Origin of the sequence: Rahnella sp. BIGb0603, assembly GCF_024808755.1 — a bacterium.
In the GTDB taxonomy this organism is placed as follows: domain Bacteria; phylum Pseudomonadota; class Gammaproteobacteria; order Enterobacterales; family Enterobacteriaceae; genus Rahnella; species Rahnella contaminans.
Genome location: NZ_JANUEX010000008.1, coordinates 115,343 through 230,685 on the forward strand (window position 1 = coordinate 115,343; position 115,343 = coordinate 230,685).

Consider the following 115,343-nt stretch of genomic DNA (forward strand, 5'->3'; position numbering starts at 1 on the left):
GACAGCATCACCCTGCGTTATCAGGGCGCGGCTGCGTCGTTTGAAAGCGCCACCGGCAATACGCTGTGGCTGATTCTGGCTGCACTGCTGACCATGTATGTGGTGCTGGGCATTCTGTACGAAAGCTTCATTCACCCAGTGACGATCCTGTCCACGCTGCCGTCGGCGGCCGTAGGCGCGTTGCTGTCGCTGATCTTCGCCGGAACGGAATTCAGCCTGATCGCCCTGATCGGGGTGATCCTGCTGATCGGGATCGTGAAAAAGAACGCCATTATGATGATCGACTTTGCGCTGGATGCGGAAAACAAGCAGGGACTCTCGCCGCGCGAAGCCATCCATCAGGCCTGTTTATTACGTTTTCGTCCGATCATGATGACGACTATGGCGGCATTGCTGGGGGCGCTGCCGCTGATGCTGGCGAGCGGATCCGGCGCCGAGCTGCGTCAGCCGCTGGGGCTGGTGATCGTCGGGGGGTTAATCTTCAGCCAGATCCTGACGCTGTTCTCCACGCCGGTGATCTACCTGATGTTTGACCGTTTATCTCACCGCCTTAACCCACGTCACCGGCGTGCAGCACAGCGGGCGGAATAACCGATGAACATCTCGCGTTTCTTCATTTTCCGCCCGGTCGCGACACTGCTGCTGACGCTGGCGATCCTCCTGCTCGGTTTGCTGGGGTATCGCCTGTTGCCGGTCGCGCCGCTGCCGCAGGTGGATTTCCCGACCATTCTGGTAAGCGCGAGCCTGCCGGGTGCCAGCCCTGAAACCATGGCGGCCACCGTCGCCACGCCGCTGGAAAGGGCGCTCGGGCAAATCGCCGGTGTGACGGAAATGACCTCGCGCAGCTCGCAAAGCTCCACCAGCGTCATTTTGCAGTTCGATTTAGACCGTGACATTAACGGTGCCGCCCGCGATGTGCAGGCGGCGATCAACGCCTCGCGATCGTTATTACCCAGCAGCATGCCGTCGCTGCCGACGTACCGCAAAGCCAACCCGTCGGATGCGCCCATCATCATGCTGGCGCTGACGTCGGCCACGCGCAGCAAGGGTGAGCTGTACGATATTGCCTCCAGCCAGCTGCAACAGAAAATCGCACAGGTCAACGGCGTCGGGCAGGTTTCTCTGGTCGGTTCCGCGCTGCCGGGCGTGCGTATTGATTTGCGCCCGGAGGCGGTGACGTCTTACGGCATTTCCCTCGACACCATCCGCACCGCGATTGCCAACAGCACCAGCAATTTGCCGAAAGGGTTACTACAAGGCGCGAATCAGTCGTGGATGATTGAAGGCAACGGCCAGCAAAGTACCGCCGCACAGTACAAAACGCTGATTATTACTTACATCAACGGTTCGGCAATCCGCCTCAGCGATATCGCCAATGTTTATGATTCCGTTGAAGATAAATATAACGTCGGCTATTACAACAGCACGCCGTCGGTAATGATTGGCGTGACGCGTCAGGCTGGCGCGAACATGCTGGAAACCATCGAAGCCATTAAAGCCGCGCTGCCGTTGATGAAAGAAAGCCTGCCGGGCGACGTTCAGCTCAATCTGGCGCTCGACCGCTCGCCGAACGTTTCCGCTTCCCTGCGCGACACTGAAATGACCCTGCTGGAAGCCACGCTGCTGGTCATTGCGGTCGTTTTCGTGTTCCTGCGCAACTGGAATGCGGTGCTGATCCCCGCGCTGGCGCTGCCGGTGTCATTAATCGGTACCTGCGCGGTGATGTATTTACTCGGTTATAGCCTTGATAACCTCTCGCTGATGGCGCTGATTATCTCTACCGGCTTTGTGGTCGATGACGCCATTGTCGTGCTGGAAAATATTACGCGGCACATAGAGGAAGGAATGGGGCCGGTGCGCGCGGCGCTGAAAGGCGCGCAGGAAGTCAGCTTTACCGTGCTCTCGATGACGCTTTCGCTGATCGCCGTTTTCATCCCGATCCTGCTGATGGGCAGTATTGTGGGGCGTCTGTTCCGCGAATTTGCGGTCACGCTCAGCGTTTCGCTGATAATCTCGATGCTGGTGTCGCTGAGCCTCACGCCCATGCTGTGCGCCCGTTTTCTGAAACGTAAACCGCCGGTGGAAAAACGACAGCCGCGCATTTACCGGATGATCGAGCGTGGCCTGAACCGGCTGCTGGCGGCGTATTCCGCCGCGCTCGGTTGGGTAATGCGCCATCAGCTCATCACGCTGGTCGGCCTGTTCCTCACCGTGATCCTCAATTTCTATCTCTATACCGTGGTGGAAAAAGGCTTCTTCCCGGATCAGGACACCGGCATGCTGATGGGTATGCTGCGTGCGGATCAGAACACGTCATTTCAGTCGATCCAGCCGCAGGTGCTGAAATACAGCAAGATCATTCAGGACGATCCTGCGGTAGAAGCCGTTATGAGTTCAGCGGGCAGCGGCGGGTTTGGTGCGCGTAACACCGCCACCTTCTTCGTGCGCCTGAAAGATTTTGACAAACGCACCGCGACCGCCAATCAGGTGGCTAACCGTCTGATGATGGCGACCGCCAAAGTGCCGGGCTCGCAGCTGTTCCTGATGGCCGCGCAGGATCTGCATATCGGCGGACGCAGCGCGAACGCGCAATATCAGTACAGTTTACAGGCTGACGATCTTTCTCTGCTGCGCGAATGGGCACCGAAAGTGCAGAAAGCGCTGGCGAAACTGCCACAGCTGACCGGCGTGGATTCGGACTCGCAGACCGGCGGGCAGGAAATCATGCTCAACATCGACCGCGATCGCGCCACGCGGCTCGGCGTGAACGTGAAAATGATCGACGCGCTGCTCAACAATTCCTTCAGTCAGCGGCAGATCGCCACCATCTACAAAACGCTGAACCAGTATCACGTCGTCATGAACCTGACGTCGGATTACACCAGCAACCCGGATGTGCTGCACCAGCTTTACGTGGTGACCGACGCGGGCGCGCAGGTGCCGTTATCCGCTTTTGCGACGTTCAGCGGGGCGAATTCGCCGCTGTCGGTTTCGCATCAGGGCCAGACGGCGACCACGACCATTGCCTTCAACCTGGCGGATGGTTATGCGCTGGAAGATGCGCAGGCCGCGCTGAAAACCGCCATGGCGCAGATTGGTTTGCCGGACACCATTCACGGGAGTTACGCCGGTACGGCGCAGGCATTCGAAGCGCTGACCAAAACCATGCCGTGGCTGATTCTGGCGGCGCTGGCGGCGGTGTATATCGTGCTAGGCGTGCTGTATGAAAGTTACATTCATCCGCTGACCATTCTTTCGACGCTGCCGTCGGCCGGTCTGGGCGCGTTGTTGCTGATGTTGCTGACCAATACTCAGCTGACGGTCATCGCACTGATCGGGATCCTGCTGCTGATCGGTATCGTGAAAAAGAATGCGATCATGATGATCGACTTCGCGCTGGATGCCGAACGACGGCTCGGATTGTCGCCGCAACAGGCGATCACCCAGGCCTGTCTGATGCGTTTTCGTCCGATCCTGATGACCACGCTGGCGGCCTTCTTCGGGGCGTTACCGCTGGCGCTGGGCAGCGGCGGTGACGCAGATCTGCGCAGTCCGCTGGGTCTGGCGATCGCCGGCGGGCTGGCGCTGAGCCAAATCCTTACCTTATTCACCACGCCGGTGGTTTACCTGTATATGGATCGCACCAGCCGCGCGACGCACCGTTTATGGCACCGTTTGCGCCCGCATGTGACACCGCCGGAGGTCAGCTCTAATGACTGATAAAACAATGAATTCTTACCCTGAAGCGAATCCGATGACTCTGCAAAAACCGCGTTCTCTAGTGTTCCGTCTTGTTCCGCTGGTGCTGGCACTTCTGGTCAGCGCCTGTACCGTCGGCCCGGATTACAAGCGGCCTGATGTCGCGATGCCAACGGCATTTAAAGAAGCCAAAGGCTGGACGGCGGCTATTCCGAAAGACAATCAGGCCAAAGGTGAATGGTGGTCGGTGTATCAGGATCCTGAACTGTCATCGCTGCTGACGCAGGTACAGATTTCCAACCAGAACGTCGCGCAGTACGCCGCGCAGTACCGCCAGGCACAGGCGCTGGTGACGCAGGCGCGTTCCGACTTATATCCTTCCGTGGATGCCACCGCCGGCAGCACGCGCAGCGGCACCTCATCGTCCGTTTCCAACAATCAAACGGCGCAGCTCAGCGCCAGCTGGGAACTGGATCTGTGGGGCAAACTGCGCCGCACGGCAGAAGAACAGGATGCCAGCGCGCAGGCCAGCAAGGCCGATCTGGCTGACGCGACGCTCAGTGCGCAGTCTGAACTGGCGCAGGATTATTTCCAGCTGCGCGTGATGGATCAGCAAATCGCGCTGTACAAACAAAGTATCGATGCGTATCAGCGCTACCTGACCGTGATACAGAACCAGTACGCGGGCGGCAATACCTCGCGCGCCACGCTGGCTCAGGCGCAGACGCAGCTTGAAAGTACCAAAGCTTCCGCACTCGACCTGCAATGGCAGCGCGCGCAGCTGGAACATGCGATTGCGGTGCTGATCGGCAAGCCACCGGCCCAGTTCAGCCTCGCCGCGCGTGACGTGAAACTGAACCTGCCTGCGATGCCGGACGCGATCCCCTCGCAGCTGTTGCAGCGACGTCCTGATATCGCCGCGGCTGAACGCACCATGGCGTCTTCCAATGCCGCCGTCGGTGTGGCAACTGCCGCGTATTATCCTGATTTGACTCTGAGCGCCAGCGGCGGATTCACCAGTTCGGCGTTACACAACCTGTTCTCACTGCCAAATCGTGTCTGGTCTTTAGGCCCGGAACTCAGCCAGACGGTGCTGGATTTCGGCGCCACCCGCGGCAAAGTGGCGCAAGCCGAAGCCGCGTATGACGCCGACGTAGCGAGCTATCGCCAGAGCGTGTTAACCGCGATGCAGGAGGTGGAAGATTATCTGGTCGAGCTGCACACGATCGACACCGAACTTGTTGCCCGCCAGAACGCCGCCGACTCCGCGAAAGAATCCGCGCGCGTCACCAACAACCAGTATCAGGCCGGGATGATCGACTATCTCGACGTTGCCACCACCGAAAACACCAGCCTGACCCAGCAGCAAAGCGTGTTGTCACTGCTCAGCACCCAGATGGTCACCAGCGTTAAGCTAATCGCCGCATTAGGCGGTGGCTGGAACGGGGATGTGGGTAAATAATAAAAACTCGGTCAACTCCCCCTTCCCAGGGGGAGTAGCTGTTTGAGCCCGTTTTACCTGCGGTGAAACAAACCCTTATTTCCCCGCTTTCCTCGCCTTCGCCACATCACCCGGCGTAACTTCTGCTGCCTGATTTCCCCAGCTGGCGCGCAGGGTATTGGTGAGATCGGCGGCCTGCTGATCGGTCAGCGTCCAGCCGTAGCCCGGCATGGTGTTGGACATATGCTCTGCCGTCACCGGCGTCCGGGCTCCGTAGAGGATCACGCGCAGTAATGTTTGCGGATCCTCTGAATTGACGGTCAGATTGCCCGCCAGTGCCGGAATGGCAAACGCTTTCCCGTCGCCTTGCACGCCGTGACAGGTCGAGCAGTAGCGCATAAACGTCTGCTGTCCGGCTTGTGTCGCGACGGCTTTTTTGGCCGGTGCCGGTTGCGGCTCAGCTTTCAGGCTGAGCAGATAAACCGCCATGCTGTTAAGATCGTCATCTGTCATAAACTGCGTGCTGTTGGTGATCACTTCCCCCATCGGGCCGCTGACCGCATCATGAGTATTGCGACCGGTTTTCAGCAGCGTCACCAGCTCCGGCTGACTCATTTTCAGGCCCCGCAGGGAGGGCGCAGACCAGCCATCGAGCTCGCCGCCGCTGAGAAACGCCCTGTCTTTTTCATCCACGGCTTTTTCCTGTTGTGCCCAGCCGCGCGGTGTATGACAGGCACCACAGTGCCCGGCGCCTTGGACCAGATAAGCGCCCCGGTTCCATTGTTCGCTTTTATCCGCCTGAGGCGTAAATTCGCCTTCTTCGAGGAAAACGCTGTTCCACGCGCGCAGCGGCCAGCGCATCGACATTGGCCAGCTGATGTCATTTTCACGGTTAGCCACGGGCTGTGGTTTCACCTCCTTCATCAGATAGTCATACAGCGCGCGCATGTCTTTCGCGCTCATTTTCACGTAAGAGGTGTAGGGCATCGCCGGATAGAGCGCATGACCGTCTCTGGCAATGCCTTTACGCATCGCCTTGTCGAACTCTTCAAAACTGTAGCTGCCAATACCGTGCTGAATGTCCGGCGTGATATTGGTGGAATAAATCTCACCGACCGGCGTGGCGAAACGCACGCCACCGGTCAGATCTTTACCCTGCGGCGACGTATGGCAGGCCGCGCAGTCAGCGGATTTAGCGACATATTCCCCTTCGGACATCGCCATCGAAGAACCCGCCGTGGCCATCAGCGTGGCAAAAATCATCAGCTTTTTCATGCGCTCACCTTCTTCATGGCCGTCAGTTCATTCACTGCCCGCCAGGCCTGATCCACTGCCGAGTTAGCGTACGGGCTCCAGTCGGAATCTGAATTGGCGATGGTGATACGTCCGACCGGTGTACGCGCCAGATGAATGGTTTTCTGCGATTGTTCTTCGTCGTCGAACATCCCGCTGAGGAAATAGGAATAGCCGTGCGACCAGCGGTTGACGGTGATCGCCATGATGTCGCGCTGATGGTCAAAACCGGCTTCACCGAACATGCCCTGAAGCTGATCGCGGATCATCTTTTCATGCACATCGAACGAGGTGCCAAGCAATAACGCGCGCCCCTTACGCGACTGTTCGCGCGGGCTGAGGCCGCTGCCCGGCAGTGTTGGCACGTAAACCATATGCAGGCCAATCGGCTGATTCGGATCACGCGGATGCTGATAGCCGCCCATATCCACCGGATAATCGAGCTTCACGCGACTGTAAGGCGCGGCGGGGGAATAAATCTCGTGGACGCCGAGTTTAATAAACGGCTGCCAGTTACGGATCACCACTTTTGAATAAATCAGGGGGGCTTTGACGTTTTCTTTCAGTGCGGCTTTCTGCGCTTCAGGAATTTCCGGCACCAGATACGGGATCATCATATTGTATCCGGCCATTACCGCCTGTCCGGCACGAACCCGATGCAGCGTGCTGCCGGTCATATAGGTGATTTCAACCGCCGGTTTACCTTCATGTTCCACGTTGGCGACATGCATCCCGGTGCTGTTCAGACGCAGGCGCACCGGCTGTCCGGCCTTATCAAGCTGGCTGTAATCGAATTTCGCCAGCACGATATCTTCCATCGTGTTACCCGGCGCCACGTCCGGGATCAGATGGCGAACCATCAGTCGTGCTAAACCAGCATTGCCGTCCGGGAAGTGGAAAATATACGGCTCGTCGAGATCGGCCAGCGATTCGGCATCCAGCGGCGGTAATCCCATGCCTTCCAGCCCCGGCAGGGCGCAGATACGCGCATCGCTGCACGAGGTGGCATCAATCCCGACCGCCTGAAAGTCATTGGTACGTTGCTGGAAATAGCGGATAGCGATTTCGCTCAGCCCGACTTTTTCGCGCAGGAACTGGGTATAACTGTGCCCGTCGACCCAGGCGGTTTTTTCTTCCTGACTCATGCCGTGCAGATAATCTTTCGATTCAGTGTGCAGGTCGATCAGCGCCTGACGGTCTGATTCCGGCAGCGGGAAATCGCTGATGAATGCAGTAATATCGCGGCCATTGAGGCGATCGGGTGGGATATCATCTGCGACCGCACGACCCGGATCGCCACTGACAATTTTATCGACGCCGAAGTTTTTACGGTCAAAGTAAACGCCACGACTCAGATGTAAATCCGGATAAAACGTCTGATCAAAGTCTTTCGCCATCTTCTCGATATCGACGTTCAGGGTTTTCAGCAGACCCATTGCCACCGGACTGAAATTGGTACGCGGCGACTGAAAAGACTCACTGCCGCCGTAGCCCAGCAGCATTTTATCTTCAACGTGGAATTCATTACGCTTGGCATGCCCGCCAAAATCATCATGGTTATCGAGCAGCAAAATACGCTGATCTTTACCGTGCTGTTCCTGCCAGAAACACGCCGCCGCAAGCCCGCTGATCCCGGCCCCGACCACCACCAGATCAAACTCATCCTCAACAGGCAAACCGGAAGACTCGACCTTTTTGCCTTCGCGCCCGAGGATATGCGCCGCTTCGTAAGAACCCTGATGATTACCACGCAACCCGGTGAGGGAAGGCGGGTAATACAACGACTGCGTGGCCGTTTGCGGCGAAGCCCGGAGTGCCTCAAACGGAGTCATACCGGCAGTGACCGTAATAGCCACACCGTTGAGAAAATCACGACGAGTGATGCCCATATTGTTTCCTTAAAATTACACCATCAACCCGCGCGGAAGCCGCACGGCAAAAGCTTTTCGCTCAAAAATTGTCTAAATATTTTAACAAATTTAACATAAAGAAACACTTAGCGAGCGTGACGGCAGGCGCAAATGAGGAAACAAGGGGAGTTCACCAGTAACAAATTTCTGAAAATTCCATTTTTAAAGGTTCTCGAATGGTTTGTGAAAACATACGGGCATAACGTATTGCCTCACTTTTTAAAAAGGAATTTATCAGAATGCCAATCCCGGCATATTTATGGCTTAAAGACGACGGTGACGACTCAAACGATCAGTTCTGGATAAAGTGTGGTATCGATTATGCAAAAAGAACGGGTTTTTAAAAAACGCCATGTTTTGGTGCCTGTACTTTTTGCGTTTATGTTAATCGCATGGGTCATTCACTTTCTCAAATTTCCAGTGGGGCAGGAGGTGTATAAGACGGTTAAAGTGAATAACCTGGTCACCTTATATATAACCCAGGCCAGCGCCGGAGCGATGACGTCATTTTCGTACCACTATTATTTGTACGATGCGACGAAAAGTGAGGATGATTTTATGGCTCACATTGATGACCAAAGGGCATTCATGATTACATCTGACAGCAAGGCTACGGTCACAGCCAGCAATGATCATCTATATCTTCGCGTTCGTGGCGATATATCCTCATTCGATAATGGAAGCTATAAAGTTATTGTGCATCTGGACGCTTCGCCTTATTAAAATAAAGACAGCGGGGCTTTTAAAAAAAGATTGGAATGAAGGCCGCAGCACTGGTGTGAGAAAAATATCATCACCGCATTTGCAGATACTCTCAGTACGGCTCCTCCCCCTGCGAAGGGGGAGGTTGGGTGGGGGGTATTAAAGACATCGCGGTGGTGGCATGTTCAATGATTCAAAACAGAAAGAATTACGCAAGGATCTGCGGGGAAATCTTACTTATCCAGAGTTTGTTTTATGGCAGGCGATCCGGTGTAAAGCGCTGGGTACTAAATTTCGCCGTCAGCATGGGATCGGGCGCTATATCGTCGATTTTTACGCCGGAGAGGTGAGGCTGGTGGTTGAGCTGGATGGTGAAAGTCATTTCAGTGAGAAAGGGATGGCAGCGGATAAAATCAGAACGGACTTTCTGTGTGATTCAGGAATGAAAGTTATCCGGTTTACGAATCTTCAGGTTATGCAGGAATTACCTGAAGTTCTTGAGCATTTGAGAAATGAAATTATGCGTCGAAAGACAATGTTAACCTTCTGATTTTATTTTTAATACCCCCTCCCAGCCTCCCCCTTCGCAGGGGGAGGAGTTAAAAGCCCAATCGGCTTCCTCTCCTGCGAAGGGCTGGGGTGGGGTATTAATAGTTGCTCGGTGAAAAAATTCCCACCAAAATAATTTTTATCAGTATTTAGCTCAGCTAACTCATCAATATTACATTTCATCTTATCTATCAATGAACTGAACAATATTCCTCCGGTTTTATCCCGTTTTGGGATAATTTTTCACCCGCTGACTGGCATCAGGCAGACATCATTGCGGCATTGCGTAAACGGGGCACGACATTGGCCGCGATATCGCGCAGCGTGGGATTGAGTTCATCCACGTTGTCGAATGCCCTGTCTCGATCATGGCCAAAAGGGGAGAAGATTCTGCGATGAGTATTTTTACGGGATGATGAGTCTACGGGTTTAAAAAAACGCCGGCTTCCGTCGGCGTTTGCAATTATTCAAAACCTACTCCTTCCATCCCCCGCCCAGCGCTTTATACAAACTGATGTCCTGATTCAGTTGGGCAAGTTGTGTGGTGATCAGCGTTTGCCGGGCTGAGTACAGCGAGCGTTGCGCGACCAGTACGCTCAGATAATTATCTATACCGCCTTTAAAGCGCATCTGCGAAAGATCGTAGTTGCGCTGGTTGGCGTCGGCGTCCTGCTGGCGCGCCAGAAGTTCGTCTTTATAAGTCGCCTGACCGGCTAAACCATCAGACACTTCTTTGAACGCCGTCTGAATCGCTTTTTCATAGTTGGCGATATCAATTTTTTTGGTGTCTTTCGCGATGTCGAGATTGGCCTGATTCACACCGCCGTCGAAGATTGGAATGTTGATCGAGGGCATAAATGACCACGCGCCGGTGCCTCCGTCGAACAGTTTACTCAGACTGCCGCTTTCAGAACCGGCGGTGCCGGTCAGTGTAATGCTCGGGAAGAACGCAGCACGCGCTGCGCCGATGTTGGCGTTGGCCGCTTTCAGCGTATGTTCCGCTGCAATAATATCGGGGCGTCGTGTCAGCAGATCAGACGGTAAGCCAGCCGGTGTCTGCGGGAATTTCCAGTCCTGTTGCAGGGTGGCGTCCGCCAGCAGACGCGGTGGAATGGTGGTGCCAACCAGCAGCGTCAGCGCGTTCACGTCTTGCCGTACCTGGCGCGTGTACTGCGCGATATCGGCCTGCGCCGCGCGTACCGTGGTTTCGGCCTGCACCAGATCCTGAGAGGTGCTGATGCCGGAGTCGTAACTGCGTTTGGTCAGCTCGTAGGATTTGTTCTGGCTGTTGGCGGTATTGATCGCCAGTTTCAGCAGGTCGTTATCCGCCGCCAGACTCAGGTAACCGGAAGCCACTTCAGACACCAGCGAGATTTGGGTTGCGCGCTGCGTCGCTTCGGTGGCGAGATAGGTTTCCAGCCCCTGATCACGCAGGCTGCGCACGCGGCCAAACAGGTCAACTTCATAAGACGTCACGCCCAGATTGGCGCTGTATTGCTGGTATGTTACCGGTCCGGTGCTTTGCGTCGAATACAATCCGCCCGGCAGATGCTGGTTGGTTTCACCGGCGCTGGCGTCGAGGGTCGGCAGCAGCGCGGCGCGGTCAATCTGGAAGGCAGCGCGGGCGGTATCGACGTTTAACGCCGCGACCCGAAGGTCGCGGTTATTCTTCAGGGACATACCAATCAGCTGGTTCATCGCCGGCTGACTGAAGAACGCTTTCCAGCCGATATCCTGTGCGGCACCGGTTTTGGCACCGTCCCAGTTGCTGGCGACCGGCAGCGCAGGGCGCTGATAATGCGGCTCCATCGTACAGCCCGCCAGCAGGGTGAGTGTAAACGCGCCGATAAGTGACAGCGCGAAATGCGATTTATTCATGGTGTGTTGCCTCAGACGCAGGAAGCGCCTTGTCTTGTTTTTTCGATTTGCGGGTGAACAGATTTACAATCGTCACGTAGAACATCGGGACGAAGAAAATTGCCAGGAAGGTCGCCGTAATCATCCCGCCAACCACGGCGGTACCGATGGAATGCTGGCTGCCTGCGCCCGCACCGCTGGAAATCGTCAGCGGGAATACACCCAGAATAAAGGCCATCGAGGTCATGATGATTGGCCGGATACGCAGTTTGGCCGCTTCAATCGCCGCTTCCGTAACCGACATGCCTTCGTTCTCATGCAGCTCTTTGGCGAACTCGACAATCAATATGGCGTTCTTTGCCGCCAGTCCGACGGTGGTTAACAGGCCGACCTGGAAGAAGACGTCGTTGGATAATCCGCGCAGCAATACCGCGCCGATGGTGCCTAAGATCCCAAGCGGAACCACCAGCATGACCGAGAACGGAATCGACCAGCTCTCGTAAAGTGCCGCCAGACACAGGAACACCACGATCATCGACAGGGTATAAAGTGCCGGAGTTTGTGAGCCGGAAAGCTTTTCTTCATAGCTCAGGCCGTGCCATGCCACTTTGTAACCCGGTGGCAATTTGGCCGCGATTTCCATTACCGCGTCGTTGGCGTCGCCCGAGCTGTAGCCCGGTGCCGGTGCGCCCATCAGTTCGACGGAGGACACGCCGTTAAAACGCTCGTAACGCGGTGAACCGTAAACCCATTTACCGCTGCCAAAGGCGCTCCACGGCACCATATCGCCGCTGGAATTTCGGAAATACCAGTTGTTTAAATCTTCCGGCGTGACACGCGAAGCCGCCTTGCCCTGGATGTAAACGCGCTTCACGCGGTTGTTGTACATGAACTGGTTCACGTACGCCGAACCCCAGGCCGCCGACAACGTATTGTTGATGTCGTCGAGGCTCAGACCCAACGCCTGTGCGCGTTCATCGTCAATTTCCAGCTGATATTGCGGCTCATCTTCCATGCCGTTAGGACGCACAGCGGTCAGGCGTTTGTCCTGTGACGCCAGTTGCAGGAACTGGTTACGTGCGGCCATCAGCGCGGCGTGACCCTTGCCGTTGGTGTCTTGCAGGAAGAAGTCGAAGCCGGTGGCGTTACCCAGTTCCATGACCGCAGGAGGAACGAAAGCAAACACGCGGGCGTCTTTGATGGTGGCGAAATGCGCCATTGCACGACCCGCCAGCGCCTGAACTTTCTGCGCCGCGTCCGGACGTTTCGCCCAGGTTTTCAGCTGCACAAAGGCGATACCGACGTTCTGCCCGCGACCAGCGAAGCTGAAGCCGTTGGCGGTGAACACCGACGACACAATCCCGCCTTCTTTATCCATCAGGTATTCACGGACGTTATCGAGCACTTCCTGCGTACGTTGTGATGAGGCGTTGGCCGGCAACGTGGCCTGAACCAGCATCACGCCCTGGTCTTCATCCGGCAGGAAAGTGGTGGGCACGCGGGTAAACATAAAGCCGGTGGCAATCACGATCAGCAGATAGATGCACATAAACAAACGGCGGCGTGAAATCACCGTGCCGACGGCGCGGGTGTAATGCATCGCGCCTTTGTCGAAATTACGGTTAAACCAGCCGGCGAAGCCTTTCTGCGATTTCTCCTCGTCGTTGTGTCTGATGATGGTGGCACACAGCGCCGGGGTGAAAATCAGTGCCATCAGAACCGAAAGCGCCATCGCGGAAACGATAGTGATGGAGAACTGACGGTAGATGATCCCGGTCGAGCCGCCGAAGAATGCCATCGGCACTAATACCGCCGACAGCACCAGTGCGATCCCGAACAGGGCGCCCTGAATCTGTTTCATCGACTTAATCGTGGCTTCTTTGGGCGATAACTTTTCTTCCGTCATCACACGTTCGACGTTTTCCACCACCACGATGGCATCATCCACCAGCAGGCCTATCGCCAGCACCATCCCGAACATGGTCAGGGTGTTAATGGAATACCCCGCGGCCGCCAGAATCCCGAAAGTCCCGAGCAGAACGACCGGCACCACCAGCGTGGTGACCAGCGTGGCGCGCAGGTTTTGCAGGAACAACAGCATGACGCAGAACACCAGCACGATGGCTTCGATAAGCGTTTTCACCACTTCTTCAATGGAAGCGCTGACCACCGGCGCAGTCTGATACGGGAACTCGACTTTCACGCCCGCAGGCAGGGACGATTCCAGCCCGGCGACGGTGGCTTTCACCGCTTTGTCGGTATCCAGCACGTTCGCGCCGCTCGCCAGACGCAGGGCGATAGCGGTAGAAGGACTGCCGTTAAAGGTAGATGAGATGGAGTAACTTTCCGGCCCCAGATCCACATTCCCGACATCACTCAGACGTACCTGCGAGCCGTCAGCGTTCACTTTCAGCAGCACGTTTTTGAACTGGTTAATGCTGTCGAAACGGGTTTTACCGATGATGGTGGCGCTGAGTTTGCTGTCTTTCACCGTCGGTAATCCGCCGAGAGAACCGGAAGACACCTGCACGTTTTGCGCTTCGATGGCGGCGCTGACATCACTGGGGATCAGCTGATATTTATAGAGTTTCGCCGGGTCTAACCAGATACGCATCGCATACTCTGAACCGAGCACCAGGAAGTCGCCGACGCCTTTGGTACGGACAATCGGGTCTTCAAGTTTGGTGACCAGCAGGTTACTCAGATCCGAGTTACTCATTTTGCCATCAGTTGAAATCAGGCTGACCAGCAGCATGAAGTTGGCCTGATATTTGGCAATACGGATCCCCTGATTGACCACTTCGGTCGGCAACTGCGATTCGGCCAGAGACACTTTGTTCTGCACCTGAACCTGCGCGATATCCGGGTTGGTCCCCTGATCGAAGGTGGCGATGATTGTGGCGCTGCCGTCGCTGTTACTTTGCGATTCGATGTAACGCAGGTTATCCAGCCCGTTAAGTTGCTGTTCGATAACCTGAACGACGGTGTTCTGCGCGGTTTCCGCCGAAGCACCCGGATAGGTGACGCTGACGGAAATCGCCGGAGGCGCGATATTCGGATACTGGTTGATCGGCAGTTTCATGATCGACAGCGCACCGGCGATCATGATGACGATGGCGACCACCCAGGCGAATATCGGGCGATTAATAAAGAAAGTAGACATTCAGCTCACCCGTTATTGCGCAGAAGGATCGGTCATCGCGAGATTAGCCTGTTCGGCAGGGGCGCTGGCTTTGCGCTCGGTGGCATTCACTTTGGCGCCAGGCCTGACGTTTTGTAATCCGTCGGTGATCACTTTATCGCCGTCATTCAGCCCCTGATTCACTAACCAGTTGCCGTTCATCATCTGACCGGTGGTGACGGAACGCTGTTCGACGGTGTTATCGGCTTTCACCACGTAGACGTACGGCGCGCCTTTCACGTCGTGCATGATGGCTTCCTGCGGTACCAGAATGCCTTTGTCATCAATGCCTTGTTGCAGCTCGGCGTGAACAAACATGCCTGGCAGTAATTCGTCGTGCGGATTCGGGAATGAGGCGCGCAGCGTCACGGAACCGGTGCTTTGCGAAACCGTCACTTCTGAGAATTCCAGCTTGCCCGGCAGCGCATATTTACTGCCATCTTCCAGCGTCAGCGTGGCCTGTGCGGCGTTTTCACCGGCCGACTGTAATTTGCCGGAAGCCAGCGCGCGACGCAGTTTGAGTAAATCCTGTGAGGATTCACTGACGTCCACGTAGATAGGATTCAGCTGGTCAATCGTGGTCAGATACGCCGTCTGGCCACTGGTCACCAGCGCCCCTTCGGTATACAGCGAGCGTCCGATGTGACCGGAAATCGGCGCGTACACTTTGGTGTATTGCAGATTCACGCGGGCGGTTTCGACATCGGCGGCGGCTTCGCGCTCGGCGGCTACGGCGTCGTCATACTGCTGACGGCTGACGGCCTGCGCTTCGACCAGCGGTTTGTAACGGCGCGCGGTGGCATCGGCGCTTTTCCATGTCGCCATCGCGCGGTCATAGGCCGCCTGATAAGTGGCGGGGTCAATCTGATAAAGCTGCTGACCAGCTTTGACTTCGCTGCCTTCCACAAACAGGCGTTTTTGGATTACGCCGCTGACCTGTGGACGAACTTCGGCGCTGCGCACCGCGGTTGTGCGGCCGGGCAGACGGGTAGTTAACGTGACGGGCTGGCTGTGCAGAGTGACGACATTGACCGCAGGCACTTGTGCCGCCGGAGAAGCAGAACCGGCGGAACCATCACATGCGGAAAGCAGTACAACCGTACTGACAGAAAGAAACTTCAGGCGCATAGAATTCACTCTTTTTGGGGAATTGAGAATAACCGTTCTCAACAAGTCCCCCACTATACGAGAGCGCCGTATTTCGCTGTGTAAGGATATTGTCATTACCCATGAGTCAATGTTTCGAATTATGAAGAAAATGTTGCTGTATAATCCATTGAAATTATAAGGTTTTAAACTTTTTGTGCAGTGGTAAAGGGCAGGAATATCATTACTTAGCAAACTAATTGATAGTTCTTAAGAATGATAAGCAGTTAAATATTCTGAAAGTGAATGAATTGTTGGTGATTGGGAAAGTGTGATTCAGATCAAACAAATTTATACATTTTAACCCACTGCTTACCAGAAAAGGCTGAAGGTTACGGGCGACAGCCGTTACCTTAAGACCCGAGAGCGAGCAGTTCTCACATTTGCTTGTTGCCAGCCGTACTGAACGACGGCCAGTTGCAACCCCCGTGCCCACAGTCCGATGTGGGCTTTTTTTTGTCTGAATATCTCGTCTTTTACCGCTTTCTCGCTGTGCTGCTTCACACTATCAAAAAAATCCATTCCCAAATGACTGGCCACAGTATCAATATTTCTGCCATTTCGACATGATAAGTATAACGTTATAGTAGAACGTTATACTTGAGTTAACGAACTAATTAATAGGGATATTTACTAATGAAGATGTTTTCAGGTTTTGTAAAATCGTTGTCGAAACTGTCCATGATAGGCAGGGCGCTTATGCTGCCCATTTCATTGCTTCCTGCGGCGGGACTTTTGCTGGCTTTTGGTGACCGCTTTCATTTACCTCTGATGATGAATGCGGGCGGTGTCATTTTTGACAATCTGCCACTGCTATTTGCGATTGGTTCCGCCGTCGGATTAGCCGCAGAATCAGGTATTGCTGCCTTATCGGCCGCTGTCTCTGTGTTAACCATCAACGTCACGATGGGGACGCTCCTGCATATCACGCCGGAAATGGCGGCTGCCGGGGGGAAATATGCGATGGTGCTTGGGATACCGACCCTGCAAATGGGGGTCTTCGGTGGACTGATTTCCGGCATTCTTGCGGCATGGTGTTACAACAAATTCAATACATTGCAATTGCCTGAATTCCTGGGTTTTTTCTCCGGAAAACGTTTTGTGGCTATCGCGACGGCATTTCTGTCTTTCTTGTTGGGGATGGGACTGCCCTGGGTCTGGTCATACATCCAGTCAGGGATTGACGGGCTTTCTGTAGTGGTCAATGGCGATAATCAGGTGTTATCGACCTTTATTTTCGGCACAGTCGAACGTGCACTTATCCCGTTGGGCCTGCATCACATTTGGTATCCTTCCTTCTGGTATTCATTTGGTGAATACACCACACAAACGGGGCAGGTCATTCACGGTGATCAGACAATTTGGTTCAAAATGCTGGAGGAAGGGGTTAAATCTTTTAGCAGCGATAGCTACCAGAATGCTGGCAAATTTATGCAGGGTGAGTTTCCGCTGATGTTGTTTGCATTGCCGGCGGCTTGTCTGGCGATGTATCACGAAGCCAATACAAAAAATAAGAAAATTGCTTTCGGTATTCTGTTTTCTGCTGCCCTGACGTGTTTCCTGACGGGGATCACCGAGCCTGTTGAATTTACTTTTATTTTTGTTGCGCCTGTGTTGTATGTCTTCAACGCATTGATGGCGGGTGTCTCTTATATGTGCATGTATCTGCTGCATGCGCATATTGCTAAATCCTTCTCCGCGGGCTTAATCGACTACATTTCTTTTGGCATTTTACCGTCTCTGAATGACTACCAGACCCACTTCCTCAGCGCCGTGTTCGTGGGGATCCCGATGGCGATCATTTACTATTTCACTTTTCGTTTTGTTATCCGACGTTTTGATATTAAAACACCGGGCCGTACAGAGGTGATGGTGAATTGTGATGACAAAACAGATACGGAAATTTCTCATGAAATTATAACGTTACTGGGCGGTCAGGAAAATATTCTGTCCATCAGTGCCTGCATAACACGCTTACGTCTGGAGATAGCAAAGAGTGAGTTAGTCAATAAAGATGGCCTGAATCAGGTCGGTGCCAGAGGCGTAGTCTTTGTCGGAGACAAAGGCATACAGGTGATTTTTGGTGCAAGGGCGCAATTTATTGCCCAGACAATGTCTGAAATCACGCTTAAGCCCTAGGATGAGACGGGCCACCTCTGCTGGCCCGGTTATTCCTTTCGATACGTCATGCCGGCAACCCCGTAACCCTGAAATACCTGGGCATTCTGTGAGACAATTGGACAATAACGTTCCGGATCCTCAGGGAGGCCGCATGCCATCGATTGAGAAGAACAAAAGCAGCAAGAGGCCTGATGAAAAAAGTAAACATTACTGATGTCGCGAAACGGGCGGGCGTCTCTGTTTCAACCGTTTCTCTGGTATTGCGCCAGAAAGGAAAAATTTCTGAAGCGACTATCGGGAAAATCCGTTCGGCTATCGACGAACTCGGTTATGTCCACAACGTAGCTGCAGCGAACCTGCGCTCGAATACTTCTAATCTTATCGGTCTGATTATCGATGATTTTAGCGATACGTTTTCTCTGAAGGTTATGGCCAGCATTGTGCGTAATCTTGAGCTTCAGGGGTATATGGTATTTCTGGGTCAGCCACAAAATGATGAATTAACGCTACGCCACTGCCTGAGATCCTTCCTACAGCAGGGTGTTGCCGGCGTTATTTATCTCACTTGTGATCATTTGTCGAAAAAGATCCCGGATCCGGTTATTGAAAGTCATTTACCCGTTGTGATTGTTTCAAAATCAGGTGTAGAAGGTGCTCAGGATAGTGTCGAATGCAATAATCGTGAAGCGGGGATCAATATTACCCGTTATCTTATTGAGCGTGGTCATCGTGGTATTGCTTATCTTGGCGGAAATAAACGCTGCCTGATCCGTGAAGAACGATTGCAGGGATATCGCTATTCATTAGCGCAATATGGTTTGCCGTTTCGCGAAGATTGGCTTCCCGAATGCGAAGAGAGTACTTTTGCCGCCTCCGCAGCCGTGGGCGACTTATTGAAAAAATACAATAATATTACTGCGATTTTATGCCATTCACCTTCTGCAATCATTGGATGTATAAACGGAGCGCATCGTATCGGGCGCACCATCGGGAAAGATATTTTTCTCTCGCAACAAATTTCGGTAGCAGGGTTTGAAGATATGATGCATATCAACCTGACTTCTCCTTCCCTTACGTATGTTTCATCTCCCGGCGAAGAAGCAGGATACGAAGCGGCATCGCTTATCATTAAAAAAATCAAAGAACCGGCCCAGGATTTTCAGAGAATTGTTATTTCCAGTCAGCTGGTTTTACGCGAATCGGCTTAAGCTGGAATATCTCAAAAAAATACCAGCTCATGGTGAGCTGGTATTCATTATTGACAGCATTGTAAATTATGCTAATACGCAATAATCTGCGGTGCAACTGGTGTCTTTGGTTATTGATTTATACTTTGCCTTATCCAGAGTATAAATAATAAAGTCATTATTTTTATTCAAGTCAGCCTCATAATCATCCGTGTACTGAGTGCGATAATGGGCATCGAAAATTTCATGCATATGGGTATTTTTATACTGGCCAGGCTGGCAGGGCATGCCCAGAGACGTCAGGCCATTACCGGTACGGGCATTGAGTTTGTCGAATTCAACGAAGCGTTGATCAGTATTATCTGAAGTGTAGGGTTCATCTTCAACAAATACAATTTGAGCTTTGGCATTATCACCCACCAGGAATGCCGCATGCAGCATAGCTTCGCGAACGTTGAAATGGTCTACGTGGCTTCCATTGGCGATTAAGCACAGGATGGTGGTATTTTCCTCCTGAAGCATCCACATATATTGCGTAATCAGACGATTATACATGTCGATTTCTTCAGGACGGAATGTAGAGAAATCTCCCCACGAACCCCCACCTGCGGTCATAGGGCCTGAATAGCCGCGAATTGGTGCATCCCACTCGCCGATGATCCCCTGTCGCCAGTTATAACTCCCCCCAAAGAGATCATTACAGCCCAGCGTATCTTCTTCGATGCGTGCCTGAGTGACGCGTTGAATTTGCTCCTCAGACAACAGGCCTTCCTGATAGTTTGCAAAGAAGTTTGTGCGACTGCAAGAGACAAAGACGCGCGTTACGGTTGTTAAAACCCCACGGGCGAGGGCTTCGATAACAAAGTTGCCGCAGCCCAAAATGGTATCGTCGTGATGAGGGACAACCATAATCAGGTTATCGCCAGCTTTCAGCGGGAATTCATCAGCAGTTACAGTTTTTACGGTGTTCATAGTTAGTCCTTTAATTTTATATTGACAACCATTTCAAAAATGGTTGGTTATTATTGTCCGTAATATAGGCAGTACTAAGGCGTATCAGTTCATGAGATATTTAATATCTTAGAATTAATAAGTTTTCGCCGTATAATGCTCATTACGAACGTTAGGTTGCAATTCCTCTTTGAGGGATTACATCACTTCATTATGGATAGTCTTTTCTTGATAGTTCAAAATGTGTGCCATCGTTTAAATCATCCCATTTACCTCCCCATTCAATTTCAATTGACAGTGTTTTTGATAATTCAAAAACTATGTTGGCTATCGCCTGATAATATTTGAACTCCCAGGATATTGCATTGTTTGGCAGAGCAAAGATATCAACGGCATGACCCGTAATATGCCGACTGTTATTGGTCAATGATCTTCCTTTCGCGACCAGCTCAAGTTGTCTCTTTTTATTTCTGAGGCCTTCAGAAATTCCAAAATCGACAGGGGATAATGCTAAGGCTTTTCTCATGATTATGCATAAATCAGGGTGTACACCTTTCAGATTATCTTCTGAGCTCTTACTGAATTTAAAATGTTCCATGTTAGCCTTCTGTTAACCTCCTCCAGTAATAATCCAAAGCGGCAACACCCATAGCACCAGATATACCGCATATTGCCAGAGTGGTATGAAATCCCGATCCCATACTTTCTGATAGGAGTCCGGCAACGACGCCTGTAAATGCAGATATAATAACCTGTGCGATTACCGCCACAAAACTCCGGCATATTTTCCCAGAACGTACATCTATAATGTATCTGACGACGCCACCCCAGGCAGCGAATATAAAAATGTATAGCCAGCTTACAATGTTATTATTGGATGGATCTCTCCACGGCAAGGTATGACTCCTTTTTATATCAGTTGATGGTGGTGGAAATATATTATTCGGTTTTGGTTAAATCAGTATTTATTTCGTTCTTAACAATGAGAGAAGAATAACTATTGCACCATAATGATTCGTGATCATTGTCACAATTTTCTACACCAATAGATTTTAACGATCGATTAACGCGTTACGGTAAGTTTTTTATTGTTGATGATTATTTAATTATTCATATCGATGATGTTTTTAAGTTATTTACTATTGGAAAGTAAATACTCTTAATCCCTTCGTTGATTTTCATTTGTTGGATATATTTATTTTTAAGGTTTCTACGTCATAAAGTTAATGATGATCTTTACTTATTCCACTATTTAAACCTGAAGGGGGCTTGTGGGCTGAATACCCTCCACTATGTTCATCTGCATCTTTTACCGCTGCACTCAAAGTCCTCTGAAGATCCCATTCCCACTCTTCTTTTACCGCGCAAAACTGTGATCTCTTTCATACTCCTGACTTCTATGTCTATACAACTATACATTCTGTGACTTAACTCAATTAACGGCTTATTTTTAGCCACCCAATTGAGGGATTTCAGATGATTAAACTTGGCAGCAAAATTCACGATCTGGGCAAAGCCCTGATGACGCCTATCTCGGTGATTGCCGCCGCCGGGATCTTCTTAGGGCTGGCGGCCGCGTTACAGAATCCGGCGGTGACCGGCGAAGCCTTTACCCAGATGAAAACTTTGCAGCTGGTGATCGGGTTTATCCGTCAGGTTTCCGGCGCATTGTTCGCCAATCTTCCGCTGTTTTTTGCCGTTGCTACCGCGATGGGTCTGGCCAATGCAGAAAAGGCCACGGCGGCCTTTTCCGCAGTGATCGGCTTTGTCGGGCTGCACGTCGGGGTGAATTACAGTTTGCTGGCGCAGGGGATTTCACCGGACACCATTACCGTTGCGAAGCTCACCGCAAAGGGCATGACCGAAAGTAACGCGATGATTTACGCTGCCGAATTCACCAACACGCTGGGGATTTTCACCTACAACATGAGCGTGCTGGGCGGTGTGCTGGTCGGGCTCATCACCATGTGGCTGCATAACCGGTTTTATACGATTGTGTTGCCGACGGCGATTGCCTTCTTCGGCGGGCGTCGTTTCGTGCCGATTATTACCATCCTCGTGCTGCCGGTTGTCGGCGTCATTATGTCGCTGATCTGGCCGACGATTGCGCTGGGTATTCAGTGGGTTGGCGAACTGATTGGCCGCACGGGAGAAATCGGGACGTTCATTTATGCAACGTCGGAACGTCTGCTGATCCCGACGGGGTTGCATCACATCATCAACGAAACCGTGCGTTTCACGCCGATTGGCGGGGTAACGACGGTGGATAATCAGAGCATTGTCGGTGCGCTGAATATCTTTAATGCCGCACTGGCGGATCCGGGGATGATCCCGGACGCCGTTACGCAGCAGGCGACACGGTTCCTGGCGCAGGGGAAAATTCCGGTCATGATGTTTGGCCTGCCGGCCGCTGCGCTGGCGATGTATCACTGCGCGCGCCCCGAACATAAAGGCCGTGTGAAAGCGCTGATGCTGGCGGGCGGACTGGCGTCATTTACCACCGGGATCACCGAGCCGCTCGAGTTCTGCTTTATCTTCGTCTCGCCGGTGCTGTATATCCTGCATGCGGTGCTGACCGGGCTTTCGTTCGTACTGATGCAGATGCTGCATGTGATGATCGGTAACGTGCAGGGCGGGGCGATCGACTTCCTGATCTTCGGCGTACTGGGCGGCAGCAAAACGCACTGGTGGTATCCGCTGATCCTCGGGATCATCTATGCACCGGTTTACTACTTCAGTTTCCGCTGGGTTATTTTACGCATGCAGGTGAAAACGCCGGGGCGTGAAGATGAAAATGATGCCGAAGAACGTGCAAAACCGGCGCAGGGAACCGGCGAGAAAACCAAAAATATTATTATCGGTCTGGGAGGCGAGGGAAATATTACCGCCGTCGACTGCTGCTTTACCCGTTTACGGGTTAAGGTCAAAGATATGGCTCAGGTGCAGGACGGCACGTTAATGAATACCGGTGCGGCAGGTGTGAAACGGATCACCGAAACGGATGTTCACGTTATTTATGGCCCGCAGGTTGAACAGGTGGCGAATCTGGTGAAGGCGGAGTTGTCAGGAATAGCCTGATGGCCGCTAGCTTTTAACTTTGGCATGGACGCTGAAGCTGTAATTTTTCTGGTTGTAGTAGACGTCGGAAACTTCAAACAGCGTGCCGTCGGTAAACGACACCACGGCGTGCGAATGCAGCACCGGCTGGTCGCGCGACAGATTCAGTGCCAGGCGGATTTCATTGGAAGGTAGTTCGGCGGAAATCAGTTTTGTGCTGCCCGCAGGCTGAAAACCTTTGGATCGCAGATAGGCGTATTTCGACGATGTCATCGCCGCGCGGCTGATATCCGGCAGGTTATCGGCGCGCATCCAGCATTGTTCATACACGAACGGCTCATCGCCCAGCAACCGCAGGCGGATCATAAAATAGACGTCCGTTCCCGCCGGGATATTCAGCTCGCGGGCGATTTCGTCGCTGGCGGGCGTCCGGCGAAATTCCAGTACCTGATTTTCGATGCGCTGATTATTTTCCTGCGCGACTTCGCTGGCGGTCAGATGGCGGTCGAGCGGCAGAATGATTTTTTCCTGCCTTGCGGGCCCGACGACAAACGTGCCGCGCCCGCGAAAACGGGCGACCTGACCCTGACGCACCAGATAATCCACCGCTTTGCGTGCGGTCATGCGGGATACGCCGTAGATTTCGCACAGCGCCGCTTCCGTCGGGATCGGGTCACCGGCTTTGATTTCGCCCGCGCTGATTTTCTCGGTAAGTTGCTGCTCGATTTGCAGGTAAAGCGGTATGAACGAGTTTTTATCTATTTTCATCAGACCTGAACCTCCGGATTTAAAGAAAGTCACTTAAGGATAATTGTATAGTCAGGTATACATTTGAACCAGACAGGCTGTTGATTTTCTGCGCGAAATGGGTTTCAGCACACAAAAAAGAAAGGTTGCTGACATCAGCAACCTTTCTGTATTTCGAAACCACAGGACGATGGTGTCAGATTTTATTCAGCCAAAATCGCCGAAGCGGTGAATCCGCACGGGCCGTTTTCCTGATTCTTGAACTGCCAGCAATGCTGATGATATTTCGCCACCGTGCTGCGGTGCGCGACGCTGATTACCGAGGTTTCCGGCAGTTCGCTCAGCAGCAGCGAATAAACCCGGTGTTCAGTTTCTTCATCCATTGCGCTGGTCGCTTCATCAAGGAACAGCGTATCAGGCTTGATCAGCAGGGCGCGCGCGAACGACAGACGCTGTTGCTCGCCCGGCGACAGGCGCTGGCTCCAGTTGGCGTAGTCATCCAGCACTTCAGTTTTCGCCAGATGCGGCAGACGGCATTGTTCCAGCACGCGCTGCAACTGCTCGTCGGTGTATTCGCGGTCAGTGTCCGGATAACTCAGCGCATCGCGCAACGTCCCGATCGGGATATAACTGCGCTGTGGCAGGAACAGATAGCGCTTACCTTCGGCCAGCGAAACATTGCCTGCGCCATAAGGCCAGATACCGGCAATCGCGCGCAGCAACGTGGATTTACCACAACCAGAAGGCCCCGCAACCAGCACGCGTTCGCCCGGTTTCATGGCCGCAGAAACGTTGCAGAACAGCGGGCTGCCGTCCGGCAGATTCAGCGTCAGGTTATCAAGTTTCAACGCATGTTCTGCGTTTTGGCTCACTTTAATGCCGCGCGGCTGAGCGTTCACCTGATCAATGGCGGCATTGAAACCGGCCAGACGGTTCACGGTGGCTTTCCAGCTTGCCAGATTATCAAACGCATTGATAAACCAGGATAACGCGTCCTGAACTTGCCCAAATGCCGAGGAAATTTGCATCAGCGCGCCCAGCTGGATTGCACCGGAGAAATAGCGCGGAGATGCCACCAGAATCGGGAATATATTGGCAAACTGCGCGTAGAAGTTGGTGGCAATGTTCAGGCGACGGGTGACGCGCATGATTGACCACCAGTTGGTTTTGATGGAATCAAATTTGCCGGTCAGCTGGTCGTGCTCATTTTTCTCGCCGTGATACAACGCAATCGCATCGCTGTTTTCACGGATACGGATCAGCCCGAAACGGAAGTTCGCCTCGAACCACTCCTGATTAAAACCTAAACGAACTAACGGTTTACCGACCGACCAGATGATGGCAGAACCGACGGCAGCGTAAAGGATTGCGAACCACACCATATAACCGGGGATCGTGAATTCATGGGAAGCAATCGCAAAAGACAGCGGCCCGCTGATAGACCATAAAATAAACACGAAGGAGAACAGCGTGACTACGCTCGACAACAGCCCGAGCACCAGAGAAAGCGTGCCGCTGGTCAGGGAATTCAGGTCATCGGAAATACGCTGATCGGGGTTATCGACCTGATGCTGATACTCCGTGTAATAATAGGCGTGATTGGTCAGCCACTTCTCCATATACTCTTCGGTCATCCAGCGCCGCCAGCTCATTTGCAGGCCCTGCGTCAGATAAACGCGATACACCGCAATGACGATAAACAGCAGCGCCAGCCAGGTAAATTTGAACAACTGGGCTTTGAAAACCGGATAGTTTCTGTTTTGCAGCGCGTCATAAAAAACGCGGTTCCATTCGTTAAATTGTACGCTGAGGTATACGCCGGCCAGCGAGAGGATGATAATCGTGGTTAACATGCCCCAGGCACGCCACTTTTCTTCTGAGCGCCAGTAAGGCTTAATTAGCTGCCAGACGGCGCCCCATTGCGCCGATTTCCCAGGTTTTTTAGTCATAATTGCCATTAGTCATCGATATGTTGTGAAACCAATCATCCCAGAATGAGTGCCTCAGCGCGATAGAGCAATGAGCCACTTGTAAGGATGTTTTTCCAGCACGAAGCTCTGTAGACCACAAAAGTAGAAGGATGTTTGATGAAAGTCGCAGTGAATTTACTGCTGGTGGCAGGATGTTTTGCCAGTGTTGAGGCATTTGCTCAGATTGATGAACCGGATATTGCGAATGATTGCGTAAAAGCGGGCATCTATGCGGCCGCCGGAAAAGTGGCGTATCAGCAAGGGGAATTCGCCAAGGCGCGGGAGATTTTCCGTAATCAGGTGGCCTGGAGTGAGTTTTGCCACAAACCTCAGGACCAGATTGCGACGGCTTACAACAACATCGCGCTGACCTATATAAAGCAGGGAGATTACCTGAAAGCCAAAGCCTGGCTGATGCTGGCGCCTTCGGACAAAAAATCGCAGTACAATCTGGGGCAGATTCAGCCAAAACTGGATGCCTTACCGCAACCGGAATCTCCGGCAGGCGTTTACTGGCAATATGCCGGTTTCGGCAGCTGGAATCTGGTGGAAGTCAAAGCGGAAGAAGCGCAGTTCAAAATCGATTTCACCGGCATGTACATGGGGCAAATGTCGTTGTATTACGGCCCGAATACCGGCGAATTTTCGGTTGTGACGGCCATTAAAGATCATCACGCGGTTTACCATGAAGCCGACGACGCCTCTGCGGGTGACGGTGAATGCAGCGTGGACATGAATTTCGATCCGCAGAACGTGAAACTGCATACCACCGGTGACTGCGGCTTCGGACACAACGTGCAGGCCGAAGGGCAATTTGTCAGAGTGACACCGTAGGTTGAATTATTGCTTTCAGTAATGCGGGTGCCCAATCTGGCACCCGATTTCACCCTTTTATTCCGCCGGATAAGGGCCAAAGCGGTTATCTTCAGGATCGCTTTTGAAGAACATCAGGATCAGGTTAAAAACGGGGCAGAGGATCCACCAGCCGCTGTAACCTGCATCATGATTACGGCGAACCATAACTGCCAGACCCGGTAACAACGCGAATAAAGAGTAAAGCGTCGATATAATCCAATCATCGCCAAATAACAGGGCAATCAAAGTTACGCCCATTGAGATAAGGCCATTAAAAAGGGTAAACCACCAGTACTCTCTTCTTCGCGCGCGGCCAGAAAATGTGGAGTAATTCTTAAGTGCCTTGATATACCAATTCATAATATTCCTTTATATAAATTGAGGTGGGTAATCCCAGAATGAATAGGATTTTCCCTGTACCTTTTGGGGAAGTGTAATGCCGTGCGGAGTCTAATACGGGGAAAGTGAGGCTTCAATTGCTGATTAATGTGTTGTTATTGTTTAATAAAGGATTTTTCGGCTTTTTAGGAAAGGCGAATGGCTAACACAATGATTAATAATAAAGAGAATGTTCTATACTTTCTGAAAATAAAAAACGGCGATAAATAATATCGCCGTCAGTTTTTATTCATTATTTAAAAAAGTGTATTCACTGCGGCCACTTCATTTCGCCTTTCAATACTTTTGCACTCAGCTGTAATGAAGAATCGTCTTTCAGCTGCGGATAATGTTTTTTCATCGCAGCGACCAGCGTGGCAGAATCTTTCGCTTTTGGTCGTTCTTTTTCCAGCGTCAGCAGATAGTTGCGGGTGAATTTCACTGCTTCCAGCGTTTGAGAAGCGCCTGGCAGGAAATGCCCCGGCACCACAACGGACGGTTTCAGCCCGGCGATTTCATCCAGCGCTTCGACCCACTGTTTGCGCGATGTCGTGGTTTGCGTATCGGCAGTCCAGACATGCATGTTGTCGCCATTCACCAGCACACCGCCGACGACGGCTTTCAGCGACGGGATCCACACGAAAGTACGTTCTGCATCCACGCCCTGAATTTCAAACTTGTGGCCTTCCAGTTCAAAAGATGTGCCTTTCAGCGGAGCCGGTACGACGACCGATTTCGGCGCGTTGTCTTTCAGTTGGGGGCCCCAGAAAGCGACTTTGCCGTCTTTGGTGGCATTGATCTGATCGACCGTTGCCTGTGTGGCGATAATTTTAGCCTCCGGGAATGCCGCGTGGATCACGTCCAGGCCAAAGTAAAAATCCGGATCCGACTGGCTGATGTACACGGTGGTCAGCTTTTTGCCGGTCGCTTTGATCATCTCCACCAGCTTCTGCGCGTCATTGCGCTGGAACTGTGCGTCGATCAGCACCGCGTCTTTTTCGCCGGTAATAATTTCAGAAGACACCGGAAATACGCTTTTTTCACCGGGGTTATAAACGTCCATTTTCAGCGCGGTGGCGGCATGAGCGGACAGGCTGCTGCCCAGCAGAGCAGCGATCAGGGGCAGGGGTTTCAGGCACAAGCGCATAGCATTTCCTCAGAGAGCAAAAATAATCACGTTCAGTAAGCATCTACTGTACGTTGCATAATCCGCGGGAAAAACCGGATAATGCGCAACTGTTTGTTGCATAAACCGGATGAATCATGGACAGAATTACCGCTGCACAAGTCTTTGTTGCCATCGTCGAACGCGGAAGCATGATCAATGCCGCCGAGTCGCTGAATATGTCACGGGCGATGGTGACGCGTTATCTGTCGGAGATGGAAAAGTGGTCGGGCGCGCGCCTGCTGCACCGCTCGACGCGAAAACTCAGCCTGACCGATGCGGGCGAAAACACGCTGGCGCGGTGCCGGAAAATGCTGTCGGTGGCGGCGGAAATGGCCAGCGTGGCGGATACCGGTGACGAAGCGCTGCGCGGTTTGCTGCGCCTGAGTTGTTCGCAATCTTTCGGGCAGGGCGCGGTGGTGATTGCGGTCAGCGAATTTCTGCGCCGACACCCGCAGGTGAGTATCGATCTGCAACTGGAAAGCCGGGCAATCAATCTGGTGGAAGACCGTATCGATCTGGCGCTGCGCATTACTAACGATCTGGATCCGAATCTGATTGCCCGTCCGCTGGCACTGTGTCCGTCGGTGGTGTGCGCATCTCCGGCTTATCTGGCCGCGCAGGGAACGCCATTGCATCCGCAGGATCTGAGCGTCCACAACTGCCTGACGTACACCTATTTTGGCAAAAGCCTGTGGCAGTTTGAGCATCAGGGCGAAAAAGTGACGGTGCCGGTGAGCGGTAACCTGAGCGCCAATGAATCGCTGGTATTGCTGACCGGCGCGGTGGAAGGCGCGGGGATCGTCATGCAGCCTTATTATTCGGCGGCGCCACTGATTGCCAGCGGGCAGCTGGTTTCCCTGCTGGAAGGCTGGCAGCCGCAGGAAATGGGGATTTACGCGATTTACGCGTCACGGCGGCAGATGCCTGCGGCGCTGCGTGCTTTGCTCGATTTCCTGGTGGAATGGTTCAAAGGGCATCCGCGCTGGCTGTCCCTGACGGATGAAAAACGCTGAGCCGCTGCGCAAGGCGCTTACTGGAATCGGTTCCTTTTCCGCTTTTATCGCATTTTATGCAATGTATTGTTATGTAAAGATTAATCCGGATATTGAACGTTTTGCAGGCAGTAAGGGCACAGACTGCGTCTGGTCAAAAGTGTGATCAACGTGGTATTTAAGCCAATCCGGTGGAATACCGGAGCCATTAAACATAACTAAAATATCCGGAGTTTTTATGCCTGTCGCACTCCTGGCACTGGCGCTAAGCGCATTTGCCATCGGTACCACCGAATTCGTCATCATGGGGCTGTTGCCCAATGTGGCGGGTGATCTGAATGTCAGCATTCCTTCCGCAGGCTGGTTAATCAGCGGCTATGCGCTGGGCGTGGCTATCGGCGCGCCAATTATGGCCGTGCTGACCGCCAAACTGCCGCGTAAGAAAACCCTGCTGCTGCTGATGAGCATCTTTATTATCGGCAACGTGATGTGCGCGTTGTCCTATAGCTATGGCTTCCTGATGCTGGCGCGCGTGATCACCGCACTGTGCCACGGCGCATTCTTCGGGATTGGCGCGGTCGTGGCGGCCAGTCTGGTGGCACCGAACCGCCGTGCTTCTGCGGTGGCGCTGATGTTTACCGGCCTGACGCTGGCGAACGTGCTGGGTGTTCCGCTGGGCACCGCGCTGGGGCAGGCTTTTGGCTGGCGTTCAACTTTCTGGGTCGTTTCTGTCATCGGTGTGGCGTCGCTGTTTGCGCTGTATAAAAAGCTGCCGGATAAGAAAGAAGAAGAACCGACTGATCTGCGTAAAGAAATCCGTGCGCTGGGCAGCCTGGGTTTGTGGCTGTCGCTGTCGATTACTATCTTCTTTTCTGCGGCGATGTTCGCACTGTTCACCTATATCGCGCCAATCCTGACCGAAATCACTGGCGTTTCTGAGCACGGCGTCAGCTGGACGCTGCTGCTGATTGGCCTCGGCCTGACCATCGGTAACGTGGTTGGCGGGCGTCTGGCGGACTGGCGTCTGGGCGTTTCCCTGACCATGACTTTCCTGCTGATCGCCGTGTTTTCCGTGCTGTTCAGCTTCACCAGCGTGCATCTGGTGGCCGCGGAAATTACGCTGTTTATCTGGGCGATGGTGAACTTCGCCGCCGTACCGGCCTTGCAGGTGAACGTGGTGACCTACGGTAAACACGCGCCCAATCTGGTGTCGACGCTCAATATTGCAGCCTTCAACGTCGGTAATGCGCTGGGTGCCTGGGTGGGCGGCGTGGTGATTGAACGCGGGCTTGGCCTGAGCGTTGTTCCGCTGGCGGCGGGCGGTTTGGGCGCAGCCGGCTTTGTGCTTTGCGTGATCACTTTCCGCCGTGCGGCGAAAAAGGCTGAGAAAGCCGTCGCGTAACCTGTAAGAAATGTGTTGAAAGGGCCACGCGGAATGATTTCTGCGTGGCCTTTTTTTGCTTTTTCTGAGGTGACGCGATCAGAAGCGGATTTCGCCGCCCGCGATATACGTCCGGCCGCGCGCTGTGTTAACCGACGTGCCCGGGTCATTCTGGCCGTACATAGAATTCAGTTTATTCAGGGCTTCTGAATAATCTTTATCCATCAGGTTCTGCACGGTGAATTTCAGCATCACATTACGGTTGATTTCGTAGGTGCTGTAGAGATCGACAATCGTCGGGATCTTCGGCATATCTTCGTTTTCCAGCGCGCCGGTTTTTTCGTTGAAGTTCTGATCCGGCGATGTGCGGCGGGTTTTCCCCGTGTATTTCACCAGCGAGCCTACGGTCAGGGATTCATCGAGGAAACGCACGCCGGTATCCACCGTGAAATACAGTTGCGGCAGCTCGTTAATATTGCCGACGCCAAAGGAACCGGTGGCGATCGACGTCGGCTGATTGGTGTGTTCCTTGCTGAACGAGAGTTTGGCGAAGGCGCGTCCGGCATCATATTCCGCTTCAATCTCGACGCCGTGCGTGCGCACCGGCGACAGGGAATTCACGTAGATATACATGTTGTCGGAATACTCATCGCTGGCATCTTCCCAGTCGTTTTGAATATTTTCGCCGATGCTGCATTTGCGGCCATTGCGGCACACCATAAAGGATTCGCTGTAGATGTAATTCTTGATTCTGCTGGTGTAATACAGGGCCTTCAGGCGGAAAGCATCCTCTTCAAACAACAGGTTACCGGCGGTGGAGTTGAAACCAATCTGGTAGGTTTCAGCCCGTTCGCCTTTCAGGAACGGGTTCATGGAGGCGCCGCCGGAGTTGGAGAAAAACACTTCCTGAACGTTCGGACCGCGCATGGATTTGCTGTAGCTGACGAACGGCTGGAACCACGGCCGGACTTCCGCTGACAACATGACCGACGGGTTAAATCCGTCTTCAGTTAAATGAATATCCTGTCCGCCCTGCGGGAAACAGGCGACGCGCGGATCGCACGCCGGTTTGTATCCGCTGAGATCGTAATAGCTATAATTCAGGTCAAAGTTGGCCTGCCAGATGCCTTTTTTCAGCTCCAGTCCGGTATACAGACTGTAAACATCCTGCTTGCCGGAAGGCTGGAAAGTGTTGTTCTCGATGGACTGTTCTGCCGCATCGGGGTTATCCGGATCCCAGGCGTTGCTGTTGATGTTTTTATCGTACTTATTTCGCATCAGCTTGCTGCCATAACTCCACGCCAAATCCACGTCAGCAAGCGTAAAGCGTGAGGTATTATTAATATCGAGAGCGTCGGACTGATTGCTGGCATCGGTATTATAAAAAGTATAAAGCGTGTCCTCGTTATACTTTTGATTCCCGCGGCTGGTGCTGAGCATCAGATTAAAATCCACCAGCTCAGAAAAGGGCGCGAAATGATATTTCACATAGAAGTCATCGCTGCGGATATCACGCTGGGTAAATTTATTCCCGTAATGCCGCCCGGATAATTCAATAGAGTTAAATTCATCCGGTTTAATATCCACTTTCACTAACTGGGATTTCGGATTCTGGCGGTAACTCTTTTCGTAGCCGAAATCGCTGCTGTTCTGACCGTCGCCATTTTTGAAATCAGCATCGATAGAACTGCCGCTGATGGCCGTCATAATGCCAAAACTGCCGGTGTCGGTGAAGGCGTCTGTTTTGCCCGCCACCGCCACCATACCGCTTTCGCCGATGCCGTTATTCCCGGCGGAAAAGCGGGTGCGGATCCCGAACGGATTGTCGGAAAAAATCACGTCATCCACGCCGATAGTGCGCAGGTTGGCGCTGCCCGCGAGGGCGTTAACCCCGGCTGAACCGGCGCTGGAGCCGCGCGAGACATCAATGCCGACCAGGAAATTCGGGTCGATCAGTGCGCCCGCCGCGCTGCTCGTCGAGCCGTGGGAAATCCCGCCCGGTACTGAGGAGCCGTAGAAGTTTTGGGTGACGCCGTCGATCATGGTGTTGACGCGGCCAAAGCCGGACATTCCGCGAATATTGATGTCTACCGTGCCCTGGCTCGGGTCAATTTGCGTGAAGGTGCCGGGTATGCCGCGCAACACGGAATCGGTCGATTGCAGGTTGGTGTTTTCGCCGCGCGAGCTGAACGCGCCGGGCTTTGCCATCGCTTCATGTTCACTGTTTACTTTTGCCGCGGAAACTTTCAGCGGGCTGAAGGCGACGGTTTCTTTATTGTTTTCTGAATCAGTGGTGTCAGCGATTGCCAGCGGTGCGGCCAGCGTTAAACCGGCACTCAATATGCCGGTGAAAAGTGTATTTTTCATATTCCCTCGAGGAGCGATATTTTCTAATCGTTATTGCTTTGCATTGCGTTCCATAAATTAAAAACGGAGACTGCGATTATTATTATTTTTGTCCATCTCAAGGATGAAACTGTATTCCTGCGCGGTATTTTTCAGGCGGTTCAGGCGGCCTGATTTCCCGCCATGCCCGGCGGCCATTTCGGTGGACAGTAAGATCAGGGAATTCCCCTGATTCATGGCGCGTAATCTGGCGACCCATTTCGCCGGTTCCCAGTAGGGCACTTGTGAGTCGTACAATCCGGCTGTCACAAACAGATTCGGATAAGCGACCGGTCGCACATTGTCGTAAGGGCTGTAGGATTTGATGGTCTGATAGGCGGCGTGCTGCGCCGGATTTCCCCACTCTTCGTACTCGCCTTCGGTGAGCGGTAACGTCGGGTCAGACATGGTGGTCAGCACATCGACGAAAGGCACCTGCGCCACGACCGCGTGAAACAGCGCCGGTGCCTGATTGATGACGGCACCCACCAGCAGACCGCCCGCGCTGCCGCCCTGAGCATATAAATGCCCCGGCTGGCCGAAACCTTTCTCTACCAGCGCCTGCGTGGCATCAATAAAGTCATTGAAGGTATTGGGTTTTTTGTCAATTTTCCCTTGCTGATACCACTGCTGGCCCAGCTCGCCGCCGCCGCGAACGTGGATCAGTGCGAACACAAAACCGCGATCCAGCAAGCTGACGCGGCTGGCGCTGAACGCCGGATCCATGCTCATGCCGTACGCGCCGTAGCCGTACGCCAGCAGCGGATTCCGGCCTTTCTTAAACAGCGATTTGCGGTACACCAGCGAAACCGGCACCTGCACGCCGTCGCGTGCGGTGATCATCAGCCGCTGACTGGCGTAATTCGCCGGATCAACGCCTTCGACCGGCTTTTGCTGCAACAGCGTGCGCGTACCGGTCGCCATGTCCCATTCATAAATCGTGGTTGGCGTGGTCATCGAGGAATAGCCGTAACGCAGCTTGTCGGTTTCCGGGCTGGGGTTGGAACCCAGCCACGCCATGTAACTTTCTTCATCGAACGGCACGGTTCGCGTTTTGTGGTCTTCCCGGCCTATCTGTTCGAGCTGCACACGTCCCTGACTGCGAATCTGCAATACCAGATGGCGGCGGAAGAGGGCGAAGTTTTCCAGATCACGGTTATCGTCTGGCGCGATCAGCGTTTGCCACTGACCTGTGATGCGAGCCGTCTGATACAGACCGAAATGCGGGCTGTGCAGGTTGGAGCGGATGAAGAACTGGCCGCGGTAATGATCCAGATAATATTCAACGCCCGCACGACGTGGCGTGAAGCGCTGCGGAACCGCCAGCGGACTGGCGGCCGGGATCAGATGAACTTCAGACGACGTACTGCCGCTGCTGAGAATAATCAGGAAATCACCGGACGCCGAACGGGAAAGGCCGAGGTAAAATCCGCCATCTTTCTCTTCGTAAACCAGCGCGTCCTGCGCCACCGGTGTGCCGATTTTGTGGCGATAAACCTGATACGGCATCAGCGTTTGCGGGTGATTACGGATGTAAAACAGGTAATTTCCGTCGGCAGACCACGCCATACTTCCCGAGGTATTGTGCAGTACGTCGTTTTGCCAGCGGCCGGTGGTGAGATTGCGCAGGCTGACGGCAAACTGGCGACGCCCCTGCGTATCTTCGGCAATGGCCATCTGCTGATTATCCTGACTGATTTCCAGCCCGCCAAACTGATAAAACTTTTTGCCCGCTGCACGCTGGCTGGCATCGGCCAGCGTCTGCCAGACGGTATTTCCGCCAACCGGCTGACGCAGATATTGTGCGTAATCCTGGCCCGGCAAATATCGCTGCTGATAGCGATAACCGCGTAATTCGTAGGGCACGGATTCGGTGTGTTCGCCCTGACGCAGACGCATTTCCTGATACAGCGTGTCAGTCAAATCTGACCAGCGCGACATGACCTGCGCGCTGAACTGGTTCTCCGCACGCAGATAATTCAGGACCTTAGGATCCTGCCGGGAATCGTCGCGCAGCCAGTAATAATTGTCCGTCCGGCGCTCCGTTGCACTGCTCAAAATATGCGGATGTTTTTCAGCGACCGGCGGCTGGAATTCAGCAGTTGCCGTCGCGCAGAAAAAGAGAGTCCCCGCCAGTAACAGCGTAATAAAACGTGAAAAAGTCATAGTGGCCCGATGATATTGAAAAAAATAAATCTTCCCTGAAAGACTCAGGAATAAAGGTATTAACCGTTTGGTTTTACGACTTCCGGCTGCCGCCGTCGCTGAGTGTGAATTCAAGCGGCATACTGACCGGCACTTGTCCGGCCTTCAGCATATCGCCCGGCGGTGGCGGCAACGGGCTGGCGCGTTGCAAAACAGCCAGCGCTTCGCGATCCATCGACATCGTGCCGGAAGATTTCAGCAGGCGGCTGCTGACAATTTCTCCCCGCGCATCCACGACAAACGCCACCTGTGCGACACCCGTCCGGTGGCGCGCAATCGCATCCTGCGGATATTTTTTCAGGCGATTGAGCTGCACCTTCACCCGGGTTTCCCATGTCACTTTCGCGCTGGCGGACTGCGTAGAATCGCTGTTCATCGGTGCGGCGATTTTGTCGGAAAGGCTTGCGGTTGCCGGTGGCGCGGCAGCACTGGCAGCGGAAGCGCGGGTTTGATCCTGCGAGCGCTCCTGCGTTTTCTGTACCGGTTTCGGGCGTTTTTGCTGTTCTTTCGGTTTCTTATGCTGCTGAACCAGTTTGATTTCCGCGCTTTCATTGACCGGCGGCGTAATGTTTTTTTGTTGCTGCTGCACGGCTTCCTGCTGGCTGGACGCAGCCGAATCCACCGCCTGCACAATGCCTACCGGCAGCGGTTTAGTCAGTTGGTTATTTTCGATATCAGCGGAAAACGTCAGCATGACGGCGGGAGGCGGCAGTTCGACAGGTGGCGGTACGGGCGCGGACCACAGGAAAAATGCGGCCAGCGCGACGTGAAGCGTCACTGATAAGAGAAAGCCGAGACTCCGGCGCTGAGGGCGGAAGACAAACGCCGCAGCAGCCGGAGAGCCGGAAGGAGAGTAAGTAGTCATTTAGTCCATTAAAATGATAATGAGATTCAATATTATTTGATAATAGTAATCATTTGTAATGGGTCTTAACAAGAAACTTTCGATTCCTCCACAATTTAATTTCAATAGTCACAATAAATCAGGGGTTATCAGGGCGCGGATTTCGCCGCCACGGCTGCCGTCGTCCAGACAAAATCGGCCTGTGATTGATCAATCACTATGCCTTTTTCGGCCAGTATCAGAACGGTGACAGACGCCTGAGGATCCAGATCCTGAATATGCACCGGCACGCCGATACTTTTTCCGGCGTGATAGCCCCCGGCAATCAGCAATGCGGGCGCAGGCGCGGCCAGCAGACGCTCAGCCATGCGGCGATCGCGTTGTTGCTGAATGGCGAGCATCGCATGTAACTGCTTTGCATCGATATTTTGCTGATGGGAAGTGCGGATGGTGTCGCTGATGGCATCACGAACCCGCGGATCCGCCGCGTGAACGCCTGCCGGGAAGACGGGTTTTTCGTAAAATGCCATGATTTCACTGCGATCCAGATTGGCGGAAAGCAGCGGATACGGCGCTTTCATCGCGGTCATCACCACATCGCCGTACATCGTCCAGTCCCAGCTTTTCTGCCAGTTAATCAGCTCTGCAACCCGGGCAGGCCGCGCTTGCGCGCCGGTTTGCAGCCAGGCTTTTACCTGATCGACTTTCGGCTGCTGATCCGGCGTCAGCATTTCCATCAGCACGCTGCCCTGCGGGCGGATCTCCGGCAGGCGCTGAACCAGCCAGTTTTCAATCTGATGATGCGCGGGGTTGTCATGTTTTTCGCCGACGATGACCCCTGGCGCGGCGGCAAGCTGGCGGAGCAGCTGATCCGGCGTCAGCGTTTTTCCGGTGCGTAAATCCTGAATCTGGCCTGAAGGCGCGGTGGCGGGAACGGCGGTATTGTGCGGTGCGGTCGAGCAGGCGGTCAGTGCAAGCGTGGCCAGAAGTAACAGCTTTTTCATTGGGATCCTCATTTTCCATAGCGGGACAGTGCCCGCATGTTATGGATAATGATTATCATTTACAAGATCAGCCGCCGACGACCACCTCGAGGCGTTCTGCGAACCGTTGTGCCTGCTGATGACAATGTTCGGTAAACGTCGTGACCAGCGCGGAAGCAGGGCGGTGCAGCGGTTTGATCAGGCTGACGGTAAACGGCACGGCGACGCTGAATTCGCGGATCACCACGCCGTGGTCGCGTTCGGCATAATCCAGCGCCGTCAACGGATTGACCACTGACACGCCCGCGCCTTCGCGCACCATGCTGCACACCGAGGCGGCGCTGTGTGTTTCCATCACCAGCCGCCGGGTAACCTGCTGCTCGGCGAACAGCGTATCCAGTAACTGCCGGTAGCTGTCGGTGGCCGACAAACTGATAAAGTTCAGGCCGCTGAAATCCTGCGGTGTCAGGCGCTTTTTCGCCGCCAGCGGATGACCTGCGGGCAGGACGCAAACTTCGTTGAGCGTCAGCAGCGTCTGGCGTTCAGTACCGGCGGGCGTCTGGGTGTTTTCCGTCAGACCCAGATCATGGCGCTGCGCCGACAGCCACTCTTCCAGCAGCGGCGATTCCTGCGGCACGATGTTAAAACTGACGTCAGGATACTTGTCGAGAAACGGCTTACAGACCGCCGGTAACAGCGACTGGCTGAAAACCGGCAGACAGGCAATAGACAGCTGCGCCTGCTCAAACTGGCGGATCCCTTCCGCTGCGCTGATGATCCGGTCCAGCCCGTAATACGATCTCTGCACTTCTTCAAACAGCCGCAAACCCTGCACCGTCGGGTATAAACGCCCGCGCAGGCGTTCGAACAACTGCAAATCCAGCAGCTTTTCACAGCGCGCCAGCTCGCGGCTGACCGTTGGCTGTGAAGTATTGAGCAGCGCGGCGGCTTCGGTCAGGTTGCCGGTGGTCATCACGGCATGAAAGATTTCGATGTGGCGCAAGGAGAGAGCGGGCATGAGTTTATCGCATTCCGGCAAGGCATTTATCCATATCATAAATGAATAGACTGGCCTGAAATAGATATTTTATCGCTGCTTCATCTGCCGTCATACTTAACGAAATATGACAGCCTTCATCTGACGGAAAATCTTATGCCCCGCGCCCTGAACGATACGTCCACTGCACTTAACGCCGCGAATTTGCTGGCGCTTGTGCAACAATTTGGTTGCCCGGTCTGGGCGTATGACGCTGAAATCATTAAGCAACGTATTGCACAGTTACGTGAATTTGATGTGATCCGCTTTGCGCAAAAAGCCTGTTCGAATATTCATATTCTTCGCCTGATGCGCGAGCAGGGCGTGAAGGTGGATTCGGTATCGCTGGGCGAAATAGAACGTGCGCTGGTGGCCGGTTTTATTCCGGGGCGTGAAAACAGTGAAATCGTGTTTACCGCCGATGTGCTGGATCAGCCGACGCTGGAACGTGTGACGGCGCTGGATATCCCGGTAAACGCCGGTTCCATTGATATGCTCAGTCAGATTGGTCAGCACAAAGCCGGGCATCCGGTGTGGCTGCGCGTGAATCCGGGATTCGGCCACGGTCACAGCCAGAAAACCAATACCGGCGGTGAGAACAGCAAACACGGGATCTGGCATGCCGATTTACCGCAGGCGCTGGCTGAAATTACCCGTTACGGCCTGAAACTGGTGGGCATTCATATGCACATTGGTTCCGGCGTGGATTACGGCCATCTTGAGCAGGTTTGTGATGCGATGGTTCGCCAGGTCATTGAAACCGGACAAGATATTGAAGCGATTTCAGCGGGCGGCGGATTGTCGATTCCTTATCATTTTGACGAAGAATCTATCGATACCGGCCACTATTTTGGTTTGTGGAACCGTGCGCGTGAGCAGATTGCGGCACACCTCGGACATGAAGTGAAACTGGAAATCGAACCGGGGCGTTTCCTGGTGGCGGAATCCGGCGTGCTTGTGGCGCAAATCCGTGCGGTGAAAAACATGGGCAGCCGCCATTTCGTGTTGTGCGACGCCGGGTTTAACGACCTGATGCGTCCGGCGATGTACGGCAGTTATCACCATATTTCGCTGTTACCGGCAGATGGCCGCGACCTCAGCGGTCAGGCGCTGACGGAATCCGTGATTGCCGGGCCTTTGTGTGAATCCGGTGACGTTTTTACCCAGCAGGCAGGCGGCGGCGTTGAAACCTTCCCGCTCCCATCGTTGCGGATTGGCGATTATCTGGTGTTCCACGATACCGGTGCCTATGGCGCATCGATGTCTTCTAACTACAACACCCGTCCGCTGCTGCCGGAAGTACTGTTCGAAAATGGCGTCCCGCGGCTGATTCGTCGCAGGCAGACGGTGGAAGAGTTAATCGCTTTAGAGCTGTAAGCTCTGCTCCTCCCCCTGCGAAGGGGGAGGAGCTGAACGAGTTCTCTGTACTTTTTCGCAGGGGAGTTTCGTGTTGAATTTACTGTTTTTCAAACATCTCTTTCCTCAGTAACACGATTTCTTCGGCCAGTTCGCGGCACAGCATGGCGGTCATCAGATGATCCTGCGAATGCACCATAATCAGATTTACCGGTATTTTTCCCACGCCTTCATCCAGCCCGATCAGCTGCGTCTGCACTTTGTGAGCGACGCGCGCCGCATCGTCTGAGGCTTTCAGCATGGCATCCGCCTGCTCCCATTCCTTTTTGCGGGCGTGCTGAATCGCCATCATCGCGTTAGAACGCGCTTCCCCGGCGTTGATCAATAACTCCATTACCGTTTGTTCCAGATCGAATTCCATCGACATCTCCAAAATTGGTATACCAGAAAGGGGTGAATTCATCATATTGGAATTCCAATATTCACATGTGAGAACGCTGTCACAGAAATTAATTCGTATTCCGCTATTTTTTGGCATGCCACATTAAGACAATAATGACCCAAAAGATGGACGGAATTTCTCTCAGAACCGGAATCTGACTTTATATTCGCACTCAACCTTTATCCTCTGATACGTCAAAAGGTCAATGCGAAACAAACACCTGTAAAGCAAAACACAATATTAAAAGAGGTGGTGTCATGTCACTGAAAGACCGTTTTATCGATTCTCTCGGGGGATTCGCGAATACTTTTAATAGCCTCAGATACATCATGGCTATTAAGGCTTCTTTTATCACGTTAATGCCGGTCATTATCGTGGGGGCATTCTCAGTTTTAATTTCAAATATGGTGATGGATCCGAAAAACGGATTAGCCCACTTTGAAATGTTCTCCTGGCTGGCGACGCTCAAACCGATTATGAGCAGTATTAACTATGCCACGCTGAGTTTCCTGACCATCGGCGCGGTATTTTTAATTGGTATTGAACTGGGCAAAATTAACGGTTCGCGTTCGTTATTTCCCGGCCTGCTGGCGGTGATTTGTTTTATTGCCGTCACGCCGACGACCGTCGATATGATGGTCAACGGCCAGATGCAGGAAGTGAAAGACGTGCTGGCGAAACAATTCTCCGACACCAAAAGCCTGTTCCTTGGCATGTTTATTGCCATTCTCTCGGTGGAAATATATTCCCACCTGGAAAAGGTTAACGGCCTGCGGATTAAAATGCCGGAAAGTGTGCCGCCGAACGTTTCCGCGTCGTTCTCCGCACTGATCCCCGCGATTATTACCGTGGTTATCGTCGCCACATTCGGCTTCGTTTTCCATCGCGTGACCGGCATGTATTTGTACGACGCGGTGTATCAGGTGATCCAGCGTCCTCTGGAATCGGTGATGCAAAGCCTGCCGGGCATTCTGCTGCTGATGTTTGTCGCGCAACTGTTCTGGGTCATTGGTATTCACGGCAATCAGATGATCAAACCCATCCGTGAGCCGCTGCTGCTGGGCGCGATCATGGTGAACATGACGGCGTTCGAGCAGGGACATGAAGTGCCGAACATCATCACCATGCCGTTCTGGGATGTGTACATGAGCATCGGCGGCTCCGGCTGCACTATCGGGCTTTTGCTGGCGGTCATGCTGGGAACGCGCCGCAAAGAAATGCGCGAAATCGCCAAATTATCCATGGGGCCGGGCTTCTTCAACATCAATGAACCGGTGATTTTTGGCATGCCGATCATGCTCAACCCGATTCTGGCGATCCCGTTCATCATCACGCCGCTCATCACCGGCACTATCGGGTATTTTGCGACCAGCCTGGGTTTTGCCGGACGTGCCGTGGTCATGGTGCCGTGGACCACGCCGCCGATCATCAACGCCTGGCTGTCTACCGCCGGTTCGATGGGCGCGGTGATTACCCAAATTGGCTGCATCGTGGTGGCTGTGCTGATTTATCTGCCGTTCGTCAAAGTGGCTTCGCGCCGTGCAGAACAGGCGCAGATTGACGCTATCGCGCAGCAGCAAAAACGCGCTGCAACGGCCTGAATCCGGGACAACGAGGAAAATTATGAGCAAAGTTTCAATCACCATTCCTGACGAGTTTATTCTCGGTGCGGCGGCTTCTGCGTGGCAAACCGAAGGCTGGAGTGGCAAAAAGGACGGGCAGGATTCGTATCTGGATCTCTGGTACAAAAACAACCGCCACGTCTGGCACAACGGCTACGGCCCGGCGAAAGCCACTGATTTCATTAACCGTTATAAAGAAGATGTGGCGCTGATGAAGGCCAGCGGGCTGACGCATTACCGCACCTCAGTTAACTGGTCGCGCTTTTTCACCGACTACGAACTGGGTACGGTTGATGAGGAATATGCGGCGTACATCGGCAATCTTCTGGATGAGATGAAGCGCAACGGCATTGAGCCGATGCTGTGCCTCGAACACTACGAATTACCGGCGTATCTGCTTGAAAAATATGACGGCTGGGGCTCGAAAAAAGTCGTTGAGCTTTTTGTCCTGTACGCGGATAAAGTGCTTGAGCGCTTCGCCGGGAAGGTCAGCCGCTGGTTCACTTTCAACGAGCCGGTAGTGGTGCAAACCCGCGTGTATCTGGACGCAATCCGCTGGCCTTTCGAGCAGAACACCGGTAAATGGATGCAGTGGAATCATCACAAAGTGCTGGCAACCGCCAAAGTCGTCGAGCTGTTTCACCGTAAAGGTTACGGTTCGCACGGCACGATGGGCGTGATTTTAAACCCGGAAGTGACGTACGCCCGTTCAGCGGCGGCGCACGATCAGAAGGCGGCGCATTTATACGATTTATTCTATAACCGCGTATTTTTAGACCCGATGATTAAAGGCGAATACCCGCAGGAATTGCTCGATTTGCTGCAAAAGCACCACGTGCAGTTTGATTATTCAGAGCAGGAACTGGCGGTTATCCGTAATAACACGGTGGACGAAGTGGGCATTAATCTGTATTACCCGCACCGTGTTAAAGCCCCGTCCCGTGAATGGAATAAAGAGACGCCATTCCATCCCGCGTTTTACTACGAACATTTTGAACTGCCGGGCCGCAGGATGAATAAATCCCGTGGCTGGGAAATTTACCCGAAAATTGTTTATGACTTTGCAATGCGCATTAAAACGGAATACGGAAATATTCCATGGTTTATTGCTGAGAACGGAATGGGCATTGAAAATGAAGGCCAGTTCCGTGATGCCAGCAGCGGAGAAATTCAGGACGATTATCGTATTGAATTTATTGCCGAACATCTTTACTGGACATTAAAGGCGCGGGAAGACGGTGCAAATTGTCAGGGATATATGCTCTGGGCTTTTACCGATAACGTCTCGCCGATGAATGCTTTTAAAAACCGTTACGGGCTGATCGAGATTGATCTTGATAACAACCGTGATCGCCGTCAGAAGAAATCATCTCACTGGTTTAAATCGCTGAGTGAAAGTGGTGTGTTGTCTTTAACACTGGACGATGAAGATAAATAACCCGAGGAAACATTATGAAACGACTCGTTTTAGCTTGTTCGGCAGGGATGTCCACTTCCCTTGTGGTCACCAAAATGGAAAAAGAAGCGGCAGCCCGCGGGCTGGAATTTAAGATTTACGCCATCCCGGAAAATAATCTGCGCGACGAACTTGAGGCCTACGGACGTGACATTCAGGTTGTGCTGTTAGGGCCGCAGGTGCGGTTCAAACTGGCGGAAAATAAAAAGCTGACGGATGAACACAACATTCCCATCGCCGTGATCGACATGGTGGCATACGGAACCCTGAACGGCGCCAAAGTGCTGGATCAGGCATTAAGTTTGATACACTGACCCTTCAGCGTAGGTCCATTGGCTCTGTCTTTGGAGCCAATTTGTCAGTCTTTGCATCAGGGTGAATGTGTGGATAAAGGTGTGGTTTCGCAGGACAGAAAGCAGTATCAGGAAATCGGGCACGACCTGCGCGAGCAAATCAAGCAGGGGCATTTCGCTGTGGGTTCCCGCCTGCCGCCTGAACGAAATATGGCTGAAACCTACGGCGTCAGCCGGACTATCGTGCGTGAAGCTCTGCTGATGCTGGAACTCGAAGGCACGGTGGATATCCGCCAGGGCTCCGGCGTTTACGTGATCCGCATTCCTTCGCAGGAAGAGGGCGAAGACGAACTGATGTATCAGGGGCAGATTGGCCCGTTTGAAATTTTACAGGCGCGGCAGTTGCTCGAAAGTAATATTGCCGCGTTTGCCGCCAAAATGGCGACCAAGGCGGATATCGAAAACCTGCGCCGCACGCTGGAGCAGGAACAAATCGCGATTGTTGCCAACGACGAAAGTGGTGATAACGACCGCCTTTTTCACCTGCTGATCGCCGGTGCAACGCAGAACCAGATGCTGCTCGATTCCGTCAAAAATATCTGGATGCATCGCGATTCCAGCCCGCTCTGGAAACAATTACACAGCCACATCGCCACGCGCGGTTACCGGCTGAAATGGCTGGCAGATCATCAGAATATTTTGGCCGCACTGCGCCGCCGCGACGTGATGGGTTCGTATCAGGCCATGTGGCAGCACATGGAAAATGTGAAGAACACGCTGATGGAACTTTCTGATGTTGATGCGCCTGAGTTCGACGGTTATCTGTTTGAATCTGTGCCGATTTTTCAGGGGAAACTGGTCTGAGTATGAAGATCATCAATCTCAGCGAACGCCCGGAATTTCAGGAAACCGTCACGGACTGGCTGTGGAAAGCGTTTGGCAGTGAAAACAGCCGGGCGTTTTTTGAAAGCGTGGTGCAAAGCAGCCTGCGCGGTGCGGATTTGCCACAAACCTTTATCGCGCTCGAGGGCGATACGCTGGCGGGAACGGTCGGGTTATGGCGCTGCGATTTAATCAGCCGTCAGGATCTCACACCTTGGCTGGCGGCGCTGTACGTTGATGAAGGTTACAGATCGCGCGGGTTAGGGCAGGAATTGCAGGCTTTCGTGCTGGAGCACAGCCGCCGCAGCGGCTTTTCCGAACTCTATCTCTACGCTGAATTTACCGGCTACTACGAACGTTTGGGCTGGAAATACATCGGCGATGCGCTGGATTACCCTGACAAACCTGTCCGCGTTTACCAGCAATTCCTTTAATTCCCCGGAGAACTCACCGAGTGACGGCGCACCAGCGTCGGGCTGAACATGTGAGTGGTTTCGGGCAGCGGCTGGCCGTTTGCCAGCGCTAACGCCAGCTGCGCAGCCTGATTCGCCATCGCGACAACCGGATAACGCACCGTGGTCAGACGCGGGCGCAGATACCGCGAAATCAGCACGTCATCAAACCCGATCAGAGAAATTTCCCCCGGCACATCAATGCTGTTATCGCTTAATACCGAAAGCGCACCGGCGGCCATCGGGTCGTTGTAGCAGGTCACGGCGGTAAAGCTTTTGCCTAATCCCAGTAAGTCCGCCATCGCTTTTTCGCCGCCGATTTCATCGGGTTCGGCGTAGGCAATCAGTTTGTCATCGACAGGAATATTGTGTTCGGTCAGCGCGTCAATGTAGCCCTGAAGACGGTCGCTGGCATCGGAAATGCCGTGGTTGGAACACAAAATGGCGATGCGCTGATGCCCTGCCTGAATCAGATGGCGGGTTGCCAGCCATGAACCGTAGCGGTCATCAAGCGCAATGCAGCGCTCCTCGAAACCGGGCAGCGTGCGGTTGATCAGCACCATGCCGGGAATTTGCTGCATCAGGCTGGTCAGTTCATCTTCAGGCAGCATTTTGGCGTGGACCACCAGCGCCGCACAGCGGTGACGGATCAGCTGTTCGATGGCCTGACGCTCTTTTTCCACGTTGTGATAACCGTTACCAATCAGCAGAAAATTGCCGGTCGCATATGCCACCTGTTCGACGGCTTTTACCATCGCGCCAAAAAAAGGATCGGACACGTCGGCCACAATCAGGCCCAGGGTTTCGGTAGCCTGTTGCGCCAGTGCGCGGGCGTTGGCATTCGGATGATATTGCAGATGCTGCATGGCGTTCTGAACGGCTTCCCGCGAGCTTTCACTGGCTTTCGGAGAATGATTTATCACGCGTGAAACGGTCGCAACCGATACGCCTGCCAGTTTTGCTACATCCTTAATCGTTGCCATAACACTTCCGCTATTCCGTGAGGGTAATCGTTTACACTGCCCAGTTTTGCGGAAAAGACCGGTGGCTGCAAGGATGTCGATCGCAACTTTTCGATGCAAGACGCATGTAACGGGAAAAGAATGCCGTCTTTAACGGAAATCGCAGCCTGAAAGGGCCGAAATGGGTTTGATTAAGATGATTTGTTCTTTGAACTGAGAACGGCGCGAATGTTATTTTTAATGCTATTCACCCGCGCTGAGAAAAAGAAAAAATGCCGATAAAACGTTACCCGCAACTGGCTCACTGGGGCGCGTATACCGCCGTGGTGGAAGATGGCCGCCTGATCCGCTGCGAGCCTTATTCCGCCGATGCTGACCCTTCGCCTTTACTCGATTCGATTGCGCCGCTGGTGTATTCGGAAAAACGCATCCGCAAACCGGCGGTGCGCCGTTCCTGGCTGCAAAAACGCGAAAACAGTGATCGCTCGCTGCGCGGGCGTGAAGATTTTGTCGAAGTGGACTGGGATCTGGCGCTGGATCTGGTCGCTGAAGAGAATAAACGCGTGCGCGACCGCTACGGCGCATCCGGGATTTTCAACGGTTCTTACGGCTGGTCTTCTGCGGGGCGTTTACACCATGCCCGTTCGCTGGTGCGCCGTTTTTATTTCACCGGCGGCGGCGGTGTGGATCAGCAGGGCAATTACAGCTGGGGCTCGGCGCAGTTTTTCCTGCCGTATGTGATTGGTACATTTACGCCACTGACCGGGCGCGTCACGTCGTGGCCGAGCGTGGTGGAGCATGCGGAAATCCTGCTTGCCTTCGGCGGTCTGGCGCTGAAAAACGCGCAAGTGGCGTCCGGCGGCGCGGTTGAACATACGCTGAAACCGGCGCTGGAACAGCTGGCAAAAAAAGGCACGCGGGTGATTAACATCAGCCCGATGCGCGATGACTGCCCGGCGTTTGTGAATGCCGAGTGGATCCCGATCCGCCCGAACACTGACGCAGCGCTGATGATGGCGATCGCGTATGAGATTCAGCGCAAGGATGCACAGGACGATGCGTTTCTGGCCAGCCACTGCGTGGGTTATCCGCAGCTCGCGGCGTACCTGCGCGGTGATACTGACGGCGTGGCGAAAACGCCGGAGTGGGCGAGCTACATTACCGGTATTCCGGCTGAACGTATTGCGCGGCTGGCCGACGATCTGATCGGCGTGCGCAGCTTTATTACCTGTTCTTATTCCGTGCAGCGCGCCCATCGCGGCGAACAGCCTTACTGGATGATGATCGCCATTTCCGCCATGCTCGGGCAGGTCGGTTTGCCGGGCGGCGGTTTCTCGTTTGGACACGGTTCGATGAACAGCGTCGGCAATCCGCGTTTTGACACGCCGGGCCCAGCCGTCAGCGCCGGGCCGAATCCTTCCGGTTTGTCGATTCCTGTTGCACGCATCAGCGACATGTTGCTCAATCCGGGGCAGCCGTACGAATTCCAGGGCGAGACGCTGAATTATCCGGATATTCATCTGGTTCACTGGGCCGGCGGCAATCCGTTCCATCACCATCAGCAGCTTAACCGCCTGGTCGAAGGCTGGCAGAAACCGGACACGGTGATCGTGCAGGATAACGTCTGGACACCGGCAGCGCAGATGGCCGACATCGTGCTGCCTGCGACCACCTCGCTTGAGCGTAATGATATCGGCGGTTCTTCGCGTGACCGTTTCGTGCTGGCGATGCATCAGGCCATCGCGCCACAGCATCAGGCGCGTAACGATTTTGATATTTTCGCCGATATCGCCGACCGTCTCGGTTACCGCGAACCGTTCACGCAGGGGCGCAACGAAGATCAGTGGCTGCGCCATATTTACCGTCAGTGCGGTGAAGCGCAGAAAGGCACCGGCGTTGAATGGCCGGACTTTGAAACGTTCTGGGAACGCGGTTTTGTTGAATTGCCGACGCCGGAGAAGGATTACATCTTCTTCGAAGAATTCCGCAAAAGCCCGCGCGCTAATCCGCTGGGCACGCACAGTGGAAAAATCGAGTTGTTCTCCGAAACCATCGCCGGATACGGTTACGAAGATTTCGCACCGCATCCGGAATGGCAGCCGCCGGTTGAGTGGCTGGGCGCAGAAACGGCCAAAGAGTGGCCGCTGCATCTGATTTCCATCCAGCCGAAAGACCGGTTGCATAGCCAGCTCGATCAGTCGCCGCTGGCGCAGTCGAACAAAACGGCCGGGAAAGAAACGCTGTTTATGCACCCTGAAGACGCGGCCAGCCGCCAGCTGAACGACGGCGACCGGGTGAAAGTGCATAACGCGCGCGGCAGCTGTCTGGCCGGGGTTTCGTTCAATGACGGCATTACGCGCGGCGTGGTGCTGATGTCCACCGGCGCCTGGTTTGATCCGGGCTTTGGCGGTAAATGGCAGGAAACCGAGCAGGCGGGAAATCCGAATGTGCTGACGCTGGATATCGGCACCTCGCGTCTGACGCAGGGGCCAAATGCAATGAGCTGCCTGGTCGAAGTAACGCAATCAGCATTAAATGATTAAAACCGGAGGCATTTTCACCACTCGTTACACTTTGCGGAATTATGTTTCGATTGCCTGCTGGCTGTGGTTCGTACAAACCAGCTAAATTGAACGTCCCAGAGGTATTGATTGGTGAATCATCAACGTGCTCTGCATGTTGATACCGATTAAATTTGCACCAACCTACGCGGATGCGTAGGTTTTTTTTTGTCTCAATTCTGCACGTCGTTAAGCAACCTCCGAAACTCTCTCCGACTGGCGTCTTTTACAACGGCTTATAGTATGCTGTTTCCCCAACCTTTTTCTTTCAAGATCAGGGATGACACATAAGGAGATGGCAAACATGTATAACTTTCTTTTCGCCGCGTTCAGGTGGCTGTTCCGCATAGCGTTCCGGGTGACGGTCACGCCGGCGAAATCCTCATTTGATTACCCGCGTTTATTGCTCACGCCCAACCATGTTTCTTTTATAGACGGCATGCTGCTGGTGCTTTTTCTGCCGGTCAAACCGGTGTTCGCGGTGTATTCCAACATTACTGATACCTGGTTTATGCGCTGGCTGAAGCCGTACGTGGACTTCATGCCGCTGGACCCGACCAAACCGATGGCGATTAAACACCTGATCCGCGAAGTGGAAAAAGGGCGTCCGGTGGTGGTTTTCCCGGAAGGGCGTATTACGGTCACCGGTTCATTAATGAAGATTTATGACGGCGCCGCTTTTGTCGCGGCGAAGTCACAGGCCACCGTGATCCCGATCCGCATTGACGGCGCAGAATTTACGCCGTTTGGTCGCCTGTTCGGCAGTTTCAAAATCCGCTGGTTCCCGAAAGTGACAATCAACGTTTTGCCGCCGGTGACGATCCCGATGCCGGAAGCCGCGCGTTCCCGCGACCGCCGCGTGCTGGCTGGTGAGCAATTGCATAAAGTGATGATGCAGGCGCGCATGGAAACCCGCGAGCCGGAAACGTTGTATCAGGCGTTTCTGTCGGCGCAAACCCGCTATGGCCGCCGCAAACCCTGCATCGCCGATGTTTCTTTCAAGGAAGATTCTTATCAGGGCCTGCTGAAAAAATCCCTCGGCGTCAGCCGTATCCTGCAACGTTTCACCCGCGAAGGGGAACACGTCGGGATGCTGCTGCCGAATGCCACGATCATGGCCGCAGCGCTGTTTGGCGCGTCGATGCGCAACCGTATTCCGGCGCTGCTCAACTACACCGCCGGTGCGAAAGGGCTGCAAAGCGCGATGAAAGCGGCGCAAATCAAAACGATCATTACGTCCCGCCAGTTCCTCGAAAAAGGCAAACTGACGCATCTGCCGGAGAATGTCCCGGAAGCTAACTGGGTTTATCTGGAAGATTTAAAAGATACCGTCACGTTGCAGGACAAACTGTGGATCCTGCTCCACCTGATTTTCCCGCGTCGCGCAATGTTGCCACAGCAACCTGACGATGCCGCGCTGGTGCTGTTTACCTCCGGCTCCGAAGGCAATCCGAAAGGCGTGGTGCATTCCCATGCGAGCCTGCTGGCGAACGTTGAGCAAATCCGCACCGTGGCGGATTTCACCCCCCGCGACCGTTTCATGTCCTCCCTGCCGCTGTTCCATGCGTTCGGGCTGACCGTCGGTCTGTTAACGCCGATCATGACTGGCGCGCGCGTGTTCCTGTATCCGAGCCCGCTGCATTACCGCATTGTGCCGGAGCTGGTCTACGATCAGAACTGCAACGTGTTGTTCGGTACGTCCACCTTCCTCGGCAACTACGCCCGATTTGCACATCCTTATGATTTTGCCCGCTTGCGCTATGTCGTTGCTGGCGCGGAAAAACTGGCGGAAAGCACCAAGGAAATCTGGCAGAACAAATTCGGTATCCGCATTCTCGAAGGCTATGGCGTGACCGAATGCGCGCCGGTGGTGGCAATTAACGTGCCGATGGCCGCGAAAGTGAATACCGTCGGTCAGATTTTGCCGGGAATGGAATCACGTCTGATTAAAGTGCCGGGTATTGAAGAAGGCGGACGCCTGCAACTGCGTGGCCCGAACATCATGAAAGGCTATCTGCGGGTTGAAAATCCGGGCGTACTGGAAGCGCCACAGGCCGAAAACGCCGACGGCGAAATGCAGGCTGGCTGGTATGACACGGGGGATATCGTCACGCTGGATGACAAAGGTTTCTGCGCCATTCGTGGCCGCGTGAAGCGTTTTGCCAAACTGGCCGGTGAAATGGTGTCGCTGGAAAGCGTCGAGCAACTTGCCATCAAAGCTTCACCGGATAAACAACATGCAGCGACGTCACGCAGTGATGCCAGCAAAGGCGAGGCCTTAGTGCTGTTTACCACCGACCCGGAATTACGCCGTGATGCCCTGAGTAAAGCCGCCCGCGAATTGGGGCTGCCGGAACTTGCCGTGCCGCGCGATATTCGCGTGGTTAAAGCCTTGCCGTTGCTGGGCAGCGGTAAACCTGATTTTGTCACCCTGCGCCAGATGGCAGAAAACCCGGAGAGTGAGGCATGAGCCAACCTTCTATGGCGGCAGCGCCGCTGATGTCGAAAAGCATGACGGCGGTGATCGTCGCGCAGTTTCTGTCTGCGTTTGGCGATAACGCGCTGTTGTTTGCCGCGCTGGCGCTGATCAAACAACAGCTGTATCCCGACTGGAGCCAGCCGGTTTTACAGATGGCGTTTGTGGCGACGTACATTATTCTCGCGCCGTTTGTCGGGCAGTTCGCGGACAGCTTCTCGAAAGGCCGCGTAATGATGGTTGCCAATCTGCTCAAACTCGGCGGGGCGGCGGTGATTTGCGCCGGACTGAACCCGTTCCTCGGCTATACGCTGGTGGGGATTGGGGCGGCGGCGTATTCACCGGCCAAATATGGCATCTTGGGTGAAATCGCCAGCGGCGAGCAGCTGGTGAAAGCCAACGGCATGATGGAAGCCTCGACCATTGCAGCGATCCTTCTCGGATCGGTGGCCGGTGGCGCGCTGGCTGACTGGAGCATTCTGGCTGCGCTCGGTATCTGCGTGCTGGCTTATGGCGCGGCGGTCGCGGCGAACTGGTTTATTCCCAAGCTGACACCGGCGCGTCCGGGGCAGTCGTGGAATCCGTCCAAAATGACGCGGACGTTTTTCTTCGCCTGCAAAACCTTGTGGCAGGACGGCGAAACCCGCTTTTCGCTGGTCGGTACCAGCCTCTTCTGGGGCGCGGGTGTGACGCTGCGTTTCCTGCTGGTGCTGTGGGTGCCGGTGGCGCTCGGCATTACCGATAACAAAACGCCGACGCTTCTGAATGCGATGGTCGCCATCGGTATTGTGTTTGGTGCCGGTGCGGCTGCGAAACTCATCCGCCTGGAAACAGTGAAACGCTGTCTGCCTGCGGGTGTCGCGATCGGGATTGCGGTCGTCGTATTCGCCCTGCAAACCAGCATGCTAAGTTCGTATATTGTGCTGGTGGTTGTCGGGATCCTCGGCGGTTTCTTCGTGGTTCCGCTGAACGCACTGTTACAGCATCGCGGTAAAATTTCCGTCGGCGCCGGTAATGCAATTGCAGTGCAGAACCTCGGTGAGAACACGGCGATGTTGCTGATGCTTGGCCTGTATTCGCTGGTGGTGATGGCGGGCGCGCCGGTCGTGGCGATTGGTATCGGCTTCGGCGTGGTGTTTGCGCTGGCGATTACCGGGCTGTGGATCTGGAAGAATATGCAGAAACGTCGTCTGGCGTGATGCTGTTTTTATAGCGATTTCGCAAAAACAAAAGGGCGCTGAGCGCCCTTTTTTAATGGCTGTGATATGGCGTTTGTTACGGCGCCGGAATGGTGAAGCGTTTGTGGATTTCTTCCAGCTCAACCAGAATTTCGCCATCAAGCGTCAGGTCCTGACTGTCGATGTTGATCTTCAGTTGTTTCAGCGTGGTCGCGCCCAGCAGCGTGCTGGCGACAAACGGTTGCTGGCGCACGAAGGCCAGAGCCATCTGCGAAGGATCCAGATTGTGTTTTTTCGCCAGCGCGACATATTCGGCAATCGCCGCTTCTGCCTGCGGTGAAGAGTAACGCGTGAAGCGGCTGAACAGCGTGTTACGCGCACCGGCCGGTTTCGCACCGTTCAGGTATTTGCCGCTCAGCGTACCGAACGCCAGGCTGGAATAGGCGAGCAATTCCACCCCTTCGTGCTGGCTGATTTCTGACAAACCGATTTCAAAGCTGCGGTTCAGCAGGCTGTACGGGTTTTGAATCGAAACAATACGCGGCAGGTCATGCTTTTCGGCAAGTTGCAGATAACGCATCACGCCCCACGGCGTTTCGTTAGAAACACCGATGTAGCGGATTTTACCGGCGCGCACCTGTTCATTCAGAGCTTCAAGCGTTTCCAGTAAAGTCACCGGAGACTGTTCTTCAGTGTACTGATAGCTCAGTTTGCCAAAGAAATTGGTCTGACGCTGCGGCCAGTGCAGCTGATATAAGTCCAGATAATCCGTATTCAGACGTTTCAGGCTGGCATCCAGCGCCGCGCGGATATTTTTGCGATCCAGCATCTGGCCCGGACGGATGGAATTGTCGTTACCGCGCGAAGGACCGGCGACTTTACTCGCCAGAATGATCTTCTCGCGGTTGCCGCGGGCTTTCAGCCAGCTGCCAATATAGCTTTCCGTCAGGCCCTGCGTTTCAGGACGCGGCGGAACGGGATACATTTCTGCGGTATCAATCAGGTTTATGCCCGCCGCAACGGCGTAATCCAGTTGCTGATGGGCGTCGGCTTCGCTGTTCTGTTCACCAAAAGTCATGGTGCCAAGTCCCAGTAAGCTCACTTCTAAAGAACTGTGGGGTATACGGTGATATTGCATTGCCGGTCTTCCTTTCTATCTGAGAATGTCAGCCTAACGAAAAAGCGCCTTTACTGACTATATACAAGGCAGGAACAAGGGGGAAGGGGGCAACTATCCTGCAATAACGCGGGTGGCACGTATGGCTACCCGCGTTATTGCATCAGGCAGGATGGAGTGGGGCGCGGTATTTAGCGTTTCATGACCTGGCTGACGTTATCGTTGTTGATCTGACGCTTATTGCCCTGTTCATCGGTGTAGCTGAGCAGACCGGTGGATTTATCCAGCTCGGGTTTGCCGTCGGTCAGGATCATATTGCCGTCTTTGGTGGAAATCACGTAGTCGCTGGCGCAGCCTGAGAGGCTAAAAACCAGAAGTGCAGCACCGGTCAGCATCAAAGTTTTCTTCATCATCATCGTTGTTATTCCTTTGGTTACGTCGAAGATTTTTCGTTATGGGAAATGATCTACAGTCTAGCGTAGCAAAAGGAATCCAACGTGGCAGAAAAGGTGTGTGAAATTTTATAAATTTCGGTATTCAAAGCAGAAAGTGGCGGGACAGCAGCGCGCCGGTGAAACGCTTCTTAAGATAAAAGCCGCGGGGAAGTGTCAGGATCGGCTGTCCGAACTCGCCGATAGCTTCTGTCAGCGCCTTGCTGTTCGCGGCTTTCGGGCGCAGTTGCAGATATTCTCCGTGACGGGCCGTTATGCTTTCGACTTTACCGAGCACGATTAAATCCATCAGCTCTTCCCAGTCCTGACGCAACTGCTCATCTTCTTCTTGCGACGGTTGCCACAGCAAAGGCGCACCTATATGCCGTTCTGCCAGCGGGATCTGACGTTCGCCTTCTACAGGGATCCACAGCACACGGGCCAGTTTGTGCCGCACATGACTGCTTTCCCACGTCACGCCGCTGTTTCCGGTTAACGGGGCGACGCACACGAAAGTGGTTTCCAGCGGTTTCCCCCTGGAATCGACCGGGATCGTTTTCAGCTCAATGCCAATGTCGGCAAAATCCTGCTCGGGTTTACTGCCCGCGATGGCACCGAGATACACTTCCAGCAACATGCCGACCCAGCCTTTTTCACGTTTCAGATTCGCCGGGATTGGCAAACCTGCGCGTGTGGCCAGTTCGCCTAATGTATGACCCGCAAGAGATTGCGCGCGTTGCAGCAGTGCGTTTTCGTCACGGGGCGGTTGTGTTGCAGGTAAAGGAATCGACATAAAAAACAATGCTCATTCAATAGATTAAATTTCGTACTGCTTTCATCCCGCACGGTGAATAAAAAGTTATACCTGCGCGGCGGAGGAATAATAGCATGATTTATCTTAGTTTTTTTTCCGCATTCCGGCGGATTTTGCAGGCTAAAGATTAGGTTGATCACCTGTTGAAGGCGACAATAAACAGGATCTTCCACCTAGTTATCCACAGATTTCTTGGATAACCTCAGGTTTATCCGATCACTGGTTCGATTTACAGGCTTGACGTATGGGGTTTCATCCAATTATTGCTCAGGTAACGTCAACTTTTAGTCGATCGCTGTGGATAAAAACGTCATTGGTCGATCTTTCGCCAGATCACTTTCCAATGTGATTTGGTTCTCGTTTTTGAACGTGGGATAACGTGTTTATTGGTTATCAATAGCATGTTTTTTAAGTGTTTTATGGGATTTCATTTTTCTGGGGCAAATAAGTTCAGGAGAGTTTTACCCCGCTTACTCTTAAGTTCTTCACATATCTATCCACAGAAAAAGTGAATAAAATCTCGGATGTTTTCCCAAATCTGTTTATAACTTTGGTTATAACTGTGAGTTATCCCATTTTTATTCATGCCGATCGGCGTTAACCAGTGGTTTACCGCCTGTTGGTAGTATGAAACAATCAGAACATCTATGATTTTAAGCTATTGAGGTAGTCCGGTGATCGATGATGATGGCTACCGCCCGAATGTTGGTATCGTAATCTGTGACAAGCAGGGTCAGGTGTTATGGGCCAGACGATACGGTCAGCACTCCTGGCAGTTTCCACAGGGGGGCATAAACCCCGGTGAAACCGCTGAGCAGGCCATGTACCGCGAGCTGTTTGAGGAAGTGGGGCTTGGCCGTAAAGATGTACGTATTCTGGCTTCGACCCGTAACTGGTTACGTTATAAATTGCCAAAACGTTTGGTGCGTTGGGACACAAAGCCGGTTTGTATCGGCCAAAAGCAAAAATGGTTCTTGCTGCAACTGATGTGCAACGATGCGGATATCAATATGCAGCGCAGCAGCACGCCTGAATTTGATGGCTGGCGTTGGGTAAGTTTCTGGTATCCGGTTCGTCAGGTCGTGTCATTCAAACGTGATGTCTACCGTCGTGTAATGAAGGAGTTTTCCACCACTATCATGCCGATGCAGGAAGTCTCTCTTCCAAAGACATCACCCGCTTATCGTCGTAAAAGAGGCTAAGTCACGAAGAAATGCTCACGCGTTTGCGAGAAATTGTTGAAAAGGTAGCAATGGCGTCCAGCCTGAATGATGCGCTGGACGTACTGGTCAACGAAACCTGCCTGGCGATGGACACTGAAGTGTGTTCCGTCTATCTCGCTGACAATGACCGCCGTTGTTACTATCTGATGGCGACGCGAGGTTTGAAAAAGCCTCGCGGGCGCACTATTACCCTGGCGTTTGATCAGGGCATCGTGGGTCTGGTCGGGCGTCTGGCTGAACCCATCAACCTTGCCGACGCGCAGAGCCACCCGAGTTTCAAATATATCCCTGCCGTCAAAGAAGATCTTTTCCGATCCTTCTTAGGCGTGCCGATCATTCACCGTCGTCAGCTGCTGGGCGTGCTGGTTATTCAGCAGCGCGAGCATCGCCAGTTTGATGAAAGTGAAGAGTCCTTTATGGTCACGCTGGCAACGCAGCTGGCGGCAATCCTTTCCCAGGCACAGCTTAATGTGCTTTACGGACGTTTCCGTCAGACCCGCGTGCGGGCACTGGCCGCATCGCCCGGTGTGGCGATTGGGATCGGCTGGCAGGACAGCTCGCAACCTTCGCTTGAGCATGTCTACATGGCGTCCACGCTGGACACCGTTCGTGAACGCGAGCGGCTGACCCGCGCACTGGAAGATGCCGGTGCAGAATTTCGCCGTTTCAGTAAACGCTTCACGGCCAGCGCGCAGAAAGAAAGCGCGGCGATTTTCGACCTCTATTCCCATTTACTCAATGATGCGCGCCTCAAGCGCGAGCTGTTTGCGCAGATTGATCAGGGCGCAGTGGCGGAATGGGCGGTCAAAAAGGTTGTTGAAGAATTTGCGGCTCAGTTTGCCAGCCTCCAGGATACCTATCTGCGTGAGCGCGGCAGCGATTTACGCGCACTCGGCCAGCGGCTGGTGTTTCATCTCGACGATACCATCCAGGGCAATACTCAGTGGCCGGAACGTTTCATTCTGGTCGCTGATGAACTGACCGCGACATTGCTGGCGGAAGTTCCGCAAGACCGGCTGGCGGGCGTCGTCGTCCGCGACGGTGCAGCGAATTCCCATGCCGCAATTTTAGTCCGTGCGATGGGCGTCCCGACCATTATGGGCGCGGATATTCAGCCCGCGCTGCTGAGCCAGCGTCAGCTGATTGTTGATGGTTACCGTGGCGAATTGCTGATTGACCCGGAAGCCGTTCTGGTGACGGAATACAAACGTCTCATCAGCGAAGAAATGGAGCTGAGCCAGAAAGCCGAAGATGATGTTGAGCAACCGGCTGCGCTGAAGAGCGGCGAGCGGGTACAGGTTATGCTCAACGCCGGGCTTAGCGCTGACCACGAAAAGTTGTTTGGCAGCCGCGTCGACGGTGTCGGGTTATACCGCACGGAAATTCCGTTCATGCTGCAAAGCGGCTTCCCTTCGGAAGAAGAACAGGTCGCGCAGTATCAGGGCATGCTGCAATTATTCCCGCAAAAGTCGGTGACGCTGCGCACGCTGGATATCGGCTCTGACAAACAGCTGCCGTATATGCCGATCAGCGAAGAAAACCCGTGTCTGGGCTGGCGTGGTATTCGTATCACGCTCGATCAGCCCGAGATTTTCCTGATTCAGGTTCGCGCCATGCTGCGCGCCAACGCGGCGACCGGCAATCTTGGCATTTTACTGCCGATGGTCACCAGCCTCGAGGAGATTGATGAAGCGCGACGCCTGATTGATCGTGCCGGACGTGAAGTGGAAGAACAGTTGGGTTATGAGCTGCCGCCGACGCGTCTGGGTGTCATGATTGAAGTGCCTTCGATGATCTTCATGCTCCCGGCTCTGGCCGGAAGAGTGGAGTTTATCTCCGTGGGCACCAACGATTTAACGCAATATCTGCTGGCCGTCGATCGTAACAATACCCGCGTCGCCGGGCTTTACGACAGCCTGCATCCGGCGATGTTGCGTGTGCTTAAGCAGATTGTCACCAGCGCAGAAGCCGCCGGGCTGGATGTCAGTTTGTGCGGTGAAATGGCCGGTGACCCGATGGGCGCGCTGTTGCTGACCGGCATGGGGTTCCGCAATCTCAGCATGAACGGCCGCAGCGTGGCGCGTATAAAATATCTGCTCCGCCGTATTGAATTACACGATGCCGAAGAGCTGGCCAGCCGCGTTTTACAGGCGCATTTCACCACGGATGTCCGCCATATGACGGCAGCATTTATGGAGCGACGCGGGCTGGGCGGCCTGATCCGCGGCGGCAAATAAACACCCTTCGCGGTACGCTGTACCGCGTGACTTCTGCTGTGGCCGCATTCCGGCGAACGATGAGATGATTTTTTACAGAACTTTTCCAGCGGCTTAGCCCCGGAAAACCTCCCGGCTATGCTACTATTCGCTCCCTGCTGGCCCTTAACCGGGCGATAATGATAAACAATTTGTGGTGATAGATGAGCAACAGCTATCTGGCGTTTCCCCAGTTTGACCCGGTGATTTTCTCCATCGGGCCGGTATCTCTTCACTGGTACGGACTGATGTATCTGGTCGGTTTTGTCTTCGCAATGTGGCTGGCTGTACGCCGTGCCAACAAGCCAGGCAGCGGCTGGAAAAAAGAAGAAGTAGAGAATTTACTCTATGCCGGTTTCCTCGGTGTCTTCCTCGGTGGCCGTATCGGTTATGTCTTCTTCTACAACCTGCCACTGTTCCTCGATAATCCTCTTTATCTCTTCAAAGTGTGGGACGGCGGTATGTCCTTCCACGGCGGCCTGATTGGTGTGATCGTCGTGATGTTGATTTTCGCACGCCGTACCAAGCGTAATTTCTTCCAGGTTTCCGATTTCATTGCTCCGCTGATCCCGTTTGGCCTGGGTGCAGGACGTCTGGGCAACTTCATTAACGGCGAGCTTTGGGGTCGTGTGACCACCGATGTGCCTTGGGCGATGTTGTTCCCCGGCTCACGTCAGGAAGATATCGCGATTGCCGCCGCTGACCCGAAATGGCAGCCGCTGCTGAACCAGTACGGTGTACTGCCGCGCCATCCTTCGCAGCTGTATGAACTGCTGCTGGAAGGCATCGTATTGTTCATCATTCTGAACGTCTTTATTCGCAAATCACGCCCGATGGGTGCGGTATCAGGCTTATTCCTGATTGGCTACGGCTTATTCCGCATCATCGTCGAACATTTCCGCCAGCCGGATGCGCAACTGGGCCTGTTCGATGGGATCATCAGTATGGGGCAGGTTCTGTCCATCCCGATGGTGGTCATTGGCCTGATTATGATGGTCTGGGCATATCGCCGTCCGCAGAAAAAATTGTCGTGAGGTAACATGAAACAGTATCTGGATTTAATGCAGAAAGTGCTCGATGAGGGCACCCCTAAAGCCGACCGTACCGGTACTGGCACGTTGTCGATTTTTGGTCATCAGATGCGTTTCAATCTGCAGGAAGGCTTTCCGCTGGTCACCACGAAAAAATGCCATCTGCGCTCCATCATTCATGAACTTCTGTGGTTCCTGAAAGGCGAAACCAATATCGCCTATCTGCGTGAAAACAACGTCAGCATCTGGGACGAGTGGGCAGATGAAAACGGCGACCTCGGCCCAGTGTACGGCAAACAGTGGCGTGCATGGGGTGCGGCTGATGGCACGCAAATTGACCAGTTGTCCAATGTGATTAAGCAACTGAAACAGGATCCTAATTCCCGCCGTATCATTGTTTCGGCCTGGAACGTGGGTGAGCTGGATCAGATGGCGCTGGCACCGTGCCACGCCTTCTTCCAGTTCTATGTGGCGGACGGAAAATTGTCCTGTCAGTTGTATCAGCGCTCATGCGATATCTTCCTCGGCCTGCCGTTCAATATCGCCAGCTATGCATTGCTGGTCCACATGATGGCGCAACAATGCGACCTCGCGGTGGGCGATTTTGTCTGGACCGGTGGTGATACTCACCTTTACAGCAACCACATGGAACAGACGCATTTGCAACTGAGCCGTGAGCCACGCGCGTTGCCTAAACTGATTATCAAGCGCAAACCAGCCTCCCTGTTTGATTACAACTTCGAAGATTTCGAGATTGAAGGGTACGATCCGCACCCGGCAATCAAAGCGCCCGTCGCTGTCTGATCCTTCGCTGTTTGCCGCCTGCCACTCTGGTCAGGCGGCCATTTCCGTTAACACCTTTCTCCCTGCTGCCGTACGTTTTACACCTTTTCCTGACAATTTCTGTTGTGATTTCTAATTTCATTTCATCCCTGCGAGGCATCGCACAACGATTTTGCTGCGTGCCCTTTATTGCACATATTGTTCCCGAGGCGTGCTGGAAAAATGCGTTTTGCCTGTAGCGGATAAAATTTAAATGCCTAACCTGACCCCATGAAAACAACGCAAAGGACGGGAGAACAGGGAATGTCGCTGATAGAAATGATGGTCGTGGTTGTCATCGTAGCGATGTGCGCGCTGTGGGGAATGCACAGCTGGCGCAGTTATCAGCAGGCGCTGAAGCTTGAGCAGCATGCTCAGCGGCTGCGCCTGTATCTTTATGGCGTTCAGACCGGTGCCAACAACTACAACCGTTCCGCGATACTGTGGGTGATGAGTGGAAAGGGCGGTTGCGTGGGAACCGGGCAGCGCGCGGCAGATTGCAAGGCGGCTGGTAGTAAGGTGTTTACGGTTGATGATCCTGAAATTGAATTGCTCGATTTTTCTGACAACGCGACCGGTTTTTACGGATTGCGAAATTCGGCCATGCCGGGACATCTCACACTGAAAAATGCGGCAGGCAGCCTGCGGATTGTCCTTTCTGCTCGGGGAAGATTGCGGATATGCAGTGAGAATCAGCCGTTACTTGGGATAGCGTCATGCCAGTAATCCCGCGCAATAACTTCGGGTTCACGCTGCCGGAAGTGATGATGGCGATGGGATTGGGAAGCATGCTGATGCTCAGTGCCGCGCAAATTTACCCGATGATGCGCCAGAGAAGCCAGAGCCTTGGCCGACATTATCAGCTGGATCAGCTTCTGCGTCAGACGGCATTTACGATGGAGAAAGATCTCCGACGGGCTGGTTTTTGTAATGGCATTTGTGAGGGAAAGCCCGTCATTATCGGCAATGCTGACGGAGAAGCGGCGGGCTCCTGCGTCATTGCCATTTACGACCTGAACCGCAACGGAAAATGGGAAAACCCCGGCACCGCTGAATCTGAATATTTTGGCTATCGCCTGCGTCAAGGAGGCATTGAAATCCAGCGCGGAGCCTCCGGCTGTAGCGGTTCCGGCTGGGAAAAATTACTCGATCCTGCCGAAGTCAGCGTGACAAGGTTTAACATCACAGAACAAACCAGTAGTTCTGGCGGCCATTTGTTTACTTTACAACTCGAGGCCCGGTGGAGCCGAAATCCTTTTATCCATCAGCAGGTCGGCGCGCTGGTTGCGGGGCATAACTTGTGAAGGCTGTTGTGAATTTTACCGGTGCGGAACGCCAGCGCGGCAGCGCCCTTATATTGAGCGTTATGGTGATGATGGGGCTGGGGCTTATTGCCCTTAACTCATTACAGCAGCAACTTTCGGCTGGCCTGGCGCTGACTTCCAGCCAGCACCGGTTCGTTATTGCCTGGGAAAATGCTTCAACGGTGCTGGCCTGGGGAGTTCAGCAAAGCTGGAAGGCTTCTACCGGTTCAGACTGGCAATGCCAGGATGTGGCAGCAGGTTTACTGATTTCAGGAAAAGGCCGGGTCTGTGTGCGCCCGTCACTGCGTCCGGATCTATTTCTGCTGCGCGGGGAAGGGCAAATGGCCGAAGGCGGTGAGCCTGTCATGCAATTTCAGCAAGCCAGTGGAAAAAACAAGGCTGACGGCACTCTGGTTTTTATCCCTCTGAAACAAGGCTGGCTGGATTTCTGCCCGGAAACTAATGAGCTGATTTGTAATGGTTAATGCATCCGGAAAAGAAGATATCTCACAGCAGGGTTTTAGCTTGCCGGAAGCATTGATAGCCGCACTGTTGCTGTCGGTGTCTGTTTTAGGGCTGCTGAATTATTACCAGTCACTGACCTATGGTTTTATGCGTCAGTGGCAGGTGCAACAGGCGTGGTCAGAGGCTCATTCGCAGCTGGAAGCTTATGCGGCAACCGGGCAGAGCCACGAAACTGTCATGGAAGGCTGGGAATATCAACTGTCGGGGATTTCTTTCGGGCAATCATGCCAGCGGGTCAATATTGTTATCCGGTCACCTGCAAAATATCAGGCAATTTTGCAGCGTCTGATCTGCAAATAGGATGGCTAAATGGCAGCAGAACGGGTTCAGAATAAGTCGGGAAAATACCCTCAAGCCGCTTGCAATGACGGGCTAACAGCTTAGAGTGGTTTAACAGGGTGATTTTCCCCTGGAGGAAACGTCCGGTTCGGGAACAAAATGTGACGGAGCTCCTGACTGCTCATCCCGGTTCGATTTTTTTGACAACTATCCTGCGTCTGCGGGGTCTGAACAGACCTGATAGCAGAAAACAGCAGGTTGAGATCCATCAGTTGTTGAACTGTTTATTTTTAGTGCCCGCGGGCATATTTACTCGATTGAGGGAGAGTGGCAATGTTGAAACAGGTTACCCGAATTTCCGGGTTACTGTTGTTATTGACCTTTTGGGCCCCTGGAGTCGCAAGCGCCGCCAACTGGCAGCCTTATGCACAAGCTATTAATAAAAGTCAGAACGACCCCCGTCTGTATCAGGCGATCAAGCTTGATAATGATATGACGGTATTGCTGGTTTCTGACCCTCAGGCGCCCAAGTCACTTGCTGCGCTGGCTATTCCCGTGGGTTCGCTGGAAGACCCTGATTCCCAGCTTGGCCTTGCCCATTACACCGAACACATGCTTCTGATGGGATCGAAAAAGTATCCTCAGCCTGAAAGCCTCTCCGAGTTCCTTAAAAAACATGGCGGCAGCCATAACGGCAGCACCGCTTCTTACCGTACGGCCTTTTATCTGGAAGTTGAAAATGATGCTTTGCCTGAAGCCGTGGATCGCCTTTCGGACGCCATCGGTGAGCCATTGCTGGACCCGGCTAACGGTGACCGTGAGCGTAATGCGGTAAATGCCGAACTGACCATGGCGCGTTCGCGTGACGGGATGCGTATGGCGCAGGTTCGGGCCGAAACGTTAAACCCTGAACACCCGGCGGCCCGTTATTCCGGTGGTAATCTCGATACGTTAAAAGATAAACCGGGCAGCAAACTTCACGATCAGCTCACCGCGTTCTATCACCGCTATTATTCTGCCAATCTGCTGGTAGGAGTTATCTACAGCAATAAACCGTTGCCGGAGCTGGCAGATTTGGCTGCCAATACTTTCGGAAAGATCACTAACCATCATGCCGTTGTGCCGCCGATTACCGTACCGACGGTGACGACAGAGCAAAAAGGTGAATTCATCCATTTTGTTCCCGCGCAGCCACGCAAAGAATTGCGTATTGAATTTGCCATCGACAATAACAGCGCAGATTTTCGCAGTAAAACAGATACCTATATCAGCTATCTGATTGGTAACCGCAGCCCGAATACGCTGTCAGACTGGTTGCAGAAACAAGGTTATGCAGACGGGATCAGCGCCGGAGCAGACCCGATTGTTAACCGGAATATGGGGGTATTTAATATCTCTGTTTCCCTGACGGATAAAGGTCTTGCCCGGCGCGACACAGTGATCGCCGCGATTTTCAGTTATCTTAACGAAATGCGGACACAGGGTATTAAGAAGTCTTATTTCGACGAAATTGCTCACGTCATGGCGCTTGATTTCCGGTATCCCGCGTTAACCCGAGATATGGATTATGTGGAGTGGCTGGTGGATACCATGCTCCGTGTTCCGGTTGAACATGTGCTCGATTCGCCGTATCTGACCGATCAGTACGATCCCAAAGCAATCGCATCACGTCTGGATGAAATGACGCCGCAAAATGCGCGCTACTGGATCATCAGCCCGAATGAGCCGCACAACAAAATGGCTTACTTTATGGAGGCACCTTACGAAGTCGATAAAGTGCCGCCGCAAACTTTTGAAAAATGGAAAACGCTGGCGCAGGGCATCACGTTGTCGCTGCCAGCGCTGAATCCCTATATTCCCGATTCTCTGGCGCTGGTGACGAAAGACTCGACGGCGGCCAAACCTGAGTTGCTGGTGGAAGATAAAGGGCTGCGTGTCTTCTATATGCCGAGCAGGTACTTCGCCGATGAACCGAAAGCCAATGTCACGGTGTCTTTCCGTAATGAAGAGGCACTGAGTTCGGCAAAAAATCAGGTGTTGTACGGCCTGACGGATTATCTGACCGGTGTCGCGTTTGATCAGCTGAGCTATCAGGCGTCCATCGGCGGCATTACGTTCGGGACGTCTCCGGATAATGGCCTGCAATTTACCGCCACCGGCTTTACTGAATGTCTGCCTGATTTGCTGGCGGCATTAGTGGATAACTATCCGAACTTTAAGCCGACGCAGGAACAGCTGGATCAGGCGAAATCCTGGTATCTGGAACGCCTATCTTCAGCCGATAAAGGCAAAGCTTTCGAACTGGCGTTACAGCCGATCCAACTGCTTTCCCGTGTGCCGTATACCGAACGCGCCGAGCGTGAAAAGTTAGTCGCGCAGATTACGCTTGATGACGTGAATAATTACCGTGAACAGCTGATTCACCACGCCGCCGTCGAAGTGATGGTGGTGGGGAATATGACCGCCGATCAGGTCAGGGCGATGTCACAGCAGATTATGCAAAAGCTGGGCGCGCACGGGAACGAATGGTGGCGCGGAAAGCAGGCTGAAGTGTCTGAGCCGATGAAAGCCAATATCCAGCGTACCGGCACCAGTACAGATTCTGCATTGGCGGCGGTGTATGTGCCACGCGGTTATGACGAAGTTCAGAGTATGGGCTACAGTGCGCTGCTGGGTCAGATTATTCAGCCGTGGTTCTACAGCCAGCTGCGTACGCAGGAACAGCTGGGATACGCGGTATTTGCCTTCCCGATCCCGGTGGGTAAACAATGGGGTATCGGCTTCCTGCTGCAAAGTAACAGCAAACAACCTGACTATCTCTATCAGCGCTATCTGGCATTTTATCCGCAGGCTGAAAAGCGTTTGCGGGAAATGAAAGATGATGAATTCCTGCAATATAAGCAGGGACTGGTGAATGAGATGCAGCAACGTCCGCAAACGCTGGATGAAGAAGCCGATCGTCTGGGCAATGACTTCAGCCGTGGAAATGCACAGTTTGATACCCGGGCTAATGTGATCCGTGTGATTGCCGGATTGACGCAGACTCAGCTGGCTGACTATTTCCATCAGGCTGTCGTTGCGCAAGATGGTCTGGCGATGCTGTCTCAGGTTTCCGGCAACGACAGTAAAACGCCGCAGTATGCTGCGCCGGAAGGCTTCAAAACCTGGCCGGATACGTCAACCTTGCAACAGGCTCTGAAATCGCAGACCAGCAAATAAAACTTCCAGACTTCAGTAAAAGCAAAAGGACGCGAAAGCGTCCTTTTTTATGCTCAGAATAATGGGTTCTGATTTTCAGAGATCTGAAATCAGGATCTTAGACCTGCGCTGGTAGTTGTACATTTCCTGTTTCTGAATCGGCAGGACGTCAACTTCCGCAGGTTTGAAACCACGCTCCTGGAACCAGTGAATACTGCGGGTCGTCAGAACAAATAACCGGTTCAGACCCATTTGCTTGGCCTGGCTGGCGACGCGTTGCAGTAGCATTTCACCGCGTGAAGAACTGCGGTAATCGGGATGAACCGCCACGCAGGCCATTTCGCCAATTCCTTCATCGTGGAACGGGTAAAGCGCGGCGCAGGCAATGGTCAGGTTATCGCGTTCGATAATGGTGAATTTATCAATTTCCATTTCGAGCTGCTCGCGTGAGCGGCGAACCAGAATGCCTTGTTGCTCAAGCGGGCGGATCAGCTCAAGAATACCTCCGATATCGTTAATGGTGGCGCGGCGAACCTGCTCGGCGCTTTCCATAACGATTTGCGTACCAATACCGTCACGTGAGAAGAGTTCCTGAACCAGCGCGCCGTCTTCCTGATAACTGATCAGGTGGCTGCGACGAACGCCGCTGCGGCAGGCTTTCACTGCCCCACGCAGGAACCTGACGGTGCCGGAAAGATAATCTCCACCCGATTCCATCAGGTCGATACGTTCCTGCGCTTCGTTAGGGAACAACTCAGAGATAATATTCCCTTCATCGTTGATGACGCCCTGAGAAGAACAGAAGCCGATCATTTTCTCGGCTTTCAGTTTGATTGCCAGCTGTGTCGCGACTTCTTCTGACGTCAGATTGAAGCTTTCGCCCGTGACGGAAACCGCTACCGGGCCAAGCAGCACAATCGCATTGCTGTCGAGCTGGCGGTGAATGGCTTCTTCATCGATACGGCGGATGCGGCCACTGTGGCAGTAATCGATACCGTCATCGACGCCCAGCGGCTGAGCAATGATAAAGTTCCCGCTGACCACGTTGATATGCGCGCCCTGCAGTGGCGTATTATTCAGACTCATGGAAAGCCGCGCGGTGATATCAAGCTGCAACAAACCCGCTGCCTGCTTCACCAGTTCGAGGGCCCGGGCGTCGGTCACGCGGATGTTTTTGTGATAAATCGGCTCGTAATTGTGCTCAGAAAGGTTCTCATCAATCTGCGGGCGTGCACCATAAACCACCACCAGACGAATGCCTAAACTGTGTAACAGCCCGATATCATTGACAATATTGCTAAAATTCTCATGTTCTATGGCTTCCCCACCGAGCATGACCACGAACGTTTTGCCACGGTGCGCATTAATATAGGGAACTGTGTGGCGAAATCCCTGAACCAGTTCTGTACTACGTTCCTTCACGGCAAAACCTCGTATGAATTTTTATTCGTAATTTTTGTATTTTTATTCTTTTGTCGGCGTGTAGCAAGTAAGAAATCGTTGTTTTTGTTTTAACACCCATTACAAACCTACAACAAATTGATTAATCGAATAAATGTTTAGGAATGACATGCAGGATACGATTCGTTAGAATCCATAAACTGAGTTTTTTATCAGCAATTTCTTACTTTTAGATACTTTTGAGACTGCATGACTGACGATAACCACAATCCCGGACGACGACGACTTCTTCAAACTGTAGCGGCTTCCTGGATGCTGAGTGTGAGCAAAGTGGGGTTCGCTGCCAGCTCACAGGTTATTGCAGTACGCATCTGGCCTTCTTCCACGTACACCCGCATTACGCTCGAATCCAGTACGCCACTAAAATATAAGCAATTTCTGCTGAGCGACCCGCCGCGTGTGGTCGTCGATATTGAAGGTGTTCACCTCAACAGCGTTCTGAAAGGGCTGGGAGAAAAGGTCCAGCAAAGTGACCCTTATATCCGCCAGGCGCGGGTGGGGCAGTTTGATACCAAAACGGTGCGCATGGTGCTTGAACTCAAGCGGGCCATCAATCCTCATGTGTTTACTCTCAGGCCGGTCGCCGAATTCCACAACCGTCTGGTCGTCGATTTGTATCCGGAAGACGGTGCCGTGAGTGCGGAAGATGATCCGCTGCTGGCATTACTGGAAGATTACAATCGCGGCGATGTGGCGAGAACGCTGCCGCCTGAAACGGCCAAAGACGGTCAGGCCGGCCGAAGCAGGCCGCTGGTCATTATGCTGGATCCGGGGCACGGTGGTGAAGATCCGGGTGCGATTGGTAAATACAAAACGCGTGAAAAGGATGTGGTTTTGCAAATCGCGCGCCGTCTGCAAAAACTGATTACGCGTGAACCTAATATGAAAGCGCATATGACCCGCAATGAAGATGTCTTTATTCCGCTGAAGGTCAGGGTGGCGAAAGCGCGAAAATTGCGGGCAGATCTGTTTATTTCTATTCATGCCGATGCGTTTACAAACCGCGCTGCAAAAGGCTCGTCCGTTTTTGCCTTATCGACCAAAGGCGCCACCAGTTCTGCTGCACGTTTTCTGGCGCAAACCCAGAATGAATCTGACCTGATTGGCGGCGTCAGCAAAAGCGGCGATCGTTATCTGGATCATACGATGTTCGATCTGGTTCAGACGGCAACCATCGGCGACAGCCTAAAATTTGGCAAAGAAGTGCTGACGCGCATGGGGAAGATTAATCATCTGCACAAAAACAAAGTCGATCAGGCCGGTTTTGCCGTGCTGAAAGCGCCGGACATACCGTCCATTCTGGTGGAGACGGCTTTCATCAGTAATATCAACGAAGAGAAAAAATTGAGGACTGCCCATTTTCAGCAGCAGGTCGCGGAATCGATTATGGCAGGAATTAAGGTTTGGTTTTCAGAAGGCGGGGCGGCAAGGGCGAAATAAGCAGGGGAATGGTGGAAAATATGAAGCCATTCCGGGCTGTACCCGAAATTTGGATACAAAAAAACACCCCTTAAGGTGCTGGTTGTTTGATGCAATTCATTGTTTAAGTAGTTGGTTGCGGGGGCCGGATTTGAACCGACGACCTTCGGGTTATGAGCCCGACGAGCTACCAGGCTGCTCCACCCCGCGTCCGTCACTACTTGGTACTGCTTTACATCATCACAGAATCCGAACTGAACATCATTGTACATCAGTTCCGAATTGGTTGCGGGGGCCGGATTTGAACCGACGACCTTCGGGTTATGAGCCCGACGAGCTACCAGGCTGCTCCACCCCGCGTCCGTGATACTGCTTTATTGCATCGAACAATTCAACTGAGCATTTCATACATCGAAATCGAATTGGTTGCGGGGGCCGGATTTGAACCGACGACCTTCGGGTTATGAGCCCGACGAGCTACCAGGCTGCTCCACCCCGCGTCCGATGGAGGCGAACTATACTCCCCATGAGATTTCGTGCAACCCTTTTTTGAATTTATTCAAATAAAGCACCAAGTTGCTGGGTTTTTGTTCACAAAATCGTCGTTTGGGGGGCAATTTGGCTCAGTACACTTTTTTATACTGTGGCAATTCCTTTCTGATATTCCGTTTGTTATCGTTTCGCCAGTCATTTCCCTGAAAGTAAGAGAGCGCGGCAACAATGAAAGGACGTTGGAGTAAGTATCTGCTGAGTGGTCTGTTGATTGCAGTGTTGGCGGGCTGTTCCTCGCGGCCGACTGATCGGGGCCAGCAGTATAAGGATGGCCGTCTGGACAACGCGCTGGAATACGTGAATGAGCCGAACGCCACAGGAAAACCGGTCAACGCGCTGGATTATTCAAATCAGGTTGCTGCTGTACAAATCGCGTCTTCCTCTTTATATGGGAGAAATAACACGACGTTTCAGGCCGTGGAGCAATGGCTGCGCTCCGGGGCTGACACCCGTAACCTGAGCCAGTACGGCCTCAGCGCCTATCAGATGGAAGGTGCCGATAACTTTGGTAACGTGCAGCTGACCGGCTATTACACGCCCGTTGTGCAGGCGCGCTATACCCGTCAGGGCGAATTCCAGTATCCGCTATACCGGATGCCGCCAAAACGCGGTCGCCTGCCGGATCGCGCCTCTATTTACTCCGGTGCGCTAAGTGACAATTACGTGGTCGCCTGGACCAATTCCCTGATGGATAACTTCATGATGGAAGTGCAGGGCAGCGGTTATGTGGATTACGGCGACGGGCGTCCTTATATGTTCTTTGGTTATGCGGGCAAAAATGGTCACGCCTACCGCAGCATCGGCAAGGTGCTCATCGACCGTGGCGAAGTGGCGCGCGAAAATATGTCGATGCAGGCCATTCGCCAGTGGGCTGATACTCACTCTGCGGCTGAAGTGCGTGAACTACTGGAACAAAACCCGTCATTTGTCTTCTTTAAACCTGAAGCTTTCGCGCCGGTTCGCGGTGCCAGCGGTGTTCCGCTGATTGCCAAAGCCTCGGTGGCTTCCGACCGCTCGCTTATTCCGGCAGGCACCACGCTGCTGGCAGAAGTGCCTGAACTGAATGATAAAGGTAAGTTTACCGGTAAATATCATATGCGTCTGATGGTTGCGCTGGACGTTGGTGGTGCGATTAAAGGACAACATTTCGATATGTATCAGGGGATTGGTACAGATGCCGGGCATGCGGCAGGATTTTATAATCACTACGGGCGCGTCTGGGTGTTAAAATCAGCGCAGAACGGCAAACCGCTGTTCACCGCTTATTCACAATCAAATTAAGTTTTCAGACGCACTGAGGTTTTTCGTTCATGACAGCAACATACTCCGACGCTTATCAGCAACGCTTTGGCGGTACTGCTCGCCTTTATGGTCAGCAGGCGCTGGAGCTTTTCTCGCAGGCGCACGTCTGTGTGATTGGTATTGGCGGTGTCGGTTCCTGGGCGGCGGAAGCGCTGGCGAGAACCGGCATTGGCGCTATCACGCTGATTGATATGGATGATGTGTGCGTCACGAATACCAACCGGCAGATTCATGCTTTACGGGAAAACGTCGGGCAGGCGAAGACTGAGATTATGGCGCAGCGTATTCTGGCGATTAATCCGGAGTGCAATGTGACCTGCATCGACGATTTCATTACACCCGATAATGTCGCTGAAATGCTCGACAGAGGTTTCAGCTACGTCATTGATGCTATCGACAGCGTGCGTCCGAAAGCGGCTTTGCTGGCGTACTGCCGCCGCTTTAAAATCCCAGTCGTCACAACGGGCGGTGCCGGTGGGCAGATTGATCCGACGCAAATCGCCGTCGTCGATCTGGCAAAAACCATTCAGGATCCGCTGGCGGCGAAACTGCGCGAACGCCTGAAAAATGATTTTAATGTCATGAAAAACAGCAAAGGGAAGCTGGGCATTGATTGTGTATTTTCGAGCGAGCCGCTGATGTACCCGCAGGCGGATGGATCGGTATGTACCTCACGCGCGACGGCGGAAGGGCCGAAACGTATGGATTGTGCTTCCGGATTTGGTGCGGCGACCATGGTTACCGCCACATTTGGTTTTGTCGCGGTTTCCCATGTCCTTAAAAAGATGATGGCGAAAGCTCAGCGTCAGGCTCAGGCGGCCTGACGGGCGAGAGCGGTTACGCCTTCTGCCAGCGCATTCAGCCCGCTGGAACGGCTGGTGCTCAGTTGTTCGCGCAAACCTAATACGTCAAACAGCGCCAGCGGATCCCGCTTCAGGATTTCCGCTGGCGTTTTGCCTTCGACGGCCGTCAGTAATACGGCCAGCAACCCTTTCACGATCCGTCCTTCGCTGTCGCCATAGAAATGCATTGTTCCGTTTTCTGCCTTTTCGGCACCCAGCCAGACGCGGTTTTCGCAGCCTGATAATTCATTTTCAGGTGTTTTGAGCGAAATATCGAGCGGCGGCAGGGATTTCGCGAGCAGGATTAACTGGCGGTAGCGATCTTCCCAATGACGGAATGAAGCAAATTTTTCCGTCAGGGATGTTTCAGTGATTTCATGCCCGAAAGGGTGTGGGGCTAACATGGCTTTCCTCGGTGTAAATTAATCTGCTAACAGCGTCAGGGCGTATTTTACCGCCGCGACCAGCCGCGACACGTCGTTTTCGTTATTATACGGTGCAAATGAGGCACGCAATGTTCCGCTGATGCCCATCGCCTCCATTAACGGCTGCGCGCAATGCTGTCCTGCGCGAAGTGCGATCCCCTGTTCGGCCAGCAGTGTCACCAGATCGCTGTGGTGCACACCGGCGATATCAAAAGATAAAATCGATGAGTTTTGCGAACGGAAACTACGGAAACCTGCAAGTTCCGCAAGCTGTTGCTCTGCGAGCGTCGTGAGGTGCTGTGCATAAATTTCGGCGGCTGGCATATCGACAGTTTCCAGCCATTTCAGCGCCGCTGACAGGCCGATAACGCCTGCAATATTCGGCGTGCCAGCTTCGAAACGATGCGGAACGGTCTGAGGCGTAAAACCGGTCATCGATGCCTGTGTCAGCATTTTTCCGCCACCTTGCCACGGCTGCATATTTTCCAGCAGCGCCGTTTTGCCATAGAGCACGCCAATGCCTGTCGGGCCGTAGAGTTTGTGGCCGGAGAAAGCATAGAAATCAATGTCCAGAGCCTGCATGTCAGCCGGACAATGCACTGCGCCCTGCGCACCATCAATAAAGACCGGCGTTCCGTTGGCATGGGCAAGTTCGACAGCGCGTGCCAGATCCGGCACCCCTCCGGTGACATTCGACATCTGCCCCAATGCCAGCAGGCGGCTTTTGGAATTCAGAATGGTCGGAAGAGCGGAGATATCCGGCAAACCCTGCTCATCAACAGGCAGCGTGACGACGCGCGCCTGGCATTGTTGCGCCACAATCAGCCACGGGATCAGGTTTGCATGATGCTCCGCCTGGCTGACAATAATCTCATCGCCCGGCAGTAATTGCGGGCGCAGCCAGCCTTGCGAAACCAGATTGACGGACTCCGTCGTGCCGCGCGTCCAGATAATATCTTCTGAGCGGGGCGCATTAATCCACTGTGCAACCCGTGTTCTGGCCTGCTCATATTCTTCTGTCAGCATTTGCGCTGCGCGGTGCTGGCTGCGGTGAACCGTCGCGCCTTCCTGAGTATAAAAATTCAGGGTTGCGTCAATTACCGCCTGAGGCCGGAGCGCCGTCGCAGCGCTGTCGAGATAGCATTGCCCTTGTGACAGCGCGGGAAATTGTTGACGAAAATCAGCAGGTTTAAAGTCTTTCATACGAAATCAGATCCTTCGGCCTGAATGAAAAAGTACAGATTTATCTGTTACACAAGCCACTTATTCATTTTAGGAATGGTTACCTGGAAATTTATCAGAGGTTTGTTATGCTGAATTACGATGACTAGAAGCATTAGCCTGGGGTTTTCCCAGGATTTTAAAGCATTTTAATCTGCAAGGAGTCTATGATGAAGAAGATCGCCGCCGTAATTTCAGCCGCACTGCTGACAACAACACTTGCCGCCTGTTCAAGCAATTATGTGATGCACACCAACGATGGCCGGACCATTGTTGCTGAAGGCAAACCAAGCACCGACAGTGATACCGGTATGATCAGTTATACCGATGCGTATGGCAACAAGCAGCAGATCAATAAATCTGAAGTTAAAGAAATGGCAGAAGGGAACTGATCCCTCCGGTGAGAACCTGACGGGCACTCACTCAGATGCTTTATGGCAAAACCGGCCCCTCTTGCGACGTGGCCGGTTTTGTCACATTATGCGCAGCACAAAACGTGTCCTGCGGTGAAATTTGGGCAAAAAAAAGCACCGCAAATTGCGGTGCTGAAAAATCACTTTGGACAGACAGGGTAATGTACAGGAAGTGAAAAGTTTGTAGCATTCAAGCTACGTGTCCGGATTGCCAGACAATTGCAAACACAACATCACAACCACAAGCCAAAAGTATTTCAGCATCCTCATACCAATCTACTTTTCGTTCCGGCTCAGGAAGTGGCGCCACTATAGGTTTTTGCCTGTACATCCTCAACGGACAAATTATAATGTCTCGGATTAAAAAAACTAATATCAAAACCCACGGACAGGCGCTCCGCTTACCGGCGAATAAGAAGTATCCATTCTATGTCAAAACGTTTACCGCCTCTTAATTCTCTGCGGGTGTTTGATGCCGCAGCGCGCCACCTTAGTTTTACTAAGGCGGCTGAGGAATTGTTCGTCACGCAGGCTGCCGTTAGCCACCAGATTAAGTCACTTGAGGACTTTTTAGGGCTAAAACTGTTTCGCCGGCGCAACCGGTCATTGTTACTGACCGAAGAAGGGCAGAGTTATTATCTGGATATCAAAGAAATATTCTCGGCTCTGAATGAGGCCACACGCAAACTTCAGGCGCGCAGCGCGAAAGGCGCGCTGACCGTCAGTTTACCGCCAAGCTTTGCGATTCAATGGCTGGTGCCGAGATTGTCTGGCTTTAACTCAGCTTATCCGGGCATTGATGTGCGTATCCAGGCTGTGGACCGCGAAGAGGACAAATTATCCGATGACGTGGACGTGGCGATTTTCCACGGGCGCGGCAACTGGCCGGGTCTGCGGGCAGAACGTTTATATGCCGAATATTTACTCCCGGTTTGTTCTCCGTCTTTGCTGATGAGCGATAATCCGCTGAAAGAACCGGCAGATTTGAGTCATCACACGTTATTGCACGATGCCTCGCGCCGTGACTGGCTGGCCTACACCAAACAGCTGGGATTGCAGCAGGTAAATGTTCAGCAGGGGCCAATTTTCAGCCACAGTGCGATGGTCGTTCAGGCGGCGGTTCACGGGCAGGGAATTGCGCTGGTGAATAATGTGATGGCGCAGACGGAAATTGAGGCCGGACGTCTCGTGTGTCCGTTCAGTGAAGTTTTAATCAGTAAAAATGCTTTTTATCTGGTTTGTCATGACAGTCAGGCAGAACTGGGTAAAATAGCCGCCTTTCGTCAGTGGATCCTCGCCCGCGCTGCCAGCGAGCAGGAAAAACTGCGTTTTCGTTTCGATCAGGCGTGATGCCTGAGTCTGGGGAAGGTTTTCCTGAACAGGCTGACAAAGCTGATAATTCGCGGCTTTATCAGCAAACAACGATAACAGGTAACGCATAATGACCAGTCGTTCAATGTTGATCTTTGCCGCGATCAGCGGTTTTGTTTATGTCGCTTTTGGCGCATTCGGCGCACACGTCCTGAGCCAGTCGCTCGGCGAGGCGGAAATGGCATGGATCCATACCGGCTTAACGTATCAAAGTATTCACACGCTGGCGGTGATGATTTTAGGTGTTGCGATGCAGCGCCAGCGTAATGTGTGGTTCTACTGGAGCAGCGCCTTTTTAGCGCTGGGAACCGTTTTATTCAGCGGCAGCCTTTATTGCCTGGCGCTGTCTCATCTCCGGTTATTCGTTTTTGTAACTCCGATTGGCGGTACCTTATTTCTGGTCGGTTGGATTTTGTTGTTGATCGGCGCACTGCGCCTGAAGAAAAAGGCCGAACGCCATGAATAAAGTTGCTCTCTACTGCCGTCAGGGTTTTGAAAAAGAATGCGCAGCAGAAATTACCGACAAAGCCGCGAAGATGGAAATCTTCGGTTTTGCCCGCGTAAAAGAAAACAGCGGTTATGTACTGTTTGAATGTTATCAGCCGGATGACGCTGACCGTATTGCAAAAAATCTGCCTTTCCGCGAGCTGATTTTTGCCCGTCAGCTGATTGTCGTTGGCGAACTCCTGAAAGATTTACCGCCGGAGGATCGCGTTTCGCCGATCGTCGGTATGGTGCAGAACGTCATTACCAACGGTGGCGAACTGCGCGTTGAAGTGCCTGACACCAACGAAAGCAAAGAGCTGACCAAGTTCTGCCGTAAGCTGACTGTTCCGCTGCGTTCTGCGATGCGCGAGTGCCGCGTGTTGGGTAAGAAAGAAAATGCCCTGCGCCCGGTCGTTCACGTGTTCTTTATCGCGCCAGGTTGCTGCTATGTAGGCTATTCCTACAGCAATAACAATTCCCCGTTCTACATGGGTATTCCGCGCCTGAAGTTCCCGTCCGAAGCGCCGAGCCGTTCAACGCTGAAACTGGAAGAAGCGTTTCACGTGTTTATTCCGGCCGACGAGTGGGATGAGCGTCTGGCGAGCGGGATGTATGCGGTCGATCTGGGCGCGTGCCCGGGCGGCTGGACGTATCAGCTGACCCAGCGCAGCATGATGGTGACGGCGATTGATAACGGCCCTATGGCACCGAGCCTGATGGAAACCGGTCAGGTCATCCACTTACGTGAAGATGGTTTCCGCTACAAATCCACCAGTACCAAAAACTACTGGCTGGTTTGCGATATGGTAGAAAAACCGGCGAAAGTAGCCGCGCTGATGTGCGACTGGCTGGTGAACGGCTGGTGTCGCGAGGCGATTTTCAACCTGAAGTTGCCGATGAAGAAGCGTTATGAGGAAGTGTCTAACATTCTTGAACGCATTGATGAGCGCCTGAAGGAAAACGGCGTGAACGCGGAGATCTTTGCCAAGCAGCTTTATCATGACCGCGAAGAAGTGACCGTGCACATCCGCCGTTTCTGGTCGGCAATTGGTGGGCGTCGCGACGAGCGGGACCGCTGATACTTTCGATCATTCAGTCTGTTAATGAGGCGCTTCTCTTCGGAGAGCGCCTTTTTTAATGCAAAATTCAGGGTAAGCGCAGTTGCTGTAAATTGCCATCCAGCGCGATATCGGTTTGCAGCGTGGAAACCCGTTTACAGGCATAAGCCAGCTCGCGGTGTTCTTCCAGCTTTTTGCGCCATTTCTCCGGAACACCTTCCAGACTTTGGTAAAGCTCGTCCAGCGAACCGGTCTGCGTCAGCAATGTCACCGCTGTTTTCGGCCCAATTCCCGGCACACCCGGAATTTTACTGCTGCTGATCCCCGCCAGCCCCCAGTAATCGGTAAGCTGCTGCGGTAAAACGCCAAAGGTTTCGCGCACGAAAGGCATGTCCAGCCAGCGTTTCTGGAAGTAATCGCGGATTTGTACGTTCGGCGCCAGCAACTGGCAGTAACCTTTGTCCGTTGACACAATCGTGACCTGATGCCCGCCGGAAGAGACTTTTGCCGCCAGTGTGGCCGCCAGATCGTCCGCCTCATTTCCGGCGGAATGCCAGCAGGTGATGCCCATCGCGGTAAAACCCGCTTTCAGTTCCGGCATCTCCGCAAACAGGTTGTCCGGCATCGGGGAACGTCCGGCTTTGTAATCCGGCAGACACTGATGACGCCAGCTGTCGGCGCGATCGTCTTCATCGAAAACCGCAACGGCATGCGTCGCCTGTGTGTGCTGAACGAGTTGTCTGGCGGCATTTTGGCAGGTGAGAAGACAAGGAGAACCCTGGACCGCGTGAATGCGGCGGATCAGGTTGAGGGCATCAATAATCAGCAGGTGTATTGCCATAAGCAGGTCATCAAAATCCATAAAATCAGAGCGACTTACGTCGCTCCGGGAACTGTTTCAGAAATGCAGCCTGAATGGTGTCAGGCGCAAATTTCATAACAGGGAATGTACGCGCTGCCCGGCAATTTCATGCGGTGCTGTGCGACAAAGCCCTGCAACAGACTGTCCATTTTTTTCATCAATGCCGGGTCGCCATGCAGCTTGAAACGCCCGTGCTTTTCGATAGCGTGAATACCGAATTCTTTCACGTTGCCGGCCACAATCCCGGAGAAGGCGCGACGCAGTGCGGCGGCCAGTTCCTGTGGTGGCTGGTTCGGATACAGATTCAGGTTCGCCATGTTTTCGTGATTTGGCTCAAACGGATGTTGCAGGTCCGGCGCAATACGAATTGACCAGTTGAAGCTATAAGCATCCCCACTGTTTCGGCGGTTTTCTTTCACCAGCGGCATGGCGCGTTTCATCTGACGCGCGACTTCGGTCGGATCGTCAACGATGATGGTGTAGAACTTAGCGGCTTCTTCGCCCAGCGTGTCTTTGATAAAGGCATCCAGAACGAGGAAGTAATCCGCGCTTTCTTTTGGCCCGGTCAGGATCAGTGGCAGAACCTGATCGCTGTTTTCCGGATCCATCAAAATACCCAGCAGATACAACAGTTCTTCCGCCGTGCCTACGCCGCCCGGGAAGATAATGATCCCGTGAGCGATACGCACGAAAGCTTCCAGCCGTTTTTCGATATCCGGCATAATGATCAGTTCATTGACCAGCGGATTCGGTGGCTCAGCCGCGATGATAGAAGGCTCGGTCATCCCGATAAAACGACCGGCTTTATAACGCTGCTGCGCGTGGCCGACGGCCGCACCTTTCATCGGTGCTTCCATCGCACCCGGACCACAGCCGGTACAAATGTTCAGTTCACGCAAGCCCAGCTGGCTGCCGACGTTGCGGGCATACTGGTATTCGTTTTCATTAATTGAATGACCGCCCCAGCACACCACCATGTTCGGATCTTCATCCAGATGGAGCGCGCGGGCGTTGCGTAAAATAGAGAACACCATATTGGTGAGATGGGCTGAATTCCCGCTGTTGAAATTCTCAAAGCGCGAATTGCTGGAAATCTGGGCATTCACGAACAGGATGTCGCGCAGGACGGCGAACAGGTTAGCCTGCAATGAACGGATTATCCGGCCATCGACGAAGGCATCTTCCGGTGGATTCACCAGTTCAAGTTTCACGCCGCGCTCTCTGCGCAGCACGTTGATATCAAAACTTTCGAAACGTTCGAGGAGTTCTTTACTGCTGTCAGTCTGACTGCCGCTGTTGAGAACGGCCAGTGAACAGTTGCGGAAAAGACGGTATAAGTCGCTGCTCGCGGTTCGCTTGAGCATGTCGACTTCCAACTGCGACAACAAATCCATTGAGCCCAACGGGCTGATATGTGTAATCAAAGTTGCTCCTTGACACCAAATGGTGCTGTGAATGTTTCTGCTGAGTCCCGCTACGCATGATTTTTCGGATCACGTTTTTTGCGTCGCATCGCGGAAGACAAACAAAAACACTAGCCTGATAGCAAAGAGAACGCCGGATACGCTGTCCCCGGAATCTCTCTCTGAATTAACAGTAACCTTGTCATCAGGCTTTTACCAATGCTGACAGAGCGTTAGCTCAGTTCTTGAGCAATGCCCCGCATTATTGTCTGACAAGCCTCGCCGTTGCAGGTTCAAACGGGAAGTTAGATCTCCACGGATTGATATCCAGACCGCCGCGTCGGGTATAGCGGGCGTAGACGGCCAGCTTTTCTGGCTGACAAAAACGCAGGATGTCATTAAAGATGCGTTCGACGCATTGTTCATGGAATTCATTGTGATGGCGGAATGAAACCAGGTAGCGCAGCAGCGCTTCGCGATCAATTTTCGGGCCGCGATACTGGATTTGCACGGAGCCCCAGTCTGGCTGATGGGTGATCAGGCAGTTAGATTTCAGCAGGTGGCTGACCAGCGATTCTTCGACAATTTCTTCACCGGCGGATTCAGCAAGGTAGTCCGTGCTGAATTCATAGCTGTCGATTTCAATGTCCTGGTCGTCAATGCAGATACCTGCAAAGTGTCCGACCGGCGAGCCTTCGATGTCGGACAAACGGCTGACGGTGACGGTGACGTCGCCCTGAGCACAGGCGCCTAAATCCCGCGTTAAAGTTTCCTGTACCGCCTGCCAGTCCGGGAACACGGTCTGGTTGAAGCTGTTGAGGTAGAGCTTAAAGCTTTTGGACTCGATCAGATTCTGGCTGTCGGCTTTCAGGCTGATTTCACCGACGGCCACCTGTGGCAACCCTTTGGCGTTGAGCCACGACAGTTCGTACAGCGTCCAGATATCCGCGCCCTGGAACGGCAGGTTGTCAGGGAACAGGCCCAGCGGTTCGCGGTTCATGCTGCGTGGAACCGCCTGTAATAAAGAAGCGTCGTAGTGATCGACGTAAGCCGTGCTTTTGCCCAGCGTCAGTTGCGCCAGTGCGGGGTTATCCTGATAAGAGGACATGCTGTCACCTTGCTTAGAGATAGGTACAATAGGGAATAGCCACCAGTTTAACCCAGCCTTACCGGAAGATGAGAGAATTATGGAGTCTGAAGTATCTGTAGCATTGCGTGAATTTACTCAGCGTTATGTCGATGTCTGGCAGCAGGAGACAGGTATGCCGCCGTCCAGCGAAGCGCTGTTCGGCGTCGATTCCCCTTGTGTGGTGAAAACCGATGATGACGTTGTTTACTGGCTGACTCAGGTTTTCAGCCCGGCGGCCACGCTGGAAAATGTGGAACGTGCGATGGAATTGCAGTTGCGACCGGAAGCACACGCGTTTTACACCACGCAGTTCGCTGGTGATATGACGGCCAGCTGGCAGGGTAATGCGATGACCCTGCTTCAGGTCTGGAGCCCTGAAGATTTTACCCGTTTGCAGGAGAATCTGATTGGCCATCTGGTGACACAAAAACGCCTGAAACTGACGCCGACGGTTTTTCTGGCCACCACGGATTCCGAGCTGGATATGGTTTCTTTGTGCAATGTGACCGGAAATGTTGTTCTGGAACAGTTCGGCAGCAAAAAAAGAACGATACTCTCGCCTTCGCTGCCAGAATTCCTTACAATGCTGACCGCTGTTTACCCCGCCTGATGTTGTTCTGAACCCCCCATTCCCGCAGAGCTCAAATGGCTCACAAGCGTGTGAGAGATCTCTCACAAAGACTGTAAGAGATCTCGCTAATTTGACTTAATTACTCTCCCTCTTTATTTAATAAACTCTTTTATTTCAAATGGATAATGTTTTCTCCACCTGTAAGACGGCTCGCATTCCCTGGTTTTGGCTTACACACTGTCTTGCTCCCAAGGTCGAAATCGACGATTCTAGTCGTGCACCAAGGAAGCATGAAACAGAACATCAGGATGATGGCTGATTCATAAAGCAGGGGACGGCTCAGGAAGAGTCAGGACGGCATCGGATTATGCCAGGATGTTTCAGGACGAAACCAGGGACACCTCCAGGACGGAGAAGAGAGCTCACAAAGGAAGCTGAGCGGGTCACAGATGACCAAGGGATTATAGTCAGGATGACTTAGGATAGCCCGTCAGGATGAAAGTAGGACGATGCGAAGGACAGCCGGTTAGGATAACCGCAGGAAAAGTTTTCAAGGATTGAGCAGGGAGCACTAATGTAGCTGGATTGCTATAAAACGAACCGGGGGCACTGTGAAAACAGTGCCCCCAACTTTTTGTTTTTCGGCTACAAATTCACGCGCTTTAAACCCACGCGTTATAAGACGCTCCTGATTGAACAGGAGCATCTGTTCTTGTCAGCCAATCGCACCCAGCACGTCATCCTGCCCTTGCTTTTTAGGCAGCAGGAAAAGCGTGGCGAAAATATCCAGCAGGTAAATGGCGGCCAACAGGCTAATGGCGGCGGTAAAGGAAACCTGCGAAACCAGCAGGCCGATCACCAGCGGGCCAAAACCGCCCACACCGCGCCCCAGATTGAACAGCAAATTCTGTGCCGTCGCCCTGACGCGTACCGGATACAAATCAGAAATCAGTCCGCCGTAGCCGCCAATCATCCCGTTCACGAACATGCCCATCACCGCGCCGGCAAACAGCATCAGCGTCGGGTCAGAAAGCTGCGCGTAACACACTACCATGATGACCGCGCCAATCTGATAAATCAGGAAGATTTTCCAGCGCGGGAAACGGTCCGACAATACGCCGAACAGCCAGATCCCAAACGTCATCCCCACCACCGTTACCGCAGTCCATAAACCGGATTTTGTCAGGGAGAAACCGAAGTTTTTCGACAGATAGCTGGGCATCCAGATCATCAGCCCGTAATAGCCAAAATTCTGCACGGAGCAGAGGATCAGAATGCCGAGGCTGGCTTTGGTGGTGGCTTTGTCACGAAACAATAATCTGATGCGGCTCAGCAGCGACCCCTTGTTATCAGTGGCCGTGTTTTTGACGAAGGCTTCTGGTTCGCCCATTGTGCGGCGGATCAGGAAAGAAGCCAGCGCCGGTAGCAGGCCTACAAGGAACATCCCGCGCCAGCCGATAATGCCGAGCAACATCGGTGTCAGGAAGGCGGCAAGTAACACGCCCAACTGCCAGCCCATCCCGACATACGCCGATGCGCGGTTACGTTTTTCAACCGGCCACGCCTCGGCAATTAACGCCATACCAATACCAAATTCGCCGCCCAGGCCCACGCCTGCCAGAGTGCGGTAAATGAGTAAATCCCAGTAACCTTGTGCAAAAGCGCACAGGCCGGTGAAGACGGAGAACATCAGAATGGTAAACGTCAGAACGCGGATTCGGCCAAAGCGGTCACTTATCGGGCCGAAAATGACGCCGCCGAGAACGGCACCAATCAGCGTCCAGGTGACCAGCGAGCCACTTTGTGATGATGTTAACCCGAATTCACTGGCGATGGCGGGCAGCATGAAACCAAGGATCAATAAATCGAAGCCGTCCATGGCGTAACCCGTGACGGAAGCCAGCATGGCTTTGGCTGGCGTAGCGTGTGTTTTTTGCGGATGTTGTGAGGACATGTTGACACATCTGTGAAGAAAAAAGTGGCGGTAGTTTGCCCGTATCGGGCTTTTACCGCCACCATGAAAAACTTATAGATTGATTGATAATTTGGATACGATGCAGAAGGTTGGGGCATCCGGCCTTCAATGTTATGCTTTGCGCCCCCGGCAGAAGCTGCCCGGGCCATGAACGAAGAGAGTAACCATGAATACAGAAAAACAGGTTCGCGAGATTTTAGAAGATATCGAACAGGCGATGCGCAACGATAAGCTATGGCATGCCACGCCGCCGGAACCAGAAGCTTTTGAAAGCAAAGAGCCATTTTCGGTGGATACCATGTCCGCCGATCAGTGGTTGCAATGGGTTTTGATCCCACGCATGTACGCGTTGCTGGCCGCTGAAGCCCCGCTGCCTACCCGTTTTGCCATCACCCCCTATTTTGAAGAAGCGATGCCTGAAGCAGCTCTGTTGCTGAACCAGCTGCAACGCCTCGACGACTTGCTCAATATAGAAGACTAACATGCTGGAAATTTTGTATCAGGACGAACATCTGGTCGCAGTGAATAAACCTGCGGGTATGCTGGTTCATCGCAGTTGGCTGGACCGACATGAAACAGTGTTTGTGATGCAAACATTACGCGATCAGATTGGTCAGCATGTTTTTACCGTTCATCGTCTGGATAAGCCGACGTCGGGCGTTTTGCTGCTGGCGCTGTCGAGCGATGTGGCGCGGCTATTGTCTCAGCAGTTTGAAAATCAGCAGATGAGCAAGGTGTACCACGCCGTGGTTCGCGGCTATGTCACTGAAGACGGAACGCTTGATTACGCGCTGACAGAAGAACTGGATAAAATTGCCGATAAATTTACGAATCCGGATAAAGCGCCTCAACCCGCAGTGACCCATTACCGTTCGCTCGCGCAGGTAGAAATGCCGGTCGCCGTCGGGCGTTACAATACAGCCCGATACAGTCTGGTGGAACTCATGCCGGAAACCGGTCGCAAGCATCAGCTTCGCCGTCATATGTCGCATTTACGTCATCCGATCATCGGCGACAGCGCACACGGCGATTTAAAGCAGAATCGCGGTATGACCGAGCATTTCGGCTGTTCCGGTTTGATGCTCCATGCCAGCCATATGCAGTTGCCACATCCGGTGACGGGTGAGTTGCTCAGCTTGCAGGCTCGCTGGGATCATCGCTGGCAAAATGTCGTGAAGCAGTTCGGCTGGCAGGGAAAAGTCCCCGGGCTTGAAAGGGTTGAGTTTGACCCCGCTTACGGTCAGGATAGTGCACAAATTTAAGACGTTAAGATCATACAGGAGTGAAGCTCATGGCTGAAGTCGGAATTTTTGTCGGGACGGTTTACGGCAATGCGTTACTGGTAGCGGAAGAAGCGGAAACCGTGCTCAAAAGCCAGGGGCATGACGTCAAACTGTTTGAAGAAGGCACACTGGAAGCCTGGCAGTATTACCGCCATCATTTTGTGCTGGTGGTGACGTCGACGACCGGTCAGGGCGATTTGCCCGACAGCATCGCGCCGCTTTATGCCGCGATTCGAGATACCGTCGGTTATCAGCCAGAGCTTCGTTATGGCATGATTGCGCTGGGCGACAGCAGCTACGATCATTTCTGTGGCGGCGGTCATAAGCTGGATGATTTATTGCAAGAGCAGGGCGCTTCCCGGATTGGCGAAATGCTGGAAGTTGACGCGATGGAAACGGCTGAGCCGGAAACCGTGGCAATTCCGTGGGCCGAAAAATGGGGCCAGCTGCTGAAATAAGTTATTGCTGAAAATAAGTCAGTCAGGCGCAGCGCAAGGTAATAAAAAAGGTCAGGTTTAAAACCTGACCTTTTTGCTTTATGGCGGTTCGGATTGTGATTAATCAGCGGCCGTTAGTTAGTTTTTCCAGATCGGATTCAATCTCAGAAATTTTATTTGCCACAACGGATTCAAGGTGACGAAGGTCATCAAGAATTTTACGTTTCAGATCCACTTCGACCTGATCGCGCTGACAGATTTGATCCAGCTCATCAATGACATAACGCAGATTCGGGCTGATTTCATGAATTTCTTTATATCCCTGACCCGCATTATCGGCCACGATCGTTTTGCGCTGACGTGGGTATTTGAATTTCACGCTTTTAGCAAAAAATTCGCCTTTGTCTCTGCGGAAATAGATCTTCAGAATATCGTTATTGGCCTCCTGACGCAGGCTGTAACGATCAATATCGTCGGGATTATTAATGCCCAGGCTTTTCAGATTGTCATACATAGCGCCACCTTCGTTTAGGAGAATATCTGTTGATCATAATGAACCAAACAGCGGTCCGAATCGTTGACTGATGACACAATTCGCCATCTGCAAGATAAAAAAATAGCGGGTAATCTTTTTGAATTACCCGCTATTTAATTTTACTCGATGGTGCGCAGTAACTCATTCAGGCCTGTTTTGCCCAGAGTTTTCGCATCCACTTTCTTCACGATAACGGCGCAGTACAGGCTGTATTTACCGTCTTTAGAAGGCAGGTTGCCGGAAACCACGACGGAACCTGCAGGTACGCGGCCGTAGAATACTTCGCCGGTTTCACGGTCGTAAATTTTGGTGCTCTGGCCGATGTAAACGCCCATGGAAATCACAGAGCCTTCTTCAACAATCACGCCTTCAACGATTTCTGAACGCGCGCCGATGAAGCAGTTGTCTTCGATGATGGTCGGGTTAGCCTGAAGTGGCTCCAGAACGCCACCGATGCCAACGCCGCCGGACAGGTGAACGTTTTTGCCGATCTGCGCGCAAGAACCGACAGTCGCCCAGGTATCAACCATGGTGCCTTCATCAACGTATGCGCCGATGTTGACGTAAGAAGGCATCAGTACCGTGTTACGGGCGATGAACGCGCCTTTACGGACTGCCGCCGGTGGCACTACGCGGAAACCTTCACGCTGGAAACGGGCTTCGTCGTAGTCTGCGAATTTCATCGGGACTTTGTCGAAGTAACGGCTTTCGCCACCTTCCATAACCTGGTTGTCGTTGATTCTGAAGGACAGCAGCACCGCTTTCTTCAGCCACTGATGCGTTACCCATTCGCCATCAATCTTCTCGGCAACGCGCAATTCGCCGCTGTCGATTTTGTTGATGACCTGGTTCACGGCGTCGCGCGTTACGCTGTCAACGTTTGCCGGGGTGATGTCCGCACGGCGTTCGAAGGCTTGTTCAATAACGGTTTGTAGTTGCTGCATCCTGTTCTCTTTCCTGAATTGGTTTTAAAAGATAATGGTACTTGTATCACATTTTATCGCCCGGGTTGAGTGCCTCGGTTAATCGGCGTGTGATTTCCTTGCGAGTTTGTTTATCCAGCGCGCGGCGCTCGCCATTGGCCAGAATAAATAAGTCTTCTACGCGCTCGCCGATGGTCGAAATCCTTGCGCCATGTAACGAAAGCCCCAGATCCGAGAAGACTTCGCCGACGCGTGCCAGCAGACCCGGCTGATCGAGCGCGACCAGTTCCATATACGTCCTGCGGTCGGTATGTGTCGGCAGGAAGCTGACTTCGGTCTGCACGCTGAAATGGCGCAGTTTCGGTGACGGGCGTCGCGCACGCGGCGGCTGATAAGCCTGCGTCATCGATTGTTCCAGCGCATAACGGATGGCTTCGTGCCGGTCCTGCGCCAGCGGGCTGCCGTCCGGTTCCAGCACGATAAAGGTGTCCATCGCCATGCCGTCGCGGTTAGTGAAAATCTGGGCGTCGTGGATGCTCAGGTTACGTCTGTCCAGCTCACCGGCTACCGTGGCGAACAGATACGGGCGGTCAGCGCTCCAGATGAATATCTCTGTGCCGCCACGCGTGGCCTGACGGCTGACTAACACCAGAGGTTTGGAAGAGTCATGCTCAAGCAAATGTCTGGCGTGCCACGCGAGCTGATTCGGTGAATGGCGAAGGAAGTAATCGGCGCGGCAGCGGCTCCAGATACGGTGCAGCGCTTCCTCATCGATATTATCCATACGCAGCAACGCCAGCGCCTGTAAGCGGTGATGACGCACGCGCTCGCGCAGATCCGGTGTATTTTGCATGCCGCGGCGCAGCTGTTTTTCGGTGGCGAAATACAGCTCGCGTATCAGGCTCTGTTTCCAGCTGTTCCACAGCGTTTCGTTGGTCGCGCAGATATCGGCAACCGTCAGGCTGACCAGATAACGCAGACGCACCTCGCTCTGCATCTCGGCGGCGAATTGCTGGATTTCGTTAGGATCCTGAATATCGCGGCGCTGCGCGGTGACTGACATCAGCAGATGGCAGCGCACCAGCCACGAGACGAGTTGTGTTTCGCGCGAGTTCAGGCCGTGAAGTTCGGCAAACTCCAGCACGTCCTGCGCGCCGAGAATGGAATGGTCGCCGCCGCGCCCTTTGGCGATATCGTGGAAGAGGGCAGCGATCAGCAGCAATTCAGGCTGCGGCAGGCGCGGATACAATTCCACGCACAACGGATGTTTTGGCCGCGTTTCTTCATGGGCGAAGCTTTCTAATTTTTGCAGAACGCGAATGGTGTGTTCATCAACTGTATAGGCGTGGAAAAGGTCAAACTGCATCTGCCCGACGATTTGCCCCCACTGCGGCATATAAGCCCAGAGAACGCTGTGGCGATGCATTGGCACCAGCGCTCGCGAGACGGCGCCGGGGTGGCGCAGAATCGACATAAAGGTTTCACGCGCCTGCGGGATCATGCACAACGGTTCTTTCAGATGACGGCGTGCATGGCGTAGCAAACGTACCGTGGTGGAGTAAATGCCTTTGATTTCTCGATGGCGAACCATCAACTGAAACATGCTGATGATGGTTTCCGGGCGGTGCTCAAACAGTGATTCATCACGCAGATCGATGAGGTCACCGCGCAGCTGGAAATTCTCATCCAGCGGACGGGGTTTTTCATTCGGCCCGATGGCCAGAATCGCCTCATCAAACAGCTGCAATAACATCTGATTCAGTTCGCCAACCCGGCGGGTCATGCGGTAGAAATCTTTCATCATGCGTTCGACGGGCTGGTTGCCTTCGCCCTGATATTGTAACAGTTGCGCCACGCTTTGCTGTCTGTCGAAGAGCAGGCGGTTATCATAACGTGGCAGCACCAGATGCAGCGCAAAACGAATGCGCCACAGGAAGCTCTGGCATTCAAGTAGTTCGTTGCGCTCGGCTTTTGTCAGGAAGCCAAACGCGACCATTTCATCGAGCGATGTGGCCCCGAAGTGGCGGCGGGCGACCCACAATATGGTGTGGATATCACGCAGGCCGCCGGGGCTGCTTTTGATGTCGGGTTCCAGGCCGTAGCTGGTGCCGTGATAGCGCTGGTGACGCTCTTTTTGCTCGGTAATTTTGGCACGGAAGAAATTTGGCGAAGGCCAGAAACCGTCACTGAAAATGTGTTTTTGCATGTTGAGGAACAAGGCGACATCGCCGCAAATCAGGCGGGATTCGATCAGATTGGTCGCGACCGTTAAATCGGCCAGCCCTTCCAGCAGACATTCCTCCAGCGTACGCACGCTGTGACCGACTTCCAGCTTCAGATCCCACAACAGGGTAATCAGCTCGCCAATGCGCTGCGCCTGCTCATCGTTGAGGCGCTTCTGGCTGAGTACCAGCACGTCGATATCAGACAGCGGATGCAATTCGCCGCGGCCGTAACCACCGACGGCCACCATTGCGGTTTCCGGGATATTGTCAAAGCCGTAAAACGTCCACAGGCGTTGCAGCAACTGGTCAATATAATGCGTGCGTGCATCGACCAGTTCTTCGGCGCGCTGTCCCGCATTGAAAGCTTCTGCCAGCCAGACCTGAAACTGTTCCATGTGTTGCTTGAGGCTCTGACGGTTTAAGTCGTCATCCGGGTAGGCGGAAGGGGAAACAGGCTGTGGCGGGAAAGCGCGGGTGAGTTCCTGCGTCGTTTGCGGCAGCAGGCTCTTTTCAGCAGAGAAATTTTCAATCATAGATGCGCAGCCTATTCCTACACGTTAAGGATAAAAAAACCGGCTTTCGCCGGTTTGATTGACAGATTTAACCCCTCTGCGCCGAGCGGGGAACTGTTAGTCGTGCGTCAGGATAGCCGGGATGGTGTCATCCTTACGCAGCGTCATAATTTCACAACCGTTATCTGTCACCACAATAGTATGCTCGTACTGAGCCGACAAGCTGCGATCTTTAGTTTTTACTGTCCAGCCGTCTTTCATGGTGCGGATACGGTAATCACCGGCATTGACCATCGGTTCAACGGTGAAAGCCATACCGGCCTGTAACACAACGCCACCGTCATCCGCATCGTAATGCAGAACCTGAGGTTCTTCGTGGAAACCTTCGCCGATGCCGTGACCGCAATATTCGCGCACCACGGAGAATTTCTCCGCTTCCACGAATTTTTGGATCTCTTTACCCAGCGTGCGCAGGCGGATGCCCGGCTTGATCATGCGCAGAGCAATGTACAGGCTTTCCTGCGTGATACGGCAAAGACGTTCGCCAAGAATGGTCGGTTTGCCTGCGATGAACATCTTAGAGGTATCGCCGTGGAAACCGTCTTTAATCACAGTAACGTCGATATTGACGATGTCGCCATCTTTAAGGATTTTGTCTTCGCTCGGGATACCGTGGCAGACCACTTCGTTGATAGAGATGCACACCGATTTCGGGAAGCCGTGGTAATCCAGGCAGGCAGAAATGGCGTGCTGTTTGTTGACGATGTGATCGGAACAAATTCGGTCGAGCTCGCCGGTGCTGACGCCCGGTTTAACGTAAGGCTCAATGATTTCCAGCACTTCCGCAGCCAGACGGCCAGCGACGCGCATTTTTTCGATATCTTCCGGGGTTTTGATTGAAATTGCCATGAGTAATCCTGCAGGTTCTGTACATCGGGTGTGCTTTATTTCTGCACCGATGTCGTCAATAATTAGCTGTGGCTTATGGTATCAGCCCTGATATTACCTGCCAAACTATCATTTTCCGGGAAGTCATCCGGTGAACAAAAGTTGCTGCCGGGTCGTTATTTATGGTATAAAGCGCGCCGGCAATCCGCTCTGAGTCTTAACGACGCTGAGGGATTAAAGCCAAAATCACTCATTGTGTACTTATTAACGTAAGTAATAACACACACGTATCGACACATTCGCCGGGGTGCTCTGGGAATTCGTTCTGCAGGGTCGGTGTTATGGGATACGTGGAGGCATAACCCCAACTACTTAATAGAGGTTTTATCATGGCAACTGTTTCCATGCGCGACATGCTCCAGGCTGGTGTTCACTTCGGTCACCAAACCCGTTACTGGAACCCGAAAATGAAGCCATTCATCTTCGGCGCACGTAACAAGGTTCACATCATCAACCTGGAAAAAACTGTTCCAATGTTCAACGAAGCTCTGGCTGAGTTGCAGAAGATTTCTGCCCGTAAAGGCAAAATCCTGTTCGTTGGTACTAAACGCGCAGCAAGCGAAGCGGTAAAAGAAGCTGCACACAACTGCGACCAGTTCTTCGTGAACCATCGCTGGTTGGGCGGCATGCTGACTAACTGGAAAACTGTTCGTCAGTCCATCAAACGTTTGAAAGATCTGGAAGTTCAGTCTCAGGACGGTACTTTCGAGAAGCTGACCAAGAAAGAGGCGCTGATGCGTACTCGCGAATTGGCTAAGCTGGAAAACAGCCTGGGTGGTATCAAGGATATGGGTGGTCTTCCTGATGCTCTGTTCGTTGTCGACGCTGATCACGAACACATTGCAATCAAAGAAGCTAACAACCTGGGTATCCCGGTATTCTCCATTGTTGATACCAACTCCGATCCGGATGGCGTTGACTTTGTTATCCCAGGTAACGATGACGCAATCCGTGCAGTAAATCTGTACCTGAGCGCTGTTGCTGCTACTGTCCGTGAAGGCCGTTCGCAAGATCTGGCTGTTCAGGCAGAAGAAAGCTTCGTAGAAGCTGAATAATAAGGCAAGCTCAGCAGAGCCCTTATTAACCAGGTATTGAAATATGTTGGTTAGGGGGCCTTTATTGGCCCCCTTTGCTTATCTTAAATGCGAGAAATATCTCACCGCAAAAAGCCTTTTTGCACTGAGATAATCGAGGAAAATACAATGGCTGATATTACCGCTGCCCTGGTAAAAGAACTGCGCGAACGTACTGGCGCTGGCATGATGGATTGTAAGAAAGCTCTGGTTGAAGCTAACGGCGACATCGAGCTGGCAATTGAAAATATGCGTAAATCTGGCGCGATCAAAGCGGCGAAAAAAGCAGGCAACGTAGCTGCTGACGGCGTGATCAAAACCAAAATCGAAGGCAACTACGGTGTGATTCTGGAAGTTAACTGCCAGACTGACTTCGTTGCTAAAGATGGTGGTTTCCAGGCTTTCGCTGACAAAGTATTGGACGCTGCGGTTGCAGGCAAAATCACCGACGTTGAAGTGCTGAAAGCACAATTCGAAGAAGAGCGTGTTGCTCTGGTCGCAAAAATCGGTGAAAACATCAACATTCGTCGCGTTTCTTCCCTGGAAGGCGAAGTGTTGGGTAGCTACCTGCACGGCGCACGTATCGGTGTTCTGATCGCAGCTAAAGGCGCTGACGAAGATCTGGTTAAACAAATCGCTATGCACGTTGCTGCAAGCAAGCCTGAATTTGTTAAACCAGAAGACGTGTCTGCTGAAGTTGTTGAAAAAGAGTACCAGGTACAGCTGGACATCGCTATGCAGTCTGGCAAGCCTAAAGAAATCGCAGAGAAAATGGTTGAAGGCCGCATGAAGAAATTCACCGGCGAAGTTTCTCTGACTGGTCAGCCTTTCGTAATCGACCCAAGCAAAACTGTGGGCCAGGTTCTGAAAGAGCACAACGCTGACGTTGTTAACTTCATCCGCTTCGAAGTGGGCGAAGGTATCGTGAAAGTTGAGACTGACTTTGCTGCTGAAGTTGCAGCGATGACTAAACAGTCTTAATCAGTATCTGATACACCTAAAATGGAACCGCTGCGAAAGGGCGGTTCCGTTTTATCCAGCCCCAAATTCCCATTACATTGTGCGTGTGGCCATTCAGACAGCGCTATGATGTAAAGACCGACTATCCATTAAGACACATTGCTTCTAGGACAGACACCATGGCTACCAATGCGAAACCCGTTTATCAGCGTATCCTGCTCAAACTCAGTGGCGAAGCCCTGCAGGGCAGTGAAGGTTTTGGTATCGACGCGAGTGTATTAGATCGTATGGCTCAGGAAGTGAAAGAGCTGGTCGAACTCGGCATTCAGGTAGGCGTTGTGATCGGCGGCGGTAACTTGTTCCGCGGTGCGGGTCTGGCGCAGGCTGGCATGAATCGTGTTGTAGGCGACCATATGGGTATGCTGGCGACTGTCATGAATGGTCTGGCGATGCGTGACGCGTTACACCGTGCTTATGTTAACGCACGTTTGATGTCCGCAATCCCTTTGAACGGTGTTTGTGATAATTACAGCTGGGCTGAAGCGATCAGCCTGTTGCGTCATAACCGCGTGGTGATTTTCTCCGCCGGTACCGGCAATCCTTTCTTTACCACCGACTCAGCAGCGTGCCTGCGTGGTATCGAAATCGAAGCCGATGTGGTATTAAAAGCCACCAAAGTCGACGGTGTTTATTCCGCCGACCCGGTGAAAAATCCGGAAGCGACATTGTACGAAAAATTGACCTATCAGGAAGTGCTGGAACAGGAATTGAAAGTGATGGATCTGGCGGCGTTTACACTGGCCCGCGATCACAATCTGCCAATTCGTGTTTTCAACATGAACAAACCGGGCGCACTGCGCCGAGTGGTGATGGGTGAAAATGAAGGGACGCTGATTTCTAACGCGGAGTGATCCTTCACAATTGAACATACCGTTCAGCCAGCCTGTGCTGGCATAAGTATTCACGGACTATACTGATGTTATGGTCTGCCAGGTAACCAGCTTTCAAGGGTTCACAACGTGATTAACGAAATCAAAAAAGACGCTGAAATCCGTATGGATAAATGCGTTGAAGCATTCAAAACGCATATCAGCAAAATCCGTACCGGTCGTGCTTCTCCAGGCATCCTGGATGGCATCATGGTCGATTACTATGGTTCATCTACACCACTGCGCCAGCTGGCTCAGGTAACGGTTGAAGATTCCCGTACTTTGGCTATTTCCGTATTCGACCGCTCTATCAGCGCGGCTGTGGAAAAAGCGATCATGACATCTGATTTGGGTCTGAACCCATCTTCTGCGGGAGCGACCATCCGCGTTCCATTGCCAGCACTGACAGAAGAGCGTCGTAAAGACCTGATCAAAGTTGTTCGTGGCGAAGCAGAGCAGGGCCGTGTTTCTGTGCGTAACGTCCGCCGCGACGCTAACGACAAAACCAAAGCACTGCTGAAAGATAAAGAAATCAGCGAAGATGAAGATCGCCGTTCTCAGGACGATATTCAGAAACTGACTGACATTTTCATCAAGAAAATCGACGTTGCGTTAGCTGAAAAAGAAACTGAGCTGATGGATTTCTAATCCGGCTATGTCTCTCACAAAGCGCCGCAATTGCGGCGCTTTGTTTTTAAGTGGCCTCCAATTCTTTTATCTGTCTGCACAATCTCATGGACAAGCCCGATAAGAGGTTTCAGACTGTGCACTTTCCGAATTTACGAGCGTTATCCCGGGCATTTTCATGAAACAAATGACTATTCTTGGTTCGACAGGATCTGTCGGCACCAGCACGCTTTCCGTTGTCCGGTCTAACCCTGACGCGTTCTCTGTTAAGGCTCTGGTTGCGGGCCGCAATGTCGACGTTATGGCCCAGCAATGTCTGGAGTTTCGTCCGGCCTATGCGTCGATGGCGGATGAGTCTTCTGCGCGCAAATTGCGGGCAATCTTGTCGGAACAGGGAATCAACACTGAAGTCCTGTCTGGCCCGGATGCGGCAATCGAACTGGCGGCGCTGGATGATGTCGATCAGGTGATGTCTGCCATTGTCGGCGCTGCGGGGCTGTTACCGACGTTGTCTGCCGTTCGTGCGGGCAAACAAGTTCTTCTGGCAAATAAAGAATCCCTGGTGACCTGCGGCCGCATTTTCATGGATGCCGTGCGTCAGAGTCAGTCTCAGCTTTTGCCTATCGACAGCGAACACAATGCGATTTTCCAGAGTTTGCCTGAATCCGTTCAGAGACAACTGGGCTATGCTTCACTCGAGGAACACGGGATTTCGCGCATTGTGCTGACCGGTTCCGGCGGACCATTCCGCGAATTACCTTTAGATCAATTCAGCCGCGTGACACCGGAACAGGCATGCGCTCATCCGAACTGGTCAATGGGACGCAAGATTTCTGTCGACTCTGCCACGATGATGAACAAAGGGCTGGAGTATATTGAAGCGCGCTGGCTGTTTAATGCGTCAGCCGCCGAAATGGAAGTAATTATCCATCCGCAGTCGGTTATCCATTCTATGGTTCGCTACCGTGACGGCAGCGTACTGGCTCAGCTGGGCTCACCGGATATGCGAACGCCCATTGCGCATGCCATGGCGTATCCCCGCCGTGTGGCGACTGACGTTGAAGCACTGGATTTTTGTAAGATGGGCGCACTGACGTTTAGCGATCCGGATTACGCGCGTTATCCTTGCCTTCAGCTTGCTATCGAAGCCAGCAATACCGGGCAGGCGGCCACTACCACGCTGAATGCAGCAAATGAAATTTCAGTGGCGGCTTTCCTGAATGGCGAGATTCGTTTTACTGACATTGCTTCACTGAATCGTCAGGTTATGGAGCAGTTAGTGAGCGCCGAACCGACGTCTGTTGAGGAAGTGTTGGAGATTGACGCTCGCGCACGTGCATCGGCAAAGGATAAACTTCCTCAGTTTGCGCGATAAGACCGGTTTAGTGCTTATGCAGCAGTTTGTTAGCGCCACATTGAAATGGTATAGTCTGCGCCACACTGACAGTAGATTTGGCTTTTCTGAGCCTGAATGTTAAAGGTGAATCGGTGATCTGTCAGTGTAAGCCGTGCCTGTAAGGGAGACACGGCTTTTTTGCGCGTGTTGCCGCACCCTCGGTAAAAGGTGCAGCGTCAGCTAAACGTTGTAGCGTGAGCCATATCAGGCTTATGTCAGCTGGAAAGCCGTTGTGTTCTGATAAAAGGAAATGAGTACGCGTTATGTCCCTCGAAAATCAACAGATGTCTGATATGTGTTGCTCTCAACCTCGCCATGTTGCCATTATCATGGACGGCAACGGACGCTGGGCAAAACGTCAGGGTAAAATGAGGGTATTCGGTCATAAAGCGGGAGTGAAGTCAGTGCGTAAAGCGGTAAGCTTTGCTGCCAGTCATCACCTTGATGCGCTCACGCTTTATGCCTTTAGCAGTGAAAACTGGAATCGTCCGGCTCAGGAAGTTTCCGCCTTGATGGAGCTGTTCGTTCGTGCGTTAGACAGCGAAGTTAAAAGCCTGCATAAACACAATGTCAGGTTGCGGATCATTGGCGATGTCAGTCGTTTTAGTGCTCGTCTGCAGGAACGCATTCGTCGTTCAGAAACACTTACTCAAAATAACGACGGTCTGACCCTGAACATCGCTGCAAATTACGGTGGCCGGTGGGATATTATTCAGGGCGTGAAGACGCTGGCCGGGCAGGTTGAAGCCGGTACATTGCGGGCAGAGCAGATTACAGAAGAATTGCTGAATTCAGCGGTCTGTATGAGCGAACTGGCACCCGTCGATTTGGTGATCAGAACCGGTGGGGAACATCGGATCAGTAACTTTTTGCTGTGGCAGATTGCCTATGCGGAGCTCTACTTTACCGATGTCCTCTGGCCTGATTTTGATGAAAACACCTTTGAAGGTGCGTTGACCGCGTTTGCACAGCGAGAGCGCCGCTTCGGGGGGACTACACCTATCGGCGCCGATGCGTCCTAGGGAGAACATTTGCTGAAGTATCGCATTATCACAGCTTTGATTTTAATACCGATAGTTATTGCAGCACTCTTTTTGCTGCCGCCGGTGGGTTTCGCCATTGTCACCTTAGTGGTGTGCATGCTGGCCGCGTGGGAGTGGGGTCAGCTCGCCGGGCTTGCAACCCGTAGTCAGCGTATCTGGCTGGCGATACTGTGTGGTTTTCTGTTAGCCGCCATGATGTTGAGCATTCCGGCTTATCATCAGAGTGTTTACTTACCACAGGTTAGCGGCTCGCTGTGGGCAGCGCTGGCGTGGTGGTGTCTGGCGTTAGTTCTGGTTGTTGCGTATCCGGCTTCCGCTGCATTCTGGCGTCATTCGCGCGTGTTGCGTGTGCTGTTTGGCGTACTGACGATTGTGCCGTTCTTCTGGGGCATGGTTGCGTTGCGTCAGTACGGTTATGCTGAGAATCCTCACACAGGCGCGTGGTGGCTGTTATATGTCATGCTGCTGGTCTGGGGTGCTGATTCCGGTGCTTACCTGTTTGGTAAGTTGTTCGGTAAGCATAAACTGGCACCAAAAGTTTCTCCGGGGAAAACCTGGGAAGGGTTTATCGGTGGGCTGGTGACATCTGCCCTGATAGCCTGGTTGTTTGGCCGGTATGCACCTTTGAGCGTGCAGCCAGCAACGTTATTGATTTGTTCTGTGGTTGCTGCGCTGGCTTCTGTGCTGGGCGACCTGACGGAAAGTATGTTCAAGCGTGAAGCCGGAATCAAAGACAGTGGTCATATGATCCCGGGTCATGGCGGAATATTGGATCGCATTGACAGCCTGACTGCTGCGGTTCCTGTATTCGCCTGTCTGATGCTGTTAGTGTATTAACCGTCGCAGACGGTGAAGTTTTCTAAGGAATAGTTGGACATATGATGAACATACTCTGGAGCCTGGCCGCCTTTATCGTTGCATTGGGGGTGCTTATCACCGTGCACGAGTTCGGCCATTTCTGGGTTGCTCGTCGTTGTGGTGTGCGTGTTGAACGCTTCTCTGTTGGTTTCGGTCGTGCATTGTGGCGTCGCACCGATCGCCAAGGAACGGAGTATGTGCTGGCCATTATTCCTCTCGGGGGCTACGTCAAAATGCTCGACGAACGCGTCGAGGCTGTAGCCCCTGAATTTCGTCATCAATCCTTTAATAACAAAAAAATCTGGCAGCGTGCTGCTATCATCAGCGCCGGGCCAATTGCCAATTTTATCTTTGCTGTTTTTGCATACTGGCTGATCTTCGTGATTGGTGTGCCGACCGTGCGTCCGGTTGTTGCAAATGTCACTGCAAATTCAATCGCTGCGCAATCCAATATTTCTCCGGGAATGGAACTAAAGTCTGTTGCCGGTATCGAAACGCCTGATTGGGATTCAGTTCGTATGGCGTTGATTGGCGAGATTGGTGATGATCAAACGACAGTGGGAGTTGCGCCTTTTGGCTCCAATAATGTTGTTGAGAAAACACTGAATTTACGTCAGTGGCAGTTTGATCCTGAAAAGCAGGATCCGGTGGTCTCTCTGGGTATGATTCCACGAGGTCCGCAGATAGAATCTGTCTTGCAGGAAGTGCAGCCAGATTCAGCCGCGCAAAAGGCGGGTTTGCAAGCCGGAGACAGGATCGTTAAAGTCGATGGTCAGATTCTGGAAAGTTGGCAGTCGTTTGTCATTCAGGTGCGTGACAATCCGGGCAAGCCAATCAGTCTGGAAGTTGAGCGGGGTGGTTCTCCCGTCGCTTTAACACTGACGCCGGATACGAAGTCTGCAGGTAAAGGCAAAATACAGGGTTTTGCTGGTGTGGTCCCGAAAGTGGTGCCGCTGCCTGATGAATACAAAACAATCCGTCAGTATGGTCCGTTTGTGGCGTTTTATGAGGCCGGGGATAAAACCTGGCAACTGATGAAACTCACCGTGAGCATGCTGGGTAAGTTAATTACCGGGGATGTGAAGCTGAACAATCTGAGTGGCCCAATCTCCATCGCACAGGGCGCAGGAATGTCAGCGGAGTATGGTTTGGTGTCTTACCTCACGTTTTTGGCACTCATCAGTGTCAATCTGGGGATCATCAACCTCTTCCCGTTACCGGTATTAGATGGTGGCCACCTGCTGTTTCTTGCAATAGAAAAGCTCAAAGGTGGGCCAGTTTCCGAGCGAGTTCAGGACTTCAGTTACCGCATTGGTTCAGTTTTGCTGGTGTTGTTGATGGGGCTTGCACTTTTCAATGATTTCTCCCGTCTTTAAGACCGGAGATTAGGTTAGGAAGAACGCATAACAACGATGGCGATCAAAAAGTTGCTCATAGCGTCGCTGCTGTTTGGCAGCGCCACCGTATACGGTGCAGACGGTTTCGTAGTGAAAGATATTCATTTCGAAGGCCTGCAGCGAGTTGCCGTCGGTGCGGCGTTACTCAATATGCCGGTTCGTGTCGGTGATACCGTTACTGACGATGACATCAGTAATACCATTCGCGCATTGTTTGCCACTGGCAACTTTGAGGACGTTCGTGTCCTTCGCGATGGTGATTCTCTGATTGTCCAGGTCAAGGAACGTCCAACGATTGCCAGCATCACTTTCTCCGGTAATAAATCGGTGAAAGATGACATGCTGAAACAAAACCTGGAAGCCTCTGGCGTCCGCGTTGGCGAAGCGCTTGACCGTACAACCATCGGCAGTATTGAAAAAGGCCTGGAAGATTTCTATTACAGCGTCGGTAAATACAGTGCGTCGGTAAAAGCGGTTGTGACCCCTTTACCGCGTAATCGTGTTGACCTGAAACTGGTGTTTACCGAAGGTGTTTCTGCCAAAATTCAGCAGATCAACATCGTGGGTAACCATGCCTTCTCGACTGATGAACTGATTTCCCGCTTCCAGTTGCGCGATGAAGTGCCTTGGTGGAACGTGGTCGGTGACCGTAAATACCAGAAACAAAAGCTGGCGGGTGACCTTGAAACCCTGCGCAGTTTCTATCTGGATCGCGGTTATGCCCGTTTCAACATTGATTCGACTCAGGTCAGCCTGACGCCGGACAAAAAAGGCATCTACATCACGCTGAACATCACAGAAGGTGAGCAGTACAAACTTTCTGGCGTTGAAGTTACCGGCAGCATGGCGGGTCACTCAGCTGAAGTTCAGAGCCTGACTAAAATTGATAAAGGCGAGCTGTACAACGGCGCTAAAGTCACCAAGATGGAAAACGACATCAAGCAGATGTTGGGCCGTTATGGCTATGCCTATCCGCGTGTGACTACTCAGCCTGAAATTAACGATGCAGACAAGACAGTAAAACTGCATATCAACGTAGATGCGGGTAACCGTTTCTATGTGCGTCATATCCGTTTCGAAGGCAATGACACCAGTAAAGACAGCGTTCTGCGCCGTGAAATGCGTCAGATGGAAGGTGCCTGGTTAGGTAATGATCTGGTCGATAAAGGTAAAGAGCGTCTGAACCGTCTGGGTTACTTCGAAACTGTTGATGTGGATACACAACGCGTTCCGGGTTCACCGGACCAGGTTGATGTGGTCTACAAAGTGAAAGAACGTAACACCGGTAGTTTCAACTTTGGTGTCGGTTACGGTACTGAAAGTGGTGTCAGCTTCCAGGTTGGTGTCCAGCAGGACAACTGGCTGGGTACGGGTAACTCCGTAGGCATCAGCGGTACGAAAAATGATTACCAGACGTACGCAGAATTCACGATCACAGATCCGTACTTCACCGTTGACGGTGTGAGTCTGGGCGGTCGTATTTTCTATAACGACTTTAAAGCGGATAATGCGGACCTGTCTGACTATACCAACAGAAGTTACGGTATTGGCGGCAACCTTGGTTTCCCTGTCAATGAGAACAACTCATTGCGTCTGGGGCTGGATTACGTACACAACGATCTGTCCAATATGGAACCCCAGATCGCGATGTTCCGTTATCTGAACTCTGTGGGCCTGAAACCTGCGGTAACGACCAGCGATAACTCAGATGCTGATTTCAGTGCTGATGACTTCTTCGTGAATCTGGGCTGGGGTTATAACAACCTTGACCGTGGTTACTTCCCGACGTCAGGGACCAAAGCCAGCCTGAACGGTAAAGTGACCGTGCCGGGTTCAGATAACGAATATTATAAAATCACTTTCGATTCAACCAGCTATATGCCGCTGAATCAGGATCGTGATTGGGTACTGATGGGGCGTGCGCGCGCAGGTTATGCGGATGGTCTGGGCGGCAAAGAAGTGCCGTTCTATGACAACTTCTATGCCGGCGGTTCAAGCAGTGTTCGTGGTTTCCAGTCGAACACCATCGGTCCGAAAGCAGCTTATTACAAATGTACTACGGCTAATACCTCGTACAGCACCTGCCCGATTGATAATTCGAGCGATGCAGTGGGCGGTAACGCAATGGCCATCCTGAGTGCGGAACTTATTGTTCCAACTCCGTTTGTTAGCGAGAAATACGCTAACTCATTGCGTACGTCTCTGTTCGTGGATAGCGGTACAGTCTGGGATACAGGTTGGGAAAACACGCCGCAAACTATTGCAGCGGGTGTGCCTGATTACAGTAAGCCTGGCAACATTCGTGTGTCTTCTGGTCTGGCGTTGCAGTGGCAGTCTCCTTTGGGGCCGCTGGTGTTCTCTTACGCACAGCCAGTTAAGAAATACGAAGGCGACAAAGCGGAACAGTTCCAGTTTAACATTGGTAAAACCTGGTAACGTTTTGTCTGCAAAGCGTTTATTCAGCAGAATCGCAATGGCCTGATGCTGGATTTGATACACGGGTTTCGGCCCGTGTATTGTTTTAATGTCGGGTGTTTTGTGTAATTTACTGTGCCATCTGGCACAAACGGGTGATGGAAGGAGTTTATAGTGAAAAAGTGGTTATATGCCGCAGGCCTCGGTTTAGTTATGGCTTCTTCAGCTAGCGTTCAGGCTGCTGACAAAATTGCTATCGTTAACGTCGCTAGCATTTTCCAACAGATGCCAGCTCGCGAAGCTGTGGCTAAACAACTGGAAAACGAGTTCAAAAGTCGTGCAACTGATTTGCAATCTCAGGAACGTGATCTGCAAACCAAAATGCAACGTCTGCAACGTGATGGCTCGACCATGAAAGCCAGCGATCGTTCTAAACTCGAAAAAGACGTTATGGCTCAGCGCGAAGCTTTCTCAGCTAAAGCGCAGCAGTTCGAACAAGATAACCGTCGTCGCCAGGGCGAAGAACGTAACAAAATCCTGAGCCGTATTCAGGACGCTGTGAAATCTGTTGCCAGCAAAGAAGGTTATGATGTTGTTATTGATGCAAACGCTATTGCATACGCAAGCAATGACAAAGATATTACTGCTGATGTGCTGAAACAGGTTAAATAAACATGTCTTCAATTCGACTGGCTGATCTCGCACAGCAGTTGGATGCACAATTGCACGGTGATGGCGAAATTGCCATCACCGGCGTTGCTTCAATGCATTCCGCACACTCTGAGCAAATCACGTTTTTATCAAACAGCCGCTACCGTGAACAGTTGGCCTCCTGTCATGCAGGTGCCGTAGTGTTGACGGAAGCGGATCTGCCATTTTGCCCTACAGCGGCATTAGTGGTTAAAAACCCTTACCTGACGTACGCGCGTATGGCGCAGTTGCTGGATACTACGCCAGCACCGGCACAGGATATTGCTGCGAGCGCGGTGATATCAGACAGTGCTTCATTGGGTAAGAATGTCTCGGTTGGCGCAAATGCAGTCATCGAATCGGGCGTTGTGCTGGGTGACAATGTTGTCATCGGCGCAGGCTGCTTTATCGGTAAAGAGGCAAAAATAGGCGCGGGTACACGTTTGTGGGCCAACGTTTCTATTTATCACCGCGTAGAAATTGGTGAGTTGTGCCTGATTCAGTCAGGTACGGTGATCGGTGCTGACGGTTTTGGTTATGCCAACGACCGCGGCAACTGGATCAAAATTCCTCAGCTGGGCACCGTCATCATTGGCGACCGCGTAGAAATTGGTGCGTGCACCACGATTGACCGCGGCGCGCTGGATGACACCATTATCAGCAACGGCGTTATCATTGATAACCAATGCCAGATTGCACACAACGTCGTGATTGGAGACAATACGGCGGTGGCTGGCGGTGTTATTATGGCCGGTAGTCTGAAAATTGGACGCTACTGCCAAATCGGTGGAGCCAGTGTTATCAACGGTCACATGGAGATTTGTGACCAGGCTGTCGTAACAGGAATGGGAATGGTGATGCGACCAATCACTGAACCTGGGGTATACTCCTCCGGTATTCCGTTACAACCGAATAAAGTTTGGCGTAAGACGGCTGCGTTGGTAATGAATATTGATGAGATGAATAAGCGCTTGAAAGCTGTCGAGCGTAAAATCGAAAAAGATTAATTACCATTTACGGTGACGCTTTGTGTTCCCTTTGTTGAGTGAACCTGCGACATACGTTCCTATTTGCGGCCTGCCTGATGACCTTTTTTTGGGGTCTGGCAGGCCGTGTTATTGATGCCATCAGTTTTTTATAGACAGGAAGAGTATTTTGACTACTGACACTCATACTCTGCGTATTGAAGAGATACTGGATTTATTGCCACACCGTTACCCGTTTTTACTGGTTGATCGCGTGCTGGATTTTGAGAAAGGCAAATTTTTGCGCGCTGTGAAAAACGTTTCTTTTAACGAACCGTTCTTCCAGGGCCATTTCCCGGGCAAACCTATCTTCCCAGGCGTATTGATTCTGGAAGCGATGGCTCAGGCCACCGGTATTCTGGCATTTAAAAGCGTGGGTAAACTGGAGCCAGGCGAACTGTATTACTTCGCAGCAATCGATGATGCACGCTTTAAACGTCCGGTCCTTCCGGGTGACCAGATGGTTCTGGAAGTTGAATTCATTAAAGAGCGTCGTGGTGTTGCTCGTTTTAAAGGTGTCGCAAAAGTAGATGGTGAGATTGCTTGCGAGGCATCAATGATGTGCGCCCGTCGCCGGGAGTCTTAATACATGATTGACAAAACCGCCTTTATTCATCCAAGCGCTATTGTTGAAGAAGGTGCCGTTATCGGTGCCGGAGTGCATATCGGTCCTTTCTGCTACGTGGGTTCCCAGGTAGAAATCGGAGAAGGTACTGAGCTTAAATCACACGTAGTTCTTAATGGCGTGACCAAAATTGGTCGCGATAACCGCATTTTCCAGTTCGTCTCCATTGGTGAAATTAACCAGGATCTGAAATATGCCGGTGAACCAACACGCGTTGAGGTCGGCGATCGCAACAATATTCGTGAGAGCGTTACCATTCACCGTGGTACCGTTCAGGGCGGTGGTCTGACAAAAGTGGGTAGCGATAACCTGTTGATGGTTAACGCACATATCGCCCACGATTGTGTCATTGGAAATCGCTGTATTCTGGCGAACAACGCGACACTTGGCGGCCACGTTGAAGTTGATGATTTTGCGATCATCGGCGGCATGACCGCAGTGCATCAGTTCTGCATCATCGGCGCGCATGTGATGGTAGGTGGCTGTTCTGGCGTTGCCCAGGATGTCCCTCCGTTCGTCATTGCGCAGGGTAACCATGCGACACCTTTCGGTATCAATATCGAAGGTCTTAAGCGCCGTGGTTTTGAGAAAGCAGATCTGCACGCAATCCGTAATGCCTACAAGTTACTGTACCGCAGCGGTAAAACGCTGGAAGAAGCACAACCGGAAATCGCTGCAATCGCCGCTGAATTCCCGAAAGCTAAACCTTTCAGTGATTTCTTTAGCCGCTCTACCCGCGGCATTATTCGCTGATCTGCGCTACGGAAAACAATGCAAAAGCCTGTTCTGACAATTGGCCTGGTGGCCGGTGAAACGTCCGGTGACATTCTTGGCGCCGGGCTGATCCGAGCCCTGAAAAAACATCATCCTGATGCCCGTTTTGTAGGTGTTGCAGGTCCGCTGATGCAGGCGGAAGGATGTGAAGCCTGGTACGAAATGGAAGAGCTGGCTGTGATGGGCGTGGTGGAAGTTTTAGAACGGCTGCCACGCCTGTTGAAAATCCGCAAAGACCTCACCCGACGTTTCAGCGAACTTCAGCCAGATGTTTTCGTGGGCATTGATGCTCCCGACTTCAATATCACACTGGAAGGCCGCCTGAAACAGCGCGGCATCCGTACCATCCATTATGTCAGCCCGTCAGTGTGGGCCTGGCGACAAAAGCGTGTATTCAAAATTGGCAAGGCGACAGATTTAGTTCTTGCATTCCTGCCTTTCGAAAAAGCGTTTTACGACAAATTTAACGTTCCCTGCCGCTTCATCGGTCATACGATGGCGGATGCCATGCCTTTGCATCCGGACAAGCAGGCGGCTCGTGCATCGCTTGGGATCCCTGAGGACGTCCATTGCCTGGCATTATTGCCGGGAAGCCGCCATGCCGAAGTCGAAATGCTCAGCGCGGATTTCTTGAAGACAGCGTTACAGCTGCGACAGACTTATCCTGATTTGCACATCGTGGTGCCGCTGGTTAACGCCAGGCGTCGCGAGCAATTCGAGCGTATCAAGGCTGAGATTGCGCCTGACCTGCCTGCGCATTTGCTCGATGGCAAAGGGCGTGAAGCGATGATTGCGAGCGATGCTGCACTTCTTGCGTCTGGCACCGCTGCGCTCGAGTGTATGCTGGCGAAATGCCCGATGGTCGTGGGTTATCGCATGAAGCCTTTTACGTTCTGGCTGGCGGAGCGTCTGGTGAAAACCCCTTATGTATCCCTGCCAAACTTGCTGGCAAGACGGGAAATTGTCACCGAATTGCTGCAAACCGAATGCGTACCGGAAAAGCTTTCTGCCGCACTTCTGCCGTTACTGGCGGGTGATGAAAAAAGCGAGGAATTGCGTAAAATTTTCCTGGAATTGCATGAAAGCATTCGCCGTGATGCTGATGAGCAGGCCGCTCAGGCCGTAATGGAGCTGGCAAACCGATGAGTGAATTATTTGTTTATCCGCAGGCCGTGTGTATTGCCGGTGTGGATGAAGTTGGCCGCGGTCCGCTGGTCGGCGCAGTGGTGACGGCTGCGGTGATCCTCGATCCTGCCAACCCGATTATGGGGCTGGCGGATTCAAAGAAGCTCACCGAAAAACGTCGCGAAGCGTTATACATTGAAATCAAAGAAAAGGCGCTGGCCTGGAGTCTCGGGCGAGCAGAGCCGCATGAAATTGATGAACTGAACATCCTGCATGCCACGATGCTTGCCATGCAAAGAGCCGTTGCCGGCCTGGCACTGACGCCGGATATGGTGCTGATTGATGGCAACCGTTGCCCGAAACTGCCAATGGCTTCGCAGGCCGTGGTGAAAGGTGACAGTAAAGTCGCTGAAATCAGCGCGGCATCCATTCTTGCCAAAGTGACCCGCGATCGCGAAATGGTTGAACTGGATTTGCAGTTCCCTGAATATGGTTTTGCGAAACACAAAGGCTATCCGACGCCGGTGCATCTTGAAAGTCTCGCCCGGCTTGGTGCGACAGCACATCACCGCCGCAGTTTTGCGCCGGTAAAACGCGCACTCGGACTGGCCTAGCGCGTCACTTTGTTTCTGCCCCTGACTTTTATTTATAAATTAGCGGGCACATAAACTCTTAATTCACATATTTCTGGACTCTGGATATGGCCGAACCTCGTTTTATTCATCTGCGCGTACATAGCGACTATTCCATGGTGGATGGCCTCGCGAAAGTGGGTCCGCTGGTGAAATGCGCAGCGTCACTCGGCATGCCTGCTCTGGCTATCACCGATTTCACCAACCTGTGCGGGCTGGTGAAATTTTACGGTGCGGCGCACGGCGCAGGCGTTAAGCCGATTATCGGCGCAGACCTGAATGTTCAAAGTGAAATCCTCGGCGATGAACTTGCGCAGCTGACCGTACTGGCAATGAACAATCAGGGTTATCAGAACCTGACACTGCTCATTTCCCGTGCTTATCAGCGCGGCTATGGCGCGGCGGGCCCGATTGTTGACCGCGAGTGGCTGGCTGAGCTGAATGAAGGGCTGATCCTGCTTTCTGGCGCGAAAATGGGCGATGTTGGCAAGTTCATGATCCGCGGAAATGGCCCGCAGGTTGAGCAATGCCTGGAGTTCTATCAGCAATATTTCCCCGATCGTTATTATCTCGAACTGATCCGCACCGGTCGCGCAGAGGAAGAAAACTATCTGCATGCCGCCGTGGCGCTGGCGACGGAGCGCGGTTTGCCCGTTGTGGCCACCAACGACGTGCGTTTCATGGTTCCTACGGACTTTGATGCCCATGAAATCCGCGTAGCAATCCACGATGGCTTTACGCTTGATGACCCGAAACGCCCGCGCAATTACACTTCGCAGCAATACATGCGCAGTGAAGACGAAATGTGCGAGCTGTTTGAAGATATTCCCGAAGCGTTGCAAAACAGTGTTGAAATCGCCAAACGCTGCAACGTAACAATCCGTCTGGGCGAATACTTCCTGCCGCAATTTCCGACCGGCGATATGACCACGGAAGATTTCCTGGTCGAAAAATCGAAAATCGGGCTGGAAGAACGTCTCGAGTTTTTATTCCCGGATCCTGAAGTCCGCGCGCAACGTCGGCCTGAATATGACGAACGTCTGGATATCGAACTTAAAGTTATCAACCAGATGGGCTTCCCGGGCTACTTCCTGATCGTTATGGAGTTCATCCAGTGGTCGAAAGATAACAGCGTGCCGGTCGGGCCGGGACGTGGTTCCGGTGCAGGTTCACTGGTGGCCTATGCGCTGAAAATCACGGATCTGGATCCCCTTGAATTCGATCTTCTGTTCGAACGTTTCCTTAACCCTGAACGTGTTTCCATGCCCGACTTTGACGTCGATTTCTGCATGGAAAAACGCGACAGGGTTATCGATCACGTCGCGGAAATGTACGGTCGTGAAGCCGTTTCGCAGATTATTACTTTCGGTACGATGGCGGCGAAAGCGGTTATCCGTGACGTTGGCCGCGTGCTGGGTCATCCCTATGGTTTCGTCGATCGCATTTCGAAATTAGTTCCGCCGGATCCGGGTATGACGCTGGAAAAAGCGTTTGCTGCTGAACCTCAGTTGCCTGAGATTTATGAGGCGGATGAAGAAGTTAAGTCGCTTATTGACATGGCGCGTCAGCTGGAAGGCGTTACACGAAATGCCGGTAAGCACGCAGGTGGTGTGGTTATCGCGCCGACGAAAATTACCGACTTTGCGCCGCTCTATTGCGACGCCGAAGGTAATCATCCGGTTACACAGTTCGATAAAAACGACGTGGAATATGCCGGGCTGGTGAAGTTCGACTTCCTGGGCCTGCGTACGCTGACGATCATCGACTGGGCGCTGGAAATGATCAACGCGCGCCGCGCAAAAGCGGGTGAAGCACCGCTGGATATCGCTGCGATCCCGCTTGATGACAAGAAAAGTTTCGACATGCTGCAACGCTCGGAAACCACTGCGGTTTTCCAGCTTGAATCCCGTGGCATGAAAGATTTGATCAAACGCCTCAAACCCGACAGCTTCGAAGATATGATCGCACTGGTGGCGCTGTTCCGCCCAGGGCCGTTACAGTCGGGGATGGTAGATAACTTCATCGACCGTAAACACGGTCGTGAAGAGATTTCTTACCCCGATATCCAGTGGCAGCATGAGTCCCTGAAACCGGTACTGGAGCCGACCTACGGCATCATTTTGTACCAGGAACAGGTTATGCAGATTGCGCAGGTTCTGGCGGGTTATTCGCTGGGCGGCGCAGACATGTTACGTCGCGCAATGGGTAAGAAAAACCCGGTCGAAATGGCAAAACAGCGCGGCGGCTTCGAAGATGGCGCTAAATCACGCGGCGTTGACGGCGAACTGGCGATTAAAATCTTTGACCTGGTAGAGAAATTTGCCGGTTACGGCTTTAACAAATCTCACTCAGCCGCCTACGCTTTGGTGTCGTACCAGACGTTATGGCTGAAAGCGCACTATCCGGCCGAATTCATGGCGGCGGTAATGACCGCTGATATGGATAACACCGAGAAAGTTGTCGGGCTGGTGGATGAATGCTGGCGTATGGGCCTGAAAATTCTGCCGCCGGACATCAACAGCGGTCTGTATCACTTCCACGTTAACGACGAAGGTGAGATCGTTTACGGTATCGGCGCGATAAAAGGCGTGGGTGAAGGCCCGATTGAAGCGATTATTGAAGCGCGTAATGAAGGCGGCTATTTCAAAGAGTTGTTTGATTTGTGCGCGCGGGCCGACGTCAAAAAGCTGAACAAACGCATTCTTGAAAAACTGATTATGTCCGGCGCTTTTGACCGGCTTGGGCCGCATCGAGCCGCTCTGATGAGTTCTCTCAGTGACGCGCTGAAAGCGGCAGATCAGCACGCGAAAGCGGAGGCCATTGGTCAGGTAGACATGTTTGGTGTTCTGGCCGAAGCGCCTGAACAGGTTGAAAAATCTTACTCAAACGTGATGCCGTGGCCGGAACAAACGGTGCTCGATGGCGAACGGGAAACGCTCGGCTTGTATCTGACCGGGCATCCGATCACGCAGTATCTGAAAGAAATCGAACGTTATGGCGGCGGACAGCGTTTGAAAGATATGCACCCGACGGATCGGGGTAAAATGACCGTCGCAGTGGGGCTGGTTCTCGCTGCACGCGTTATGGTCACCAAACGCGGTAACCGCATTGGGATCTGTACGCTTGACGATCGTTCCGGTCGTCTCGAAGTGATGTTGTTCACCGAAGCGTTGGAAAAATTCCAGCATTTATTGGAAAAAGACCGTATCCTTATCGCCACAGGACAGGTCAGCTTTGATGACTTCAGTGGCGGGCTTAAAATGATGGCCCGCGATGTAATGGACATCAGTGAAGCACGGGAAAAATATGCTCGCGGTCTTGCTATCTCGCTGACTGACAGGCAAATTGATGACCAGCTTTTGAACCGTCTCCGCCAATCGTTGGAACCTCACCGATCGGGGACGATACCAGTGCATCTGTATTACCAACGAGAAAATGCAAGAGCCCGGCTGCGATTCGGGGCGTCATGGCGTGTTACGCCAACGGACAAACTGTTGCTGGATTTGCGAGGCCTGGTCGGTAGTGAGCAGGTGGAACTGGAATTTGACTAAAATAGGAATGCTATGAGTCTGAATTTTCTTGATTTTGAACAGCCGATTGCGGAACTGGAAGCGAAAATTGACTCGCTGACTGCAGTCAGCCGTCAAGACGAAAAATTAGATATTAATCTGGACGAAGAAGTTGCACGCTTGCGCGAGAAAAGCGTTGAACTGACCCGTAAGATTTTCTCTGATCTGGGCGCCTGGCAGATTGCCCAACTGGCGCGCCATCCTCGTCGCCCTTATACCCTGGATTACATCAAACATATCTTCACCGATTTTGATGAACTGGCGGGTGACCGTGCATTCGCGGACGATAAAGCTATCGTTGGCGGTATTGCTCGTCTGGGTGAACGTGCTGTGATGATCATTGGTCATCAGAAAGGCCGTGAAACCAAAGAGAAAATTCGTCGTAACTTCGGTATGCCTGCACCTGAAGGGTATCGCAAAGCGTTACGCCTGATGGAAATGGCCGAACGTTTCAAACTGCCAATCATCACCTTCATCGACACCCCGGGTGCATACCCTGGTGTGGGTGCGGAAGAACGTGGCCAGTCTGAAGCGATCGCCCGCAACCTGCGCGAAATGTCGCGTCTGAACGTCCCGGTTATCTGCACCGTTATTGGTGAAGGGGGTTCCGGTGGTGCTCTGGCAATCGGCGTGGGTGACAAAGTTAACATGCTGCAATACAGCACCTACTCGGTCATTTCACCGGAAGGCTGTGCGTCTATCTTGTGGAAGAGCGCAGATAAAGCGCCTCTGGCTGCGGAAGCAATGGGTATTATTGCTCCGCGCTTGAAAGAGCTGAAACTGATCGACTCCGTGATCCCGGAACCTCTGGGTGGCGCGCATCGTAACGTTGAGGCAATGGCCGCTTCTCTGCGTGCACAACTGGAAGCTGACCTGAGCGATCTGGATGTTCTGAGCACTGAAGAACTGCGCAACCGTCGTTATCAGCGTCTGATGACTTACGGTTACTGCTGATATCAGCAATGTATTGCGAAAGGCTATGCTCCGGCATAGCCTTTTTTATTGACCGTTTTTCCTTCTCAGATTTTCCTGCATTCTTAAATTCCCTCTTTTTGGTCGAAACCCGGTGGTAAAGGGTACACAGCGTCCGTTAACCGTGTTTCTATAAATACCTGAGAGATATACAACAGAAGGATTTGTCAGATGAATATTATCGCTATCATGCGCCCGGAAGGGGCCTACTATAAAGATGAGCCAATCCGTGAACTGGATAGCGCGCTGACGCTTCTTGGATTCCAGATTATTTATCCACGCGATCGTGCTGACTTACTGAAACTCATCGAAAATAATGCCCGTATCTGCGGGGCGATTTTCGACTGGGACCAGCACAGTGAAGAGCTGTGTACGGAAATCAATGAACTGAATGAATACCTGCCGCTTTACGCGTTCATCAATACGCACTCCACGCTGGACGTTGATGTCAATGAGATGCGTATGGTCTTGTATTTCTTCGAGTATGCTCTGGCTGCTGCCGATGATATTGCCAAGCGTATTCGCCAGTACACCGATGAATATATCGACACCATCACACCGCCGCTGACCAAAGCGTTATTTACCTATGTGGAAGAAGGGAAATATACCTTCTGTACGCCCGGACATATGGCCGGTACGGCCTTTCTGAAAAGCCCGGTCGGAACGCTTTTTTATGACTTCTTCGGGGCTAAGACCCTGAAAGCGGATGTGTCGATTTCGGTAACGGAACTCGGTTCCCTGCTCGACCATACCGGCCCGCATTTAGAGGCGGAGGAATACATCGCGCGAACGTTTGGGGCGGAGCAAAGTTATATCGTTACCAATGGCACATCCACGGCAAACAAAATTGTCGGGATGTACGCCGCGCCTGCGGGCAGCACCGTGCTGATTGACCGAAACTGCCACAAATCTCTGGCGCATCTGATGATGATGACCAACATCGTGCCGGTGTATTTGCGTCCGAACCGCAATGCCTACGGTATTCTGGGCGGGATCCCGCAACGGGAATTCACACGTGAAAGCATTGAAGAGAAGATCGCGCAGACCGAAAATGCCACCTGGCCCGTGCATGCGGTGATCACCAATTCCACCTACGACGGGCTGCTTTACAACACGGATTACATCAAAAATACGCTGGATGTACCGTCGATTCACTTTGATTCCGCGTGGGTGCCGTACACCAATTTCCATCCGATTTATGATGGCAAAAGTGGAATGAGTGGCGAGCGGGTTCCCGGCAAAGTGATTTATGAAACGCAGTCGACGCATAAATTGCTGGCGGCTTTCTCACAGGCTTCCATGATTCACATTAAAGGCGACTATAACGAAAGCACCTTTAATGAAGCCTACATGATGCACACCACCACATCGCCGAACTACGGCATTGTGGCGTCGGCAGAAACTGCGGCGGCTATGTTGCGCGGAAACCCCGGACGGCGGCTCATCAACCGTTCTGTGGAACGTGCGCTGCATTTCCGTAATGAGATACAACGGCTGCGTGAGGAAACTGACGGCTGGTTCTTCGATATCTGGCAACCTGAGCATATTGATGAAGCAGAGTGCTGGCCGCTGAATCCGGATCAAAACTGGCATGGTTTTGCTGATGCCGATACCAATCATATGTATCTGGATCCGATCAAAGTGACGATCCTGACGCCCGGCATGAATGAAATGGGCAAACTCGAAGAAGAGGGGATCCCGGCGGCACTGGTGGCGAAATTCCTTGATGAGCGCGGCGTGGTAGTGGAAAAAACGGGTCCGTACAATCTGCTTTTCCTGTTCAGCATTGGTATTGATAAAACCAAATCCATGAGCCTGATGCGCGGGCTGACGGACTTCAAACGCAGCTATGATCTTAATCTTCGGGTCAAAAATATGCTTCCGGACCTTTATGCAGAAGATCCGGATTTCTACCGTAATATGCGCATTCAGGATCTGGCTCAGGGGATCCACAAACTGATTGTCCGCCATGATCTTCCACGTCTGATGATCGAGGCTTTTGATGTGTTGCCGGAAATGAAAATGACGCCATATGAAATGTTCCAGCATCAGGTGCGCGGGCATATCGATGAGTGCGACATTGACGAACTGATTGGCAAAGTCTCTGCCAATATGATTCTGCCGTATCCACCGGGCGTACCCGTGGTGATGCCCGGTGAAATGATTACGCAAGAGAGCCGGGCCGTTCTCGATTTTCTGATCATGCTGTGTTCTATCGGTGAGCGTTATCCGGGATTTGAAACGGATATTCATGGAACCCGTCTCACAGAAGACGGGCGCTATCTGGTAAAAGTTTTAAAACTCCCGGAAGCGGGTTAACAAACCGCCCTCTTCGTGAGGGCTTTTTATTGACGTCTGCAAACACCCTGAGTAACGTGCACAGCAGGAATTAACAGGAAATCATCATGCTTAATCTTCGCCAGGTTCATCACATCGCGGTCATTGGTTCTGATTATCAGGCCAGTAAACATTTCTATTGCGATATTCTTGGGTTTATCTTACTTGGCGAGTTTTACCGCGAAGAACGTGATTCATGGAAAGCCGATCTGGCACTGAACGGCCAGTATACGATTGAGTTGTTCAGCTTCCCAAATCCACCTGCCCGTCCAAGCCGGCCTGAATCCTGCGGTTTGCGCCATCTGGCGTTCAGCGTTGAAGATATCGGGCAGTCCGTCAGTGCGCTGGAAGCCGCCGGTGTCTTTTGCGAACCGGTGAGAACAGATCCTTATACCGGCAAACAGTTTACTTTTTTCACCGATCCCGACGGCCTGCCGTTAGAGCTTTACGAATCCCGGTAATCTCATGAATCGTCATCCGTCAGCACTGTTTCTGACTGAACATCTGCGCAGCAAAATTGGGTCTGCGCGAAAACTTTGCGTGGCATTTAGCGGCGGTCTGGATTCAACCGTTTTGCTGGCTGGTCTTGCGCAGTTGCGGGACAACCACATCCCGGACTTACGGCTGCGGGCATTACATGTGCATCACGGATTAAGCCCGTTTGCGGATGGCTGGGCGATACATTGCCATGATTTTTGTCAGCTGAGGAATATCGGGCTGTCGGTCATCAAGGTTCAGGTAAATGCCCGTGATGGCGGGATTGAAGCGGCAGCAAGAGCTGCGCGCTATCAGGCATTTTCAACACAGCTGGAAGAAGGCGAAGTCTTACTGACAGCGCAACATCTTAACGATCAGTGTGAAACGTTTTTGCTGGCGCTCAAACGCGGTAGTGGCCCTGCGGGTTTGTCGGCGATGAGCGCGGACAGTATGGGGCTGGGTTATCGGCTGATGCGGCCGTTGCTCGATCTCAGCCGGGATCAGCTTGAGGAATACGCAGATCAACATCAGCTGACGTGGATCGAGGATGACAGCAATTGTGATGCCCGTTTCGATCGTAATTTTTTGCGACTCGATATTCTTCCTTCGCTCTATGCGCGCTGGCCGCATTTCGCGCAATCCACCGCCCGCAGCGCTTCGTTATGTGCGGAACAGGAATCCCTGCTTGATGAACTGCTCAGTGAGTCCCTGACGGCGTTAACAGATGAACGGGGAAGTTTATCTGTTGAGGGCATGGGGAGTTTCTCGGCGGCAAGACGTTCCGCGCTGCTGCGCCGCTGGCTGGCTGGCCGTGAAGCAAAAATGCCTTCCCGCGAACAGCTCCAGAGAATTTGGGATGAAGTGGCGTTAAGCCGTGAAGATGCACAGGCGCAGCTTCAGCTTGGGAGTTTTGTTGTGCGACGTTATCGCCAGCGTCTGTATCTGTTACCCCAATATTCATCCCTCAAGGATCAGGTCATCAGCTGGGATCCTGCTGACAAACTTCTGTTGCCTGACGCTCTGGGTGTTTTATCAGTTTCTGCAATTCGTGATGCGGATGATGAAAGCTGTGTCATCCGTCAGCCGCGCGCGGGAGAAACGATCACCGTTCGCTTTCATGCTTCCGGGATGATTGAAAAGGTTGGGCGCGATCGTGCCCGTCAGGCGAAAAAGTTGTGGTCTGAGTTAGGCGTGCCGCCCTGGCAACGGGATCGCATTCCGCTGGTTTATTACAATGAACAGCTTATTGCTGCACCTGGCTGCTTTATCACCCGTCAGGCACTGGCTGAAAATAACGAAGGGCAATGGCGGCTGTTATGGTCCGGTTGCTCAATAAAATAGTAAGCGGTTAATTTTGGGAGTTGTAATGCTGAGAATTTTGTTGCGGGCAATGGCAGGGTTATTGCCGCTGATATTGCTGAGTTCACCGGTTCTGGCTCAGGGAAACAGTGCAGATGGTCAGTCTAAATCGGCAAGTTGTGCGGCATGCCACGGCGCAAAGGGAAAAGCGGTTAATGCTATTTACCCTAATCTGGCCGGGCAAAATGAAGATTATCTTGCACTGGCGTTGCGTGCTTATCAGAAAGGAGAACGCAGCGGCGGGCAGGCGGGTGTCATGCAGGCTTTTACGTCATCACTGTCTGAGCAGGATGTTAGTGATCTGGCAGCTTACTATGCCAGTCTGACGCCGCTTAAATAGGAAATGGGGTGGTTGCAGAAATGCAAACGGGCAACCCTGAGATTGCCCGTTAGTCATAGTCACGGAGGTTTTCGCTTATTCTGCGCTCACGACCACCGTGCCAATTTCCGGATGGCTAAAGCTTTCTATATGATCAAGCCGCAGATCGCGTTGTTCTCCGCTGGCCTCGACCACCAGATACTCCACTTTCTTACGCATTAACAAATCTTTGGCTTTTGCCTCAACGACTTCTCCGCTACGCAGCTTCAGCGTCAAAACCAGGTGATGCTGGCAGGCGAGCTCGAGATTATCGTAGTCATCACAATTGATGGGTTGGTACTCATCATTCATCGACATAATCGCTCACCAATAAGTTAGCGGCGGCGTAGGCCGCCTGGTCCCTAACGGAAGACGGAAGCTCAGCATTCGCTGCCACTTCGTCCAATGCTTTCAATACACAACCCAACGCATCGGGCACATATCCGAGATCGCCGCTGGCGATTTCAGAATATTTACGGCGTACCAACTCACAGTATTGTTGCATAAGTTCTCCCTAAAAAGCGTATCCCTCTGAGGAAAGCGCAGAAAGATAAACTCTCAGTATTTAACGACTATAGCACAGGAGAGTGTGAGTTATTAGCAGGCCTGTAAAGGTAAATCGTTTGCGTACAGCCTTTATTCAGAAGGTCCATCGGGGGAAAACTGGTTTAGGCAGGACGCTTTCAAGTACACTGTGCGTCTGATATCAAGAGGTTTCCCATGGCGCTAAAAGCAACAATTTATAAAGCAGCAATCAATATTGCTGATATGGATCGTAATTTCTTTCATGACGCCAACCTGACTTTGGCCCAGCATCCCTCAGAAACAGAACAACGAATGATGCTGCGTTTGCTGGCATGGATTTATCATGCAGATGAACGCCTGACTTTTACCCGTGGATTAAGTGCGGAAGACGAACCTGAAATCTGGCGTAAAAACGATCATAACGGCATTGAATTATGGGTTGAATTAGGGTTGCCGGATGAGAAGCGTCTGAAAAAAGCCTGTAACCAATCGCGCGAAGTCGTGCTTTACGCTTATGGTGAGAGAGCGGCAAAAGTCTGGTGGTCACAAATTGAAGGGAAGGTCAGAGGTTTTAACAACCTTCGCATTCGATATTTAGAAGATGAGCTTCTGAATCAGCTGACCGCTTTTGGCAGCAGGACCATGGATTTACAGGCAACTTTACAGGACGGAACTATTTGGCTTTCCGATGCTCAGAGTAATTTGGAAATTCATTTTTCTGAATGGAAAGAGTTTGCCGGAAATGACGGAAGGTAATCAGCGTGCTAATCCTTTCCGGAAAACTGGAAATCCCTGACAGCGAAATCGAATTAACGGCGATCCGCGCGCAGGGAAATGGTGGTCAGAACGTCAATAAAACATCAACGGCGATCCATTTACGCTTTGATATTAAAGCGTCAAGTTTGCCAGAATATTACAAAGAGCGGTTACTGGCATTCAATCACCATTCTATTACTGCTGACGGTTGGGTAATCATTAAAGCCCAGGAATACCGGAGTCAGGAGCAGAACCGAGAAGCCGCTGTAGCCCGGCTGAGTACATTGATTTCGCAGGCGATGGTGGTAGAAAAACCTCGCCGGGCGACGAAGCCGACCAAAGGGTCTAAAATTCGTCGCGTAGAAAGTAAAGTGCGCAAAGGTGCCACAAAAGCATTACGAGGCAAAATTCGTCAGCCTTAAATCGTGTTGCAGGACAATCTTTATCGCAGCACAAGGAAAAAGCAGTAGGGGAGAAACTGTGAAAAAAATCATTATCACGGCAGTGCTGGCGCTCGGGGCGCTGTCACTGTTCGGCTGCCACACCGCTGCCTTCAATCATGAAAAACCGCTTCAGGCGATGCAGCAAAGTTACAGCGGTGTTTTGCCTTGCGCAGATTGCAGCGGCTTAAAAACCTCATTGTTCCTGCAACAGGACGGGACTTACATCTTGCAGGAAGTGTATCAGGGCAGCAAAGAGGGCGATCAGAGCTTCGCCAGCTACGGCCGTTGGGCGCGTACGGCAGATAAACTGGTGCTGACTGACAGCCATGGCGAGAAGCGCTATTTCCATCCAAAAGATGAAAATCTGGAAATGCTTGATCACAGCGGTGAGCCGATCGTTTCTTCATTCAACTACACGCTGAAACCTGTGCAGCAGAGCCTGCCTAAAACGCCAATGGCACTGACCGGCATGATGCAATACAGCGCCGATGCGGCCTCTTTTAAAGATTGCGCAACGGGTAATATTTTCCCGATGTCTGCCAATAAAACGCTGGAAGCTGGCTACCTTGCTGCGCGTAAAGCGCCGAACCAGCTGGTCTTCATCTCGATGGACGGCCACTTTATGACAGAACCTTCAATGGAAGAGGGGCAAATGCAACGGGCGGTTGTTGCGGATAAGAATATCAGCTTTGATGCCAATAAAGTTTGCCCTTAGCCTTTAAGCTTTTATCGGATTGTACAAACAAAAATGCCCGCGCAATGCGGGCATTTTAATGGGCGAACGTCTGTCGCTAAAATATTAACGCGGGATCTGGCTCAGCAGATATTCAACAATATCGCCTTGCTTAATCATTTGTTTTTCACCGCTGCGACGGTTTTTGTATTCCAGCTCTTCAGCGTCCAGATTA

General features: G+C 52.7%; 100 protein-coding genes, 3 tRNA genes and 1 pseudogene (2 of these 104 running past the window's edge). 65 read left to right on the plus strand and 39 right to left on the minus strand.

Going from position 1 to position 115,343, the window contains the following annotated elements; translation table 11 throughout:
• The 3 genes in view from M2403_RS19950 to M2403_RS19960 are tightly spaced (at most 3 nt apart) and all read left to right on the plus strand, a layout consistent with a single transcriptional unit that may run on beyond the window.
• Window positions 1-591: the final stretch of an efflux RND transporter permease subunit gene (locus M2403_RS19950; protein ID WP_165061682.1), read on the plus strand. Its footprint begins 2,604 nt before the window's first position; the window shows 591 of its 3,195 coding nt (coding positions 2,605-3,195); the start codon falls outside the window, past its left edge; it ends in the stop codon at window positions 589-591.
• A gap of 3 nt (window positions 592-594) precedes the next feature.
• On the plus strand, window positions 595-3,720 hold the full coding sequence (locus M2403_RS19955) for an efflux RND transporter permease subunit (RefSeq protein WP_217153481.1): 3,126 nt from the start codon (window positions 595-597) through the stop codon (window positions 3,718-3,720).
• The gene (locus tag M2403_RS19960) at window positions 3,713-5,161 is read left to right on the plus strand and encodes an efflux transporter outer membrane subunit (RefSeq protein ID WP_405047846.1); all 1,449 of its coding nucleotides are present in this window, start codon (window positions 3,713-3,715) and stop codon (window positions 5,159-5,161) included. The genes M2403_RS19955 and M2403_RS19960 overlap by 8 nt, the downstream gene beginning before the upstream one ends.
• A gap of 75 nt (window positions 5,162-5,236) precedes the next feature.
• Here M2403_RS19960 and M2403_RS19965 read toward each other — a convergent pair whose 3' ends face one another.
• Both M2403_RS19965 and M2403_RS19970 read right to left on the minus strand, forming a co-directional pair.
• Entirely contained in the window at window positions 5,237-6,415 is a 1,179-nt protein-coding gene (locus tag M2403_RS19965; protein WP_259230661.1) for a cytochrome c, read from the minus strand.
• The gene (locus M2403_RS19970; RefSeq protein WP_259230663.1) at window positions 6,412-8,322 is read right to left on the minus strand and encodes an FAD/NAD(P)-binding protein; all 1,911 of its coding nucleotides are present in this window, start codon (window positions 8,320-8,322) and stop codon (window positions 6,412-6,414) included. Before M2403_RS19970 ends, M2403_RS19965 begins: the two co-directional genes overlap by 4 nt.
• Window positions 8,323-8,664: 342 nt before the next feature.
• Between M2403_RS19970 and M2403_RS19975 the strand changes: the two genes are divergently transcribed.
• The 3 genes and pseudogenes from M2403_RS19975 to M2403_RS19985 form a co-directional block, all read left to right on the plus strand.
• The gene (locus M2403_RS19975; RefSeq protein ID WP_259230664.1) at window positions 8,665-9,066 is read left to right on the plus strand and encodes a hypothetical protein; all 402 of its coding nucleotides are present in this window, start codon (window positions 8,665-8,667) and stop codon (window positions 9,064-9,066) included.
• A gap of 160 nt (window positions 9,067-9,226) precedes the next feature.
• Entirely contained in the window at window positions 9,227-9,595 is a 369-nt protein-coding gene (locus M2403_RS19980) for an endonuclease domain-containing protein (RefSeq protein ID WP_152325442.1), read from the plus strand.
• A gap of 221 nt (window positions 9,596-9,816) precedes the next feature.
• Window positions 9,817-9,987, plus strand: a pseudogene (locus M2403_RS19985) (helix-turn-helix domain-containing protein); the annotation flags it as partial.
• An 81-nt stretch (window positions 9,988-10,068) separates the two neighbouring features.
• Here M2403_RS19985 and M2403_RS19990 read toward each other — a convergent pair.
• The 3 genes from M2403_RS19990 to M2403_RS20000 are packed head-to-tail and all read right to left on the minus strand — an operon-like array spanning window position 10,069 to window position 15,760.
• Window positions 10,069-11,472 (minus strand): efflux transporter outer membrane subunit, encoded by a 1,404-nt coding sequence (locus M2403_RS19990; RefSeq protein WP_152325404.1) that lies wholly within the window; start codon window positions 11,470-11,472, stop codon window positions 10,069-10,071.
• Window positions 11,465-14,614, minus strand: a complete 3,150-nt coding sequence (locus M2403_RS19995) for an efflux RND transporter permease subunit (RefSeq protein ID WP_259230666.1) — start codon at window positions 14,612-14,614, stop codon at window positions 11,465-11,467. The genes M2403_RS19990 and M2403_RS19995 overlap by 8 nt, the downstream gene beginning before the upstream one ends.
• A gap of 12 nt (window positions 14,615-14,626) precedes the next feature.
• The gene (locus M2403_RS20000) at window positions 14,627-15,760 is read right to left on the minus strand and encodes an efflux RND transporter periplasmic adaptor subunit (protein ID WP_259230668.1); all 1,134 of its coding nucleotides are present in this window, start codon (window positions 15,758-15,760) and stop codon (window positions 14,627-14,629) included.
• 654 nt (window positions 15,761-16,414) lie between these two features.
• Between M2403_RS20000 and M2403_RS20005 the strand changes: the two genes are divergently transcribed.
• Together M2403_RS20005 and malI are read left to right on the plus strand one after the other, a co-directional pair.
• Window positions 16,415-17,917, plus strand: coding sequence for a PTS transporter subunit EIIC (locus tag M2403_RS20005; protein WP_208950569.1), 1,503 nt, complete (start codon window positions 16,415-16,417; stop codon window positions 17,915-17,917).
• Between the two features lie 173 nt (window positions 17,918-18,090).
• Entirely contained in the window at window positions 18,091-19,107 is a 1,017-nt protein-coding gene (malI, locus tag M2403_RS20010) for a Mal regulon transcriptional regulator MalI (RefSeq protein ID WP_165061705.1), read from the plus strand.
• 66 nt (window positions 19,108-19,173) lie between these two features.
• Here malI and M2403_RS20015 read toward each other — a convergent pair whose 3' ends face one another.
• The 3 genes from M2403_RS20015 to M2403_RS20025 all read right to left on the minus strand — a co-directional run bounded on the left by M2403_RS20015 (window position 19,174) and on the right by M2403_RS20025 (window position 20,933).
• Window positions 19,174-20,058, minus strand: coding sequence for a PIG-L family deacetylase (locus M2403_RS20015; RefSeq protein ID WP_152325409.1), 885 nt, complete (start codon window positions 20,056-20,058; stop codon window positions 19,174-19,176).
• A 190-nt stretch (window positions 20,059-20,248) separates the two neighbouring features.
• Window positions 20,249-20,635: a M15 family metallopeptidase gene (locus M2403_RS20020; protein WP_152325410.1), complete on the minus strand. Its 387-nt coding sequence runs from the start codon at window positions 20,633-20,635 to the stop codon at window positions 20,249-20,251.
• Between the two features lies 1 nt (window position 20,636).
• Complete coding sequence (locus M2403_RS20025) at window positions 20,637-20,933, minus strand: phage holin family protein (RefSeq protein WP_165061708.1); 297 nt, start codon at window positions 20,931-20,933, stop codon at window positions 20,637-20,639.
• A 580-nt stretch (window positions 20,934-21,513) separates the two neighbouring features.
• Between M2403_RS20025 and M2403_RS20030 the strand changes: the two genes are divergently transcribed.
• Entirely contained in the window at window positions 21,514-23,115 is a 1,602-nt protein-coding gene (locus M2403_RS20030) for a PTS transporter subunit EIIC (protein ID WP_152325412.1), read from the plus strand.
• 6 nt (window positions 23,116-23,121) lie between these two features.
• Here the strand turns inward: M2403_RS20030 and M2403_RS20035 are convergent, their stop codons facing one another.
• Both M2403_RS20035 and M2403_RS20040 read right to left on the minus strand, forming a co-directional pair.
• Window positions 23,122-23,862 carry a GntR family transcriptional regulator gene (locus tag M2403_RS20035; RefSeq protein ID WP_152325413.1) on the minus strand — a complete coding sequence of 247 codons (741 nt, stop codon included), beginning with the start codon at window positions 23,860-23,862 and terminating at the stop codon, window positions 23,122-23,124.
• Window positions 23,863-24,044: 182 nt separating this feature from the next.
• Window positions 24,045-25,799: an ABC transporter ATP-binding protein/permease gene (locus M2403_RS20040; RefSeq protein WP_152325414.1), complete on the minus strand. Its 1,755-nt coding sequence runs from the start codon at window positions 25,797-25,799 to the stop codon at window positions 24,045-24,047.
• Between the two features lie 129 nt (window positions 25,800-25,928).
• Here M2403_RS20040 and M2403_RS20045 point away from each other — a divergent pair, with 129 nt between their 5' ends.
• Window positions 25,929-26,645, plus strand: coding sequence for a tetratricopeptide repeat protein (locus M2403_RS20045; RefSeq protein WP_152325415.1), 717 nt, complete (start codon window positions 25,929-25,931; stop codon window positions 26,643-26,645).
• Window positions 26,646-26,702: 57 nt separating this feature from the next.
• Here the strand turns inward: M2403_RS20045 and M2403_RS20050 are convergent, their stop codons facing one another.
• Complete coding sequence (locus tag M2403_RS20050; RefSeq protein WP_152325416.1) at window positions 26,703-27,026, minus strand: DUF805 domain-containing protein; 324 nt, start codon at window positions 27,024-27,026, stop codon at window positions 26,703-26,705.
• A 289-nt stretch (window positions 27,027-27,315) separates the two neighbouring features.
• Window positions 27,316-28,191: an MBL fold metallo-hydrolase gene (locus tag M2403_RS20055; protein WP_259230669.1), complete on the minus strand. Its 876-nt coding sequence runs from the start codon at window positions 28,189-28,191 to the stop codon at window positions 27,316-27,318.
• 116 nt (window positions 28,192-28,307) lie between these two features.
• Here M2403_RS20055 and M2403_RS20060 point away from each other — a divergent pair, with 116 nt between their 5' ends.
• Both M2403_RS20060 and M2403_RS20065 read left to right on the plus strand, forming a co-directional pair.
• Complete coding sequence (locus M2403_RS20060; protein WP_152325417.1) at window positions 28,308-29,225, plus strand: LysR family transcriptional regulator; 918 nt, start codon at window positions 28,308-28,310, stop codon at window positions 29,223-29,225.
• 217 nt (window positions 29,226-29,442) lie between these two features.
• The gene (locus M2403_RS20065) at window positions 29,443-30,606 is read left to right on the plus strand and encodes an MFS transporter (protein WP_152325418.1); all 1,164 of its coding nucleotides are present in this window, start codon (window positions 29,443-29,445) and stop codon (window positions 30,604-30,606) included.
• Between the two features lie 78 nt (window positions 30,607-30,684).
• Here the strand turns inward: M2403_RS20065 and M2403_RS20070 are convergent, their stop codons facing one another.
• The 5 genes from M2403_RS20070 to M2403_RS20090 all read right to left on the minus strand — a co-directional run bounded on the left by M2403_RS20070 (window position 30,685) and on the right by M2403_RS20090 (window position 38,020).
• Entirely contained in the window at window positions 30,685-32,952 is a 2,268-nt protein-coding gene (locus M2403_RS20070; RefSeq protein WP_259230670.1) for a TonB-dependent receptor domain-containing protein, read from the minus strand.
• A 57-nt stretch (window positions 32,953-33,009) separates the two neighbouring features.
• Entirely contained in the window at window positions 33,010-35,136 is a 2,127-nt protein-coding gene (locus M2403_RS20075; RefSeq protein ID WP_259230671.1) for a S9 family peptidase, read from the minus strand.
• A 73-nt stretch (window positions 35,137-35,209) separates the two neighbouring features.
• A complete protein-coding gene (locus M2403_RS20080; protein ID WP_259230672.1) occupies window positions 35,210-36,040 on the minus strand; it encodes an energy transducer TonB in 831 nt (276 codons plus the stop codon).
• A gap of 128 nt (window positions 36,041-36,168) precedes the next feature.
• Window positions 36,169-37,023 (minus strand): ChaN family lipoprotein, encoded by an 855-nt coding sequence (locus M2403_RS20085; protein WP_259230673.1) that lies wholly within the window; start codon window positions 37,021-37,023, stop codon window positions 36,169-36,171.
• A gap of 67 nt (window positions 37,024-37,090) precedes the next feature.
• Complete coding sequence (locus M2403_RS20090; RefSeq protein ID WP_152325423.1) at window positions 37,091-38,020, minus strand: LysR family transcriptional regulator; 930 nt, start codon at window positions 38,018-38,020, stop codon at window positions 37,091-37,093.
• A 135-nt stretch (window positions 38,021-38,155) separates the two neighbouring features.
• On the opposite strand from M2403_RS20090, the gene lysA reads away from it, so the two are divergent.
• A complete protein-coding gene (gene lysA, locus M2403_RS20095) occupies window positions 38,156-39,415 on the plus strand; it encodes a diaminopimelate decarboxylase (protein WP_259230675.1) in 1,260 nt (419 codons plus the stop codon).
• Window positions 39,416-39,494: 79 nt separating this feature from the next.
• Here the strand turns inward: lysA and M2403_RS20100 are convergent, their stop codons facing one another.
• Window positions 39,495-39,815 (minus strand): PTS lactose/cellobiose transporter subunit IIA, encoded by a 321-nt coding sequence (locus M2403_RS20100; protein ID WP_152325444.1) that lies wholly within the window; start codon window positions 39,813-39,815, stop codon window positions 39,495-39,497.
• Between the two features lie 278 nt (window positions 39,816-40,093).
• Here M2403_RS20100 and M2403_RS20105 point away from each other — a divergent pair, with 278 nt between their 5' ends.
• The 5 genes from M2403_RS20105 (at window position 40,094) to M2403_RS20125 (ending at window position 44,523) form a co-directional block, all read left to right on the plus strand.
• A complete protein-coding gene (locus M2403_RS20105; RefSeq protein WP_259230676.1) occupies window positions 40,094-41,437 on the plus strand; it encodes a PTS sugar transporter subunit IIC in 1,344 nt (447 codons plus the stop codon).
• A 22-nt stretch (window positions 41,438-41,459) separates the two neighbouring features.
• Window positions 41,460-42,896 carry a glycoside hydrolase family 1 protein gene (locus M2403_RS20110; RefSeq protein WP_259230679.1) on the plus strand — a complete coding sequence of 479 codons (1,437 nt, stop codon included), beginning with the start codon at window positions 41,460-41,462 and terminating at the stop codon, window positions 42,894-42,896.
• Window positions 42,897-42,910: 14 nt separating this feature from the next.
• Window positions 42,911-43,228, plus strand: coding sequence for a PTS sugar transporter subunit IIB (locus M2403_RS20115; RefSeq protein ID WP_101079257.1), 318 nt, complete (start codon window positions 42,911-42,913; stop codon window positions 43,226-43,228).
• Window positions 43,229-43,297: 69 nt separating this feature from the next.
• Window positions 43,298-44,071, plus strand: a complete 774-nt coding sequence (locus tag M2403_RS20120) for an FCD domain-containing protein (protein WP_152325445.1) — start codon at window positions 43,298-43,300, stop codon at window positions 44,069-44,071.
• Between the two features lie 2 nt (window positions 44,072-44,073).
• Window positions 44,074-44,523, plus strand: coding sequence for a GNAT family N-acetyltransferase (locus M2403_RS20125; RefSeq protein WP_165061738.1), 450 nt, complete (start codon window positions 44,074-44,076; stop codon window positions 44,521-44,523).
• On the opposite strand, the gene galR is transcribed toward M2403_RS20125, so the two are convergent.
• Complete coding sequence (gene galR / locus M2403_RS20130) at window positions 44,520-45,524, minus strand: HTH-type transcriptional regulator GalR (protein ID WP_152325427.1); 1,005 nt, start codon at window positions 45,522-45,524, stop codon at window positions 44,520-44,522. The two genes, M2403_RS20125 and galR, sit on opposite strands and share 4 nt — an antisense overlap.
• Before the next feature lie 251 nt (window positions 45,525-45,775).
• Here galR and M2403_RS20135 point away from each other — a divergent pair, with 251 nt between their 5' ends.
• The 3 genes from M2403_RS20135 to lplT all read left to right on the plus strand — a co-directional run bounded on the left by M2403_RS20135 (window position 45,776) and on the right by lplT (window position 51,739).
• Window positions 45,776-48,046 (plus strand): molybdopterin guanine dinucleotide-containing S/N-oxide reductase, encoded by a 2,271-nt coding sequence (locus tag M2403_RS20135; protein WP_259230681.1) that lies wholly within the window; start codon window positions 45,776-45,778, stop codon window positions 48,044-48,046.
• Between the two features lie 322 nt (window positions 48,047-48,368).
• Window positions 48,369-50,534 (plus strand): bifunctional acyl-ACP--phospholipid O-acyltransferase/long-chain-fatty-acid--ACP ligase, encoded by a 2,166-nt coding sequence (aas, locus tag M2403_RS20140; protein WP_259230683.1) that lies wholly within the window; start codon window positions 48,369-48,371, stop codon window positions 50,532-50,534.
• Complete coding sequence (lplT, locus tag M2403_RS20145; RefSeq protein WP_259230684.1) at window positions 50,531-51,739, plus strand: lysophospholipid transporter LplT; 1,209 nt, start codon at window positions 50,531-50,533, stop codon at window positions 51,737-51,739. The genes aas and lplT overlap by 4 nt, the downstream gene beginning before the upstream one ends.
• Before the next feature lie 76 nt (window positions 51,740-51,815).
• Here the strand turns inward: lplT and M2403_RS20150 are convergent, their stop codons facing one another.
• The 3 genes from M2403_RS20150 to mutH all read right to left on the minus strand — a co-directional run bounded on the left by M2403_RS20150 (window position 51,816) and on the right by mutH (window position 54,059).
• Window positions 51,816-52,856, minus strand: a complete 1,041-nt coding sequence (locus tag M2403_RS20150) for an NADP(H)-dependent aldo-keto reductase (protein ID WP_259230686.1) — start codon at window positions 52,854-52,856, stop codon at window positions 51,816-51,818.
• Window positions 52,857-53,026: 170 nt separating this feature from the next.
• Window positions 53,027-53,245 (minus strand): YgdI/YgdR family lipoprotein, encoded by a 219-nt coding sequence (locus M2403_RS20155; RefSeq protein WP_165061797.1) that lies wholly within the window; start codon window positions 53,243-53,245, stop codon window positions 53,027-53,029.
• 127 nt (window positions 53,246-53,372) lie between these two features.
• Window positions 53,373-54,059 (minus strand): DNA mismatch repair endonuclease MutH, encoded by a 687-nt coding sequence (mutH, locus tag M2403_RS20160; protein WP_152325432.1) that lies wholly within the window; start codon window positions 54,057-54,059, stop codon window positions 53,373-53,375.
• Between the two features lie 695 nt (window positions 54,060-54,754).
• On the opposite strand from mutH, the gene rppH reads away from it, so the two are divergent.
• From rppH to ptrA, 9 genes are all read left to right on the plus strand, one after another.
• Complete coding sequence (rppH, locus tag M2403_RS20165) at window positions 54,755-55,282, plus strand: RNA pyrophosphohydrolase (RefSeq protein ID WP_101079247.1); 528 nt, start codon at window positions 54,755-54,757, stop codon at window positions 55,280-55,282.
• An 11-nt stretch (window positions 55,283-55,293) separates the two neighbouring features.
• Window positions 55,294-57,540, plus strand: coding sequence for a phosphoenolpyruvate--protein phosphotransferase (ptsP, locus tag M2403_RS20170; RefSeq protein WP_152325433.1), 2,247 nt, complete (start codon window positions 55,294-55,296; stop codon window positions 57,538-57,540).
• 182 nt (window positions 57,541-57,722) lie between these two features.
• Complete coding sequence (lgt, locus tag M2403_RS20175; RefSeq protein WP_259230687.1) at window positions 57,723-58,592, plus strand: prolipoprotein diacylglyceryl transferase; 870 nt, start codon at window positions 57,723-57,725, stop codon at window positions 58,590-58,592.
• Between the two features lie 6 nt (window positions 58,593-58,598).
• The gene (gene thyA, locus M2403_RS20180) at window positions 58,599-59,393 is read left to right on the plus strand and encodes a thymidylate synthase (RefSeq protein ID WP_152325435.1); all 795 of its coding nucleotides are present in this window, start codon (window positions 58,599-58,601) and stop codon (window positions 59,391-59,393) included.
• A 249-nt stretch (window positions 59,394-59,642) separates the two neighbouring features.
• Window positions 59,643-60,137 (plus strand): prepilin peptidase-dependent protein, encoded by a 495-nt coding sequence (locus M2403_RS20185; protein WP_259230688.1) that lies wholly within the window; start codon window positions 59,643-59,645, stop codon window positions 60,135-60,137.
• Window positions 60,128-60,715, plus strand: a complete 588-nt coding sequence (locus tag M2403_RS20190; protein WP_259230689.1) for a prepilin peptidase-dependent protein — start codon at window positions 60,128-60,130, stop codon at window positions 60,713-60,715. The genes M2403_RS20185 and M2403_RS20190 overlap by 10 nt, the downstream gene beginning before the upstream one ends.
• Window positions 60,712-61,200, plus strand: coding sequence for a YgdB family protein (locus tag M2403_RS20195; RefSeq protein ID WP_259230690.1), 489 nt, complete (start codon window positions 60,712-60,714; stop codon window positions 61,198-61,200). Before M2403_RS20190 ends, M2403_RS20195 begins: the two co-directional genes overlap by 4 nt.
• Window positions 61,193-61,540: a prepilin-type N-terminal cleavage/methylation domain-containing protein gene (locus tag M2403_RS20200; protein ID WP_259230691.1), complete on the plus strand. Its 348-nt coding sequence runs from the start codon at window positions 61,193-61,195 to the stop codon at window positions 61,538-61,540. The genes M2403_RS20195 and M2403_RS20200 overlap by 8 nt, the downstream gene beginning before the upstream one ends.
• A 312-nt stretch (window positions 61,541-61,852) precedes the next feature.
• A complete protein-coding gene (gene ptrA / locus M2403_RS20205; protein WP_259230692.1) occupies window positions 61,853-64,738 on the plus strand; it encodes a pitrilysin in 2,886 nt (961 codons plus the stop codon).
• Window positions 64,739-64,813: 75 nt separating this feature from the next.
• On the opposite strand, the gene argA is transcribed toward ptrA, so the two are convergent.
• Window positions 64,814-66,139, minus strand: a complete 1,326-nt coding sequence (argA, locus tag M2403_RS20210) for an amino-acid N-acetyltransferase (protein ID WP_152325440.1) — start codon at window positions 66,137-66,139, stop codon at window positions 64,814-64,816.
• A 228-nt stretch (window positions 66,140-66,367) separates the two neighbouring features.
• Between argA and amiC the strand changes: the two genes are divergently transcribed.
• Complete coding sequence (gene amiC, locus M2403_RS20215; RefSeq protein ID WP_152325441.1) at window positions 66,368-67,618, plus strand: N-acetylmuramoyl-L-alanine amidase AmiC; 1,251 nt, start codon at window positions 66,368-66,370, stop codon at window positions 67,616-67,618.
• A 112-nt stretch (window positions 67,619-67,730) separates the two neighbouring features.
• Here the strand turns inward: amiC and M2403_RS20220 are convergent.
• From M2403_RS20220 to M2403_RS20230, 3 genes are all read right to left on the minus strand, one after another.
• Window positions 67,731-67,807 (minus strand) — tRNA-Met (locus tag M2403_RS20220).
• Between the two features lie 73 nt (window positions 67,808-67,880).
• Window positions 67,881-67,957 (minus strand) — tRNA-Met (locus M2403_RS20225).
• Window positions 67,958-68,020: 63 nt separating this feature from the next.
• Window positions 68,021-68,097, minus strand: a tRNA-Met gene (locus tag M2403_RS20230).
• A gap of 220 nt (window positions 68,098-68,317) precedes the next feature.
• Here M2403_RS20230 and mltA point away from each other — a divergent pair.
• Window positions 68,318-69,430: a murein transglycosylase A gene (gene mltA / locus M2403_RS20235; protein WP_259230695.1), complete on the plus strand. Its 1,113-nt coding sequence runs from the start codon at window positions 68,318-68,320 to the stop codon at window positions 69,428-69,430.
• Window positions 69,431-69,459: 29 nt separating this feature from the next.
• A complete protein-coding gene (gene tcdA, locus M2403_RS20240) occupies window positions 69,460-70,275 on the plus strand; it encodes a tRNA cyclic N6-threonylcarbamoyladenosine(37) synthase TcdA (RefSeq protein WP_152326507.1) in 816 nt (271 codons plus the stop codon).
• Here the strand turns inward: tcdA and csdE are convergent.
• Both csdE and csdA read right to left on the minus strand, forming a co-directional pair.
• Entirely contained in the window at window positions 70,263-70,697 is a 435-nt protein-coding gene (csdE, locus tag M2403_RS20245; RefSeq protein ID WP_259230696.1) for a cysteine desulfurase sulfur acceptor subunit CsdE, read from the minus strand. The two genes, tcdA and csdE, sit on opposite strands and share 13 nt — an antisense overlap.
• Window positions 70,698-70,715: 18 nt before the next feature.
• Entirely contained in the window at window positions 70,716-71,921 is a 1,206-nt protein-coding gene (csdA, locus tag M2403_RS20250) for a cysteine desulfurase CsdA (RefSeq protein ID WP_259230697.1), read from the minus strand.
• A 188-nt stretch (window positions 71,922-72,109) separates the two neighbouring features.
• Between csdA and M2403_RS20255 the strand changes: the two genes are divergently transcribed.
• The 4 genes from M2403_RS20255 to rlmM all read left to right on the plus strand — a co-directional run bounded on the left by M2403_RS20255 (window position 72,110) and on the right by rlmM (window position 75,288).
• A complete protein-coding gene (locus tag M2403_RS20255) occupies window positions 72,110-72,331 on the plus strand; it encodes a YgdI/YgdR family lipoprotein (RefSeq protein WP_104924609.1) in 222 nt (73 codons plus the stop codon).
• A 450-nt stretch (window positions 72,332-72,781) separates the two neighbouring features.
• Window positions 72,782-73,702: a transcriptional regulator GcvA gene (locus M2403_RS20260; RefSeq protein WP_152326510.1), complete on the plus strand. Its 921-nt coding sequence runs from the start codon at window positions 72,782-72,784 to the stop codon at window positions 73,700-73,702.
• 91 nt (window positions 73,703-73,793) lie between these two features.
• A complete protein-coding gene (locus M2403_RS20265; RefSeq protein ID WP_152326511.1) occupies window positions 73,794-74,189 on the plus strand; it encodes a DUF423 domain-containing protein in 396 nt (131 codons plus the stop codon).
• Entirely contained in the window at window positions 74,182-75,288 is a 1,107-nt protein-coding gene (gene rlmM / locus M2403_RS20270) for a 23S rRNA (cytidine(2498)-2'-O)-methyltransferase RlmM (RefSeq protein ID WP_101079232.1), read from the plus strand. Before M2403_RS20265 ends, rlmM begins: the two co-directional genes overlap by 8 nt.
• Window positions 75,289-75,355: 67 nt before the next feature.
• Here the strand turns inward: rlmM and xni are convergent, their stop codons facing one another.
• From xni to queF, 3 genes are all read right to left on the minus strand, one after another.
• Window positions 75,356-76,108, minus strand: a complete 753-nt coding sequence (gene xni / locus M2403_RS20275; protein WP_259230698.1) for a flap endonuclease Xni — start codon at window positions 76,106-76,108, stop codon at window positions 75,356-75,358.
• Window positions 76,109-76,188: 80 nt separating this feature from the next.
• A complete protein-coding gene (gene ppnN, locus M2403_RS20280; protein ID WP_152326513.1) occupies window positions 76,189-77,553 on the minus strand; it encodes a nucleotide 5'-monophosphate nucleosidase PpnN in 1,365 nt (454 codons plus the stop codon).
• 241 nt (window positions 77,554-77,794) lie between these two features.
• The gene (gene queF, locus M2403_RS20285; RefSeq protein ID WP_208951099.1) at window positions 77,795-78,640 is read right to left on the minus strand and encodes an NADPH-dependent 7-cyano-7-deazaguanine reductase QueF; all 846 of its coding nucleotides are present in this window, start codon (window positions 78,638-78,640) and stop codon (window positions 77,795-77,797) included.
• 79 nt (window positions 78,641-78,719) lie between these two features.
• Here queF and syd point away from each other — a divergent pair, with 79 nt between their 5' ends.
• The gene (gene syd, locus M2403_RS20290) at window positions 78,720-79,271 is read left to right on the plus strand and encodes a SecY-interacting protein (RefSeq protein ID WP_152326515.1); all 552 of its coding nucleotides are present in this window, start codon (window positions 78,720-78,722) and stop codon (window positions 79,269-79,271) included.
• A gap of 676 nt (window positions 79,272-79,947) precedes the next feature.
• On the opposite strand, the gene M2403_RS20295 is transcribed toward syd, so the two are convergent.
• On the minus strand, window positions 79,948-81,186 hold the full coding sequence (locus M2403_RS20295; RefSeq protein WP_152326516.1) for an MFS transporter: 1,239 nt from the start codon (window positions 81,184-81,186) through the stop codon (window positions 79,948-79,950).
• Window positions 81,187-81,373: 187 nt separating this feature from the next.
• Here M2403_RS20295 and M2403_RS20300 point away from each other — a divergent pair, with 187 nt between their 5' ends.
• From M2403_RS20300 to M2403_RS20310, 3 genes are read left to right on the plus strand one after another with little or no spacing between them, the layout of a single operon-like run.
• Window positions 81,374-81,688 (plus strand): YqcC family protein, encoded by a 315-nt coding sequence (locus M2403_RS20300; RefSeq protein WP_152326517.1) that lies wholly within the window; start codon window positions 81,374-81,376, stop codon window positions 81,686-81,688.
• A gap of 1 nt (window position 81,689) precedes the next feature.
• Window positions 81,690-82,469: a tRNA pseudouridine(65) synthase TruC gene (gene truC / locus M2403_RS20305; RefSeq protein WP_152326518.1), complete on the plus strand. Its 780-nt coding sequence runs from the start codon at window positions 81,690-81,692 to the stop codon at window positions 82,467-82,469.
• 29 nt (window positions 82,470-82,498) lie between these two features.
• Window positions 82,499-82,948 carry a flavodoxin gene (locus M2403_RS20310; RefSeq protein WP_104924619.1) on the plus strand — a complete coding sequence of 150 codons (450 nt, stop codon included), beginning with the start codon at window positions 82,499-82,501 and terminating at the stop codon, window positions 82,946-82,948.
• 103 nt (window positions 82,949-83,051) lie between these two features.
• Here the strand turns inward: M2403_RS20310 and M2403_RS20315 are convergent, their stop codons facing one another.
• From M2403_RS20315 to map, 4 genes are all read right to left on the minus strand, one after another.
• A complete protein-coding gene (locus M2403_RS20315; protein WP_013574189.1) occupies window positions 83,052-83,441 on the minus strand; it encodes a DUF3461 family protein in 390 nt (129 codons plus the stop codon).
• 140 nt (window positions 83,442-83,581) lie between these two features.
• A complete protein-coding gene (dapD, locus tag M2403_RS20320; protein WP_152326519.1) occupies window positions 83,582-84,406 on the minus strand; it encodes a 2,3,4,5-tetrahydropyridine-2,6-dicarboxylate N-succinyltransferase in 825 nt (274 codons plus the stop codon).
• Window positions 84,407-84,452: 46 nt separating this feature from the next.
• Window positions 84,453-87,143, minus strand: a complete 2,691-nt coding sequence (gene glnD, locus M2403_RS20325) for a bifunctional uridylyltransferase/uridylyl-removing protein GlnD (RefSeq protein ID WP_152326520.1) — start codon at window positions 87,141-87,143, stop codon at window positions 84,453-84,455.
• A gap of 96 nt (window positions 87,144-87,239) precedes the next feature.
• Window positions 87,240-88,031, minus strand: coding sequence for a type I methionyl aminopeptidase (gene map, locus M2403_RS20330; RefSeq protein WP_152326521.1), 792 nt, complete (start codon window positions 88,029-88,031; stop codon window positions 87,240-87,242).
• 368 nt (window positions 88,032-88,399) lie between these two features.
• Here map and rpsB point away from each other — a divergent pair, with 368 nt between their 5' ends.
• The 21 genes from rpsB (at window position 88,400) to M2403_RS20435 (ending at window position 112,693) form a co-directional block, all read left to right on the plus strand.
• A complete protein-coding gene (gene rpsB, locus M2403_RS20335) occupies window positions 88,400-89,125 on the plus strand; it encodes a 30S ribosomal protein S2 (RefSeq protein WP_152326522.1) in 726 nt (241 codons plus the stop codon).
• Window positions 89,126-89,272: 147 nt separating this feature from the next.
• Complete coding sequence (tsf, locus tag M2403_RS20340) at window positions 89,273-90,124, plus strand: translation elongation factor Ts (RefSeq protein WP_152326523.1); 852 nt, start codon at window positions 89,273-89,275, stop codon at window positions 90,122-90,124.
• 158 nt (window positions 90,125-90,282) lie between these two features.
• Window positions 90,283-91,014, plus strand: coding sequence for a UMP kinase (pyrH, locus tag M2403_RS20345; protein ID WP_101079218.1), 732 nt, complete (start codon window positions 90,283-90,285; stop codon window positions 91,012-91,014).
• A 108-nt stretch (window positions 91,015-91,122) separates the two neighbouring features.
• The gene (frr, locus tag M2403_RS20350; RefSeq protein ID WP_152326524.1) at window positions 91,123-91,680 is read left to right on the plus strand and encodes a ribosome recycling factor; all 558 of its coding nucleotides are present in this window, start codon (window positions 91,123-91,125) and stop codon (window positions 91,678-91,680) included.
• A gap of 157 nt (window positions 91,681-91,837) precedes the next feature.
• Window positions 91,838-93,034: a 1-deoxy-D-xylulose-5-phosphate reductoisomerase gene (ispC, locus tag M2403_RS20355; RefSeq protein ID WP_259230706.1), complete on the plus strand. Its 1,197-nt coding sequence runs from the start codon at window positions 91,838-91,840 to the stop codon at window positions 93,032-93,034.
• Between the two features lie 284 nt (window positions 93,035-93,318).
• The gene (ispU, locus tag M2403_RS20360) at window positions 93,319-94,077 is read left to right on the plus strand and encodes a (2E,6E)-farnesyl-diphosphate-specific ditrans,polycis-undecaprenyl-diphosphate synthase (protein WP_095923213.1); all 759 of its coding nucleotides are present in this window, start codon (window positions 93,319-93,321) and stop codon (window positions 94,075-94,077) included.
• A gap of 9 nt (window positions 94,078-94,086) precedes the next feature.
• A complete protein-coding gene (gene cdsA / locus M2403_RS20365) occupies window positions 94,087-94,935 on the plus strand; it encodes a phosphatidate cytidylyltransferase (RefSeq protein ID WP_152326526.1) in 849 nt (282 codons plus the stop codon).
• A gap of 41 nt (window positions 94,936-94,976) precedes the next feature.
• Complete coding sequence (gene rseP / locus M2403_RS20370) at window positions 94,977-96,332, plus strand: sigma E protease regulator RseP (protein ID WP_152326527.1); 1,356 nt, start codon at window positions 94,977-94,979, stop codon at window positions 96,330-96,332.
• A 36-nt stretch (window positions 96,333-96,368) separates the two neighbouring features.
• Entirely contained in the window at window positions 96,369-98,789 is a 2,421-nt protein-coding gene (gene bamA / locus M2403_RS20375; RefSeq protein WP_165061770.1) for an outer membrane protein assembly factor BamA, read from the plus strand.
• A 153-nt stretch (window positions 98,790-98,942) separates the two neighbouring features.
• Window positions 98,943-99,440 (plus strand): molecular chaperone Skp, encoded by a 498-nt coding sequence (gene skp, locus M2403_RS20380; RefSeq protein WP_056781728.1) that lies wholly within the window; start codon window positions 98,943-98,945, stop codon window positions 99,438-99,440.
• A gap of 2 nt (window positions 99,441-99,442) precedes the next feature.
• Window positions 99,443-100,465: a UDP-3-O-(3-hydroxymyristoyl)glucosamine N-acyltransferase gene (gene lpxD / locus M2403_RS20385; RefSeq protein ID WP_152326529.1), complete on the plus strand. Its 1,023-nt coding sequence runs from the start codon at window positions 99,443-99,445 to the stop codon at window positions 100,463-100,465.
• Window positions 100,466-100,613: 148 nt separating this feature from the next.
• Window positions 100,614-101,069 (plus strand): 3-hydroxyacyl-ACP dehydratase FabZ, encoded by a 456-nt coding sequence (gene fabZ / locus M2403_RS20390; RefSeq protein ID WP_095923207.1) that lies wholly within the window; start codon window positions 100,614-100,616, stop codon window positions 101,067-101,069.
• Between the two features lie 3 nt (window positions 101,070-101,072).
• Entirely contained in the window at window positions 101,073-101,861 is a 789-nt protein-coding gene (lpxA, locus tag M2403_RS20395; RefSeq protein ID WP_165061772.1) for an acyl-ACP--UDP-N-acetylglucosamine O-acyltransferase, read from the plus strand.
• Between the two features lie 18 nt (window positions 101,862-101,879).
• Window positions 101,880-103,028: a lipid-A-disaccharide synthase gene (lpxB, locus tag M2403_RS20400; RefSeq protein WP_217153457.1), complete on the plus strand. Its 1,149-nt coding sequence runs from the start codon at window positions 101,880-101,882 to the stop codon at window positions 103,026-103,028.
• Window positions 103,025-103,621: a ribonuclease HII gene (gene rnhB / locus M2403_RS20405; RefSeq protein WP_208951105.1), complete on the plus strand. Its 597-nt coding sequence runs from the start codon at window positions 103,025-103,027 to the stop codon at window positions 103,619-103,621. Before lpxB ends, rnhB begins: the two co-directional genes overlap by 4 nt.
• 86 nt (window positions 103,622-103,707) lie before the next feature.
• Entirely contained in the window at window positions 103,708-107,190 is a 3,483-nt protein-coding gene (gene dnaE, locus M2403_RS20410) for a DNA polymerase III subunit alpha (RefSeq protein WP_152326533.1), read from the plus strand.
• Window positions 107,191-107,202: 12 nt separating this feature from the next.
• The gene (gene accA / locus M2403_RS20415) at window positions 107,203-108,162 is read left to right on the plus strand and encodes an acetyl-CoA carboxylase carboxyl transferase subunit alpha (RefSeq protein WP_013574209.1); all 960 of its coding nucleotides are present in this window, start codon (window positions 107,203-107,205) and stop codon (window positions 108,160-108,162) included.
• 189 nt (window positions 108,163-108,351) lie between these two features.
• Window positions 108,352-110,499 (plus strand): lysine decarboxylase LdcC, encoded by a 2,148-nt coding sequence (locus M2403_RS20420; protein ID WP_165061781.1) that lies wholly within the window; start codon window positions 108,352-108,354, stop codon window positions 110,497-110,499.
• An 86-nt stretch (window positions 110,500-110,585) separates the two neighbouring features.
• Entirely contained in the window at window positions 110,586-110,978 is a 393-nt protein-coding gene (locus M2403_RS20425) for a VOC family protein (RefSeq protein ID WP_259230714.1), read from the plus strand.
• Between the two features lie 4 nt (window positions 110,979-110,982).
• Window positions 110,983-112,335 carry a tRNA lysidine(34) synthetase TilS gene (tilS, locus tag M2403_RS20430; protein WP_259230715.1) on the plus strand — a complete coding sequence of 451 codons (1,353 nt, stop codon included), beginning with the start codon at window positions 110,983-110,985 and terminating at the stop codon, window positions 112,333-112,335.
• 25 nt (window positions 112,336-112,360) lie between these two features.
• Complete coding sequence (locus M2403_RS20435) at window positions 112,361-112,693, plus strand: cytochrome c (RefSeq protein WP_152326537.1); 333 nt, start codon at window positions 112,361-112,363, stop codon at window positions 112,691-112,693.
• 75 nt (window positions 112,694-112,768) lie between these two features.
• Here M2403_RS20435 and rof read toward each other — a convergent pair whose 3' ends face one another.
• Together rof and M2403_RS20445 are read right to left on the minus strand one after the other, a co-directional pair.
• Window positions 112,769-113,029: a Rho-binding antiterminator gene (rof, locus tag M2403_RS20440; RefSeq protein ID WP_101079200.1), complete on the minus strand. Its 261-nt coding sequence runs from the start codon at window positions 113,027-113,029 to the stop codon at window positions 112,769-112,771.
• A complete protein-coding gene (locus M2403_RS20445; RefSeq protein ID WP_015696108.1) occupies window positions 113,016-113,216 on the minus strand; it encodes a YaeP family protein in 201 nt (66 codons plus the stop codon). Before M2403_RS20445 ends, rof begins: the two co-directional genes overlap by 14 nt.
• A 215-nt stretch (window positions 113,217-113,431) precedes the next feature.
• Between M2403_RS20445 and M2403_RS20450 the strand changes: the two genes are divergently transcribed.
• Genes M2403_RS20450 through nlpE form a run of 3 tightly spaced genes read left to right on the plus strand, consistent with a single transcriptional unit; the run spans window position 113,432 to window position 115,150 of the window.
• A complete protein-coding gene (locus tag M2403_RS20450; protein WP_152326538.1) occupies window positions 113,432-113,992 on the plus strand; it encodes a YaeQ family protein in 561 nt (186 codons plus the stop codon).
• Window positions 113,993-113,997: 5 nt separating this feature from the next.
• Window positions 113,998-114,414, plus strand: a complete 417-nt coding sequence (gene arfB, locus M2403_RS20455) for an alternative ribosome rescue aminoacyl-tRNA hydrolase ArfB (RefSeq protein WP_165061789.1) — start codon at window positions 113,998-114,000, stop codon at window positions 114,412-114,414.
• A gap of 58 nt (window positions 114,415-114,472) precedes the next feature.
• Window positions 114,473-115,150: an envelope stress response activation lipoprotein NlpE gene (gene nlpE / locus M2403_RS20460; RefSeq protein ID WP_152326540.1), complete on the plus strand. Its 678-nt coding sequence runs from the start codon at window positions 114,473-114,475 to the stop codon at window positions 115,148-115,150.
• 84 nt (window positions 115,151-115,234) lie between these two features.
• On the opposite strand, the gene proS is transcribed toward nlpE, so the two are convergent.
• Window positions 115,235-115,343, minus strand: partial view of a proline--tRNA ligase gene (proS, locus tag M2403_RS20465; RefSeq protein ID WP_259230718.1) — the end only. It continues 1,610 nt past the right edge of the window; 109 of the gene's 1,719 nt are visible here — the last part of the coding sequence; the start codon falls outside the window, past its right edge — the gene reads right to left on this strand; the stop codon is at window positions 115,235-115,237.

Bases quoted from the DNA above. Each gene is read 5' to 3' on its own strand.
- M2403_RS20450 (WP_152326538.1), top strand. From the start codon at position 113,432: ATGGCGCTAAAAGCAACAATTTATAAAGCAGCAATCAATATTGCTGAT.
- dnaE (WP_152326533.1), top strand. From the start codon at position 103,708: ATGGCCGAACCTCGTTTTATTCATCTGCGCGTACATAGCGACTATTCC.
- M2403_RS20445 (WP_015696108.1), bottom strand. From the start codon at position 113,216: ATGCAACAATACTGTGAGTTGGTACGCCGTAAATATTCTGAAATCGCC.
- M2403_RS20185 (WP_259230688.1), top strand. From the start codon at position 59,643: ATGAAAACAACGCAAAGGACGGGAGAACAGGGAATGTCGCTGATAGAA.
- M2403_RS20020 (WP_152325410.1), bottom strand. From the start codon at position 20,635: ATGGAACATTTTAAATTCAGTAAGAGCTCAGAAGATAATCTGAAAGGT.
- M2403_RS20310 (WP_104924619.1), top strand. From the start codon at position 82,499: ATGGCTGAAGTCGGAATTTTTGTCGGGACGGTTTACGGCAATGCGTTA.
- rlmM (WP_101079232.1), top strand. From the start codon at position 74,182: ATGAATAAAGTTGCTCTCTACTGCCGTCAGGGTTTTGAAAAAGAATGC.
- rof (WP_101079200.1), bottom strand. From the start codon at position 113,029: ATGTCGATGAATGATGAGTACCAACCCATCAATTGTGATGACTACGAT.
- M2403_RS19975 (WP_259230664.1), top strand. From the start codon at position 8,665: ATGCAAAAAGAACGGGTTTTTAAAAAACGCCATGTTTTGGTGCCTGTA.
- M2403_RS20260 (WP_152326510.1), top strand. From the start codon at position 72,782: ATGTCAAAACGTTTACCGCCTCTTAATTCTCTGCGGGTGTTTGATGCC.
- M2403_RS20055 (WP_259230669.1), bottom strand. From the start codon at position 28,191: ATGCGCTTGTGCCTGAAACCCCTGCCCCTGATCGCTGCTCTGCTGGGC.
- M2403_RS20070 (WP_259230670.1), bottom strand. From the start codon at position 32,952: ATGAAAAATACACTTTTCACCGGCATATTGAGTGCCGGTTTAACGCTG.
- csdE (WP_259230696.1), bottom strand. From the start codon at position 70,697: ATGTTAGCCCCACACCCTTTCGGGCATGAAATCACTGAAACATCCCTG.
- M2403_RS20135 (WP_259230681.1), top strand. From the start codon at position 45,776: ATGCCGATAAAACGTTACCCGCAACTGGCTCACTGGGGCGCGTATACC.
- lpxA (WP_165061772.1), top strand. From the start codon at position 101,073: ATGATTGACAAAACCGCCTTTATTCATCCAAGCGCTATTGTTGAAGAA.
- M2403_RS20155 (WP_165061797.1), bottom strand. From the start codon at position 53,245: ATGAAGAAAACTTTGATGCTGACCGGTGCTGCACTTCTGGTTTTTAGC.
- M2403_RS19980 (WP_152325442.1), top strand. From the start codon at position 9,227: ATGTTCAATGATTCAAAACAGAAAGAATTACGCAAGGATCTGCGGGGA.
- M2403_RS20100 (WP_152325444.1), bottom strand. From the start codon at position 39,815: ATGGAATTCGATCTGGAACAAACGGTAATGGAGTTATTGATCAACGCC.
- lgt (WP_259230687.1), top strand. From the start codon at position 57,723: ATGAGCAACAGCTATCTGGCGTTTCCCCAGTTTGACCCGGTGATTTTC.
- ptrA (WP_259230692.1), top strand. From the start codon at position 61,853: ATGTTGAAACAGGTTACCCGAATTTCCGGGTTACTGTTGTTATTGACC.
- bamA (WP_165061770.1), top strand. From the start codon at position 96,369: ATGGCGATCAAAAAGTTGCTCATAGCGTCGCTGCTGTTTGGCAGCGCC.
- pyrH (WP_101079218.1), top strand. From the start codon at position 90,283: ATGGCTACCAATGCGAAACCCGTTTATCAGCGTATCCTGCTCAAACTC.
- tilS (WP_259230715.1), top strand. From the start codon at position 110,983: ATGAATCGTCATCCGTCAGCACTGTTTCTGACTGAACATCTGCGCAGC.
- M2403_RS20000 (WP_259230668.1), bottom strand. From the start codon at position 15,760: ATGCGCCTGAAGTTTCTTTCTGTCAGTACGGTTGTACTGCTTTCCGCA.
- lplT (WP_259230684.1), top strand. From the start codon at position 50,531: ATGAGCCAACCTTCTATGGCGGCAGCGCCGCTGATGTCGAAAAGCATG.
- malI (WP_165061705.1), top strand. From the start codon at position 18,091: ATGAAAAAAGTAAACATTACTGATGTCGCGAAACGGGCGGGCGTCTCT.
- map (WP_152326521.1), bottom strand. From the start codon at position 88,031: ATGGCAATTTCAATCAAAACCCCGGAAGATATCGAAAAAATGCGCGTC.
- M2403_RS19970 (WP_259230663.1), bottom strand. From the start codon at position 8,322: ATGGGCATCACTCGTCGTGATTTTCTCAACGGTGTGGCTATTACGGTC.
- M2403_RS19965 (WP_259230661.1), bottom strand. From the start codon at position 6,415: ATGAAAAAGCTGATGATTTTTGCCACGCTGATGGCCACGGCGGGTTCT.
- M2403_RS19960 (WP_405047846.1), top strand. From the start codon at position 3,713: ATGACTGATAAAACAATGAATTCTTACCCTGAAGCGAATCCGATGACT.
- M2403_RS19995 (WP_259230666.1), bottom strand. From the start codon at position 14,614: ATGTCTACTTTCTTTATTAATCGCCCGATATTCGCCTGGGTGGTCGCC.
- M2403_RS20115 (WP_101079257.1), top strand. From the start codon at position 42,911: ATGAAACGACTCGTTTTAGCTTGTTCGGCAGGGATGTCCACTTCCCTT.
- amiC (WP_152325441.1), top strand. From the start codon at position 66,368: ATGACTGACGATAACCACAATCCCGGACGACGACGACTTCTTCAAACT.
- M2403_RS20425 (WP_259230714.1), top strand. From the start codon at position 110,586: ATGCTTAATCTTCGCCAGGTTCATCACATCGCGGTCATTGGTTCTGAT.
- M2403_RS20265 (WP_152326511.1), top strand. From the start codon at position 73,794: ATGACCAGTCGTTCAATGTTGATCTTTGCCGCGATCAGCGGTTTTGTT.
- xni (WP_259230698.1), bottom strand. From the start codon at position 76,108: ATGGCAATACACCTGCTGATTATTGATGCCCTCAACCTGATCCGCCGC.
- M2403_RS20060 (WP_152325417.1), top strand. From the start codon at position 28,308: ATGGACAGAATTACCGCTGCACAAGTCTTTGTTGCCATCGTCGAACGC.
- dapD (WP_152326519.1), bottom strand. From the start codon at position 84,406: ATGCAGCAACTACAAACCGTTATTGAACAAGCCTTCGAACGCCGTGCG.
- ispC (WP_259230706.1), top strand. From the start codon at position 91,838: ATGAAACAAATGACTATTCTTGGTTCGACAGGATCTGTCGGCACCAGC.
- M2403_RS20040 (WP_152325414.1), bottom strand. From the start codon at position 25,799: ATGGCAATTATGACTAAAAAACCTGGGAAATCGGCGCAATGGGGCGCC.
- M2403_RS20300 (WP_152326517.1), top strand. From the start codon at position 81,374: ATGAATACAGAAAAACAGGTTCGCGAGATTTTAGAAGATATCGAACAG.
- mltA (WP_259230695.1), top strand. From the start codon at position 68,318: ATGAAAGGACGTTGGAGTAAGTATCTGCTGAGTGGTCTGTTGATTGCA.
- M2403_RS20090 (WP_152325423.1), bottom strand. From the start codon at position 38,020: ATGCCCGCTCTCTCCTTGCGCCACATCGAAATCTTTCATGCCGTGATG.
- thyA (WP_152325435.1), top strand. From the start codon at position 58,599: ATGAAACAGTATCTGGATTTAATGCAGAAAGTGCTCGATGAGGGCACC.
- M2403_RS20200 (WP_259230691.1), top strand. From the start codon at position 61,193: ATGGTTAATGCATCCGGAAAAGAAGATATCTCACAGCAGGGTTTTAGC.
- M2403_RS20420 (WP_165061781.1), top strand. From the start codon at position 108,352: ATGAATATTATCGCTATCATGCGCCCGGAAGGGGCCTACTATAAAGAT.
- M2403_RS20315 (WP_013574189.1), bottom strand. From the start codon at position 83,441: ATGTATGACAATCTGAAAAGCCTGGGCATTAATAATCCCGACGATATT.
- M2403_RS20065 (WP_152325418.1), top strand. From the start codon at position 29,443: ATGCCTGTCGCACTCCTGGCACTGGCGCTAAGCGCATTTGCCATCGGT.
- M2403_RS20075 (WP_259230671.1), bottom strand. From the start codon at position 35,136: ATGACTTTTTCACGTTTTATTACGCTGTTACTGGCGGGGACTCTCTTT.
- M2403_RS20030 (WP_152325412.1), top strand. From the start codon at position 21,514: ATGATTAAACTTGGCAGCAAAATTCACGATCTGGGCAAAGCCCTGATG.
- tcdA (WP_152326507.1), top strand. From the start codon at position 69,460: ATGACAGCAACATACTCCGACGCTTATCAGCAACGCTTTGGCGGTACT.
- aas (WP_259230683.1), top strand. From the start codon at position 48,369: ATGTATAACTTTCTTTTCGCCGCGTTCAGGTGGCTGTTCCGCATAGCG.
- M2403_RS20295 (WP_152326516.1), bottom strand. From the start codon at position 81,186: ATGTCCTCACAACATCCGCAAAAAACACACGCTACGCCAGCCAAAGCC.
- lpxD (WP_152326529.1), top strand. From the start codon at position 99,443: ATGTCTTCAATTCGACTGGCTGATCTCGCACAGCAGTTGGATGCACAA.
- M2403_RS20190 (WP_259230689.1), top strand. From the start codon at position 60,128: ATGCCAGTAATCCCGCGCAATAACTTCGGGTTCACGCTGCCGGAAGTG.
- tsf (WP_152326523.1), top strand. From the start codon at position 89,273: ATGGCTGATATTACCGCTGCCCTGGTAAAAGAACTGCGCGAACGTACT.
- M2403_RS20255 (WP_104924609.1), top strand. From the start codon at position 72,110: ATGAAGAAGATCGCCGCCGTAATTTCAGCCGCACTGCTGACAACAACA.
- truC (WP_152326518.1), top strand. From the start codon at position 81,690: ATGCTGGAAATTTTGTATCAGGACGAACATCTGGTCGCAGTGAATAAA.
- lpxB (WP_217153457.1), top strand. From the start codon at position 101,880: ATGCAAAAGCCTGTTCTGACAATTGGCCTGGTGGCCGGTGAAACGTCC.
- rnhB (WP_208951105.1), top strand. From the start codon at position 103,025: ATGAGTGAATTATTTGTTTATCCGCAGGCCGTGTGTATTGCCGGTGTG.
- mutH (WP_152325432.1), bottom strand. From the start codon at position 54,059: ATGTCGATTCCTTTACCTGCAACACAACCGCCCCGTGACGAAAACGCA.
- M2403_RS20035 (WP_152325413.1), bottom strand. From the start codon at position 23,862: ATGAAAATAGATAAAAACTCGTTCATACCGCTTTACCTGCAAATCGAG.
- M2403_RS20045 (WP_152325415.1), top strand. From the start codon at position 25,929: ATGAAAGTCGCAGTGAATTTACTGCTGGTGGCAGGATGTTTTGCCAGT.
- M2403_RS20050 (WP_152325416.1), bottom strand. From the start codon at position 27,026: ATGAATTGGTATATCAAGGCACTTAAGAATTACTCCACATTTTCTGGC.
- ispU (WP_095923213.1), top strand. From the start codon at position 93,319: ATGTCCCTCGAAAATCAACAGATGTCTGATATGTGTTGCTCTCAACCT.
- M2403_RS20110 (WP_259230679.1), top strand. From the start codon at position 41,460: ATGAGCAAAGTTTCAATCACCATTCCTGACGAGTTTATTCTCGGTGCG.
- glnD (WP_152326520.1), bottom strand. From the start codon at position 87,143: ATGATTGAAAATTTCTCTGCTGAAAAGAGCCTGCTGCCGCAAACGACG.
- M2403_RS20435 (WP_152326537.1), top strand. From the start codon at position 112,361: ATGCTGAGAATTTTGTTGCGGGCAATGGCAGGGTTATTGCCGCTGATA.
- queF (WP_208951099.1), bottom strand. From the start codon at position 78,640: ATGTCCTCTTATCAGGATAACCCCGCACTGGCGCAACTGACGCTGGGC.
- M2403_RS20080 (WP_259230672.1), bottom strand. From the start codon at position 36,040: ATGACTACTTACTCTCCTTCCGGCTCTCCGGCTGCTGCGGCGTTTGTC.
- lysA (WP_259230675.1), top strand. From the start codon at position 38,156: ATGCCCCGCGCCCTGAACGATACGTCCACTGCACTTAACGCCGCGAAT.
- rpsB (WP_152326522.1), top strand. From the start codon at position 88,400: ATGGCAACTGTTTCCATGCGCGACATGCTCCAGGCTGGTGTTCACTTC.
- M2403_RS19990 (WP_152325404.1), bottom strand. From the start codon at position 11,472: ATGAATAAATCGCATTTCGCGCTGTCACTTATCGGCGCGTTTACACTC.
- csdA (WP_259230697.1), bottom strand. From the start codon at position 71,921: ATGAAAGACTTTAAACCTGCTGATTTTCGTCAACAATTTCCCGCGCTG.
- accA (WP_013574209.1), top strand. From the start codon at position 107,203: ATGAGTCTGAATTTTCTTGATTTTGAACAGCCGATTGCGGAACTGGAA.
- galR (WP_152325427.1), bottom strand. From the start codon at position 45,524: ATGGCAACGATTAAGGATGTAGCAAAACTGGCAGGCGTATCGGTTGCG.
- M2403_RS20150 (WP_259230686.1), bottom strand. From the start codon at position 52,856: ATGCAATATCACCGTATACCCCACAGTTCTTTAGAAGTGAGCTTACTG.
- syd (WP_152326515.1), top strand. From the start codon at position 78,720: ATGGAGTCTGAAGTATCTGTAGCATTGCGTGAATTTACTCAGCGTTAT.
- M2403_RS20085 (WP_259230673.1), bottom strand. From the start codon at position 37,023: ATGAAAAAGCTGTTACTTCTGGCCACGCTTGCACTGACCGCCTGCTCG.
- M2403_RS20105 (WP_259230676.1), top strand. From the start codon at position 40,094: ATGTCACTGAAAGACCGTTTTATCGATTCTCTCGGGGGATTCGCGAAT.
- M2403_RS20005 (WP_208950569.1), top strand. From the start codon at position 16,415: ATGAAGATGTTTTCAGGTTTTGTAAAATCGTTGTCGAAACTGTCCATG.
- M2403_RS19955 (WP_217153481.1), top strand. From the start codon at position 595: ATGAACATCTCGCGTTTCTTCATTTTCCGCCCGGTCGCGACACTGCTG.
- ptsP (WP_152325433.1), top strand. From the start codon at position 55,294: ATGCTCACGCGTTTGCGAGAAATTGTTGAAAAGGTAGCAATGGCGTCC.
- rseP (WP_152326527.1), top strand. From the start codon at position 94,977: ATGATGAACATACTCTGGAGCCTGGCCGCCTTTATCGTTGCATTGGGG.
- M2403_RS20015 (WP_152325409.1), bottom strand. From the start codon at position 20,058: ATGAACACCGTAAAAACTGTAACTGCTGATGAATTCCCGCTGAAAGCT.
- M2403_RS20125 (WP_165061738.1), top strand. From the start codon at position 44,074: ATGAAGATCATCAATCTCAGCGAACGCCCGGAATTTCAGGAAACCGTC.